We start from the raw sequence: 115,343 nt of genomic DNA, 5'->3' as shown, positions 1-115,343 counted from the left end.
AACGGTTATCAAATTGCCAATTCAGGAGCCTTAAAGCTTCAGTAGATCGTCATAATGAGAATTTTACCATTCTCAAAATAAAACTATTTTTCGTCAGCTCCGTATTGGTGTTTAGAGAATAGAACTTACGTTCCTTTAACTAATTGAAAAGAAATTCAATTCTATTTGGTAGGAAAGTGGTTCTGTTCAATTGGAAAAAATGGCATTCGAATTGCTTTGTCATAGATAACCCAACCAATATACAGCAGGTTGCATCATTTGAACTGCAGCTTGTCACGGAGGATAGGCTATGACCTTACAAAGACATACGTATTACGGCTTAATTCACCATGGGATTAAAACCTTATTAATGGACAGAATTGGCCACTTCACAGAACGTGAATATCATGAGTATCTCGACTTAACGACCGGTAAATCGACATGTTTTGCCATGAGTGAACAAGAACTCGAAAACACCTTAGACAGTTTGAAAAGCGAAGGTTATCTTGAAGACATCAAGAAGCTGATACCTCGCTACCAAACCTCGTCAATGCGATAACCGGTCTAAACTCGTTAAACACGATGAAGGGTTAGATGGAATTAAATGGCACCCAATTGTCTCGGACTATTTAGCATCGAGACAGTTTTCGTTAGACTGTCTGCAACTCAACTAACTGGATAGTCAGTGTCTCATGAAGCAAATCCTTGATTTCATTCCTCTCATTATTTTCTTTGCGCTGTATAAGATGTATGACATCTATACAGCGACTGGTGCTTTGATCGTTGCATCTGCAGTTCAAATTGTTTTGACGTATTTCATCTACAAGAAAGTAGAAAAAATGCAGATCATCACGTTTCTGATGGTTGCCGTATTTGGCGGCATGACCATCTTCTTGCACGACGACAACTTCATTAAGTGGAAAGTGACCATCGTTTACGCGCTGTTTGCTATCGGCCTGACAGTCAGTCACATCATGGGCAAGTCAGCTATTAAAGGAATGTTGGGCAAAGAGATTTCACTTCCTGAATCAGTGTGGGCCAAGATCAACTGGGCATGGACTCTGTTCTTTACTCTATGCGCTATTCTCAACGTTTACGTTGCTTTCAACCTACCGTTGGATGTTTGGGTGAACTTCAAGGTGTTTGGCTTACTCATCGCTACCCTGCTCTTCACCTTACTGACGGGTGTATATATTTATAAGCATTTACCAAAAGATCAGCACCTACAAAAAGACCAACAGCAAGAACTAACAGACAAAAATACCGACGAGAAGTAACCCTAAGGGATGAGTCCTCATTCCCTTTTTGATACAATTCTTATCAATATGCTATTTAACAGTGGCCAATGATACTCGTGATCATTGGCCACTGGCTTTTTTGTGTTGCAGAAACTGGTCAAAATAAAGCCTATTATTTACTGACAATCTCACTAAATTAGCGGCAATCTGGTTTCTTGTTGTTCAATGCACTCATTTGCCAATGTGCTTAACCAGTCAACACATCTGTTTTTATTTAAGATAATCAATACCATCAAGAGTACAACAATGACTATTCAATCAACTTTGAACCCGATTGGTTCTTTACTTCTTCGCACATTAGCGATGCCTTCTGATACAAATGCAGCAGGCCAGATTTTCGGTGGTTGGATAATGTCTCAGCTCGACCTAGCTGGCGGTATCTTGGCGAAAGAGATCTCTAACGGCAAAATAGTCACAGTTTCAGTATCAAGTATCGAGTTCAAACAACCAGTCTCTGTGGGTGATGTGGTATGTGTTTATGGTGATTGCACTAAGATTGGTCGCAGCTCGATGAATATCGACCTAGAAGTATGGGTTAAGCCGGTACTTGACCACGGCATCGGTGACCGTTACAAGGTTTGTGGCGCGACATTCAACTACGTCGCGGTTGATGAAAGTGGTAAGCCTCGCTCTATCAATAAATAGGACTTTTCACTCCGTCGTTTACGTAAATGGTCTTTAGTTCGAGTCAATGAAATAGCTAAAGACCATAGCGCTCTCTCGCACCAATTCACAATTTCTTATCATTAGCTCTTCCAATACCAATTAGTTCGCGTAAATTAGCAAGATAGCGAATTTAAACGCCCCAATTTAGTGAAGTAAAATAAGGATATCTCAATATGTGGTACGTGATTTTTTCTCAAGACGTCGAAAATTCATTAGAAAAGCGCCTAAGTGTTCGCCCACAACATCTAGAACGCCTACAAACACTTCACGATGAAGGCCGACTGTTAACAGCAGGCCCAATGCCAGCCATTGACTCAGATAACCCTGGTGAAGCTGGCTTCACAGGTTCGACTGTGATTGCTGAGTTTAATTCTTTAGAAGATGCACAGACATGGGCAGACGCAGACCCGTACATCGCTGCTGGTGTCTACCAAAATGTTATTGTTAAACCATTCAAGAAAGTATTTTAACGTGAAAAAATGGATTATTGGCTCACTGACTTTAGCTCTGCTCGCAGGCTGTTCATCAAGTGAGCATGACGAACAAAGACAGCTAGAGATGATGGCGCAGCACCGTGCTGGCGTTTTATCTGCTGGCCTGCCGATTGAGTACGGCCCGCTGTCGGTCATGCGCGTATTAGCAAAAAACACGGTTATCGAAATCATGATGATCTACAACCAAGATGCAAAAGGTGCTAAGCCTTTAAACCAAGTTGTAGACATGAGTGTGAATAGCTACTGCACTAACTCAGAAGTAAGAGCAAACCTTGACATGGGCTTGGCTTACAACATCAAGATTCGTAACACACGCGGACAATTGATGGTTGAGAAGCTGATCAGCAAAAATACCTGTCAGAGCAGCAGTTAGATTCGAGATTTAAACAAGCATAAAACCAGAAGGCCTAGCATTTGCGAGGCCTTTTTTGTGGTTCATCGTGGATTAGCGGGTCAATCAAAACCTAGTATTAGTTATGCTCAAGCTTCTGCGGCTTCCCACTCTTTACGCAGTGTCTTAGTCGCCGAAACTAAGTTAGTTAGTGCGGCTTCTGTCTCTGCCCAGTTGCGTGTCTTTAATCCACAATCTGGGTTCGCCCACAAACGTTCTGCTGGGATTTTTTCTGCCGCTTTCTTAAGTAAATCAACAATCCACTCTTCTGAAGGGATGTTTGGCGAGTGAATATCGTAAACACCCGGGCCTATCGCATTCGGATAGTTAAACTCTTCAAACGCTTTCAATAGTTCCATATTTGAACGAGAGGTTTCAATGGTAATCACATCGGCGTCTAATGCGGCCACTGAATCAATGATTTCGTTGAACTCGCTGTAGCACATGTGAGTATGAATTTGCGTCTCTGGTTTAGCACTCGCGGCCGAGATCTTAAAGGCATCGACGGCCCATTCTAAATATTCTGCGTGGTCACGTTTTTTCAATGGTAAACCTTCACGAATCGCTGGTTCATCAATCTGAATAATATTGATTCCTGCATCTTGTAGGTCAGACACTTCATCACGCAGCGCAAATGCCAATTGATTAGTGATCTCTTTGCGTGAGATGTCTTCACGTGGGAACGTCCAGCACAAGATAGTGACAGGGCCAGTTAACATCCCTTTCATTTGTTTAGAAGTTAGAGATTGGGCATAGGTAGACCACTCCACCGTCATCGGTTTCTCACGCTCGATATCCGCGACTACAATAGCTGGTTTCACGCAGCGAGAACCGTAGCTTTGCACCCAACCAAATTTAGTGGTTTGAAAGCCCGCTAGATTTTCTGCAAAGTACTCCACCATATCATTACGTTCCGCTTCACCATGAACCAACACATCCAAATCTAGCGCTTCTTGGCGTTTCACCGCATCCGCAATATGGCCTTTCAATGCGGTTGTGTATTCCGCTTCACTCAGTTTGCCGGTTCGGTAAGCACTACGCTGAATTCGGATCTCCCCTGTTTGTGGGAACGAACCAATGGTTGTGGTTGGCAATAGTGGTAAACCCAGCACCTCAGACTGATGAACCGCACGTTCTGCATAAGGAGCACTACGCTCTGCTAATGCTTTGGTAATCGTGCTAAGACGAGCCTGTACTTGAGGCTTGTTCACATGAGTCGAGCTCTTACGTGCAACAATAGGTTGGCTATAAGTCTCACACGCTAATATGGCATTTTGATCGCCGTCAAGCGCAGCACCCAATAAGCTAACTTCCGTGACTTTCTGTTTCGCGAAAGCAAACCAGCTTTTCACTTCATCGCTAAGTGAATCTTCTAACTCTAAGTCAACTGGGCTGTGCAGCAGCGAACATGAACTTGCGACCCAAAGCTTATCGTCTAACTTCTCTTTCACTGGTTGCAGTTTCGCTAGCTGAGTAGCCAAGTCTGCTCGCCAAACATTGCGCCCGTTGATGACACCTGCAGACAGCACCCACTCTTCAGGTAGTTTACTCACGACTTCATCGAGTTGTTGTGGCGCAGCAGCCAAATCGATGTGTAAACCATTGACGGGCAGTTCTATGATTTTATCTAACGTGTCAGTCACCGAATCAAAGTAAGTGGTAAGCAGCAGTTTTACATCACCTTGAATCACTTGATAAGCCAACTTGAATGAATCAGCCCAACGTTTTTCAAGTTCCAGAGAAAGGATAGGCTCATCGATTTGCACCCACTCAACACCTAACTTGGAAAGTTTAGCCAAAATCGCTTGGTAGGCAGTAAGCAGGCGTGGAAGCAAGCTTAGGCGATCAAAGCCCTCTTCCACTTCTTTGCCTAGGTACAAGTAAGACAGCGGGCCAAGAAGGACTGGCTTAACCTTATGCCCAGCTTGAATAGCTTCATTCACTTCATCAAACAGTTGCGGCCAGCTCACGTCAAACGAATCATCTTTACTGAATTCGGGCACAATGTAGTGGTAGTTAGTGTTGAACCACTTGGTCATGTCAGATGCAGCTGCACCGTCTTGAGCACTTTCTGAACCATGTTTCCCGCCACAACAAGTTGGCTGCTTTTGAGATTGTGATTGCCCGCGACCAACACGGAACAAGGTATCTAAGTCTGGGAAGGCTTTCTCTTCTTCAGAGCCACCAGCGTGACGCTTTGGCACATGACCCAAAAGCAAAGTCGTTGTTAACACATGGTCGTACCATGCGAAGTCACCCGCAGTTGCAAAGCTTAGATTCGCGTCGGCTTGTACATTCCAGTTACGATTTCTCAGTTCGCTGCCGAGCTGATTAAGCTCTGACTGGCCAATCTCGCCGCGCCAGTACTTCTCTAATGTAAATTTCAGTTCGCGTTTTTCACCGATGCGTGGGTAGCCAAGAATATGCGTTGTCGTAGTCATGAGCCTGTTCCTTATTCAATAATTGTTAGTATCTTTTCAGACCACCTATTGAAGATTACGCTTTATCAAAAAGGCGTCTGGATGGCTAAACTATCCACCCAATCTGAATAATGAACAACGTCCAAATATTCATCTTGTTTATTAAAAATATTCATCTTGAATAAACCAAAGATGAGGAACTCAAAACCATCTAGACATCTAGACGTTTACAAATGATAAAAAACCCCGTAGGGTGATTATTAAGAAATATTGAATTGGCTTAGGGAATATGAGGAATACTCATGATAGAGCTTAAACACCTTCGAACATTGACTACCTTGAGAGACAGCGGCTCACTGACAGCAACTGCAACCTCTCTTCATCTGACGCAGTCGGCGCTTTCTCATCAATTGAAAGACCTTGAGGCGCGTATTGGCGGTCAGCTTTTCCTTCGTAAAACTAGGCCAGTTAAATTCACCTCTGAAGGTGAGATTTTGCTTAAGCTCGCCGATGAGATACAGCCAAGAATCGCTAAAGCAGAGAACGAACTCGCAAGCCTGAAAGAGGATGTGAATGGCCGTTTGCACATGGCGATCGAGTGTCACTCATGCTTCCAATGGTTAATGCCCGCTTTGAAGGAATACCAAGTTGCTTGGCCAAGCGTAACCCTAGATTTCTCGTCAGGCTTTGGTTTTGAGCCGCTGCCCGCATTAATGGCTGGTGAATTAGATTTGGTGATCACCTCTGATATACAGCCGCGTTCAGAGGTTCATTATGAGCCACTCTTTGATTTCGAGATGCGTTTGATCACTGCAATAAACTCGCCTTTGGCTGAAAAGCCAAGCATTGAACCGCAAGATCTTAGCGATCTCACGATGCTCTCCTATCCAGTTCAAAAACAGCGTTTAGATGTCGTGAAGCACTTTTTGCAACCTGCAGGTGTGGAACCTAAGAAGTGGAAGCAAGCAGACAACACCTTGATGTTGGTGCAAATGGTATCGGCAGGATTAGGTGTCGCGGCATTACCAAACTGGGCAATCAGTGAGTTCTCAAGACAAGGCTTGATAGCCAGCAAGCCGTTAGGTAAAGGGCTTTCGAGAAGACTGTTTGCTGCAGTAAGAAACTCAGAAAAAGACAAGCGTTACCTACAGGCTTTCTTTAGTACGGCAAGGCAGCAGAGTAAGAGTCACCTTGATGGTATTGAGGTCGTTTAACAATAACCATCGTCAACTAACTCCGCTTACACCAAGCACAAGAGACAAATGCCAGAAACAAAAAAAGTCACAGATAATCTGTGACTTTTTAGTTTCAGTACCGATGATTTTCGATACCTGTTGATTCGCGAAAAATAGACTATCTTGCGTAAGATTTAAACTGGTTAGTCAGTGGGTCGTATTGATAGCCAAGCATATCAAGCTTACCGACGACACTTTCTATATCCATCTCATACATGCTAATGAGCTCTTCAAAACTGTCGCACTCTAAGCGCAGTTTTTCGTTCACTATTCCCAGCAAGATAATGCTATCCAGGCTTTTGACGTTGCTTAAATCCATCTCGTACTCCTTACGAACACACTGACTAGAGTTAAGTTTAGAACGCTTACTAAGGTCACGCTAAAAAACAGATCACACTTCTTAAATCAGATACGTGGTTACCATACCCAAAGTTACGATGCCCAAAATTACAGAGCCCAAACTGGCGTTAAACCAACAGCGGCCGCTAATAACATCAACAATGAAACCGTAAGTTGAAGCTTTTCAGGTGTCTTAACGAACAGTAGATGCCAACACCACACCACGATAGAAGAGATCAACAAAGCGAAGCTAAATAGTAACGTCGAAATTACTGGCTCTAACTGAGCTTCAGAGAGTGAGTAAACATTCACGACTGTTGCCAGTACCACCAACATACCCGCCAATACACCCACCACTGGCAAAACACGGTGGAAAGCTTGCAAACGCGTTCTTGCGATCGTCAGCAGTAAATGACCAAACGCAGCACCTAACAATACGACCAACAGCAGAGTCGTAATGATGCCGACTGTGGTTGCTTGCTCCGTCGCTTGAATAGCAACGTAAGATAACGCCAAACCACACGCCAAATACATAACCCAGATAGGGCCAGAATCACGAGTCTTCTTAGTTTGAACTTGAGAATAGAAATAAAAAATTGCGAACACGACCAGAAAGGCTTCAATTTTTACTGAGGCAACCGCCAGCCAAAGCACGCCAATTGCAGGTAACATCTTGTGAATACGGCCACGTTGTCCCGGGCAAATATCCCCTTTCACCAAGATGAGGGTTAAGATCAGTTGGGCTCCTAAAAGCATCGGAGCAAATTGTACTAATAACGTTTCGACCATTGTGGATCTACTTCTTCAGACTTATTTTCGCGAATAATATCAAAAACTGCTGCGAACACTAATCAAAATCACAAATTAGCGACGTTATTCAAGGCTTCAACTATGCTGTTGTATGGCTCTTTTGATGCTTTTAAAAGCGATATAGCGAAAGACACCAGAACTAACAGGGGCATGTTCTACTGGCTAGTCTAGTCTCATGCCGCTATAATTCCCGCCTCAAAAATCAGAGGTTGAAATATGTACAGCGATATCACTCCTATTCACGAACACAAAAAATACTGGGCCGAGTGCTACGGAACTGCACCCTTTTTGCCTACCAGTAGAAAGGAGATGGATGCTCTTGGATGGGATAGCTGTGACATTATTATTGTAACTGGTGATGCGTATGTCGATCACCCGAGCTTTGGTATGGCTATCATCGGCCGTCTGCTTGAAGCTCAAGGTTTCCGCGTAGGCATTATTGCTCAACCAAAGTGGGACAATAAAGATGCCTTCATGAAGCTAGGTAAACCTAACCTATTTTTCGGCATCACAGCGGGTAACATGGACTCCATGATCAACCGCTACACCTCTGATCGCAAATTACGTCACGATGATGCTTACACACCAAACAATGAAGGTGGCAAGCGTCCTGACCGTGCAACTCTGGTTTATTCTCAACGCTGTCGTGAAGCTTACAAAGGCACGCCAATCGTTCTTGGTGGTATTGAAGCAAGCTTGCGCCGTGTTGCGCACTACGACTACTGGTCGGATAAAGTTCGTCGCTCTGTATTGTTTGATGCAAAAGCCGACATTCTTCTTTTTGGTAACGCTGAACGTGCACTGGTTGAAGTGGCACATCGCATTGCCGACGGCGAAGACATGTCTACGCTAACCAATATCCGCGGTACTGCTATCAATCTTCCAGCAGCGCCTGAAGGCTTCAAAATCATTGACTCTTCTCGTATCGAAAAGCCGAACAAAGCGTATGTTCCCGTTAACCCATACGAAGTTGAAACCCAGTGTGATACCAAGAAAGACGAAAAAGAAGAAGTAAAAGCGCAGCCTATTACTATTCGCCCTTCTCGTCACGATGCAAAAACTACAGCAGTTCGTATCCCAGGTTACGAAAAGCTAAACAATGACCGTATTCTTTACGCTCACGCTAGCCGTATTCTGCACCTTGAGACAAACCCGTACTCGGGTCGTGCTCTGATTCAACGTCACGGTGATCGTGAGCTCTGGGTTAACCAAGCGCCAATTCCACTGACTACAGAAGAGATGGATTACGTGTTTGGCCTTGCTTACAAGCGTGTTCCTCACCCGATGTACGGTAAAGCGAAAATCCCAGCATACGACATGATCAAAACCTCGGTTAATATCATGCGTGGTTGTTTTGGTGGTTGTTCTTTCTGTTCAATCACAGAGCACGAAGGTCGTATCATTCAAAACCGTTCGAAAGAATCTATCTTGGATGAGATCGAAGACATTAAAGATAAAGTACCGGGCTTTACCGGTACTATTTCTGACTTAGGTGGTCCAACGGCGAACATGTACCGTTTAGGTTGTTCAGATCCAAAAGCAGAAATTAACTGCCGTCGTCCATCATGTGTGTTCCCGAAAATCTGTGAAAAGCTAAACACAGACCATCAACACACCATCGACCTGTACCGCTCAGCAAGAAAAGTACCGGGCGTTAAGAAGATCATGATTGCTTCTGGTGTTCGTTACGACCTAGCGATTGAGTCTCCAGAATACGTTCGTGAGCTTGTGACTCACCACGTTGGTGGTTACTTGAAGATTGCTCCAGAGCATACTGAAAAAGGCCCGTTGGACCTGATGATGAAACCGGGCATGGGCACTTACGATCGTTTCAAAGAGATGTTCGAGAAGTACAGCGCTGAAGCCGGTAAGAAACAGTACCTGATTCCTTACTTCATCTCTGCTCATCCGGGCACAGAAGACGAAGATATGCTTAACCTTGCAATGTGGCTGAAAAAGCATAACTACGAGTGTGACCAAGTACAGAACTTCTACCCATCGCCAATGTGTAATGCAACATCGATGTACTACTCAGAGACCAACCCTCTGAAACGCGTGAAATATAAGAAGCGTGAAGATGTTCCTGTACCTAAAGGTGATCGTCAACGTCGTCTCCATAAAGCACTGCTACGTTACCACGATCCTGAAAACTGGAAGATCATCCGTGAAGCGCTGATCAGTATGGGCAAACAGCACTTGATCGGCGACAAAGTAAACTGCCTAGTACCAGCAGAAGACTTTGATGCTCAAACGCCAGCACAACGTCGTAAGTCTGGTCGTCACGGTTCACAACGTTTTGCGACTAAACACAGCAAATCTCAACCGGGTTTAGGCGGCGAGAAGCCACGTAATCACTCTAAATCTGGTGGCAAGAAGCCTACTGGTAACGGTAGCCAAGGCAATGCTAACCAAGGTAACGGAAAGCAAAACGCTGGTGGTAGTAACAACGGTAACGATCGTAAACCAGCGACAGGCTTCATTAAGAAAGGTCCTGGTAGTCAGCAATCACAAGGTAATGGCAGCGGAAACGGCAAACCAAACCGCAATAAAGGCGGTAATGGTCAAGGTGGCAAACCTGCAAGTAACGGCAAGAACCGCCAGCGCGCAGCACAACGCTAATATCGCAAGCCAATTTATTCTGTTATCGTAAAAACACAAAGCGCAGCTATTTAGCTGCGCTTTTTTGTTTTTGCCAACTCATCAAAAATCTCACTGAGTTGTCTAACGAGTAAATACCCAATACTGACTAAACAAATAGTTGGTGACCATACCCACTAAGATACCAACCGCCATTGCGATAAACACGGCCCCAGTAAATGCAGGCAACAGTTCCGTCATCAACTTAAAGCACAACAAATTAGGAATCGCCGATATCGATGCGGAAAACATGAATTTCTGCCACTGGATCAACTTTTCGGACCAACTCCCCTGACCTTTGAATCCAAAAGTCAGCACGCGATTACCAAACCACGTTGTCGTTGCAGCAGCAATGAACGAACCTATTCTCGCCGTCATTAAAGGCAAACCAGCAATGTAATGCAGAAAGGCAAATACCGCACAATCAACAACAAATCCACCAGCACCAACCACAGCAAATCGAACCATCCTGTGATGGGATTGGAGCTTTTGACTGTGTGCCTGAAGCTTGTTATTGATCATTCGCAGCCCTGAGTTAACGCTGAACATCACTTTCACTTCGAATGTGACTCAACGACAAATTTGGTTTGATGTTTTGGCTATGACAACTGAATAAAGCGCGCTTTACTTTAACCGTCGGCTCCAAAATACACGTTAACGCGTTGTCTTTAATCTTGGTTTCGACTTCCGCTCTTTTACCAATCAAATAGAACTTGTCGATGCCATCAAGTTGCTCGATATCAAGTAGCTTCTTCGCTTGACCATGGCTATAAAATTGCCCAGAGAACGGTCGCTTGCCTACATAAAAACTCGGTGATGAATCAGTGATCTGTTCGAAGATGATACGATCACTTTTCTCGTTCGCCTTGCCTAAGTTCAGGTAAACCATCGCGATCATCAATAAGACGGGTAGAACTAAAGCCACGCTTGAAAACCACTTCTTATCTTTTTCCACTACGAGTATAGCAACCAACAAACCAAGAGCAGGAATTCCCGGTAACACGTAAGCTGGAAGAATATTACCCGCCATGGTGAAAAGAATCAGAGGAGAGACCAACCAACACACAAGGAATGAAAACAAGCCGCGATTTTCAGTATTAATTTCTGCAATTTTCTTACGGCGAACAAACGCCAATATAGGCAAAACAATTGACCAAGGCGCAGCGGCTTGAATCCAGAATACCCAGATCATACCTCGTGCTTGGTCATGAGCAGAACCGTACAGATCACCTTCCCAGCCACTCACAACAAAACGCTTAAAGTGTTCGCCAACAATAAAGTAGTCGATGAAGCCCGGCGTTGCCATTTCAGCCATGATGTACCAAGGTAGAGCAATCGCTAACATCACACCTAAACCAGACAACAATGGGAAACGTTGCCAAAGCGCTTTGAAAGCACCAAAGAAGCCGTGTTGTAATACCAACCAAGGGAAAACTGCGATACCCATGATGACAATCGCTACCGGCCCTTTTGCCAGCAAGCCTAGTGCTAAACCAATGAAACCAACGTAACCCCAAGATCGATTAGTCTTCGCACTCCCTTCACCCTTCCCCGCTTCTCCTCCTAGCCAACATAGGTAGAAACCCAGCATGGCAATAGTCATCGCTAAGGTTAACGCGATGTCTGTCATCACAGCACCTGCCGCAATAGAGAAAATACCACATGTCGCCAACACTACCGCGGCAACCAACGCACTTTGCCCTGTTCGTTTCGCCATGTAAGCGGTCAACAAAATCGTTGCTACACCCGCTAACCAATGTGGTGCGCGAACGGCAAACTCACTCAGGCCGAACAACTCAATACCGGCAGCGCTCATCCATGTAAACAACGGTGGCTTACCCCAGAAAGGAATACCGTAATCAAACTGAGGCGTTAACCAATTCCCAGTTTCCACCATCAGACGTGCCATTTCGCCATAGCGCGCTTCTGTGGTATCCATTAATGGATAGGTTGCCAAAGATAAAAGCCTTAAAACCAATGCAAAAGCCAACAAGTACCATAGGTGCGTTCGGTTCAGGCTCATGCTGACTCCTCTAATTTAAAATGTGTTTTTAATGCCGGTGTATCGACCACCGATTGGATCAGATATAAAGGACGATTCTTGGTTTCAATGAAAATACGACCTATGTACTCTCCCATTAAACCAATACACAACAGTTGGATACCGCCAAGGGCAAGCTGTACGACCATCATTGACGGATAGCCCGTGATTGGCTCACCAAACATCATGGTTTTGAACACGATGAAGACGCCATACACGAAAGCAGTAAGTGCCACTAAGCCACCAACGGCCGTCGCAATACGCAGTGGGCGGATAGAGAATGAAGTGATGCCATCCATCGCCAAGCCAACCAGCTTCAAGTAGTTCCACTTGGTCTCACCACAAAAGCGCGCGTCGCGCTTAAACTGAATCGTTGCTTGCCTAAAACCCGGCCATGAGAAAATACCTTTCATGTAGCGATTACGTTCAGGAAGTTGATTGATATGGTCGACGACTTCACGGCTCAACAGTCTGAAATCACCGACATTTTCAGGAACATCGATTTTCGCAGCCACATTCATGACTTTGTAAAAGCTCGCCGCTGAAAACTTCTTAAACCACGTTTCACCATCACGCTGGCTGCGCTGCATATTCACAACGTCATAGCCTTCGCGCCACTTGGCAACCATTTGTGGGATCAGCTCCGGCGGATCTTGCAGGTCTGCGTCTAACAAGATCACCGCTTGTCCTCGGCAATGCTCAAGGCCAGCACTCATGGCTGACTCTTTACCAAAGTTACGGCTTAAACCAATCACCGAGATTGAGCTGTTAATTGAAGTGAATGAACTCACCAAGTCCAAGCTGTTGTCTTTGCTGCCATCGTCGACATAAACAATCTCACTCGTGATCGGTAAGCTATCAAGCACCTTGGTAAGGCGAGAGTGGAACTCTTCCAATACCTCTTGTTCATCGTAAAAAGGCACAATGATAGACAAAGAGACCGCAGGATTGATCTGCGATGTAGATATCTTAGGGCGGCTAATATGAAGTTCAGACATAATACGTTCTTCTATTTTTTAATCTACAGCCAATCTACCCTCCCATAAGTGAAAGTTATGTTATTGACATATTTTTCACGCTCACTCAGGATAATGTTACTGTCTATTTCTGTATGAGAATCAAAATGAAACGAGTTCTATTAGTCGAAGATAACCGTGAAATTGCAGGTGTATTGTTTGATTATTTTGAGTGTATTGGCATGGAACTCGATTACGCAGACAACGGTGAACTTGGCCTACAACTCGCGTTGGAAAACTCATTTGATATCATCATATTGGATCTAATGTTACCGAGAATGGACGGCCTAACGGTTTGTAATAAACTGCGAGACCAAGGTAACGCGACACCTATTTTGATGCTGACCGCCTTAGATAGCCGAGAAGATATGCTGAAAGGCTTTGAACACGGTGCCGATGATTACCTCACCAAGCCTTTTGATTTGGATATTCTAGAAGCAAGAATGAACGCGTTAGTCCGTCGTTACCGCGGAAAAGTCGCCTCTTCAAAACTTCAGTTCGATGAACTCACCATCGACCAAAAAACCCGTAAAGCTTACCGCCAAGATAAACTACTAGCGCTCAATCCAACCACTTACACCATACTTGAGATGCTGTGCCAAAGCGCACCTGAAGTAGTCACTCGTGAAGCTATTTCCTACAAGTTATGGGAAGAAAACGAGCCCAACAATGATGTGTTGCGCAGTCACATTTATCAGTTACGTAATCAACTCGACAAGCCTTTTGACACTCAGATGTTAATTACGGTGCCTAAAGTTGGCTTCCGATTGGAGCCATCGAATTGATTTCAAATGTTCTTACAAGCACAAAAACCCTAACGGGCCGCTTAGCGGTTTTCTTTGGGTTAATGGCCGTAATTGTGTCGGCATTTGTCTATGTGGTATTTATCACAGCCCTGTACTTGTCGGAAGACCGCGTGGGTGAAAGACGCATCCTAATTGACCGCAACTATGCAGTCGGGTTATTCCAGTCAGGCGAAAGTGGAGAGCTTCGTATTGATGACCTGACTATCGCTTACAACGATCTTTCCTATCTACCGAAAAAGTATTTAAAGTATATTGAAGGCAAAGAAAATTTCATTGGTGAGGTCGGTGAAGATCCAGAATCTCGCATGGTCTATGTAGGCGAGTATACTCATGAAGGTAGAACTCACCCTATTGTTCTGCTTTCTGAAATAGACCGTGTCGAGCTTAGTGTCTTTGAGCTCGTTTATGCCACCACATTTGTATTAGCCCTTCTCTCTATTCTAATATTCAGCTTCGGAGCTCTGCTCTATCGGTTGTCTAAACGGCTGATTGAGCCCTTCAACTCCCTGTCTGAACAGCTTGAATCCAATAAGCTCAATCTAAACGAAGAGTTTGGAGTGAATGACGATGCGGCGGTGGAGTTTCGTCAGTTGACGGATCAACTCAATCAATACAGAAGAGAAATCAATTCTCTAGTAAAACGCGAGCAAGCTTTCGCACGCTACTCAAGTCATGAACTAAGAACTCCGTTGACTGTTGCTCGTGGTGCCAACAAACTGTTACTGAGAAGCGAAACAACCGAATTTCAATCTCGTCAGGTTGAACGTATTGATGAAGCCATTGTTCAAATGTCTGAAATGGTCGATGCCCTGCTTGGTCTCGTTCGCTATGAAAGAAACAGTGACGATGCACCTCTACGTTTATTCAGCCAGCAAGAGCTAGAGACTATCGTTTCTAAAAATTCGTTGCAGGCTGACGAGAAGGAAGTCGCGATAACCTTACAAGTTCAATCAGAACCAACCATTCAAGCCACCAGCGCGATCATGAATATGTTGGTCGGTAACTTGTTAAGAAACGCGATTGCAGCCACTAATAGCGGTACAGTAACTATTACCCTTTCTCAAGACAGTCTTATTATTGAAGACCAAGGCGAAGGCCTGCAGGAGCAATACAACCCGAATGGACACGGGCTAGGTTTGTTGATTGTCGATGACTTGTGTCAGCGTTTTCATTGGGACTTTGAGTTGTTTAATCGCAGCTGTGGTGGATGCACAGCCAAGATCACCTTTCAAGCCGATTCATCCGCGTCAATATCGAACGAAAACTTGATTTAGTTGGTTTACAGCCGCCTCTGGCTACTAGATACTCGTCCGTCCTATTTGATTTAAAAATGCTGGCTCTTTAGTCAGCATTTTGTTTAAGTGCGATGAAACTAAATAATAGCCCTGTAACTCAGCATCAATTTAACGACCACACCTTTTTCTTAAAGCGTGACGATCAACTTCACTCACACTTTTGCGGTAACAAAGCCCGCAAGTTCATGAAGCTGCTGGAAGACGAGCACCCAGAGACAACAACCTTGATCAGCTATGGTTCTGCGCAGGCTAACTCTCTGTTCTCACTCGCGGCACTGGCAAAGATCAAAGGTTGGACGTTTGAGTTCTACGTCGATCATCTTCCCGAGTGGCTACTAGAACGCCCAATAGGTAATTACCGTGGTTCAGTAGACCTTGGCGCTAAGGTGATTTCAGTCAAAGAGACAGGCTCTGAGCTTCATCCTAAAGAGTATATTGAGCAAGTAAGACAACCTGACTCCCACTGCATTGTGTTACCAGAGGGTGGCCGCTCTCAGCTTGCTGAGTATGGTGTTAAGCAATTGGCAATGGAAATACTGAGCTGGACTCGCTTCGAAAACCAACACGATTTTGTGATCGCACTCCCCGCAGGGACAGGTAGCACAGCTCTCTATCTTCATAAGCATTTAAAGCTGCACAACATCCCGGTATTAACCTGTGCTTGTGTTGGTGGCAGCGACTATTTAACGCAGCAATTTAATGAGCTAGGTGAAACCGAACATCCACAGATCTTATCGCTCGAAACCAAACACCACTTTGGAAAATTGTATCAACAGGATTATCAAACTTGGTTGGATCTACAAGAGCAAACCGACATCGAGTTTGACCTGCTTTACGACCCATTGATGTGGCAATGCTTAGAACAATGGCAAGAAGATAACCCAACTAAAACCATTATCTACATTCACCAAGGCGGTATCTTAGGTAACGAATCGATGCTGCCACGCTATCAGCGAAAATATCCAGATATGTGCCGTAGCACGACTAACGCTTCCTGGTAATTGCCCCGTCACACCGAGCTCTGGATATTCGAATTTCCGTAATCTGAGAACACCGTCATACAGCCATCACACTTGATCGTGATGGCTGTTTTAGCGTTTCACTTTCATATTTTACCTCTACTCTTACACTTCAAATTAAAGACAGTAATCTGGCGAGAATCATCGCGTTATCTATACTTTCGATTGGAACGGCAATTGTCATCGAAAGGAATAACGTATGCGAAAACTCACTATGCTCGGCTGCTTGTCAGTTTTACTGCCCATCTCAGCGATTTCAGGAGAAAACGTCACTTACCAAGTGGATGGAGTGGATTACGAAGGCTATTGGAGTGAAGCCAGCGACCAAGCACCTTTAGTGCTATTAGTACACGATTGGGATGGCTTAACCGATTACGAGAAGAAACGTTCTGAGATGCTCAATGAGCTTGGGTACAACGTGTTCGCCATCGACCTGTTTGGTAAAGGCATTCGTCCAACAGAAGTGAAAGACAAAAAGCAACACACCGGCGAACTGTATAAAGACAGAGCAAAAATACGTACGCTACTTAATGCGGGAGCAATGGAAGCCGAAAGGCTTGGAGGTAACTTAGATAATAACGTGATGATGGGTTACTGTTTTGGCGGCGCTGCCGTTTTAGAAGCGGCTCGTGCAGGTATCCCTTCGAAAGCTTATGTTACCTTCCACGGTGGTTTATCGACACCGAAAGGACAAGATTACTCGCAAACCAAAGCCCCAGTTGTCGTATTCCATGGCACAGCAGACGCCATGATCTCAATGCACGACTTTGGAAGTCTCGCCGCTCAACTTGAATCAACCAAAGTTCCGCATGAGATGATCACTTATAGTGGTGCGCCACACGCCTTCACAGTATTCGGATCGAATAACTATCAACATGAAGCTGACCAAAAATCATGGCAACGCTTTACTCAGTTGTTAAGTTCGGTATCTCGTTAACTTTCAATCTAGGTAACAGCCCAACGGCAGCCTGTTACCTAATTCGTACTAATTATTAGCGAGTATTTCTTTAAATTTGGTGTTCGTCACTCAAAAAGAAAGCGCTTTCTTGTAGTGTATCTCTATTATCAATCAGGCACTCTGAATCAGATATGCTTTTTTAACTGTGAGAAATTATGAAATATTTAGCAATTCTACCAGCGGTATTCGCACTAAGCGCCTGTTCAACAGTGACAGAGTCACCGGTTAGCTACCACAAAACTTCTCCGGGGCTAGAGTCACTACAGAACAACGAAAACTGCTGTGAAAACCTGAGTACAATTCAATATCAAAGCGTTACGAACCCAGAAGAAACATCTGTTTCGATCACCACAGCAAGCCCTAAGATCGAGTTCAAATCGGGCCGATCCTTTGCTGGAGGGCTAAAGCTTCCTACAACACTAGATGCTATTCGTTTTTCAGTGACTTCAAATGCTAGTTATTCAGCATTCGTTCCGTCACTTTTAGTCTTAGACAAAAATTACCAGCCGCTAGATGTCATTGGCAATGAAAGTATTAAGTACCAACCACTTAGCCTGCTTGATGGTGCACAATATGGCGCGCAAATCGAACTGCAAGAACGTTACTTAAACGGCGAGGCTCCTGCTTACTTGGTCGTATTCACAACCAGCGAAGCACTCGCGGAAACAACTCCTGTCGAAAAACCAAGTGATATGGCGATACGTTCTGGTGATATCCAGGCAAACATCGCTCATAACACGGACTACGCCATCCCTCATTCTGCAATCGGGAAAGTCTTCTTTGATTTTAAATTCACAGCGGTAACCACCGTTGTTGAAGAACAAAACCGTCAAAAGCGAGTTCAACAAATTATTCCAGAATCAACCGTAGCCCAATCAGATTTATTAACGGAAAATACACTGAATAAGAAAGAGGTTTATCAAACTCTTATAGAAAACTCGGTTTCATCTGGAGATTTTAGTGCAGCACTGACTTACGTTGAAGAATCTGAGCGATTAGGAATCGAAGGGATGCGAAACTCCTTTATTGACGCGATGAAGCAATATCAAAAAGCACAATAACTCAGCCTCAAAGTAGTCGTTTATTTTCTCTCACTTTACCTCTTTTTTGAGCAAACGAGAGTTAAATAAACGACTGTTATCCCTCAGCCCTATTCAGGCATAAACGAAAATTCTAATTGCTCCAATTCTAAGCCTAATTTGATAAATTCAATATCCAAAGAATAAAAGCCTTTATCAAGCTTAACGGAGAGCCCCTCAACTGAAACTGTCTCGCCATTAGTACCATTCACTGATAGAGACATCGCGTACACGTTATTGAGACTTAAACTACACGCAGATTGAGCCAAAGTGCCACTATCGTAGTTAACAATACCTGCACATCGATACACACCAGCCTGTTTAACTTCCAAAACAATGCTACGGTTTTCTCTGATATTAAGTGGTAATACTATTGCATGTTGCTCTGCCATCAGAGAGCAAAACTCTCCATCAGTTTTACTCTGTTGTTTATTAAGATTTTGGGTCGCCTCAAAGCTCTTAACTGGATCAAAAGCGACTAATGGGCGACCCATTGCTGGAGAGTCCATAATAAAACGACAAATATTCATCGCGCTTCGTTGCAACTCCCCTAAGCTCAACGTTCCGTTTTCAAGCGCCTGTAACGTATCGTCATTCGACACGTTATTTTCCGCACCATCATGCTCAACAACCATATAAAGATCATTTTGAGAGCGAAGCATAAAGGATGTGTAACTTCGACTTTCAGAGCCACCTTTGATTGGGTCATTCATTTTTGCCCACCAATCCGTCATCACTATCCCTTTATAACCCCACTCCCCACGAAGAATCGTAGTATTGAGGTCGTAATTGGATGCAGCCCAGTGACCATTAATAGGATTGTAGGAGGTCATAACACTCGAAGCTCCTCCTTGTTTTACCGCTATTTCAAAAGGCTTCAGATGAATCTCACGAAGTGCTCTCTGAGATACAACACTATCAACATCAAACCGTGACGTTTCTTGATCATTCGCCACCAAATGCTTGATTGTGCCAGATACTCCTGCAGCTTTAAGACCAAGAGTTTGAGATGCTGCCATTACCCCTGAGAGAAATGGATCTTCTGAGAAATACTCAAAATTTCGACCATTCAAAGGGTGGCGGTGAATGTTAATCCCAGGACCAAGCAACGTATCAATATGATTGGCTTGCATCTCTTTCCCCACTAAATGAAATAGTTTCTCATTCAGTTCCGGGTTCCATGTACAGCCTAATAATGTACCAATTGGGACTTGAGATGCTTTATGTCCGCTGTCCATTCGGATACCAGACGGACCATCAGCAGCTGCAACGACAGGGATGCCTAAATCAAATAAGCTCGGCGAAACACCACCAAAAGCAGCAGCAGTACCTGGCGTCACCTTAGGGCTGCACATACCTTCCCCACGAACAATTGTCGCTAACTGCTTTACGTTCATTTGCGAGACAAATTCGTCAATGTTCGCTCGCCCCTGCTTAACATCCAGTAAACGAATGCCCGTATCTTCACCAAGAGGAATAGAGCTTGGAAGCTCACTCAGAATACGTTTACTCAAATCTATAGTTCGTAGTGGTACAGATTCATAGTCACAACTGTAAACCCCATTTTCCTCGTTGCCTTTTGGGATCAACCTACTAAATCCGGTGACAGGAGCAAGTGCTTCCGTTAATTGCTCAACAACCAACAGCTCTTCTATTTTAACGCTCTCACTAACAAGCTTTGCCTGGCGAACACTTCCTCCTAGATAAAAGTGATATTCTCCAGCTTCAAGTACGTAACTATTTGGATGTCCCGTTTTACCGGAGTCATCAAATGATGCGAAGGAAGATAGAGGACATGAAATAGTCAAACACACCGTATCTTGCGGGCCCAAGGTCGGTGTTTTCACAAACCCGATCAGTGCTCGTGTTGGTTTACCAAGATGACCTTGAGGCGATTCAACATACAGTTGAACCACATCCTTACCACTGTATTTCTCGCCTATGTTTTTAACTTCAATATCGAAGACCAACTCTTGTTCAGAGCCGGAACCAAGAATCGTCAATGCATTTAATTTATTGGAAAAGCGGGTGTAGGACAGCCCAAAACCAAATTCAAATTGAACAGCTTTAGGATTGAAAGTTTCAAAATACCGATACCCGACATAGATATCTTCTTGATATAAATTCCGGTCTTTGTTTCCAAAATTCGGGCTCGAAGGGTAATCAGATAAAGAGTGCGCAATCGTGTCGGTCAAACGGCCACTTGGGCTAACATCACCAGATAAGACATCCGTAAGAGCATGCCCACCTTCCATACCTGCGGCCCAACTATACAGAACAGCCTTAATCGCAGCAGCACCTTTAAGTGAAGTTGTCCATGACATATCAATAATGTTGGTCACGTTCAGTATCACAATGACATCATCAAAATGTTCCGTCACTTTCTCCAACATTTGCATTTCGAGCGCGGTTAAATTGTAACTGCCTTGCTGCTGTGCATTATCTTGATCCTCACCCGCCGTTCGACCGATAAAGATAATAGCTTTGTTAGATTTGGCGGCGGCATCCATCACAACAGAAGTTGAAAGAGGCATTTCATCTTGAAACCAAGGTTCAGCTGCCCAACCACCACCGCCGTCATTGAACGGGTTGTCCTTGATCCAACGTTGGTATACCTCCACCAAACTGAGATTAAGATTGATGTTTGGATTTTCATACAAGCCCTGTAATGCATTTACGGAATAAGGCACATTCACCGCTCCACCAGATCCAGTGCCACTTCGGTAGGTATCAATCTGACAGCGACCAAAAAGAGACACCGTATCACTAGCCTGCAATGGCAATATTGAATCACTATTTTTTAGTAGCACAATGCCCTCAGCAGCCGCTTGTCGACTTATGGGTGCAAGCTGCTTCTGTGCTTCGAGAGTTTCCACAGTATTCATTTTGAGTCCTACTATTTTTTTACTTAGAGCAAAAGTTTTGCCTCTCGCTCTAAAAGTTAATATTGTCTTTGTTCAAAAAATAGTAATATTAACTACGGCGTGTAACTACCAAATAAGCGACAGAAGTAGGTAAAATAGCGACATGAAAACCAAGTTTAGACTCCAAAGTCATCAGAGATATCCTCAGATAAAATTTGCCTATGTCGATGGTCATCACGATTTCGACTTTGACGTACATAGCCATGACTTTTCTGAACTTTTCTTAGTTGTGAGCGGTAGTGGAAAGCATACGGTAGCTAGCCACACCTACCCTTTAAGTACAGGAGATGTATTTGTTATTAATGGGGATATTGAACATGGATTTTGCGAAGTAAATAAACTGAAGATTGTAAACTTGATGTTTGATACGGCATTGCCTTTTTTTGAGGTCCCTTCAATGCGTCAAATGCCAGGCTATCAAGCGCTTTTCAAGGTAGAACCCATTGCTCGACAAGCATCTGAATATCAAGCAAAGCTTACGTTATCACTTTCTCAGTTGAAACGAATTAATGGACTTCTACAACAAATCAAATCGGAATACGACAACGCAGAACAGGGGTTTGAAATCATATTGACGAGCACAATGCAGCAACTTGCGATAGAACTTTCTCGGCGATATCAAGAACAGACCCATAGCTTACCAAAAACAACCTTGGCATTGAGCCGTGCTCTCGCACATATTGACCGTCATTACAAAGAAGTAGGATTAGATACAGAAACCATTGCGCAAGCGGCGTATATCAGCAAGCGGCAACTAGAAAGGTTATTCAGGCAGTTTTTAAATACATCCCCAAACCAATACGTCAAAGACCTTCAAATTCGACACTCGGCAACCTTATTATTAAACGACAACAAAAGCATCCAACACATTGCTGAGTCTTGCGGCTTTTCTGACAGCAACTATTTCTCCAAGTGTTTTAAGGCCAAAAATGGATGCAGCCCTCGCGAATTTAGAAAGCAACATGCTTGCCATAATTCATAATCCTTTCCCCCTTAAGCCTTAAAAAGATTAGATATGTCACACATAAAAAAACCGCTTCTTTCGAAGCGGTAGATGAGTATCTTTGGCAAGAACACACTTGAAACGACATTCAAATATGGAAGACTCATAGCAATAAAAATGAAACTCTTTGTGCTGCTAGGAAAGAGCTCAACTATTGCAATAAATTGGGATATCGAGAGCCTTGCCCGCCCTAAAGGCAAGGCCGTCATACCACTCCCCCGGTATACTCGATATCACTTAAGACCCGAAGGTAAAAATTCTACCACCACATGTCAGCTTGAATACCTACAACAAAGTCACCCTCTTTACCCGTGCCGTCTTGCATTTCACCATCAAGGTAAGATGCCATGAAGCGAATTTCTGGAGATGGACCGAAGCCAGAATGCACAACTAGAGTCGGTGCTACTGTTAGCTTGTAATCATAAGAATTCTTTGACTCACCATTACGGTCTTCGTAGTTGTACATATAACCAGCTTCGGTAGCGATAAAGAAGTTTTCTGAAATTGGGAACGTTGGTCGCACCATTGCTGATACCCAGCCGTCTGTGTCACCATTGTCAAAATCGTTGTACTGGGTTTGAAGAGAGTGGAAAATATTCACACCATTTTCAAAAAAGTACCCACCCCATGCTAAAGCACGTAGTGATACATCGTTTTCATCAACAGCCTTCAAACAAGACGTACCACAACCCGTGCCTGTCGTTAACCAACTTTGATAGTCACTACCAGGCTTGTACGTGTTGTAAGTCGTAAGAGTACCGCCTAAAAGGTTACCCGAACCTAAGCCTTTACCAGCCTGCGCGATGTATTTTGTAAAACCTTTATCTGACAACCCAAAGACAGACTCAGTGTGAACAATTGCCGTCATTTCATAGCCATTCTCAGCGAATGCTTCTGGGCCATTACCAAAACCTAAATCGACCATATTGTCTGGCATATACTTAGCCATAGCGTGAAGCTCAACACTGCCAAAGTTCACGCCAGCATGAAGTGCATGCATGATGTTATTGCTGTCACCCCAGAAACTTGTATCGCCAGAGTCATCGCTTGCAATATAAGCAAAGTCCCACTTATTGCCACCTAGCTCAACACCTTCAATACCAACACCAGTACCTGACATATCCGTGTAGAAAAAGTCGGTCATAAAGATGTAATTATCTTTACCATAAAAGCGCTTACCACCCCATACAACACCGGTTTCAGATACACCTTCAAACTCGACAAAAGTTTCTGCCATACCAATTTCGCTGTTGGTTGCATCGGCATTGGCACCAAGTTGGTTAGTTGCATATTCCGCATTATTGGCTGCAGCTCGTGTTTTGATTCGAATTTTCTGACCACCGTCATTCTCAAAATTTTTCTGCAGTGCTACTTCAAAGTGGCTATCCGACTCAACACCCAATCGACCTAAACGCTCTTTAGATGCTGGGAACTTTGCACGTTTAAAATCGTCATTTTCACTGAATAGAACACCAGCACGGAAATAGCCGTGAAATTCAAATCCATCCGATTTTTCGGCATATGCAGCAGGTACAGTAGACAAGCCAGCAGTAGCGACTAAACAAGCAAGGGTAAGCTTAGAAAGTTTCATAATAACTCCATGTTCCAAATTATACTTTCAAAAAGAAAGCGCTTTCTTTATTTTTCTTAAAAAAACCAATCGAACAGATTTAAAGAAGATCAAATCTAAGCCCACATTCACTATGCACTCTTAACCTTATTGGCTTTAACCGCTCAGTTGGTATGGAAAGAGTATAAATGGATCTTGTGAATATAAACCGTGATCAACCCCACCAAAGAAAGCGCTTTCTTATGCATAAGTCACAAAAATAGAGATGTTAAGTATTTTGTTTGAACAATCATGGAACCAAGTAAAATATCACTGTTCACATATTAAGGACGAATTACTCCGTTCAATCACTCAGAACCTGTTTCGGAATACATCGTCGATTATCTTCCTGGAATGCTCGTCGAAATAAAAAAGGGAACATACATCGTATGTTCCCTTTATATTCAGAATTTTATTCAAACCCTTTTGTTAAAAAGCTTACTTTTCAAATCGAATATTGTCTAATTTAAAACTCATTTCTCCTTGAGGCTCAAACACTAAAAGGTTAGTGATCGTTGTTGGATCAGCTTGATTCCCACCAGCAAAACGGTTGTCTCTCTTTAAAATGTCAGCGATTGGAATACGTACCGTCTTCCATTCATTGATTGCTGATAGCGGCACGGTATAGTCACTTGTTTTCGGCCAGCCACTGTCCATCTTAACCAATAGTTCAACCCCGTCGGCCATGCTCTCAACTTTCAAATCAAAGACCAGTTCACCCGTTTCTTGCCAATGTGTCACATCTGTTACAGGAGAACGAAAATAGATATTTCCTGATCCTTGATTCTTATTCACTTGTAGCACTGTTCCACGATCTGGTTCGGTCACTTCTTGATAGTCAACAATATCCAATGGGTCATAACTTGCATAAGCCAAGCTTGCGTTAAGAGTTTCGGTAAAAATCTCCAACGTTGGTCCATCAGCATAACTATCATCGGTTGCTAAGATCTCTGGAGCTTCGTGCCCTATCACTTGTATTGCATGTTCAGAACGACTTGCACACCCTTTTCCTTTCCAACGATCAACCTTACAACGGTAAACCTTTACTGAATCAACTAGCATTGTTTTCGGAAACAAACCTTCGTCGATGCCTTTATCATTTGCGTTTGCTGACCACGCCCCACCGACGGCCAAGTTCAATAACAAATGAAACTTTTCATCAAACGGAGCTGCTCCACTCGCATTAATGAGTTTCCCTTCTTCCGCTTCATATTGGCTGTACCAGCCCTCTTGAGTTTGAGTCGCGTAATGAATATTGTCTACATACCAACGAATTTCACCTTCTTCCCACTCAATCGCGTATGTATGGAAGCCCTCAGTAGGGTTCACACCATTTGGCAATGTCGCGGCTTGCCCTTTATAAACATTGTCTGGCCAATTTCGTCCGTAATGTAACGTCCCGTAGACCCGGCTCTCTAGAGCATCATTTTTCGCTCCCGCCGCATCTGAAAGTGTGTTTAGGTTAACCGCTTCCATAATATCGATTTCGCCAGAAGCAGCCCATGTACCATATTTATTGTCGGTTGGCAGCATCCAAATCGCGGGCCATGAACCTTGTCCACCGGGTAACTTTGCTCTGATTTCATAACGGCCATATTTGGTGTCACGCTTGTCTCTTGTACTTAGCCTCGCAGAAGTATAAGGGAGTGTTTTAGTTGCTCCGCCAATCGTACCTTCGGCATTGTCAGGCCCAGTATGACTTTGCTTCAGCGCGACAATGTGTAAAAAGCCATCTTTAACAAATGCGTTATTAGGATCATCCGTGTAGCACTGTTGTTCATTGTTCCCTCCTCCCCAACAGTTCACTTCTAATGACCAATTACGTTTATTTATTTGCTCGCCTTCAAACTGGTCTTCCCACACCAATTGCCAGTCTGAACTTAAAGTAACTGGAGCATGGGATAGCACAATCGCTTTTTCAGTTTGAGCTAAGTCAGCACTTTCGGATACCGGCAGCTCTATCGCCGTGCAGCCAGACATCAAAGCGGCAGAAATAAAAGACGTTAATATCTTTACCTGATTGGTTAGATCTTGCATTACAACTCCTTGTATCACGACTTTCTAAGCAGGCGACACGTAATATCGGAGCCCATAACAGAAAGTCGATAAATGAATAAGTCCGCGAGCATGGACCCAATATGCCATGCACGACTGTTTCAAAATGAGTATATAAAAGTGCATAGTTCAAAAAAGAGACAACGCTCACCTTAAGAAAGCGCTTTCTTGTTGGATTTCACATTTTGCTAAAATTCGTTGTGGTTTGTGTAGATTCTCAAGAATTTTTTGACCTGATTATCTGCATAACACCCTAGAATCCCTTTTATTCTCAGGCTTCTATTTTTTCTAGCTTACAACGAAGCTCAGAAAAACAGATTCACTTTTATCACAACGCAAAGAAAGCGCTTGCTTGATATTTGAACGAGTATATGGAAATATTCGTGACCTTACTTTGTATGCTTAACCTTCAAATTTAGCGTTAAGCAGTTCAGAGTTTTTAAATATTAATCATTGGATTGCTAGGCTCTTATTGATCACGAAGGTAATATAGCTTAGTTCACTCCTTGTAGAGATAAGGCCACTACCATTGATCACCATTAAAGAAGTATCTGAACTTGCTCAAGTTTCTCAATCAACTGTCTCACGAGCATTAAATGGTCACCCTACGGTAAAGGAAGCCAATCGCGAAAAAGTATTCAAAGCTATTGAGCAACTGGGCTACAAGCCTAATGCGTTTGCACAAGCTCTAGCCTCCAGTCGTTCAAATAGCATTGGCATGCTAGTTGGTTCGCTTGATGGGCCTTTCTATGGACCATTAATGCATACAGCCGAAGATACCGTTCGCCAAAATAATATTCACTTAATCGTTACAAGTGGCCAGGAATCACGAACCAAAGAGCTCGATTCTATCCAGTTTTTGCAATCTAAACTTGTGGATGGCCTCATTGTTCACTCAGACAAGCTCAGTGATGACGAACTGATCAAAATAGCGAAAGACAGTGAAACAATGATTGTTCTCAACCGTTTTATTCCTGAGATTTCTGATCGCTGTATTTACATTGATAATGAGCTTGGTGGCTACCTTGCAACGAAGCACTTACTTGAGAACGGCCATAAAAAAGTCGCTTGTATCACAGGCCAGTTGAGTAAAGTTGATAGTAGAGATCGCTTTCAAGGGTATCGAAATGCCTTGTTAGAGTTCGGTATCGAATACGACGCAGGGCTGTTTGTAGAGGGACGCTTTGATCATCAAGGCAACCACGAAGCTGCGCGACGCTTGTTAGACCGAGACCCTGAGATCACCGCGATTTTCTGTCAAAATGACAATATCGCGCTTGCTGTATATGACGTAGCAGCAGAGCGAAACCTCATTATTGGGCGAGACCTTTCAGTCGTAGGCTTCGATAACGATACTCATAGCCAGCATATTCGTCCTCGCTTATCGACGGTCGACTTTCCAGTTCATGAGATGGGAGAAGAAGCTGCAAAAGGTGTTTTATCGTTAATTAATAAACGCGACTACCCATTGAAGCACAAACTAACCCCGACATTGATTGTAAGAGAGTCCGTGGCTAAGCTTTGATTTTTGTATATCAAGCACCCCATTTTTTACACTTAAAAGAAAGGCTCTAAGTATTCACTTAGAGCCTTTTTATTTCACTTTAAATTAGAATTAGAGTAACTGGTGCTTTGACAACACGACAACGACTTTCTCAATAAGACCACTACGAGAAAAGAGCTGTGAAGCCATTTCATGGTTTAGCGTTAACGATGCAAATGCCTCACTTGTTCCGTCTTTAAACTGAACTTCAATACCCTGTGTTGGCTCATCATTGAGTTGGTAAATAAACGGTACCTGACAGTAAGTAAAAGCCAGTTGCCCAGCCTGAACAATAAAGCTCTGCATTTGTCCTTCAATATTTTGGCAGTCAAAAGTCGCCGCTTTTTGTAAGAACTCTTTAGGACTAAGAAGTGAAGGGTTAATTACAATTGTGCCATCAACGACCTCTAGACCTAGCTCTCCAAAACGAGTAATCACTTCTTCCTTAACTTGCCCTGTCATCCCTGGCTGCTGTGCTCCAGAGTGCTTTGGCGTATGAGAATACGGATCCGTCGGAAACGCACCGTAGTTTTCCGGCGTTTTGTTGAAACCAATACCAGCTCTCACTTTGTAATAGTAATCCGCTAATTTAAGAGTTTCCTGGCTATTAGAGTCCATACTCCAAGCATGCTGATAGTTTTCTTGCACAGCTAGCAGCAACTTAGAAACCATATGCCAATAGATACAACCTAAACCTTCATAACCAAACATGGTTCCCGAACGCCCAGTAAAGGCTTTATGGTTGAATACACGCTCATACAAACTAGATACATGACAAAATTCATCATCACTAATTGACGGGTAATCGGCTTTAATTTCATCAATCGCAGCCTGAAGGAAACCTTTGTTTTCAAAGCTTGAATTGAAGTGGTAAGAACCTTTGCTGTCTTGGTTTACTAATCGGTTATCTTTGGCAACAACCATCATGCTTAACAATTTGCTCTGGTCAATGTCTTTAGCGTCTAAACAGTTTTTGTCCATAAAAGAAGCCAGCTCACGGTCAGGGTAAAGCATGAAGCTATTTTGATCAGCACGATACATGTCACTGGCAAACAATTTATCCAACAACTCAACCGCTTGTTTAGGTGATAATAGACCCGAGCTCAATACTGCAACTTGCCCTTCTAGCATCGGGTAAAGCTCTTCAACCATTAAGCTCTCACCAGAACAACTCAAGATGTTATACGCATTGTACAAACCGTCTTCACGCAAGTTGTTTGCAATCGTAGAATCTAGGACTTTTAAGCTCGCGCCCATCAATTGAACAATCGCTTCTTTCTCAACTTTCGTTTTCCCTGAGAATCCATTTACTCGGTACACGCGCTCACGATAATTAGCAGCGGATTTAGCCAGCTTAGTCAGCATTGCTTTACGAGTTTGACGAGTGACCGTATCTTGACGAATCTCTGTATTTGCCTCTGAAACGATCTGTGTAACAGAAGACATCCACTCAAACACTTCTTTGGAAATACTGTATGACGATGGTGACTTCTCTAACAGGCGCTGCATAAAGGCAACATAGCGACGCATGTAGTACAAGGTTACCATTGAGAGGCCATTGCCAACGATAGCGTTGTTTGCATCATTCCATTCTGGACGTTGTGTATTGAGCCAAATACCACCATCAAGCACTAAGTTACTCAATTTCGCCAACAAAGGGACGAGTATCTTCTCCATTAAGTTGACCATATAAACTTCTTGGTCACCCGTCATCAACAAGCGACCGTCACTGCCTAAGCTCTTTACACGTTGCTCTGTCAATTCCTGCAAGTCTTGGTTGAACTCTACGGTATCTTTAGGGTTATCAAAGAGGCCTTGAACTCCACAAAGCTCGTAAGGCACGTTGGCATAACTAAAAATGTCACTCTCTAGTAATTCGATAAGATCGCTTTGCTCAAATTTGTCTGCCAACTCAAGGAATTTTAATAGATAAATGATTTGATGATCGCCCCAGTAACCAATGTTACTCCAAGGATCATCCGCCTCTAACAGCTCCCAATCTACACCATCTTTAGTAATTCGATACGGATTGTAACCATCCACTGTTGAAGCATTAACAAACTTAGAGATGAATGATTTGATGAACCCTGGATAACTAAGAGCCATCGCTTCCCAGTTTTGGAAAATATCACGCCAGTTGCCTTGATAAGAAAGTAAGCGTTCGCCATTTTCATCTTTGAGCTTAATCTCATAGTGGTTCCAAGGGCGACTAGGGTCACCATGACGACGTCCAAAAGTAAGCGGTAGATACTCGTAGCTCAATCGAACTAATTGAGAATCCCCTGTCGCTTTAGCGCGCGAAACTAATTCAGAATGGCTGAAAACATCCCCTAACTGATCAAAAAAGTCTTGATGGCGGCCAGCTACCTGAGAGTTGGCCTTTTCCATAGTTTTAACTACGTCAGCCTTTTCTAACATATAGCCGTTTTCAAACACGCCACCACGCATGTTATTGAACAACACATTGGCATAATGGTGAACGCTGGTATTTTCTTCAGCTGTTATTTGCCACGCATCCGCGCCAGACATTAATGTGATCAATTCATCTTGATTATCTGCAACGCTCTTTTCTAAAGCTAGTGCTAGGTTAGCAGGAACAGAGAGCTCAGATTGAAGCTGACAGATATCGGAATGAGTCTTGTCTATATCAGCGACAATCGACCAAACTTTGGTTTGATGTGCTCGCAGCGTCAGAGACTTATGAACTAAATAGCTCCCTCTAACCCCTTTCGTTAAAGGTTCACTTTTAACCGCTCGACCCTTTCTGAACGCATTAACTTGAGCACTCGTCAATAAAATTTGGCTGCTTTCCGTTTCTAAGCTGAAGACTGTCGTCGCTAGCAAAGATTCAGCAGGGTCGGCTCTATCGCTCAATTTCGCGTACATGCTGAACAGAGCTAATGAACTACCATCAACTTGTTCATTCCACTTGTACGCATCAACTAATGCACTTCTTGTTTGAAGAGCTGATAACGGAGCGCCTGAAGGAAGTATATTTTGTAAGCCATCTAGTGCTTCGACTTTACGCTCAAAGCTCGCGAGGTTGGTCAGTTTTGAACGACGAATAAAGCCGTATTTTTCACTCGTATTCCAGCTGTATTGGAACTGTAGTTGCAAAGTATGGTTTATCTCTTCAAATACAATCTTGTCTCCAATCGTATTTTTATAAAGATTGCGTTCAACATCAAAAATACCATCATGGAATGTATTAAACGGTTCCCAAAGTACAACCTTGTCGCCATGTTCAATACGGAAGATGGATTTTGAGCCGGTGTTTTCCGCATTTTCATGAATATGGTCAACAGACTTGTAAGGAAAAAGCGCATTTTCCGGACGAATGCGTCCAGCTGAAAGGCTGCCTGTTGATGAAATAAATAACCAGTGATCGCTCGACGATACAACGCTAATAAAGAATGGCGTCATTTGGTCAACATTAGAGATTTGGTAGTAACGCTCACCATCTAAATCAACGAACTTGCCATCGACCTCTGGTGTTGAGTTATAGTCTTGTTTCATATCAAAATTCCAAAAAATTCTTACACTTAAACTTTGAAAGCGCTTTCTTTTGCGTTTCAAAAAAGGATTTAAAGTTTACAAATGATGACAACGAGCAAAATGCTCTTCTGCAATTTGAGTCGGTTCTGGTATTGATTGCGTGCAAAGTTTATCGGCTTTCAGACAACGGCTTGCGAACGGGCAGCCCACGCTACTTGGTTTCCAAGAAGGGATATCGCCTTTTTTCACGTTCATGTCACGCTTGCCCGATTTACCGACTTCTGGCACTGCTGACAACAACAGCTGAGAATACGGATGCTGCGGGTTCTGAGTGACGTTGTCGCTATTGCCCCATTCGACCATATGTCCTACATACATCACCGCCGTTTTCTCAGCAAAATAACGCGCTGTCGCAATGTCATGAGTGATGTACATGAACGAAATACCATGCTTATCTTTCAAGTCAGCCATTAGGTTTAGGATTCCTAATCGCACAGACACATCAAGCATAGAAATGGGTTCATCAGCTAGGATAACTTCCGGGCTAACAGCAATTGCACGTGCAATTGCGACACGCTGTCGTTGTCCACCACTTAATTCATGCGGGTACTTCTCTGCTGTCTCTTTAACTGGTGTAAGCCCAACCATTTCAAGCAATTCATAAACGAGGTTCGGAATCGCTTCTTTTTCTGCTCGTTTATGGATAAGTAATGGTCGCGCAATATGGTGGTAAATCGTGTGTACAGGATTCAACGAGCCAAACGGGTCTTGAAAAATCATTTGCACCTGGCGTGCATATTCAAGCTCACCATATTTTTCAATATAGTCAGACAGAGGCTCACCTTTGAATTCGATATCTCCAGCCGTCTTATCGTAAATTCGGGTAAGAATTCGAGCTCCTGTGCTTTTCCCTGAGCCAGATTCGCCAACAATCGCTAATGCTTCTCCTTTACGTAGATCAAATGAAACATCATTTACGGCTCGCATCATATTGCTTTTGACTGACTGGCCAAGTGGGAAATCTTTTACCAAATTCTTAACTGATAAGATAACTTCGCTTTTATCAACGTTCTTTAAAGTATTCATAATCTTTCGCTCAAACTAGGTGACAAGATACGTGATGCCCAGTCGCAATAGCGCCCAAACGAGGCTCACTTTTAATGCACATTGAAATGCATTCGCCACATCGCTCTTGGAAGTTACATCCTTGAGGTGTATCCAAAAGGTTGACAGGATTCCCAGGTATCCCGTAGAGACGTTCTTTTGGCCCATGAATAGTCGGGAATGAAGAGATAAGCCCTTTTGTATAAGGATGCTTAGGTTCACTAAATACCGTTTTCGCATCACCTAATTCAATAAGGTTACCCGCATACATCACGCCAATTCGATCAGCAATTTCGCCCATGAGGCTTAAGTCGTGACTAATAAACAGAATAGAGAAGCCAAACTTACTCTTAAGCTCATACAGTTCATTCAAGATTTCACGTTCAACCACTACATCAAGTGCCGTTGTTGGCTCGTCCATGATGATCAGTTTAGGTTCCAGCGCCAAAGCAATCGCAATAACAACTCGCTGACGCATACCTCCACTCAGTTGATGGGGAAAGCTCGACATTCTGTCGCCATGAATCCCAACCGTTCCTAACAGCTCGACCGCACGATCGTGAGCCTGTTTATAAGGTATTTTTCTGTGCGCTAGAATAACGTCCGTTAGCTGCTCACCGATGGTAATGACAGGGTTAAGTGAGTTCATTGCGCTTTGAAAAACAATAGAAACGTCATTCCAACGGAAGTCACGTAACTGCTTGTTATTCATCTTTAAAACATCCTGCCCTTTGTAGAGTATTTCACCCTCAGAGATAAGCGCTGGTGCTTTGTGTAGGCGTGATATAGCAAAAGCCAATGTACTTTTACCGCAACCAGACTCACCGGCAATACCGAGCGTTTCACCGGGCGCAATGGAAATACTAACGTCATTAACGGCTCTTGCTACGCCATTAGGAGAAACGTAATCAACACACAGGTTATTAATTTCTAATAGATTTCTCATTATAGGCCTCGGCGTTTATCTGCTTCTTTTTTAAGTTTGTGCCACAGTTTGATGTGTGGGCCCGTACGTAATTTAGGGTTGCTCACTTGGTCAATTGACATGTTAATCAATGCGAGTCCACCACCAGTAATCGCTAACGCCAATGCAGGAACCAGCATTTCCCACCATGCTCCGGTATATAACGATGAAGAGGTCTGTGCCCAATACAGCATAGAGCCCCAACTCACTTCTGTTGCATCACCTAAACCTAAAATACCTAGACCAGCTTCAGAGCCCATTGCGTAGATAACCGTGCCTAGGAAGCCGCCAAAAACAATCGAAACTAAGTTTGGTAAGATCTCTACTAAAATAATGCGGATTTTTGATTCACCCATAACTTCTGCAGAAATGATGAATTCTTTGCTTCTAATTGCCATGGTCTGTGCACGAATCACCCTAGCTCCCCAAGGCCAGGAGGTTATTCCTAACAACACGGTAATAACCAGCGAACCGACCTGCCCTAAGAATGCGGCGAGAACAATCAGCAAGGGCAACTGTGGAAACACAAGAAATACGTTAGTAACGAAGTTCAAGCGTTCATCGACTTTTCCACCAAAGTAACCAGATGAAACCCCGACGAGCACTGCTATTGTCATCGCGATTACGCCCGCAGAGATCGCAACAGTAAGCGACTTTCTTGCTCCAAATAGAACCTGGCTATATACATCACGCCCGCTACGAGTAGTGCCCATAATATGCTCAGAACTTGGTGCAATATGTGGACGTGCTACGCGCTTTTCTGGATTATGAGTCGATAATACAGGCGCAAATAACGCCCCAGCTAAGACAATCGTAAGTAAAAAAGTACCTACAATGGCTGGAGGGTTACCGTAGAAAAATGCGTAAGCTTTACCGAGAGTTTTCTTTACGTTTTTCCACGACCATTTTGGCTCACGTACTGGCATATTCGGCTGGTTAGCGGTTTTTTGAGTATCCATTAAATTATCCATCATGCGCCTCAGTTCGAGATTCTAGGGTCAAGCCAGACATATAGAAGGTCGGCAATAAAGTTAGCGGTCAGTACCGCTGTCACCAAGATAAGAAGAATGGCTTGGATAAGTGGGTAATCACGAGCAACTATGCCTTTAAGAAGGATGTTCCCCAAGCCTTGGTAGTTAAAAACCACTTCGGTCATGATTGAGCCTGCGAATGAGAATCCGATTGCCATTGCAATAGCGGTCGCAACAGGAAGGATGGCATTTCGACCAGCATAGCGAAACATAACACGATAACTACTCAAGCCTTTGGCCTCAGCCATCGTTACGTAATCTTCACCCAACACATTGATCATCGCATTACGCATATTGAAGACCCATGTTGCGATCCCAACCAGGACCATAGAGCCCATAGGCAACACAGCGTGTTTAGCCACACTAGAAATAAACTCCCATGTAAAACCTGGCTCTAGCGATGGGTCATAGGTGTATGCCAAAGGTAATAGTTCGAGTTTTAAACCGAAGAAATAGAACAACAGTAACGCGGTCACGATGTACGGGAAGTTACTAATAAATGCCAAAACTGGCGGAACAATTTGTCCAAATAGCCCTTCACGTCGATACGATGCATACGTACCAATACTGACACCAATGATAAGAGCAACAATCAGCGAACCAAGCGCTAGGAACATAGTCCACGGCAGTGCCATAGCAAGGACATCTGAAACACTTACAGGAAACATAAGCACTGAAGGTCCCAGATCAAGAGTGAATACGCTTTTCATATACGCGAAGTATTGTTCGAAAACATTGCCATCAACAAAACCGTACATTTCACGAACAGCATCCATTTGAGCAGGATCCATTCGACCTTGAGCTGCAGCGAAAAGAGCATCAACAGGATCTCCTGGCATTAGGCGAGGCAACATGAAATTAAACGAGATAGCGATTAAGAAAGCGGTAAAATAGAAGCCAAATCGGCGAATTAAAAACGACATAAAAATCTTTTAACCTAGGGGCTACAACCTAAGCTGTAGCCCTCTCAAAAATAACTTACTTAAGGTGTAGATTGTTGAGAATTATTACTCTCTTACCACCGTCGTACCATACTGGCTGTACGTATGGGTCTTTTTCACTTGGCCAACCAACAATATGTTTAGTACTGTATTGGAACCAAGTTGGGTTAGAAAATAGAGGGATAAAGGGAAGGTTTTCAGCCGTAAACTCCTGAAGTTCACTCAACACTTTCTCTTGCTGCTCTGCATCACCAATTTTGCCGAAGCTGTCGATCAATGCGTCGATTTCTGGTGAATTAACACCGTGACCAGCATGCCAAGTTTTTCCGATTCGAGACGTTGAGAAGTACTCTTGGTACGCCAAGATTGGATTTGTCGCGACCATTGACCAGTTAATTGACATGGTATATTTACTTTCTTTCAAATTGCTGTCATATACCGCCCAATCCACGGTCTTAACGTTTGCTTTCACACCCACTTCTTCAAAGTATTCAGATACCATCTGAACCACTTGGATCCAGTCGGTCCAACCGTTTACAACCTCGATATCAAACTCAACCGTTTCCCCGTTTGCTTTGTCGCGGAATCCATCACCGTTTTTGTCAACTAAGCCCGCTTCATCAAGTAAAGCGTTTGCTCTTTCAACATCGTACTTAGTTAGATAGCCATATTTCTTAGATACATTTTTATCAATGTGCGTTTCGTATAGCTCACCGATGCCACCAGCATTGAAGTTTGCAGTCGGATAACCGTAGGCAGCAATATCAACGATAGTTTCACGATCAAGAGCCATAGACAGTGCTTGTCGTACTCTTAGGTCATCAAATGGCGCTTCTTTGGTATTTACATAAAGGTGGATCGCATCATTCGCTGGATACCAAAAATGGTTATTTTCTTTATCCATATCGACAAATGTTGACTCAACGTCAGCAATAAAATTTGAACCCCAATCAATCTCACCTTTGATTAAGGCAGGTTGGATCTGAGAGTTGTCATTGTAAGAACGGAAGTTGATGCAATCTAAATAAGGTCTATTTTCTAAATAGTAATTTGGGTTTCGGCACAGCTCCATCTGTTGCGGTTTAATGTATTTAACCGTCGTCATTGGGCCACTACCTACCGGGTTAAGGTTGGTAAACGTTGTCAGCTCTTCAACTTTCGACCAAATATGCTTTGGTACAATATGGTAACGCTCTAAGTTCCAAGCAAATGTAGAATCCGCTTCCGTCAGCTCAAACAAGACGGTTCGCGCGTCAATAGATTTGATTTCTTTTAAATTACCTGAAGACCAAATACCTTTCTGGTCAAAAGCTGGTGCCTCTTTAGTCAACATAAAGCTAAAAACAACGTCGTCTGCAGTTAACTTTGAACCATCAGACCACTTCAAATTCTCTCGTAACTTAAGCGTCAATGTTTTCAGGTCAGTTGAATACTCAACCGACTCAGCCAGGCGATAATCAACATCACCTGTCATGTTGTTGAATACGACCAATGGCTCAAACATTACCCCATGCAGCAAGTCTTTAGTTGTATAAGGGTTAAAGTTTTCAACAAAGCCAGTATTGATAATTGGCACCGTTAGTGTGCCACCCTGCTTAACTTCATCTGCTTGTACAGAGGCTCCGAATAAAGCTCCAATGGCGAGCGAAGCAATCAATGTCTTTTTGTGCATCACGTTGTCCTTTTAATGATAATAACCAGAAAGAAAGCGCTTTCTTTTAACTTTAAAAAAAAGGGGGTGTTTTCGTATTCACTATCGGCAACTCGCATCAAGAAACCGCTTTCTTTAGATGGATAATAAGCCGATAGAATGATTCTTCAACTTACATTTCGATGAAACGAACCATAGATCACAAATTTAGAATAGATTGAGAATAGAAATACACAACAGTGCCATTCGTCACATTAATTGTTCGCTAAAACAAAAAACAATTTAAAAACAATAAGTTAAGATTCACTAATAGTGCCCCCATCGTCTTTCCTAATCGTCGAACCTCTAACCCATCAATGAACTTATGTGCTTTCTTTAAAATAGCCTTTCCGTCGCGATTCTCAACATACATAGACTGTATCTATGTATGATTCTCTCAAAAACAAAAGAAAGCGCTTTCTTGGCCGCTAAACCTATGTCAGCATACCAGTCATAAAATGTAAGTTCCCCCTTAGGACAACTATGTTTAACTTTTGGAATGGCAATAAATCAGGTAAAAGACAGCACTATGAGTTGGAGCTAATTCATAGCTTGTTGAATTGGGATCCGAACGAACCTATTGTCGTTCACAGCGATAATACAGACTTTCCAAGAGCTGAGGATGAAGGAAATATATTCCGCAAGAATTATGATGTACTCGTCACGGTGGCGGGAAACCGTAAATTTGCTGATAAGCCTGCAATCAAACTCAACTCTCCAATTTGTAAAGGCTTATTAGGACACCGTATCCTGATAATTAGGGAACAAGATCAACCCACATTCCATAATATCAACAGCAATAAACTGAAATCACTTATCGCTGGAATTCCTGCGACATGGGCTGATGCTGAGCTGTTTAGAGCAAATGGATATCGACTACTAGAGCAAGGAACGTTACCAGAGATTCTGAAACTTCTCTCAGATAAAGAATGTGATTATGTGTCACTCGGAGCCAATGAAGTTGAAAGCATATACCAAGAACATACCTATTCCCTGGATGGGTTAGTCATAGAAAAAAGTATTATGCTTTATTACCCTCTTCCTCTGGTCTTCTATGTCCACCCAGACAAGGCTCAACTGGCTCAATTACTTGAGGACAAACTGCAAGACTACAAACTCAGTGGTGATTTCGAGCTATTGTTTAACCAACATTTCGGGGACGTAGTGAGATCCATTGGATTAGAACATCGCAAAGCTATTAACCTCGTAAATAAGGAGCTACCGCCAGAGCTAAGGTCATTTAAGTCTCAATTCATCTCGTGATTATAAATAGAGGAGACTTAAAACCATGCACCTAGATTTGCAACATTAGGTGCATCCGCTTTATGCTCCTAATGTCGATATCATCAAACCATAGGCAAGATAACTAACGGCTTGCTTTTACATATAGCGGTGGATACTCAAGTCATCAGTTTTTATATCACTAGCAGAGCCACTGACCACGCTTGCCAAGATCTTTCCTGAGCCACATGCCATTGTCCAACCTAGAGTTCCATGGCCTGTATTGGTAAATAGATTCTTGATAGGCGTCGCGCCGATTATAGGCGTACCATCCGGAGTCATCGGTCTTAACCCTGTCCAGTATTCTGCCTTAGAGAAATCCCCCGCCTGTGGGAAAAGATCTTTTATCACCATATCAATCGTGGCTTTACGTTTTTCAGGAATAAGATAATTGAAGCCAGCAAGCTCTGCCGTCCCTGCAATACGAATTCGGTCATCGAAACGAGTCATCGCTACCTTGTAGGTTTCATCCATTACTGTAGAGGTCGGCGACTTATCTGCACTCACGATCGGAAGTGTCAGGGAGTAGCCCTTCACGGGATATACAGGAATCGATAAGTCCACTTGCTTGAGCAGTTCACGAGAGTAGCTTCCCGAAGCCACCACGTAAGCGTCCGCTTTGAATTCACCTTGAGTTGTCGCGATGCTTTTTATGGTTTGGTTCTGATGATTCAAACTCACCACCTCAGTATCAAACACGAACCTAACACCAAGTTGCTTGGCCTTCTCAGTCAGCGCTAAACAGAACTGATGACAATCACCGGTTTCATCATGAGGTAAATATAAGCCGCCCACCAGCTTGTCTTTAACGTCCGCTAAGCCCGACTCCACTGACAGACACTGTTGAACATCAAACAGTGAGTGTTTGATTCCACTCTCTGTTAATAGCTTCATATCCTGCTGAATCGCATCGAGTTGCTTCTCGCTTCGGAATACTTGCAAGGTACCTTTCTGCCTGCCCTCATAAGCCAAATTTTCACTGATTCTTAGATGAGTGAGACACTCTCGACTGAAGTTTGCCACTCTTAACATGCGTGACTTATTCACGGCGTACTTGGCTTCATTACAGTTGGCCAACATCTTAGTCGCCCAAGCCACTAATTCCGGAGAAAGTGACGGTTTCACCTTTAAGGGAGCGTGCTCTTGGGTAAGCCATTTCATTGCTTTCAACGGAATCCCAGGCGCCGCCCATGGTGAAGAATAACCGTAAGAAATCTGCCCTGCATTCGCAAAGCTGGTTTCCTTGCCACTACTATCTTGACGATCAATAACCGTCACCGAGTGGCCCTCTTTCGCCAGATACCAAGCACTGGTCAACCCAATAACACCGCTGCCAATTACAATTACTTCCATTCTCTTCCCCTAATGCCCGACACAGCAAAACATGCCGAACACAGCTGTCTGTTTCAAACTACCTTCGTTAATAATTTGTAACTTATTCAGCACACGTTGACTTAACAATGCATACAGTGTTGATAAAAAGTCAATTCAGTCGTAAATCGGGAGAATGAATATGGGAAGTGTGATGTTGGATGGTTATAAAGCTTTCAAGGGATCGGTTTATTACTAAGAGAAAGCCCTCTACGAGGATAGGAATACTGAACTATCGCGGAATGAAGTTAGGTGATGTGATTATGTGCACCAACCTACTTCAATCTAAATATTATGGGCGTCGTGGCTCAAGAATGTGGCGTTCTCGATGAGAAAGTCTAAAAAGGTTTCGGCTTGCAATGATAGCCCGCGGCCTTTGAGAGATTGAACTTTCACCGTCGCCTTCGATAGCATCTCCAACTCGGTCGCCACCACTTCAATCTGCCCTGACTTTATCTCATCGATCACGGTGAGCTTGGGCATAAAGGTTACGCCCAACCCAGCCGAAACGAAGTTAGTTAGCGCGGTAACCGAGTTAGTTTGAAGCTTAGGTTGCAAAGTGAGATGAGAGTTTTGTTCAGCCTGCTTTACTAACCTCCCCATACCTGTCGAGTTGTCGATCAAAGCAACAGAGGCCTCTCTAACATCTTGCAGTGCCACAGGCGCTTCTTTCATCGTAAGGAAGTGCCCCTTCGGAGCAATCAATTCGAGCGGATGGCTACGTTCAACATGGGAGTGCAGTTTAGGATGAGGTGCAGACGCATAGGTGATCGCGAAATCTATCTGTTGATCTTCTAACATTTTCACGGCATCCAATGCACCTGCAATTTCAATCGATAAATTGATATCAGGGTATCGAGCCATGAAGGTTTGCATCGGTTTAGAAACCAAGTTAGTGATAAAACCTTCCCCAATCGCAATGCTAACGTTACCGCCCTTGAGGTTTTTCAACTTAGTTAGACGAGCCAGTACCGCCGTTTCACTACGAACTATGGAACGGTAGTAATTCAACAGTTCATTACCTGCTTCGGTTAACAGTGATTGGCGGTTGTTGCGCTCCCATACTTTCATTTCCGCTTGCGCTTCTAACTGTGTCAGCATTCTGCTCATCGCGGCAGGGTCAACATTCATCATCTTAGATGCCTTACGTAACGACCCATATTTCGATAAAGCATTAAGGTATTCCAGCGCGCGGATATTAAAGTGGTGCATTCAACTTCCTTGTGATTCAACTGACACTTGATCAAGCGTCTCACAAATTTGCTGCGAACATATATCCCAATTTATCAAGATCGTAATTGCTCTTACTAACTTGTGCACCGAGTCACTTCAAGGCACTACATCAAAGGCTGATATACGTGTTTTAGCTTGCTGTCGATAATACAAAGGCGACAACTTTCGTCATCACCTTTGTGGTCATGAATCAGATGCTAGTCTCAAGCAGTTAACAATCCGTCACTTCACTTACAGGCCAACAAAGAAACTGATCACTAGCGCGTTGATCAAATCAACAAAGAATCCACACACTAATGGCACCACAATGAATGCTTGTGGGCTTGCGCCATAGCGATGAGTTACCGCTGTCATGTTAACAATCGCAGTTGCTGTTGAACCTAGAGTGATACCACCGAAACCAGAACATATCACCACGGAGTCGTAGTTTCTTCCCATCAAGTAATAAACAACGAAGATAGTAAACAGTAGTGAAAGTAGAATCTGGATACTCATGACCACAGAGATGTAGCCAAACAGCCCGTCAAGATCCCAGATTCGTAGTCCCATCAAAGCCATGGTTAAGAACATGCCTAAGCAGATGTCAGAGATCATCGCTAAACCTTTGCGACCTTGAGCAATTTTCTCTTGTGTACGGCGCTTCCTGAACAGAGCCCTACCAACGTTTCCGATTAAGATACCCGCGATCAAACAGCTAACGAATAACGGCAGTTTCAAACCCATTGATTCGATAACTTCACTCAAGCTATAACCTAGCATCAGCGTCAGATTTAGAATCAACCATGCCCATAGAACGCCGTAGTGGCTTAGCTCTGTTTTTGTTTCACTCTCTTGGAATGCACCAACGGTGACCTCTTCTTCATTAGAAGGACTTACTTTGTGTTTATTGAGTAGGTAGTTAGCAATTGGACCACCAATCACACACGCCGCTATCAAACCAACTGTGTTGGAAGCCACACCAAGTTCTAGCGCGTTAGCAATACCAAACTCTTCAACAAACATTGGCGCCCAAGCTAGTGTCGTACCCACACCGCCAATCAGACTGATAGAACCTGACAACAAACCCGCTTTCGCATCCATACCAAAACCCGACGCGACAGCCATGCCAACTAAGTTTTGAAGGACAATAAAAGCCGAAGCCAGACAGAGCAGGATGAACAACGGTCGCCCACCTTTTACCAGCGTCTTAATATCCGCTTGAAGCCCAATACCAGCAAAAAAGTAAAGTAGCAAAAAATCTCTGACATCAAGGCTAAAGGTGATCTGGATTTCAAATAGATAGTAAAGCGCCGCTACGATAGCGGCACAAACAAAGCCACCAATAACTGGCTCTGGCAGAGAGTACTTCCTTAATACTTCAGAGCGCTCGATTAAACCTTTACCAATAAACAGTAATGAGATCGCAATAGTAAAGGAGAGCATTGGAGAAACAAGGGTTTCTGTCATGATGCTATAGATTCCTAAAAGTTAAGATTATTCAAAATGTTGCTTACTCTTAATCTTGTAGATCCAGACCAAGAAATCAAGCGTTTATCGGTGACATCAATCGCTAATCTGGATCAATGTGTTTCAACATAAACAGAGAAAATGCCATCACGAAAAGGGATTTGAAAAGGCGACGTCATGGAAGGAGGCAGATTACGTGAATATAGGAGCTCTAAAACGAGAAAACCCCAGCATTTCTGCTAGGGTTTTGAATAGTGGTGGAAGGATGGGGATTTGAACCCCAGATACGCTATAAACGTATACTCGCTTTCCAGGCGAGCGCCTTAAGCCACTCAGCCATCCTTCCACAAATTGTGTATTGAGCATGTCACTCAACGAGGCGCTACTTTATTGATTCTGCTTGCTTTGGTCAAGGGGCATTCTCAAAAAAAGTGCCTTTTTCGGTTTGTTCGATTACAAATTAACTCATTAGATCAAAAACAAACCAAATTTCATTCTTACGCTGCACTTACGCTTGTTGCTTTTCTTAAGCTTGTTGATAGTAGCCCGGAACTCGAAACCATTTACGACACATATCGAGGAAGTAGCCGTAAAGTACGCCCATACCGCACGAGATAACGGCATTACTGGTGACAGCCGTAACGATCTGCTCGCCTGAAGCACCCACTGCCAACAAAATACCCGCATACACAGGAGACTGAAATAACACGTATGCCATCAAGTCAGACAAGTTTTTCATCAATGAGCTTTGTGAAAGTTTTGCACCATTGCGCAAGAACCAATCACGAAAAACGCCATAAGGCCAAGCGATAGCAATGTTTACAGGAATAGATAACGTTCGAGAAGCAAGAGATTGCTCAAACGTCATACCAGAAATAAACACTTCTACGATCATGCCAGAAATAAAACAGAAAACGACCATAGCAAATGTATCCGCAGCTGCGTTTCGAATACAAAATGGACCACGAGACTTCATTGACGACAAACCTAAAATATATCACTGCTTAATTAGTGATTTAGTAACATATAAACAAGGCACATTTGCACCTCACCAGATAATGTCGCTATTAAATCACAAGATTAGTAGTCATACATTCCAAATTAAAAATCAAGTTGTAAATTAACAACCAAAAACCACTTTAAAAGCAGTTACTTTCACCAAAAAATCCAACCAAGGTCAAATGTTGGACAATTCGTCATTTACTTACCGTAATTAAACAACATTTAAGCCATCGGTAGATTTACAGTAATAATATTAATGACATCTTGTGTTGGTGGTGATCCTAAAGCAACCTGCTCTAACGCTTTATCGACTTGTTCAGTAAGTTCCGCATTGTTCATAGGTTCAACGTGAACACGTAGACTCTCTAGTGCAAATTGAATCAGTTCTAGGTTGTTGTCTTCTAACGCCACATACAGCGTCACTAACAGCTCTTCAGTGTTATCTTTGTTTCGAAGATCAGGTTTAGGCAGTGACTCGCTTTTACTTTTCGAATCGTGTTGTTTTACGTCTTGACTTTCGAGATCATCCGCTTTTACTTCATGGTATTGGTAAAGCTTATTTGAATAGCGGAATAAAGCATCATCCAGTTCACGCTCATCAATCGGCTTAGCGATAATATAATCCACACCCGCTCCCAGCATACGCTCACGAGTCTCTTTAAAGACATCAGCCGTACAACCAAACACCAATACCGATGACACATCACCTATCAACGCACGAATCGCAGTGGTTGATTCAACACCATCCATCACAGGCATATGGTTATCCATGAGTATCAAATCAAAGCGCTCAGCAACCACGGCTTGTATCGCTAACTCACCATTCTCGACGCTCTTACAAATGAATCCTTTACTGCTCATGAAGGTTTCAATGATCACTGTATTGGTTCGGTTATCCTCGACGATCAGTACCTTTAAGCCTGAGTAGTCTAGCTTCTTATGTGGCAAGCTCTCGATTTCGCCAGGCTGGCAAGGTTGAATCTTCAAGCGAACATCAAAGCTCGTGCCTATCCCTTCTTCACTGGTGACGGTAATACTGCCATCCATCAGTTGGGCAATTTTCTTCACAATCGCTAAGCCAAGACCAGTACCGCCAAAACGCCTTGTAGTGGAAGACTCCGCTTGTTCAAACGGTTTAAAAATACGCTTTTGAGCTTCTTTAGAGATACCAATTCCGGTGTCACGAACTCGAATACTAAGGTAGGTGTCACTTCCCTCTACGACTTCTTTCAAGTACACCTCAACAAAGCCTCTGGAGGTGAACTTCACCGCGTTGTTCAACAAGTTAAACAAAATTTGGCGAAGGCGAGCTTTATCTGAGAAATACCAACGACCAGAAGGCACCTCGGAGTACACTTTGAATTGAAGCCCTTTCTCGGAAGACAATGTGTAGTAAACACTGTTAATACTGCCGATGATCGAATCAAGCGGGAAACGCGTTTCATCAAGATCCAACCTACCCTGCTCGATCTTCGAGAAGTCTAAGATCTCGTTGAGTAGGGTCATCATATGATCGCCGGACTCATACAGGCTCTTAAGATGCTTCTCTTGTTCGGAGTTTAGAGGCGTTTTTAATAGGATCTGAGCGGTACCCAACACACCATTCATAGGGGTGCGAATTTCATGTGATAGGGTTGCAAGGAAAGCGGTTTTTGCATTGGTAGACGCCTGAGCTTTAACCTTTTCCGCTTCGAGATAAATAGTCTTTTCGTTAAAGGTTTTAATTAAATGGCCGATTTCGTCATCACTCGAGTAATCCACATCAATGATTTCGCCGGCTTTCGAGCTATCAACCTGTGCAGCAATCCTTGTGATTGGACTAATCAAATAACGATTCAATAAGTAATATCCCGCCATCACACAAAGTAGCAATAGCGGAACAATACCGCCTTCAATGCTCATCACCTGGCGAAATACTTCGTCTGCTACACGTGTTTTTGAGTTCACCACATCCACTTGCCAGCCGAAATCACCAAATTGGTTGCTACTGATATAGATGCCTTCAACAAGATTGAAGTTATAAGAAACCAACACTTGGTTGAGTTTATCTCTCAGGGTGATACCAAGATTGTACTCTTCGGCGTGGTTTTTAATGAAACCCAACAACTCTTCGAGCGAGAGATCCACCGTCGCAATACCAGCAAAGGTGCCGTCATAGTAATAAGGTGACGAAGCCGTAATCATTCGAACGTGAGTATAGGGATCAATATAGACATCGCTCCAAGAGATGGTTCCCTGTGGCTTGTCTACAACCGAGGTATACCAATACTCTTCGTGATAAGGGGCGTTTTTAGGATTGTTGTAAGAGAACAGTTGATCAATCGTGCCATCGTCAGCTTTGTTGAAAAAATAACTGTTTAAGAGCTTGTCGGAATCCAACGCATACGGTTCTGGCCAAATACCAGCGCTAACAATTGTGTCATCGCTCGCGGCTAACATCGACTTGAATAGCGGGATGACATCTTCACCTTTGCGATGTGCTTGAGCAAAACCAACTAAACTATCAACAAAGCCTTGAGAGCTACTGAGTGGCTCTGTAATCAATGCGGATAACAGTTGCGTACGTAAGTCGAGGTTTTGTTGTAATTTGGCGCGCACAGGGGATTCTACGACGTAATACGTCACACTACCGACAATGGCAATAAACATAGCAAGGTACAGCCCAAGCGCTACCATGCTTTTTTTCTTTAAAGACGACCGTATCTGCATAATTCTTTTATTGTTTTCTTTTCTGTTAAAACTAGTGTTTATCATCCATGACATCAAGCCTTTTTAGATTGAAGCTTGATTGGCACAAGTTCATTGGTACTATAAGCGCAAATATGTTCCCTTTTACGGTACCTCACTTTGACTTTACAAGATATTCTTGCGCTTCCAGAGTTGGAAGGAAAGCTAATCACAGAACACAAAACCATCGGATTTGTCACTGCAATGGCAGCGGCACCCAATGTGTTAACCCCGCATGAGTGGCTACCGTTCTTATGGGGTGGCGAAGAAGTCGCGCCTTTTACGGATGGTGAACAGCTAGAAAGCTACATTGAAGTTATCATCGAGCTTTGGAATAAAACCCGCCCAGAACTGATTGAAGGTACTTGGGTTTGGCCTGAAGCTTGTCAATTAGACGACGAAGAAGTGGTTAACACTGCCGCTCGTGATTTTTGTGAAGGCTTGCTTCAAGGCTGGCAGATTGCTCGTGATGATTGGGAAACGCTAATGCCTGAAGAGAGCGAAGACAACGCGCTTGTTGGCGGCGTCCTACTTTCATTGAGCATGCTTTACGATCCAGAAACTTCAATTGCTACGCTTGCAGAGCAAGGCATCGAAGGCCTAGAGCAATTTGAAGAGATCTTTAATGCGGTTCCTGTGATGCTTTGTGGACTAACGCAGCGTGGCATTGCACTGGCTGAAGCTCAATAACAGTTAGCTTTATACAAGCCAAAAGGCCTCATTATGAGGCCTTTTTTAGTTTTCAGACGAAATAAAATAGTCGCTTTAGAAGCCTTTCCAATCGAAGTCATCAATTCGCTCATCAGCAATATAAAACAGCTTAGTGCCACTGCTGACCACTTGATCTAACTCTGGGTTGAGTTCAATACCGCTCCCCGTATCAATGGCGATCAGAGTTGCTTGATACTTCTCTTTAAACACTGAGAAAATAGGCGCGACGGTGACAGACTCAGCGTCTTCAGGGAAATACGTTGAATACTGTGTCATGCCTCTTGTTGAGCTCAATAATTCTTGGTGAAGCGCACTGGAACCTGGGTCTACCGCAGCCTTTGCTAGCATCTCTGCACCCACCGCTGGAATACATTCTGAGTTAGGGCAATGCTTGTGTAACAAATCGCTCAGCGCTTCGTCTTTAAAGTAAACAAGAAGGTGCGCCTTAGGATTTCGGTTGGCACAGTAAAGCGCCGCAGATAACGTAATGTCGTCTTCTGGGTTATCAATCAAGATGCAACTTGCAGACTCAATGCCCGTTTTCTCCATCTCTTTGCCATCGGTGTAGCTGTTTACTTTAACGAAGTTAATTTCACCGGGTAACGGGTTCTCGATATCTGAACGCGTACATAACACGATTGGTCGTTTACCCGTTTCTTCGTGTTGTAGCATCCGAATGAGATGAATGGTTCTTTGCTCATTCCACCCCAACATCAAAATGTGGTTGTCCACTCTAACTCTCCTTTTTCCTAGCAAGCCCGCTCGCCAATATTCAACACCTTCTGTTGCCACTTTACCGAGTAACGCGGCGAAAAGGCTCAACCCGCCTGGAATCACAAATAGAATAACGATCCACTGCCCCGCTACCGTGGTCGGTGATAAATCACAAAATTTTAATAACATTTAACCAACTGTAGAAGCCGTCACCACTAAGTAGTAAGCGAATACAGTAACCGAACTGGTTAAATCTGTTTCACCCGCCAAATACAGCATCGACCACGATAGAGCGATGTAGCCAAGAAAAGTGAACAGTAAGTTTTTGCCGTTCAAAACAAAGATGTTTGCTTTGATCCAGCGTTTGAGTTGTAACCAGATTATCATTCGAGCCTCTAATCCTTCGATCTTACTTACATGCTAGAAAAAATACTTGATATCAACAAGATGTATCATCAGAAAAAGATACATGACCACAAGATTGATATTGGCGGCCTATACGCAGGTACAAAAAAACCAGCACTATTGGCTGGTTTTTGGGGTTAGATAAAAGAACGACTTACGCGTTACCTTTTACCTGTACATTTAACTGCTCTGCAAAATCTAGCATGCGGTTCAATGGAATAAGAGACTTCACACGTAGTTCGTCAGAAACGAAGATCTCGTGTTGCTCACCACCATTCTCAAGCGCGTTTTCAATCGCTTCAAGGCCATTCATTGCCATCCAAGGACAGTGTGCGCAGCTACGACACGTTGCACCAGCACCGGCTGTCGGCGCTTCAATCAGCTCTTTTTCAGGAACCAATTGCTGCATCTTGAAGAAGATACCTTTGTCTGTCGCGACAATCATTTGTGGATGAGGTAGCTCTTTTGCTTTCTTGATCAGTTGGCTTGTTGAGCCTACAGCATCAGCCAGTTCAACCACGCTTGCTGGTGATTCTGGGTGAACCAAAATAGCCGCTTCTGGGTATACCGATTTCATTTTCTTCAAAGCATCAGCTGAGAACTCATCATGAACGATACACTCACCTTGCCAAAGCAACATGTCAGCGCCAGTTTGATTTGCGATGTAAGAACCTAGGTGACGGTCTGGCCCCCAAATAATAGGTTTGCCTTCGGCGTCTAGGCTTTCAACGATTTCTAAAGCGATGCTCGACGTCACTACCCAGTCTGCACGAGCTTTAACGGCTGCAGAGGTGTTCGCGTATACAACCACGGTGTGGTCAGGGTGAGCATCACAAAATTCTGTAAATTTGTCAGCTGGACAGCCAAGATCAAGTGAACATTCAGCTTCAAGTGTTGGCATTAGAATGCGTTTTTCAGGAGTAAGAATCTTTGCAGACTCACCCATGAAACGAACACCAGCGATGATCAAAGTGCTTGCTGAGTGACGGTTACCGAACTTAGCCATTTCTAATGAATCGCCAACGAAACCACCAGTTTCTTCTGCCAGAGCCTGAATTTCAGGATCGGTGTAGTAGTGTGCAATTAGAACTGCATCTTTTTCTTGAAGTAGTTTTTTGATGTTTGCGATGTGGGCCTGTTTCTGAGCGTCGCTCAATGGAACTGGCTTAGGCGGAAACGGGTAAACTGTATCGATTTTATCTAGTATATGACTCATTGCTCTTGCTCTACGCAACTTCTTCCGAGAATTAGAGTATTCTACACAGGACAGCGATTGGGATCAAAAAGGATTGGTTGCAAGCGGTGGCTAGCTAATGCTTAAAACGCATAAACAAGGCAATGCGTTGGCATCACTAGCAAGAGAAGTAAACACTAAACGGAAGTGAACAGGTATAAAAAAGAGGCGCCTAAGCACCCCTATTTTGTTTATAAGTGGGTTTTAGCCACTTTAGCCGAAGCACTGTTTGGGTACTCGGTTACGACTTGTTGGTAATATTTCTTAGCTTGCGTCGCGTTGTTGTTGCGCGCAGCTATGTCACCAAGCTTAACCAGTGCATCTGCTCGCTTGTTTGAGTCTTTGTAAGACACAACAGCAGCAAAGCTCTTCACCGCTTCTTTATCTTGCTTCTTAGCGAAATAAAGCTGACCTAACCAGTAATGTGAGTTAGGTGTGAAAGTAGAATCTGGGAAGTCTTTTTGAAACTTCTGGAATGCAGCGATAGCACCCGTGTAGTCTCGTTGCTTTAGAATCATATCTACAGCATTTTGATAAGCAGTTTGCTCATCCACATCAGTACTGAACGTACCAGAAGCGTCTTTAGAGCCTTCGCTCGCCGCCACTGCTACCGTTGCTGTTCCTGCTGCTTTCACCTCGCCTCTTACGCGGTCCAGTTCAATGAACAGTTCACGCTGACGCTCTAGCATTTGCTTCATATCGTAGCTGTTTCGTTCCAGCTCACCACGAAGTTCACTGATCTCCAGTGCCATGTCGTCGATTTGCTGTTGCATTTGAAGCTGAACGAGATTGCGATTTTGAAGCAGGCGCTCTAAACGCTCAATATCTGATTCGTTAGATGCTGATCGAGAGGAAGATGATGAATTGGTTGCGGTGCTATTGAGATCGGATACTGGAGCTGGTGCAGCGAACGCGGTGTTCGCTGCACTTGCCAGTAACGAAAGCAAAATGACTCGCTTTGTGTTACTGAACATGAGGCAATTCCTCAATTATATAGTCTACTAAAATTAGTAAACTAGTACTGCGCGACGGTTTTTAGCGTACACATCTTCAGATTGACCTAGAAGAAGTGGCTTCTCTTCACCGTAGCTTACGATAGAGATTTGGTCAGCTTGAACACCTAGTGCTTGTAGGTATTTCGCTACAGCTTGTGCACGACGCTCGCCAAGTGCGATGTTGTACTCAGGAGTACCGCGCTCATCAGCGTGACCTTCGATAGTAACGTTCATGTCAACGTTCTTAACTAGGTATGCTGCGTGAGCTGCTAGCATTTCTTCGTAATCGCCAGCGATAGTAGAGTTATCGAATGCGAAGTAGATTGTTTGAGTTTCACGTAGCGCTTGCTCTTTAAGCTCTTGCTCAGACAGTTGACCGTTAGCGTCAATTGGCGTTACAACAGTTGTGTCTACGTTGCCTTCTGAACCTGAAGTTGTTTGGTTGCTTTCTGTACCAGATGTTGCAGATGTTGCTTCATCAGTTGAGCTACATGCCGTTACTGCCATCACTGGTAGTGCAATCATCAAGCCTTTAAGAACTTTGTTAAGTTGCATCTTTTTTTCCTTACGTTATCAAACTTAGTTTCTACAGCGACTAAGTGCTATAGATAGTTAATTGCCACAATAGTTAACACTATCAATAGCTAAAAGAATGTATCAAGAGAACTAGAGGAACGGTGACCACGCAGGCGCTCTTACACGTCCGTTGGTTGCCGGTAATCTAGCTTTAAAACGGCCATCGATAGAAACCATCGATAGTACGTTAGTTTTATTGTAAATAGAGCTATAGATAACCATACCTCCATTCGGCGCAATGCTTGGAGATTCATCTAACAATGTTTTTGTTAGCACCTGAACCGCACCGGTTTCCAAATCCTGCTTAGCCAAGTTAAAACCTGAGTTACTGCGATTCACCATGATAAGGAATCGACCATCAGGGGTGATCTGGCCACCTAAGTTTTGGCTACCTTGCCAAGTAATACGAGAAGTCGAATTATTGGACAAATTTACATTATAAATCTGAGGTTTACCACCACGATCCGATGTGAAAATAAGAGACTTGCCATCTGGGTGCCAGAATGGTTCAGTATTATTCGAACGGCCGCGGGTAATTTGAGTCAGCTTACGGCTAGCAAGGTCAAGTGTGTACACCTGAAGGCTGCCTGTTTTCGACAATACCAATGCCAATGTTTTACCATCTGGCGAGAATCTTGGCGCACCATTGTGACGAGGGTATGACGTCACTTTCTCACGTTCACCGGTGTAAATATTCATGATGAATATTTCAGCTTGGCCATTCTGGAAGCTCACATACGCAAGTTTCTTACCATCTGGTGACCATGCTGGAGACATAAGAGGCTGCTTAGAACGAAGTACTAAACGCTCATTAAAGCCATCGTAGTCAGCAACACGAAGTTGGTATGGGTACTTATCTTTGTCGTTCACAACTACGTAAGAGATACGAGTTAAGAACGCGCCTTTCTCACCGGTTAATTCTTCATACACTAAGTCAGAAATACGGTGTGCGTATCGGCGCAAGTCCGTTGCCGATAAATCACGCTTCACTTTATGAAAGAGAACATGATCCATAGTACGAACCAAATGACCATCATCATTTAGCCCTTTACTATGACCTTTCGTCAATTGCCCTCGAATAGTGTCAATTAACTGATAACTGATTGTATAAGTACCATTGGGGTTTGGAGAAATAGAGCCGGTTAAGAGTGAATCAACGCCTAAGTTAGTCCAAGCATCGAAGTTCACCTCAGTTTCGCTGTAAGGCGTTTGAGGCATTTTGCTTGTCGCAACTGGGCTGAATTTACCACTGCGTTGTAGGTCAGAAGCGATAACTGCTGATACATCGTGTGGCAATGGCTCTGCGCCTTCCCAACGGAAAGGTACAATAGCGATAGGTCGTGCAGAGTTAATACCGTCTGTAATAACCAGCTCCAGTGCCGCATGTGCAAACTGGCTGCTTGTAGCTATTAAGAAAACAAAACTCAGTAGTAGTTTCTTTAACACAAGTTCGTCCTTTTACTCTGGTGATACAGTTAAGTTAATGTCTTTTAGTGATTTCACGATGTCTGGGTCTTTAGGCAATGGATAAGATTGCACTTGTGCCACGGCACGCTTGGTTGCTGCACATAAACGGCTATCGCCATCTAAGATGCTTAAGCTACCCAAAATAGCGTTTGAGCCCGTTGGAATCAGCTTAAGGTTCACTCGACATGAGCGCCCTCGATAGCTGTCTTCTAACAACAGATTCTGTTGAATCAATTGGGTATAGATAGCCCCGTAACGTTGTGCTTCATCACTAATAAATTGTTGTCTTGCTGAAGAGTTTTGAGTCGCTTCAGTTTCAAGACCAGCAAAGATATCGTTCAATGCTGCTTCTTGTTGTTTACGCTCTTTTTCTGCTTTAGCTGCAGCTTCTTTTGCCTTACGGGCTTTCTCTGCTGCGGCTGCCGCTTCTTTCTCTTTCGCTATGCGTTGCTTTTCAGCGCGTTCAGCGGCTTCTTTCTCTTTACGAGCTTTGTCTGCTGCCTCTTTCGCCGCTTTTTCTTTTGCCACGCGTTCTTGTTCAGCTTTTGCGATTGCCGCTTCTTTGGCCTTACGCTCGTTCTCGGCTTTCACCAACGCAGCTTCTTTCAGCTTGCGATCAGCTTCGGCTTTAGCGGCTTTCTTTTTCTCTTGCTGTAAACGCGTTTCTTCAGCTTTGCGTTGTTTCTCTTTCTCAACTCGGCGCTTTTCAGCTTCACGAGTCGCTTTAGCCTCTTTCGCTTGTTGTTCTTTTAGCTTACGAATATTTTCTTCTTCAGCTTTACGATTCTTTTCAAGTCGTTCGCTTTCACGTCTCAGTTTGTCTAAACGCTCTTGCTCTTTCTTGCTCGCGGCTTCTCGCTGTTGACGAATCTGTTGAGCTTGCTGGCGAACCAACTGAGGATCAATCACCACAGCCTGAACCATCTGCCCTGTCGGCTTAGGTTCTGACATCGTGAAATCCGCTCCCCAAATAAGCGCAACGAATAAAATGACGTGCAGCCCAAGTGAAATAAGAAGCGGTTTTCTGAAACTATTGGATTTTTTATTAGTCGCTTTCATGAATGCTACGGAGCTATTCCCTTATATCCGTTAAAAGGCCAACCTTTGGCACACCTGCACGGTTTAATTCATCAAGTAATAAAACCACTTCAGCGTAAGGCGTTGCGGCATCACCGCCAACCGCCACTGGAGAATTCGGCTTCAAAGACAACTCAGCTTTCACTCGGATGATAATATCTTCCATAGATAAACCACGCTGTACTTCTTCGTCATTAACGCTCAAGCCAAGTTCACCGTCTTTGTTCACTTCAACGATGATGAAACTTGCGTTGTCGTCCCCCAGTAGGTCTTGTGCCGATTTAGCCGTTGAAGCCTGAGGCAATTCAACGTCAACGCCTTGAGTAACAAACGGCGAAGTCACCATAAAAATGATCAGCAAAACAAGCATAACGTCGATGTAAGGTACAACGTTAATCTCTGCTGTCATTTTGCGTTTTTTAGGTTGGTATCCAGCCATCTATTATTCCCTGCCAGCCATCGCTTGACGGTGAAGAATACTGTGGAACTCTTCAGAGAAAGTCGCGTAGTTGTGCTCTAGCTTGCCTACTCGGCTGCTGAAGCGGTTGTACGCCATAACTGCTGGAATTGCAGCAAATAGACCCATTGCGGTTGCGATCAGCGCTTCTGCAATACCAGGGGCAACCATTGCGAGTGTCGCTTGCTTCACTTCACCTAATGCGATGAATGAGTGCATGATGCCCCAAACCGTACCAAATAGGCCGATGTATGGGCTGATAGAACCAACGGTCGCCAAGAAAGGTAAGTTAGTTTCTAGTTCATCGACTTCACGAGCAACAGCAACGCGCATCGCACGGCCAGTGCCTTCCATAATGAAGTCAGGTGATGTTGCATTCGATTTACGAAGGCGAGCAAACTCAGTAAAGCCTGCGTAGAAAATTTCTTCAGTACCAGAAAGCTCGTCTTTGCGTTTATTGCTCTCTTGGTACAATTTTGCAAGATCAACGCCTGACCAAAATTTGTCTTCAAACACTTCTGTTTGTTTCGAAGCTTGAGATAATACTTTACTTCTTTTGATGATCATCGCCCAAGAAACAACAGACATGCCCATAAGAACTAGCATGACCATTTTAACTAATAAACTAGCTTCTAAAATTAGGCCTAAGATTGAGATTTCAGCAGTCACTATTCGTTAGCTCCGTAAGAATAAATGTTGGCATTGCCTTTGGTTTCATTTTTTGATTGTCGATACATGCTACCTTAACCATTGCTTTACACAATGCTTTGCCATCAGGATTTACGATCTCTTGACAGAAGACCAAGGTAGCTCGCTTCAACTCGTAAATATTTGTAATGACTTGTAAAGAATCATCAAGGCGCGCACCTTGAATAAAATCAATGTCCATATGTCGGACTACAAAACCGATGTTTTGTTCTAACAAGACTTGCTGAGAAACGCCAATTGAGCGCAACATCTCAGTTCGAGCGCGTTCGAAAAACTTAAGATAGTTTGAATGGTATACAACACCACCTGCATCGGTGTCTTCGTAATACACTGTCACTGGCCACGTAAATGGCTTAGATAATCCCTGCAATTTGCTACCACAACCCAAAACGATAAAGATCTCACTATAACCTAACTCCTTATCATTAATAGTATATCGCTGTGAATTTTTTGATTTAACAGACGAAAAAAAAGGCCATCTGTATAAGATGACCTCTTTTTGGCTAAAAACCCAACAAGTATAAAGATTCACATCGTTATGAACCTAAATCCTTTGCCTTTTATAGAAGGCGCAGCACCGTTAGGTAGAGCAAAATTGTGAGTGAAACGTATGGGCTAAACAGTAGCTGCCACATCCAAGCTCTTGGCTTAAATCCAATACCGTAAACCATGCTTGAGCAAACTGCCCAGATAAACATTGGCCCGATGATCGCGTTAAAGCCCCCGATGCTTGTCGCATACGCTTCAGGATCCCACATCACTAAACCAACATGCATGAAACCCAATACCAAGGATAAAGCTCTTAATAGAGTCTTATCCATTGGTTGATGCAGTTTAGCGATTTGCTCTGCGAGATTACTCACTGTCTTTGTCCATCATTTCTGAATGCTCTAGCCAAAGAGCATTAATGATGCCGAATGCACATGCTAGAAGTACACCCAAAATCCATGCGAAATACCACATAAAATTTCTCCTAAGTTATTTAACTTCTAGCTTAGTAAGCTGAAACGTCGTTATCTTCGATGTGTTTCTTATCTAGACGACCGAACATTTTGTAGTATGTCCAAGTTGTGTAGCCAAGAATCACCGGAACCATTACCGCCGCAACAGCAGTCATAAGGCCAAGCGTAAGCTCACTCGCTGTTGAATCCCACATAGTCAAACTATGGCTAGGGTTCAGGCTTGATGGCATTACGAATGGGAACATTGCAAAACCAGCCGTTAAAATAACACCTGCGTTCGATAGACTTGAGAACAAGAATGCGAAACCACCACGCTCAAAGCGAGATGCAATCACAGCAAGTAGTGGCATCGCTACACCAAGGATCGGCGCAGCCCACATTGCTGGATACGTTTCGAAGTTTGTCATCCAAGCACCCACTTGAAGTGATACTTCTTTGTTTAGAGGGTTTGAATCAGCAAACGTATCGATAGTGCTTGTAATAACATAGCCTTCGATAGATTGAACCCAGAAACCACCAATAACGAACAGAGCAATAGCAATTAGGCCAGTGATCTGAGCAACGTTACGAGCACGAGCGTGCAGCTCTTCTGTAGTCTTCATTTGAAGCCATGTTGCACCTTGCATCACGAACAACATCAGAGCTAATACACCACAAAGCAATGCAAACGGGTTTAGCAGAGCGAAGAACGTGCCATGGTACTTAGACATCATAAATTCGTTCAGGTCAAATGGAACACCTTGTAATAGGTTACCAAATGCTACACCGAAGATGATTGGTGGAACTGTACCACTAAAGCAAAGTGCGTAGTCCCAAGTTTTGCGCCATTTTGGATCTTCGATCTTAGAACGGTAATCAAGAGCAAGTGGTCGTAACCAAAGCGCTGCTAACGTCGCATACATTGCGAAGTAGAAGCCAGAAAACGATGTTGCGTAAACCAGTGGCCACGCAGCAAACAATGCGCCACCCGCAGTGATAAGCCAAACTTGGTTACCATCCCAGTGAGGGGCAATCGTGTTTAGCATAATACGGCGTTCAGTGTCGCTCTTACCGATAACCGGTGAAAGAGCAGCAACACCCATATCGAAGCCATCAGTTACGGCGAAACCAACCAGTAGAACACCGATCAATACCCACCAAATAAGTCGTAAGCTTTCGTAATCAAACATAATATTCCCTCACTTATACTTCGACTGAACGGCTAACTTTGTCTTCAACAGAGTTATCGTTTTGTTCAAAGTGGTAACGGCCTGTCTTTAAGCTACTTGGACCTTTACGTGCGAATTTCAGCATTAGGTAAACTTCAGCAATCAAGAACACTGTGTACAGTGCCAGAATAGCGAATAGAGAAGTCCAAAGCTGTTCAATAGTTAGTGCTGATGCTGCAACGTTAACCGGTAGGATTTCACCAACCGCCCATGGTTGACGACCAAACTCAGCAACGAACCAACCCGCTTCGATCGCAATCCAAGGAAGTGGGATTGAGAACAGCGCCGCTTTAAGTACCCATGGTTTCTGTTCGATCTTTTGACGACACGTTTGAACAAACGCTGCGCCGAATACAAACAACATGATGAAGCCACAAGCAACCATCAGACGGAATGACCAGAATAGAGGCCAAACTGTTGGGATAGAATCATCCGCAGCCATTTGGATTTGCTCTTCTGTTGCATCAACAACGTCGTCTGTGTAGCGCTTAAGAAGTAGACCGTAACCTAGGTCACCTTTCACTTCGTCGAATGCCACCATGTTTTCTTCAGACTTATCGCCTGAACGTAGCTTTTCAAGCAGCTCGTATGCGTACATACCCGTGCGGATACGATCAACGTGGTCATCACGCAGGTCACGCAGGCCTGTTACTTCTTTATCAAGAGAACGTGTTGCGATAATACCCATTACGTAAGGAATCTTAATTGCGTAGTCAGTATCCATTGTTTCTTGGTTTGGAATACCAAAAACAGTGAATGCAGCTGGTGCTTCTTCAGTGTGCCACTCTGCTTCTACAGCAGCGAGTTTCACTTTTTGAACTTCACCAAGCTCGTAACCAGATTCATCACCTAGCACGATTACTGACAGGATCGCCGCCATACCGAAAGATGCTGCAATCGCAAAAGAACGACGAGCAAAGGCAAGGTCACGACCTTTAAGAATGTAGTATGAGCTGATACCAAGGATGAACATTGCACCCGTTGTGTAACCAGACGCTACTGTGTGTACGAATTTAACCTGTGCTACTGGGTTTAGTACAACTTCAGCGAAGCTCACCATTTCCATGCGCATCGTTTCAAAGTTAAATTCCGCACCCACTGGGTTTTGCATCCAGCCGTTAGCTACCAAGATCCAAAGCGCAGAGAAGTTAGAACCAAGTGCTACTAACCAAGTTACCGCTAAGTGTTGACGCTTCGACAATCTATCCCAACCGAAGAAGAAAAGACCAACAAAAGTAGACTCTAGGAAGAATGCAACAAGCGCTTCGATAGCCAGCGGTGCACCAAAGATGTCGCCAACATAGTGAGAATAGTAAGACCAGTTAGTACCGAACTGGAACTCCATGGTTAAGCCTGTCGCTACACCAAGAGCAAAGTTAATACCAAACAATTTACCCCAGAACTTAGTCATGTCCTTGTAAATTTGCTTGCCAGTCATTACATAAACTGACTCCATAATGGCAAGTAGAAATGCCATACCTAGTGTCAGTGGAACAAATAGGAAGTGATACATCGCTGTAAATGCAAATTGCAATCGCGACAGATCAACAACATCAATCATGGTAACTCCTTTGTGTCGGCTGAATGACACTTGTGTGATTATTCACCGCAAAAATCCATGTTAAAACAATTTATGTAATTGTTATTACAAATTGAAATTTGTAGCAAAAACGTACCGTTATAGTTAGATTATTGTTAAGCATAAGCTAATATAGCTGGCGCTAATATTACTGGTAAAATCAGTATGTTTCAAAAGATTTATAGGAGAAGCCTGCGTTGATTTGTATCAATTTTATTCACGCAAATTAGAGGTATTTTTGAACAATCATGATTAAAATCACACCAATTTGAGCTCTGTTAATAACAGCGCATGATATCTGTGACAAAAGCTCAGCACCACTTCAACATACAAATTACAACTACCCATAAAGTACTAACAAAAGTTATGACAACTTATTTCAATTTTTGTTAGCTAAATCAAACCTGAAATCAAAGTTTTCATTTTTGAAACCCGCTATTCAGCCTTTTTATCGATTAGCGCAAAGAGTTGTTATTCAGTAAAATGCAAAAAATCCCAGCGCTTATGCAACTGGGATCTTTAAAAATGAATAATTTAACGATTAGACGGCTTATCTATTCCGAAGTGTAAATAAGCTCTGTCGGTCGCGATTCGACCTCTTGGCGTTCTTTGTAGGTAACCTTGCTGAATCAAGTAAGGCTCTAACACGTCTTCAATGGTGTCTCTTTCTTCACCGATCGCTGCAGCCATATTGTCGATACCCACTGGACCACCACCAAACTTTTCCATGATCGCAAGCAGAAGCTTTCTATCCATGTAGTCAAAACCTTTAGCATCGACATCCAACATGTTAAGCGCTTTATCGGCAACCTCTGGGCAGATATGACCATCTCCTTTCACTTCCGCATAGTCGCGTACACGGCGCAGTAAACGATTGGCAATACGTGGTGTACCACGAGCACGACGAGCAACTTCTAACGCCCCTTCTGATTCCATAGAAAGACCAAGGCAATCAGCGCTTCGTTGCACGATGTTTTGCAAGTCTTCAACTTTGTAATACTCAAGACGCTGAGTGATACCAAAACGGTCACGTAACGGAGACGTAAGCGAGCCAGCACGAGTCGTTGCGCCTATCAACGTAAAAGGTGGAAGATCGATCTTGATAGAGCGTGCCGCAGGGCCTTCACCAATCATGATATCTAATTGGTAATCTTCCATTGCTGGATACAACACCTCTTCAACCACAGGGCTAAGGCGGTGGATCTCATCAATGAATAGGACATCATTTTCTTCAAGGTTAGTCAGCAGCGCCGCTAGGTCGCCGGCTTTTTCCAGTACAGGGCCTGAAGTGGTGCGAATGTTTACATCCATTTCATTAGCAACAATGTTCGCCAACGTGGTTTTCCCCAAGCCTGGAGGACCAAATATCAACAAATGATCGAGGGCCTCATTACGCAATTGCGCCGCTTTGATGAAAATTTCCATTTGGCCACGAACATGATCCTGACCTTGATAGTCAGCAAGTGCTTTAGGGCGTATTGCACGATCAATGACATCTTCATCTTTGAATACTGGGTTGTCCGGTGCAATAAGGCGATCGGCTTCAATCATAAATTCTGCTATTCCTAACTATGCGCTTGTTGACTCTGCGCTTCTTGACTCTGTGTAAAGGCAAAGTGAATGAGCCTGTTTTGTAGAACAAGTATATGAGGTATTAAACCATCGATTTCAGTGCTTCGCGAATTAACTGCTCGCTGGTCATGCCATCTTTAGCCACTTGAGAAACCACCTTAGAAGCTTGAGTCGGCTTGTAACCTAATGCAAGTAACGCACTTACCGCTTCTTCTTCAGCGTCGTGAACGGTTGGCATAGAATCAATTGGTGCTGCATCCGTCGCTGGAGTAAATAGGTCACCCGCGCCCCACCCTTTCAGGCGGTCTTTCATTTCAACAACCAGACGTTCTGCGGTTTTCTTACCGACACCCGGCAGTTTCACTAGCGTAGAAATATCTTCACGTTCAACACTCTGAACAAACTGACTCGCCGTCATACCTGAAAGAATACCAAGACCAAGTTTAGGACCAACACCATTTGCTTTGATAACTTCACGGAACAGCGCACGCTCTTTAACTGTATTGAAGCCGTAAAGCAGTTGTGCATCTTCACGAACAACAAAGTGAGTGTAGATAATTGCCTCTTCGCCCACATTTGGTAATTCATAAAAACAGCTCATTGGCATTTGAACTTCATAGCCAACGCCACTCACTTCGATTAGTAATTCTGGTGGCTGTTTTTCTATTAATGTACCGCGTAGACGTCCGATCACAATTCACTCTCTTGATGGAATATAATTTGAGGGACAGAATATAAAAGAACTGGATGCTTATCCAGTTCTTTGTGTTTATTCGGGTGATTTATTTACGCTTGTTTGGCTTGTGAAACCACGTTATTTAAGCTTTCGACCAGCTCTTTGACAGAGGTAACATGCCCTGTGAGTTCAGAACCATAATTGGCGACTAAGCCGGACACGGATTTGGTTTCCGCAACGCTCTGTGCCACTTCTGAACTCGCGAGATCGAGCTCTTTCAAAGAACTCATCTGCATCGCCATAATGTTGGTGAGCTGATTGACGTCAGTCGAGATAGTTTGAACTTCTGAGATGATGCCGTTCATCTCATTCGCCGTGGTTTCAATTATCGCTCGACCATGTTCCACTTCGTCTTTACTACGGTCCAACAAGGTTCGAATTTCTATCGCGGAATGACTGCTTTTCGCCGATAACTCTCTTACTTGGTCGGCGACTACTGCAAAGCCTCTTCCCTGCTCACCTGCGCGAGCCGCTTCTATTGCCGCGTTTAATGCCAACAAATTAGTTTGTTCCGCTACTGAAGTAATCAAGTCAGCGACTTTCATGATCTCTTGATTACTTTGAATGATCTGAGTGATAGCACTGGTTGAGGCTTCTAATGACTCAGAGCTCTTTTGCGCTTTCTCTCCGACCGCTTCACTACGCTCTTTCAACTCACCCACAAATGAGTTTGATTCTTCGATACCTTGAGTCATTTGGTGCAATTGTTGGCTCATCTGTTCTGCCGCACTGGCCTGAGATTCGCAATTGATATTCAGCACCTCAACTTGCGAATGTAAATCTCGCGACTGTTGGTCTAGATGCACAGAAACGCCCTGTAAGCTTTCCGAATTCGAATTAGCTTGGTCAAGCACCACCGAGAGTCGCCCTTCACTCTTTGTCGCTTGATTAGCAATCTGTTGGCTTTCTGAAATCGCTTCTTCCGCCATTTCGATTGCAACCTCTTTTTGCTTCGCAGTAAACGCTTGAGCAATACAAATCACCACCAGCGGCATGATCACACCAGACCAGGTTTCAACCACCACCGCTTCCGGAGTAAGTACTAACTGCGGAAATTCAAATCCATTAAGGTGAGCTGACGTCATCATCAATGAAACGCCAATCACTAACCCACTCCATACCAAGGCGACAATACGTGTTCCTGACAAGAAAAAAGCGACCACTAACAAAGGAACCCAATACGCCTGCGTCGATGCCACCACACCACCGCTTTGGTAGATGATATTCAGCGCATGTACTGCCATACCAACAAAGCCAAAATTGAGTGCAAGGCTCGGTTTACTGGTAACACGCAACAGCAGTGCGGAGATCAGTTCAAACGCGATAAGGAATACAGATGTAGCGATCAGAAGTTGCTCTTCGTGCTTGGTCCATTTGATTAAGCTGTAGACACCAACAAAGAAGGCAATAAAAGTGAAGAGTAATAAGATATCGGCTTGTCTGACTTCGTTGTTACTCCACCTATTACTTTTAGGTAGAAACAGCGCACGCCACAGCTTGATTGGGTTCATCAGTGATCATCCTTGATTAACTTGTTAGACCTCCGACCAATGTTAATAACATGTTAAATGATACGCAATGTTATTATCTGGGTTCTGTTCGAAAGATCTCATTTCATCAAGGATTTAGCGGCGTAGTATTTTGATATGAGCCAAACAGGGTGTAAGGCTCATCAATAGAATAGGTCTAAAGGCTGTATGTTAGGAGCTAACAAGAGAGCGAGGTTTAACGGTAGCGCCCTTTTCTCGCGCCTGTCGCCTTACCAGCCAGTGCTATCAATGTTTTGTTGGTGTTAGCGTGAGTGATCGCTACGCCTAGAGCATCGGCTGCATCGGCCTGTGGCTTAGCAGGTAGCTTAAGCATACTCATCACCATGTTCTGAACCATAGACTTATCTGCACCACCATTACCTGTCACGGCTTGCTTAATTAAACGAGCCGCGTATTCGTGAACAGGCAAATCCGCATTTACAGCCGCTACGATCGCACTGCCACGAGCTTGTCCAAGCTTAAGTGCAGAATCCGCATTCTTCGCCATGAAGACTTGCTCAATAGCAAACACATCCGGCTGAAACTGAGTGATGATTTCGCTCACACCTGCATAGATCTGCTTAAGTCGACCCGGTAACTCTATTTCTGAGGTGCGAATACAACCACTCCCTAAGTAATATAGATGGCGGCCATTTTGACGAATAACACCGTAACCGGTAATGCGTGAGCCAGGGTCAATCCCTAAGATAATAGACATAACTTCAAATACTGATTATTTACACATGCTTTATGAGCTTAGTATATCGAACGCAAAAAAAAATGCCCGTCAAATTAACGGGCATTTTCTAATTTACTGGCAAGTCTTGGCTAATTAATTAAGAGCTCTCTACCAACTAGGATCTCTTCATCAACAAGAAAAGATAACAGGCTTACGCTTGCTCTTTTTTCTCTGCCAATTTAACTGCGATTGCTAGCTCTTCCAGTGATGCTGGGTTCGCTAGGCTTGGCGCGTCTGTTAGTAGACATGCTGCAGCTGTCGTTTTCGGGAATGCGATAACGTCACGGATGTTCTCAGTACCACAAAGTAGCATTGCTAGACGGTCAAGACCGAATGCTAGACCAGCGTGTGGTGGCGTGCCGTACTTAAGCGCTTCAAGTAGGAAGCCGAACTTCTCTTGTTGCTCTTGTTCTTCGATACCTAGGATACCGAATACCGCTGTTTGCATTTCTGCGTTATGAATACGTACAGAACCGCCGCCTACTTCGTAGCCGTTGATTACCATGTCGTATGCATCAGAGTTTGCTGCTGCTGGGTTTGCTTTAAGCTCTTCCGCGTTCACACCTAGTGGCGATGTGAATGGGTGGTGCATTGCGTGTAGGTTACCTTCGCCGTCTTCTTCGAACATTGGGAAGTCAACAACCCACAGTGGAGCCCAAGCAGATGTGTCTGTTAGCTCTAGATCAGTACCTAGTTTAAGACGAAGTGCACCCATTGCTTCAGCAACGATGCCCGCTTTGTCTGCGCCGAACAGAATGATATCGCCAGATTCAGCTTGAGTGCGATCTAGAATACCGTTGATTACGTCTTCGCTTAGGAATTTAGCAACTGGAGATTGAATACCTTCCATGCCTGCAGCACGGTCGTTCACCTTCATCCATGCTAGGCCTTTCGCGCCGTAGATGTTTACGTGTTCAGCGTAACCGTCGATTTGCTTACGAGTTAGCTTAGCACCACCTGGAACACGGATAACCGCTACACGACCTTTTTCGTCGTTAGCCGGGCCAGAGAATACTTTGAACTCAACGTCTTTAACTAAATCAGCAACGTCAACTAGCTCTAGTGGGTTACGTAGATCTGGCTTATCAGAACCGAAACGGCGAATCGCTTCAGAGAAAGGCATTACTGGGAATTGGCCTAGTTCAACATCTAGAAGTTCTTTCCACATATCGTGAACAAGCTTCTCAGTCACGTTACGTACTTCTTGAGAAGTCATGAAAGATGTTTCGATATCGATCTGAGTAAATTCAGGCTGACGGTCAGCACGTAAATCTTCATCACGGAAACATTTAACGATTTGGTAGTAACGGTCAAAACCAGACATCATCAGCAGTTGCTTGAACAACTGAGGAGATTGAGGAAGTGCGTAGAAGCTGCCTTTGTGAACACGGCTTGGTACTAGGTAGTCACGAGCACCTTCTGGTGTCGCTTTCGTTAGTACTGGCGTTTCGATGTCTAGGAATAGGTTCTCATCAAGGAAACGACGAACGAAGCTAGAAGCACGTGCACGAAGCTTGATACGGTCGCTCATTTCTGGACGACGAAGATCGATGTAACGGTACTTAAGACGCTGTTCTTCAGAGTTCGTTTGGTTGAAGTCTAGTGGAAGCGCTTCTGAACGGTTGATGATCTCTAGACCAGTCGCGTAAAGCTCTACTTCACCAGTAGCCATGTCTTTATTTACTTGGCTATCAGGACGAACACGTACTTCACCAGTAAATTTGATACAGAATTCATTACGCAGTTGGTTAGCGATCGGGAAGATATCTTTCATATCTGGATCGACAACAACCTGAACGATGCCTTCACGATCACGCATATCAATAAAGATAAGACCGCCTAAATCACGGCGACGGTTTACCCAGCCGCACAATTCTACAGTTTGTCCCGCCAGGGACTTGTTCAGGTTACCACAGTAATGGGTACGCATAATGAATTTCCCAATCTCTTAATAATTTACTAATTTCCAGGCTGTCAGTGGTCATTCCACACAACAGAGCAAAGGAACATTTATACGCGGAAACTCGCTTAAAATCGACCTTCCACATTCGAATTTATTGTGTTTTATCTGGCTTTGCTGCTTTTTAGCCCATCAAGTGCGCAAAGATTCATCAAAACCGAAAAAATTGCGATAATTATATCTCGAAAGTACCTTAATCAGCAAAACTCTCGTACAGTAGATTTTCATTTCGATTAAAAGCAGTAATGTGATGACCAATGGTGCAAAAACGATGGACACTTTACCTCTAAGACTTGGATTAACCATGTGGTCTCATTCTGAGTGGCAAAGTCAGTTCTACGGAAAAGGAACAAAGCCTGCTGAACGCTTAGAGAAGTACGCGCAAGTTTTTCATACCGTTGAGGGCAACACGACCTTTTACGCGACGCCAAGTATGTCGACAGTTCATAACTGGAAAGCCGCCAGTCATGATGATTTCAAGTTCACTTTCAAGCTACCTAAATTCATCACCCACCAGCAACAACTCAGGCACTGCCAAGCAGAACTCAAAGAGTTCTTAATGACTATGTCGCCACTGCATGATCGCATTGGTCAATGGACGATTCAGCTACCACACAGTTTTGAACCCAGCATGCTGCCTGCCCTACAAAAGTTTTGTACCTTGTTCCCAAAAGATATGCAGCTTGGCGTCGAAGTTCGCCACTTGGGGTTCTTTGATAAAGGCGATGCGGAAAAGCGCTTCAATCAATGGCTGGTAGAGGAAGGCATCAATCGCATCATTATGGACAGCCGCCCCGTTTTTTCTGCGCCACCAACCACAGAAGCGGTGATCGATGCACACCAGAAAAAACCCCGTGTTCCTGTTCATGCCATTGCGACCGCCAATAACCCAATGATTCGATTTATTGGTCACCCAGACCAAGAACCTAATATTGAGTTTTTTAAGCCTTGGTTTGCCAAAATCCCAAACTGGCTTAATGAAGGCAAGCAGCCCTATTTAATGATCCACACACCAGACAATAATCACGCACCCGAACTTGCAATCGCAATTTATAAACAACTACAAAAGCAAGTGTCTGAAAGTACATCATTATTATTACCTGATCTGGCTCAGTTTCCGGCTCAGAAAGGCAATAATCAAATCTCGATGTTTTAACCCATCACCTATCAGCAACTTCGAACCTTGAGCTAAATCTCAGTTTTCGTGACAGTGGCGCTTTTTTTACGTAAAATACGTCCCCTTTTATTTGGTATGAATTTTGTGCCAATTACGCTGACTGTCGAGAGAAAATGCCATGAGCAACACAGACAATATCTTTTCCGCTCCTATTGATAAAATTGGAGACTTCACCTTTGATGCAAGGGTTGCTGAAGTATTTCCGGATATGATTCAACGCTCGGTGCCTGGCTATAGCAATATCATCTCTGCAATCGGCATGCTGGCTGAGCGCTTTGTAAAGCCACATTCAAATATTTACGACCTTGGCTGCTCGCTTGGTGCGGCGACACTTTCTATGCGTCGTCACATTCAGCAAGAAGGCTGCACGATTTTCGCTATCGATAACTCAGAAGCCATGGTTGAGCGCTGTAAATTGCACGTTAATGCTTACCGTAGTGACACACCAGTAGAGGTGATTGAAGCCGATATTCGTGAAGTGGAGATCAAAGACGCTTCGGTTGTGGTACTTAACTTCACGCTGCAATTCCTGTCGCCAGACGATCGATACGCTCTACTTGAAAAAATTCATGCAGGCCTGCGCCCTGGCGGGATCTTAATCCTGTCAGAAAAATACGTATTCGAAGACGAAAGCTCAAACGAACTGCTTATCGACCTGCACCACGATTTCAAGCGTGCTAACGGATACAGCGAACTGGAAGTCAGCCAGAAACGCAGCGCAATTGAAAACGTAATGCGCCCAGACTCGATCCCTGTTCACAGAGAACGATTTGATAAGATTGGCTTCTCAAGCAGCGAAGTTTGGTTCCAATGTTTCAACTTTGGTTCAATGTTCGCGATTAAGTAGCCTACAAACCTGGTCAGCTCGTATTAGAACGTCATCCTCACTGTAGGAAATGACAAATTTAATTTTTATTTTAGGGTTTATTGCCCCTATTAACTCAGTGAAAAACTATGTTTAATTTTGCCAATTTTTATCAACTTATTGCCCAAGACACTCGCCTTCAGCCGTGGCTCAATGTTCTGCCACAGCAACTGACAGATTGGCAAAATGCAGAGCACGGTGACTTCGACCGTTGGTTACGTGCACTAAACAAGATTCCACAAGGTGTACCAGACCAAGTTGACCTGAAGAACTCAGTGACGATTGGCAGCTCAACACCATTTCACACAGGTGAGCTTAAAAAGCTAGAAAGCCTATTAAAGACGTTCCACCCATGGAGAAAAGGCCCTTACACGGTTCACGATATTCATATCGATACTGAGTGGCGTAGTGACTGGAAATGGGATCGTGTGCTTCCACATATCTCCCCATTGAAAAACCGTTCGGTTCTCGATGTAGGTTGTGGTAATGGTTACCACATGTGGCGCATGCTCGGTGAAGGTGCTCGCTTAACGGTTGGTATCGACCCTTCTCATCTATTCTTGGTTCAGTTTGAAGCAATTCGTAAGTTAATGGGCGATGACCAACGTGCTCACCTATTACCTCTAGGTATCGAGCAGCTGCCAAAGCTAGAAGCCTACGACACAGTATTCAGCATGGGTGTGCTTTACCACCGTCGTTCGCCACTTGACCACTTGATTCAGCTAAAAGACCAATTGGTGTCTGGCGGTGAACTGGTTCTTGAAACCTTAGTAATTGAAGGCGATGAAAATGCGGTACTGGTCCCTGTTGACCGTTACGCACAGATGAGAAACGTGTACTTCTTCCCTTCAGCTCGCGCACTAAAACGCTGGCTGGAACAAGTTGGCTTTGAAGACGTACGTATCGTTGATGAAAATGTCACGACAATTGGTGAACAACGCACCACAGAATGGATGACGCACAACTCTCTTCCAGATTATCTAGATCCGAACGATCCAGGTAAAACGGTTGAAGGCCACCCAGCGCCAAGACGTGCGATTTTGGTAGCAACAAAGCCATAGAATCTCTGCCCACAAAGCAGTGGCATATTGAGTAAATAAAACACAAGCCTATATAAGACAGCAAAACAATGGCTTGCCATGGTCAAAAAGTCACCGTTGATTTCGCGATGAACTTTTCTTCCTGAGCTCACAAATTGAACAAAAATTGACTTATGTTTAATAAGTGAGCTATTTCAAATAGCAATAATTGGCGTAGCGCTCACATTGCGATTCAATATGACCAGACTCTTACAATAGGATGCTTCACGCATCCTTTTTTGTGGGCTAAACTTCTAAATAGTCTGAACTATTCTCTAATTCTCAAAGGTTTTTTTATGTTTAAGCGATTATCGCCGATTGTGGCGGTTGGTTTGCTCTCTGGTTGTACCCTGACTAACGGTGCCACCTACCACCAAGAAACTCTCGATGCTATTGCCCGCTCAGAGACAAACATCGCAAATAAGGTTCAAAATCTTGAACTGCAACTAAGCAATCAAAGTGATTATATTGAAAGCTTAGAAGACGAAATTACTACCCTTTCTAGCCAATTAGATGTCCATCTAACGAGCATGGAACACAAGGTTATTGAACAGCTAGAGGAAGAAGAACCCGTAGCAGTTGCAGCGGCCCCTATCGCTCCTACATCACAACCGACTATCCTTGGCGGCATTGAAAAAGTGTCTATCGACTCTATTAAGCAAAGCTTTGATGCACGAGTGGATACAGGCGCAACCACCTCTTCTTTAAACGCTGTCGATATCAAAGAATTCGAACGTAACGGCAAGAACTGGGTTAAATTCCACCTAGACGATAAAGCCCAAGCGGAAGAAGACCAGAAATGGATTGAAGCGCCTGTTGTACGTTATGTAAAAATCCGTCAATCAACCAATGATCAGGCAGAACGTCGAGCTGTGATCGAATTATGGGTGAAAGTTGGAAAAATCCATGAAAAAGCGCAATTTACATTGGCGGATCGCTCTCAAATGAGTCACCCTGTACTATTAGGGCGCGAATTTATCAAAGACATAGCGCTAGTAGATGTAAGTAAAAAGTACGTACAAACGGAAGTTAAATAACAATAGTAGGGTAAGCTATGACGTCAAGAATTCCATTTTATATCTCTATATTCCTGCTTATCGTGGCAGGTATAACACTGAGTATGTTCAGACATACGACCTACGGTGTACCTTGGACTCCAGGGGAAACCAGACAGGTTTGGGACGTTGAAGCTCGCATCGAGTTCAACGCAGTAGGCAAAGAAGCAAAAGTTTCCTTAGCGGCTCCTCATACTCAGTCTAACTACACACTTATCGGCGAATCGGCTTCATCGCCAGGTTATGGTATCTCTTACTTGAATACCGAATCAGGTCGCCGCGCAGAGTGGTCTATTCGATACGCAGATGGCCCTCAAACTATCTACTACAAAACACAATTCCTAGTCGACAACCAAGCAAAAGTTGATGCTATACCGCCAGAAGGCGAAGTCGCACAGCCAAGCTTCGACGGCCCTGAAGAAGCCGCTTCTTTTGCATTGATTGATAGAGCGACAAAGCGTTCTGCAGACAACCTCACTTTTACCCGTGAGCTCATCAAAACACTTAACGATCCAGACAGCCAAAACTCAGCGCTTATTCTGAATAACATGACTAAAGTGGAAGCGACACACAAGCTACTTTCAGCAGCGAAAATACACAACAAAGTCGTTGGTGTTATCGAGCTAGAAGACGGCCGTCGTCGTCAGTCGATTCAAAACATGATTCAGATCTGGGATAACGACCAGTGGATTCTGTTCTCTCCGGAATCAAGCGAACAACAAGTTCAACCAAACCTACTCATCTGGGACGAATCAAACGTTTCTCTACTGGATGTTGTTGGCGGTCAGAACAGTAAAGTTCACTTCTCTATGATTGCTCAAGAGGTTTCACCAACGGAAGCAACCAACAGTAAGGTATCTGCAGACCAGCTATTGAACCTATCGATTCACAGCCTACCGCTAGAAGAACAAGCGATGTTTAAAACCATCATGCTGATTCCTATCGGTGCTCTGATTGTTGTGTTCCTCCGTGTCATCATCGGTCTGAAAACATCTGGTACCTTCATGCCAGTACTGATTGCGGTAGCCTTTGTGCAAACACAATTGGTAACGGGTATTGTCGGCTTCCTACTTATCGTAGGTACGGGTCTGATTATTCGAAGTTACTTGTCCAAACTCAACTTGCTACTGGTCGCCAGGATATCCGCCGTAATCATCACGGTAATCATGATTATTTCTGTATTCACTGTGGTCGCGTTTAAAGTGGGTCTGACTGAAGGTCTATCCATTACGTTCTTCCCAATGATTATCCTATCTTGGACTATCGAACGTATGTCTATCCTATGGGAAGAAGAAGGCGCGAAAGAAGTAATGCTGCAAGGTGGTGGTTCTCTATTTACTGCGGTTCTTGTTTACTTAGGCATGACTAACCCGTTCATTCAGCACTTAACGTTTAACTTTATTGGTTTACAACTTGTTATTCTAGCGACCATCTTGCTACTAGGTAACTACACAGGATACCGTCTAACCGAGCTTCGTCGCTTTAAACCGCTAGCGGAGGACTAAGTTATGTTTGATCAGTTTACTTCACCGTTTAGGTTGAAAGACAAAGGCATAATGGGAATGAACAAGCGTAACCATAGTTATATTGGTCGCTACAATGATCGTTCCAAGTATCCACTCGTTGATGACAAGCTTAAGACTAAAATCATTGCTGAACAGGCTGGCGCTACTGTGCCAAAACTGATTGGCGTTATTGGTCATCAAGCTGAAGTAAAAACAATCCACAAGATGGTAAAAGAGTGGCCGGGTTTCGTAATCAAGCCAGCTCAAGGCAGCGGCGGTAAAGGAATCCTTGTTGTGACTTCTCACAAGGACGGCGTTTACACTAAGCCATCGGGTGCTACTATCAATGAAGAAGACGTAGAGCGTCACATAAGTAACGCTCTTGCCGGTCTTTTCTCACTTGGTGGTAAGAACGATGTTGCGGTAGTTGAAAACCTCATCAAGTTTGATGAGTGTTTTGATGGCTTCAGTTACGAAGGTGTGCCAGATGTACGAATCATCGTATTCAAGGGCTACCCTGTGATGGCGATGATGCGTTTATCTACTTCGGCTTCCGACGGTAAGGCTAACTTACACCAAGGCGCTGTAGGTGTAGGTATTTGTATTGCGACGGGTAAAGCCGTTCGTGCGGTTCAATTTGACCACCCAGTAACTCACCACCCAGATACGGGTAAAGAGTTGGCGCTACTTCAGGTACCACACTGGGAAAAACTGCTAACACTAGCTTCAAGCGCTTGGGAAATGACAGGTCTTGGTTACATGGGTACTGACATGGTTCTAGACCAAGAAGAAGGCCCAATGGTACTTGAGCTTAACGCACGTCCAGGTTTGGCTATCCAAATCGCGAACGGCGCAGGTTTATTGCCTCGATTGCACCATATTGAGAACCTTGGTACACCGGCTGAATACCCGAAACCAGCAGAGCGCGTTGCATACGCTGCCAAGCAATTCGGTGTTCACGGTAACGAGATTGTTCCAAACTAAGCGATTTGCTGACTAGGTCACTTGATACCTAATAGAGCTTATAAAAAAGGCCGCATAACTCTGAGAGTTACGCGGCTTTTTAGTATCTGCGGTTAAATTAGCGGATTAGGTTAAGTCTCTGTAGATTCAATTACAGGCTCTCGGATTGGATCAATCCGCACCGCCGCCACCTTAAACTCAGGGATCTTAGCGTGTGGATCGGTCGCTGTGGTCGTCAAACGGTTAACCGGCGATTCAACAAAATGGAATGGAATGAACACCACACCCTTTTGCATTCGCTTAGTCACAAACGCCGCGATTTCTATTTCACCACGACGTGTCGACACCTTGAGCATCTGACCATTCGAGATTCCTAACGCTTCAGCATCGTGAACACTGACCATTGCACGTGGCCCCGCTAAGTTATCCAGGCCTTTGGTTTTACGCGTCATAGTGCCTGTATGGAATTGCTCTAAGATACGCCCTGTCGTTAGAACTAACGGATACTCTTCATCCGGTAGCTCAGCAGCGTATCTAAACGGAATCGCCTCCATTTGACCACGCCCACGGGTAAATTGGGTCTGGTGCATGATACGAGTGCCATCAGGGTTATTCTTATTACTCGGCCATTGCACGCCATTGACCGTAATGTTCTCCCAACGTAAACCACCATACTGTGGTGTTACACGTGCTATCTCATTGGTGATATCGGCAACGGTGTTATAGTCCCAACCACCGCCCATTGCGTTGGCTAGCATTTGGATAATCACCCAATCTTCTTTCGCTTCACCTGGAGGCAATACCGCCGGGTTAATACGCTGAACACGACGCTCGGTATTGGTAAAGTGACCAGACTTTTCAGCAAACGAGCAAGACGGAAGAACCACATCGGCATATTGAGCAGTTTCGGTTAAGAAAATATCTTGAACTACTAAGAAATCTAACGCTTCAAGACCTTCAATCACATGCGCTTGGTTCGGGTCACTCAGCACTGGATTCTCGCCCATTACGTACAGACCACGAACATCTCGATGACACGCGCCATCAATAATCTCGGTCAGCGTTAACCCCGTTTCAGCGGGTAGATCAGTAACGCCCCACTCCATCGCAAACTTTTGACGAACCATTGGGTTATACACTTTCTGATAACCCGGAAGATTATTTGGCAACGCGCCCATATCGCATGCACCCTGCACATTCGATTGGCCACGCAGCGGGTTGATACCACCACCTTCAATACCGATGTTGCCACACAAGAGTTGCAGGTTGGCGATTGAACGTACGTTGTCATGCCCAGTAGTGTGCTGGGTAATACCCATCGAGTAATACACCGCTGTTCGTTCTGCAGTACCAATCAATCGTGCCATTGCGAAGATGTCTTCCGCTTTAACGCCAGTCACCAATTCCACTTTTTCTAGCGAATAGCTTGGTGACATCACCTCTTGAAGCAAGGTATCAAAGCCGTCCACACGATCTTCGATATACTCTTGGTCATACCAACCATGTTTGATGATCTGCTGCATCACACCATTGATCAGCATTACATCGGTACCCGGTCGGTGCGCTAAGTAAAGCTCAGCATGGTCAGCAATATCTATTCGTTTTGGATCGGCAACGATCAATCGCGCTCCACCATGTCTCACCGCCTGCTTAATGTGCGAACCAATAATTGGGTGCGCTGACGTGGTATCCGAACCAATAATAAAGATCACATCAGAATGCTTGATACTTGGAATATCATTGGTCATCGCTCCACTGCCTAACGATGCTTCAAGTCCAGTCACCGTCGAGGCATGACAAAGGCGAGCACAATGGTCGACGTTATTGGTGCCTAGTTCGCGACGTATGAATTTTTGGAAGGCATAGTTATCTTCGTTGGTGGTTTTAGCCGATGAGAAACCCGCTAGAGCATTGCTACCAAAACCTTGTTTAATAGCCGTGAACTTATCGGCAATCAGCGTAATGGCTTCTTCCCAACTCGCTGGTTGTAACCAGCCATCTTTACGAATTAACGGTGTTGTAAGGCGGGCATCACTGCCGACGAAGTCGAAACCGAAACGTCCCTTAACACACAGCATGCCCTCGTTGACCGGAGAATCACCGCCCTCGATATAACGGATTTTGTTCTTCGCTTCGTCTACATGCATGGTCAGTTTACAGCCCACACCACAGTAGGTGCAGATGGTATCGACTTTCTTAAGTACGTCTGTGTCGCCTTGCTTTCTATCTCTCGCATCGACCATTGCACCGGTTGGACACGCCTGAATGCAAGAGCCACATTGAACACAGTTAGAGTCGCCCATTAACGTTTTGTCTGCCCCAAAATTAGGACGACATTCAGGCCTTGAAGCTGGCTTTCCATCGGATTGATTCATGAAGCTAAGAACGCCATGAACATTCTGCTCGCGACATGCTTGGATACACTGACCACAACTGATACAGCGGTTAGCATCAAAGATAATGAATTCAGAGCTATCATCAACCGCGAATTTTTGTCTGGTTAAACCGATCTTCGCTTCTTCTGCACGAATCGCCTGCCAACTCTCATTCGAAGTCACATCGATTTTGTATTCTGGGTGTGTTTGCGTTGCCTTGTATTCAGTCGAGTAGTCTCGCAGGTCGCAATCGGTATTGGCTTGGCAGCCACACTCTAGACATCTTGCAGCTTCAGCGATTGCATCAGCATTATCAAAGCCTGTTTCTACTTCCTCAAAACTTTGCTCGCGCTGCTCAGGAGTTAGCTCTGGCATGATCTTACGCGCTATGCGCTGAATAGATTTGTACTGCTCAGGATCGATCCCTTTGAGCTGCTTGTGCTTTCTAGAGTTAAACGGTTTAGCCGGAATGTTATCCATGTCGCCGTGGAAGAAACGATCGATAGCCTGCGCTGCAATGCGTCCATCGCCAACGGCTTCGACTGCGGTTGCGGGGCCGCGTCGGAAATCACCAATACTGAAAATATTTCCGGTTCCGGTATGCATGGTTTGCGGATCAGCATCTGCGGTGTTCCAACGTGTTAGAGGGATATCAATCTCTTCGTTATCCATGAAGCTTAGGTCGGGCTTTTGTGACACCGCAGCGATAACCGTATCAAACGCTTCAACAAAGAACTCACCCGTTGGTTTAGGGCTACGACGACCAGAAGCGTCAGCAGGACCCAGTACCATACGTTCTAATCGAATCTTAGATACATGACCATTGTCATCAGCTATATTTTCGGCCGGGTTAGTCAAGAAGTGGAACTTCACACCCTCATGCTCAGCTTCTTCAATTTCGTAATCTTCTGCTGGCATCTCCTCTCGAGTACGACGATAAATCAACGTGGTATCCGCACCATCACGCACTGCGGTTCGAGCGCAATCAATCGCGGTGTTACCGCCACCGATCACTGCAACTTTTTTACCGGTGACATACTGTTGATCGGTCACGTAATCTTTAAGGTAATCGACGCCTAGATAACAGCCGCCAAGCTCGCTACCGGGATAATTCATCTCGACAGCTTGTGATGCACCAACGGCTAAACAAACCGCATCAAAATCGTTGCTCAAATCAGACAGTGTAAAATCAACACCGAGCTTCTTGTCGCACTCTACCGACATCCCATTACGACACATCAGTTCGATTTCTTTATCTAGAATCGACTTAGGTAAGCGATACTCTGGGATACCGTAACGCAGCCAGCCACCAGCTTGGGGCATCGACTCATAAACACTGACATCATAACCTTCATTAGATAGGTAATAGCCTGCTGTTAAGCCACCAGGGCCACTGCCAACAATCGCAATGCTTTTACCTTTATTGGGTTTCTTCGCTGGCATGTAGCTCTCTTGAGCAGCCAAATCGGCATCGGCTGCGTGTCGCTTGAGTTGGCGAATCGCAATCGAATCATCGACTAAGTTTCTTCGACACTCTGTTTCACAAAAGGCAGGACAAACACGGCCAATCGATAGCGGCATCGGCAGTGTTTTCTTAATCACTTCGATGGCTTTGGTATGATCATTTTGAGCAATATGATACAGGTAAGATTGAATATCGACTCCTGCAGGGCACGCAGTTTGGCATGGTGCCTCACAATCTGCATAGTGGTCTGTCATGATGCGGTTCAACGCTTCTTGTCGATGGTTGGTCAACTGCTTTGACTGAGTCGTAATATTCAACCCATTGGACACTTCAAGCTCGCACGAGCGCTTCATACCCACACCATCAATCTCGACGACACATAAATCGCATGGAATCTTATCAGTTGTTTTGTTCAAACCACATAGAGATGGGATCTCTAAACCACATGTTTTTGCCGCTTCAAGTACGGTTTGTCCTTGTTCGACGATTCGAAATTTCCCATCAATAACGATTTGAATCATATTGAGTCCTACCTTCCAGTTTGCGTAATAGTCACGCTCAAAAATACTAATAAGTCGTTCAGCAGTGTGCAGACACTACTGTCATATCATTACCATACATTAATTGTGGTTTTGTGCGTGTGACTTCAAACAAGTTCTATTGAGATTAACCCTAATGTATGAGTGGTCTTATCAGTAAGTCAAAGAGGGCTAGACACGAAGTATATTAAGTGGATTGCACAAAGGGAGTTAGAACAATTGCAGAACGCTAGACTTAGGTACTAAAAAGCCCCTAATGATTAGGGGCTATGAATTAGTATCGTTGAATCGCTATCGAGCTTATTGCTCAGTTTCTTCGATAAGCTCTTGCACTGGAGATGCAGGTTTGTTTTGAGCAAAACCTCGCAAACCAACAACGTGTACATGTTCGTGATCTTTGAAGACCTTACGTACCAGTTTGTAGGTTGTACCTTTCTCTGGGCTGATGTTCTCAGGGGCTGCAATCAGAAGCTGCATACCTAGACGGTCACACAGTTCAAACAACGTAGAGATAGATTTCGCATCCAGACGTGCTGCTTCATCGAGGAACAACAAGCGACATGGAACGATGTCTTTACTACGAAGTCGACGTGACTCTTCTTCCCAGCTCTGAACCACCATCAGTAGGATAGATTGACCGGTACCGATCGCCTCACCGGTAGAAAGTGCTCCTGATTCCGCTTGTAGCCAGCCATCTGAACCACGGTTAACTTCAACACTGAGTTCTAAGTAGTTACGGTAATCCAGCAACTCTTCACCCAGAACTTGCGGAGAACGTTGACCCATATCGATATGTGGGTTCACACGTTGGAACAATTTCGCCATTGCTTCTGAGAAGGTGAAGCGCGTTGATTCAAACAAGTCTTTGTGCTGCTCTTGCTGAGTCGCTAGCCCTGACAGCAAGATTTCGTGGCTTTCACGGATCTTAACGTTTAGACGCACGCCCTTAACCTGACCAAAGTAGATGTTAGACAGACCTTGGTTTAGCATTCGAATACGGTTCTGCTCACGCTGAATCGTCTTCTTAATGATGCTTGCTACCGACTCAGAGCTGATCGCTAAGCGATTTTCACGCTGCGTCAGTTCTTCTGTTAATCGAGCGAGCTCAACTTCCATCTCTTCGATTGCTTCAACCGGATCATCCGTATGAATGATGTCTTGGCGAATACGCTCGCGAAGATGTTGATAAACTGCAATATAGAACAGAACTTTACGCTCTGGATGTGCGTTGTCTTCCGATAGACGCAGCGAATCACGTAAGTCGTCATTGTCAGCTACAGCCAGACGTAGCGCACCCAATGATTTATCCGACATTGAGCGAAGTTCACCCGCCGTTAGGTAAGCCAGTTCACGCTTGTGCAGACGACGTTCAACATCATTTTCACGAGCTAAACGAAGTACTGAGCACCAACCTGCTTTTGCTGCAACTACGAAGGTACGAAGTTCTGTGTACTCTTTCTGTACTTTCTTAAGACGCTTAGCCAGTGCTTTCATCTCAAGTTCCGTTGACGTAATCGTACGCTCGTATTCACTCTTACGGCTGCGAGATGTGTGTAGACGCTCTTGAAGCTCGTCACGGCGACGTACAGCACGCTCTTCTGCGCCTTCATCAGCGTTTACACCGAACTCTTGAAGCTCTTGCTTGAACTCTTGAACCGTTTCTTGCTTCGCTTGATGTGAGCTCTTCAATGCCGCCAATACTTGGTTGTATTGGTTCATCTGTTCACGAGCTTGCTTCAAGCCATCACGACCTTTGGTTCTTGCTTGTTCCGCTTGAACCAGTTTTGCTTTCAGTTGTTCGCTCAGTTCGCTGCTCTTGTTAAGCAAATCAACAGAGTCCGCGTAAGCAAAGTAGTGACGACGCTCAATCAAATCAGACAGCGCGAACACTTTACCTTTTAGAGTTTGTAGCGCGTTATCAGCTTGACGATATTCGGCTTCCAAAGCTTCGAACTGCTCTGGGTCAGCGTCTAGTGCAGATACGATTTGCTCTAGAGAAGTAAGCGCTTTACCGTGAGTATTCAAATAAAACTTAGCTTCACTTAAACGCTCTAGTTGCGCTTCTAATTCAGCTAAGCGCTCAGCCAATGTTTCGTCTTCTAAAATACGAACCATTGGCGCTAATTTATCTAATGCACCAAGTGCCTGCTTGCTTTGTAGAAGCTGGCTACGTTGTTGCTGCTCTTTAGAGTTAAGCTCAGCCAGAGAACGAACAATTTGATTGCGCTTATCACGAATCGCAGTAAGTGCTTGTTCTGGGTCTGCGTTAAACGCAACGTGTAGGTGCTTCGCAACAAAGCTGTTGAATGCTTGGTATAAGCGATTCAGTTTTTGAGAGTCAAACGCTGCTTTCGCGTGGTTCTCAACGACAACATCACGCTCTTCGCGCAATTTCTCTAGGCGCTGTTCACGAGCCGCACGGCCAAACAGTGGGATCTCAGGAAAACGAGAGTAACGCATTTGGCGATCGTTCAGCTGAACACATACCGCGCCTTCAAGCTCATCGGCATTAAACGAGCTGTCATCAAACGCGTCTACATCGCCTTCTAGGATGTAAAGGTCTTCTGGACAATCATCAAGATCCACCAGCTTCTCTTTAATACCATCAAGATCCGAAACCACAATCGCGTGACGAGCTGGGCCGTACATCGCACTAAAGTACGGCGCATCACCGATCGTGATGTCATCGTAGATCTCAGAAAGCAGTACGCCACCAAGCGTATCCGCCAGGCCTTTCAGGCGAGGATCGTTAGAACCACCTGGCGAAGCTAAACGCTCAATCTCTTGCTCAAGTTCAGCTCGGCGCGTTGCCAACTGATCTTTTGCTACCGCTTGAGATTTCTCGTCTTCAAGTACTTGCTGCATTTGAGTCATTACCGCTTGGCTATCTTCTAGCTCAGCGTCTGTTTGATCTCTTAAAGCTTCAAGTGCATCGTTTGCCGTGATCCACGCAGGAGCAATTGACTCAAGTTTTTGAATCTCTTGGTCGTGGTTTTGTTGTACACGACGTTGCTCACTCTTCGCTTCACGCAGCTCTTCTTGAGCGAACTCAAGGGACTCGATCTGCATAGCGTGACGTTCACGTTCTTCATCGAAAACCGCTTCATCAGTCAGTGAGATGTTGTGTTGTTTTTGGTATTCAGTCGCAAGCTCTTTTGCTTGACGCTGCTGAGCCACATCACGAGCCATGTCGCGGTGCTGAGCACGCCATTGCTGTTCGTTCTCAACAACGTGTTTTGCGTTACGGCCTTTTTCTAGAGCTTGCTTAGCGCTGCTAGACGCTTCTTTACGCTCAACGTCACCAACGATGCTTTTAACTAAAGACAGTGCTTTGTCGAACTGTGCAGAAGCTGCAGAAGACATGTCTAGCTTGTGCTTAGTAGACAGTAGCGTTTGAGTGCTTGATTCTTCTTGTGCTTTTAGCTCAGAAACAAGAGTTAATGCACTTTCTGCCGTAATAGACTCATCACCAAGTAACTGTTTGGTTTTCTCTAATGCTTGAACGGCTTGCTGGTATTGCAGCGCACGAGTTTGCTGAACGTCTAACGCTTGTTGGTAATCAGCAAGCTGAGTTTTCAGGCTATCCACTTCTTCTTCGGTAATGGTTGCCTGCTCTTCAGCAAGAAGTACTCGCTCTTGAGCTTCTTCAACCACCATCATCTGCTCTTCTAGACGCTCATTAAGCTCTTCTAGATCTTCACTGTAGCGTGCAATTTTCTCTTGCTGGCGAAGTGCAGTTTGAACCAATTGAAGATGATCCGAAGCCGCTTGATAATCTTGCTCTAGTGCCGACTCTTGATCGACCAACAGCTCTAATTCTTCTTGAACACGGTTCAACAAGTTATTTTGATCATGCAAGGTTTCACGCGAACCAAACAGTTCACCACGAAACTTCATGGTTTGATCAAGCTTGTTACGACGATCGTTGGCATGGCGCATGTAATCTGCTGCCACGTAGTTCGTAGATTCAGTGATCAAGTGTTTGAACAGGTCACGGTCCGACTGAGTCGTTTTGATCGCTTCTAACGTCATACGGTTTTCGCGTAGTGCTGATTCCATGTCTTGGAATGCTTTCTTCACACCACCGTTTTGCGGTAGGAGATAATCACGCAGAGAACGCGTAATCGCACTAGAAATACCGCCGTAAAGCGATGCTTCGATCAAACGGTAGAACTTAGAACGGTCGCTGCTGTTACGCAGTTTCTTCGGTACCACACCGTATTCAAACATTTGCGAGTGGTAATCAACAATCGAAGAGAAGGCTTTGAAGTGCGCGCCTTCGTACTGTGCTACCGCGGCTTTTACGTCGTTCAACTGACATACGCGAGCATGGCTGTCGGAAACGTTCTGAATCAACACATCCGTTGGTTTCACATGGCTTGGAAGGCCTTGGATTACGAACGGTTTGATGTCTACTTTCTTGTCACGACCCGCAACTTGCTGCAGTTTTACTGCAAACAGTAGGCGTTGGTTACGAGAGTTCACCACATCCAGCGCAGCGTAACATGCGCCAGGTTGAAGCTTACCGTATAGACCTTTGTCACGAGATGACTGTGAGCTACCCGCTTCCGTTGTATTACGGAAATGCAGAAGGCTTTGGTCAGGAATCAACGCTGTGATGAATGCCGCCATAGTGGTCGACTTACCTGCACCGTTACCGCCAGAAAGCGTTGTAACCAATCCATCAATATCAAAAGTACGCGCGAAGAAGCCGTTCCAGTTGACCATGGTTAATGATTGATACTTACCTCTTTCAATCATGCTTCACCTTCTACTTTTGTTGGTTCGCCGTCGTTTGACTCAAGGTCAAAGTCAGCTTGATCGTTAAAAATGTCTTGTTGACCGTTTTCGTCTACGCCTGCATCTACTTCTGATACGGCTTCCGCTTGTTCTTCATTCAACAAGCTGCCTTGGTTAGGCTCTTGAGTATGCACCACAGCTTCACCATCACGGATAAGACGCAGTTGAGCTTCTTTCATATCATCGCCAACACGTACGTCAGCACCAAAACGGAATACTGCTTCGCTGATACGGAACTTGCCCGTCTCGCCAATCGCAATCAACATGCCGATACGACGTAAGCGACGTAGAGAAGTACGCACTTTTTCAAACAGCTTTTCTTTGTCTAAATCAGAACCCGACGCACGGTTTGTCGCAAGCTTCATGAGTTTTTTCTCATCCGCTAACGACATCAACTCATCAAACAGCTCTTGGTTAGTAAAGATACCTTCGTGTGCTAGACGCTCTGGGCTTAGGTACAAAAAACACAGTACCTTACCAACAAGCATGTCTAGCTCAGACAAAACACTACGACCGATTAGCGACGTAGAACGCGGACGCAGGTAAAAAAAGCCTTCTGGCGCTTTCACAAGCTCGGTGTTGTAGCGTTGGTAGAAATGCTGAAGCTCAACTTCAAAATCAGAAAGTAACGCGTGGTTATCTAAGTCTTCTGTTGAAATATGCTTACCTGAACGCAGCATGCTGTCTAGCGCAGGGAACAATGGGTTCGCTATCGCTTTTACCAGTTTCTCTGGCATGTAATCATCAGTACTTGTTAATGACATTTGCTTGTACCTTTGCACCGAAATCGTTGATTGCCTGCCAATCTGGCTGAATAGCCTGATAGTCAGATTCTGAGTAACCTAAGCGCACGGCTTGGTCGACAACAATTCTGGCTAAATCAAAATGGTGTGTGCGAGGGTGTTCAGCGAGGTAATCGCGTAGCACAAGGCCAAGATCAATTGGCGCACCTTGCTGTTTGTGAGCTTTCAACATCTCTGCTATTCGGTCTGAAAGCAGATCATTCACTTGCTCAAATTCTTCGTATTCTACGTCGATTGGTGCTTGGCCCATTACTTCGTCATCACGAAGTACTAAGGCTTCATCACGCAAATCGGTAAGCTTTTCAGCATCGGCGTAGGTCAATAACCAAGGCGCATCAAAGTAGTCGGTAACCGACTGACGCAAGCGTTGGCTAAAGGCACGGTTTTTATCCATATCAATCGCGGTACGGATAAACTTGTGAACATGGCGGTCGTAGCCGATCCACAAATCGATCGCTTGCTGACCCCAACTAGTAATTCGGTCGAGCTTCATCTGCAAGCCGAATAGGGTTTCGCCAACGAACTCGAGTTCATCGTCACCGTAAACAATTTCTTGAATATCGAGGATCTGTGTTTGCAGTTCATCACCCGCCGCTTGCAAGGTGTCTTGCAATTCTTTTAGCGTGGAGGAGGTTTCTGATAGCAAGGTTTCGCAGTTGTTGATCGCCTCACGCCAATCTTTGTTAAGAAGGTCGGCAATTTGCTGCTTAACGGTTTGCTGCTGCTCATCCATAACACGTTGGTTAAGATCTATCTGATCGAAAATCTCACCAACAGAATACTTGAGCACGCCGTAAACGTTCTTTCTCCAATGTCCTGGAGTTCCGCCCTTCTGCGCAGCTTCAATGGCTTTAGCCATCTCGTCTGCAACCATAGAAAGCTGGATAGACAATTTTAATTTAGAGAACTGACGGTGACGTAAGTAATAATCTGAGATACCAATCGCTAATGGCGACAAACGGTAAATGCTCGCACCATCGGTAATTTCGCTGGTAAAGCGGCTAATCAACTTCTGTTTAACTAACTCGTTGATGGCATTGTTGGCACGAAACGCGGACGCTTCACCAGTATCTTCAAACAGTCGAGTGACGATGGTAAATGCATCGTGCAGTTCACCCTCGCCCAACTCTTCATCGAACCTTTCATTGCTTAGTACTGCGATAGCAATCAAAAATGCTAAGCGCTCTGGTGGCAAATTTAATGAAAAATCATGCTGCTTGACCCAGCCCACCAACTCATCAATTGGCTGCTCTTCGGCAGTTTGAGTCATTTCACTCATTGTGGTTCCTGTTACTGTTCTTCGTCATATCGAACATGTTAGATATGACGCCTATTTCTTTATGACGCGGGCTTCTTGCGATTGCATAGCGCATGCTGTGGCTTCTTTTACCACATTCACCGCTATTATTGCGCAGGTTTTTGAGCCCAAACGTGAATATAACGGCCTAGCGACAGGTATGGCTCTTGGCGACATAGCTGTTTTTCTAGTTCCAATACATCTTCAAATTGGTAATCGCCCATGTACTCCATATTACCTATGTAGTCACTGAAAGAGCGAATGCCTGATTTACCACAGATTTCTAGACCAGCGTCTTCTACCCATTGATAAACCTCTTCTGGCTTTAAGCCTTTTTGTGGTTGCAGCTTAAACCGTTTTCGATGTGGCATCCCATTCAATACATGAGGAATGTTGCCACAAATCACATTTTTCAGGACTAATCCGTGGTGGTTGTAAAACATTATCGAGGCAACGCCACCCGGTTTGACTTGTTCAAGCAATAAATCAAGCGCTTCTTTAGGATCGGCTAACCATTCCATTACGGCATGAAACATCACAAAATCGACTTTCTCATCGAGATGTTCTGCAACTTTTTGTACCGGAGAATGGATAAATCGATACTGCTCTAACAAACCCGCTTCGCTAATACTCTCTTCTGCTAGCTTCAGCATCTCAGAAGATAGATCACACAAAGAAACCTTATGCCCAAGCGACGCAATTTTTTGCGACATCTGCGCAAGGCCACCTCCAGCATCAAGCACATGCAGTGGTGATGCTAAATGCTCAAATTTGCTCAAAGCTTGTTCTAAATCTTCCCATACGATGATCTGACGGATCTCTCCTTTGTCAGAGCCGTAAATATTTTTTGCAAATTTGTGGGCAATATCGTCGAAATTACGGTCTTCAGTCACGGCTACTTGAGTTATTATGTCCTATCGTGCCTGCTATTCTGTCACAGGAATTTCAGGAATAAAGAGGCGATGTCTCTTTTTACTACTAAGTGATGTTTTTTCGGACTATTCGGATATGTTTGAGCTGAAAAAAGTAGTGTCTTCGCTATTGATGCCACTACCAGCAATGTTAATTCTCGCTTTTCTGGGTTTAGCCCTAGTGATGTTTACTACCAAAAGGAAGACGGGTTGCCTAATCACCCTTTCAGCCCTATGTGGTATTTTCCTAATCGCTTTCCAACCAGTTTCTAGTCAACTTTTAATGCCAATGGAAAGGCAACACACCGCTTTTTTACCTGTCGATGAAACCGTCGATTACGTAATGGTTCTCGGAAGTGGTCACGTCGTAGATGACCAAATTCCACCGACATCAGAACTGAGCCGCACCGGCCTGATGCGCTTAAGTGAAGGGATTCGTATTCTACGTCTTTACCCTGGTGCAAAACTCATTTTGTCTGGCTATGGCGCAGGCACTGAAGTAAGTAACGCAAGAATGATGGCTAAAGTTGCACTAGCACTTGGTGTTGCGAAGCCTGATATCATTCTACTTGAAACAGCAAAAGACACCTGGGAAGAAGCCCGCCAAGCTGCTGCGTTTGTTAAGAATAAAAGAATGGTGCTAGTGACTTCAGCTAGCCATATGACTCGTGCACTGAACGAATTCAATGCTGCCGGCATGAAACCTCTACCAGCACCAACTAACTACCTTGCACAAGAAGGGATTGTTGAGCCTTGGAATAAGTACATGCCAAAAGCTCTTTACCTTGAGCAGACTGAGCGCTATTGGCACGAAACCATGGGATTGGTTTGGCAAAGCCTACGCGATTGGCTTGATACAAGTAATGACCCTATTCAAGATCCTATTGTTGTTCCAGAGGCGTCCAGCCTAGTTGATGGCGGTGACGTTTCTGCAGCGCAGCCTCAATAATCAAACCGCATAAAACATTTAGGACGGTACAATTAAGTAAAAAAAGCCGAGACATCAATGATGTCTCGGCTTTTTCGTTCATATGTCGTTGCTGACTAGAAGTTCACGAAGAACATTAGTCACCAGCGAACATGTAACCTTCACCGTGAACCGTCACAAAGATTTGTGGGTTCTTAGGGTCGAATTCCATTTTTGCACGCATGCGACGAATCAGTACGTCGATCGTACGGTCATTCGGTGCATCCACTCGGTGGCTGATCATATTCAGAATACGTTCGCGACTTAATACTTGGTTAGGGTAAGAAGACAAAGCCACCAACAGTTCGTATTCAGCTTTAGTCAGCTTCACTGGCTCGCCATTTTTGCTTAGCGCACGACGAGGAATATCAAATGTCCACTCACCGAAACGAACCACAGACTCGTCTGATGTTTCTTCTACTGCGCCAGCTGCCGTTTTACGAGCGGCAGAAATACGCCAAAGTAGGTTTTTAACTCGAACCAATAACTCGCGGAGTTCGAAGGGTTTAGTAACGTAATCGTCCGCGCCCATTTCAAGGCCAACGATTTTGTCGATGCTATCCGTGCGTCCAGTAACTAAAATAATTCCAATGTCTGATTGACTGCGTAATTCGCGAGTTAGCATCAATCCATCTTCGCCTGGTAAGTTGATGTCCAGCATAATGAGGTCAACGTTGTTTTCTTCTAACACGCTTCTCATTTGAGCGCCGCTTTCCGCTTCGCTCACTGTGTAACCTTCGTTCTGGAAGTATCCAACCAGTTTACTGCGGGTTACCACATCATCTTCTACGACTAATACGTGATAGCTCATCTACACCACTTTTCTTATTTAATAGTTTCAGTGACTATTCTATTCATAACTCGTAACAATTCTAGTAGTACAGAAGATAAAAGCCAGAAACATGGATTTTTTTTGATACAAGACAATCTTAAACCTTGCTATTTATCGTCCATCGCAATTCAATATAGGCATTACTACTAACGAGTAACTTTGCGTTTCGCAAATAACCTTGTTATTCAGCCTTGGTGTGCTTATGCCCAAGTGACTTCAAGATGCATATAAGTAACATCACAAGACTAAGTCAGGATCTAACAAATGAAAGATACGAAAGCGTTCAACGAGCAAAGAGCAGAAATATACTGGTGGCTATCAAGCTTATTTGCCAAAGAGCTCACTCAAGAAGAACTCGATCACTACCACTCTGTTGAAATTCGTTCTTTCCTGACTGGTTTAGGCGAAAATGAAACACTAAAGCCAGCGATTGATAAGCTAGTGGATGCGCTTAACCGCCTACAAACACGTGAAGATGCTCAACTAGAATTGTCTGCAGACTTTTGCGATCTTTTCTTAAAAACAGATAAACACGGTGCTCTTCCTTACGCTTCTATGTATATCGGTGAAACTGGCCTTTTGAATGATAAGCCTGCAAAAGATATGGAAGAGATCATGGCTAAGCACAATTTAGTGGTGAACCAAGATCTAAAAGAGCCAGCAGACCACATTGCTATCGAACTCGATTTCCTTGGTAACTTGATCATTAGTTCAAACGAAACGGATATTGAAGAAGAGCTAGAGAATTCATTTGCCGTTCAACAGCAGTTTATCGAACAACAACTGCTGACTTGGGTACCAAAGTTCAACGTGAAATGTCATGACGTTGATGAATTCGGTTTCTACGCCTCCGTCTCATCTTTGCTACTCGCATTCTGTCAATTAGACACTCAATATTTAGCTGGTGAATAGCTTATTGGATGACTAGGTAAATAAATTCAGTAGAATGTGACAATTCACCCGGATTTCTGGGTGAATTTTATTGCGAGTAATTTCTAGTCAGTCTAAAATTGTGACCGCAAACGATAAAATATGAAACATTCACGAAATGCTATGCTTATTAAAGTTCAGAGCATTTCGGTGTTAAGACAAGCCGCTCAATAGCGGTTTTTTGTTTTTTAGCACTTTAGTACCCAAAGAGCCCTACAAATTTAAGCTCTTAGTTAGGTAGCTTAACGGCTACTTTATTCCGTACTTGGGGAAAGTAGCTTCTAATAGGATAAAACCATGGCCACTATAAAAGATGTCGCTCGCTTAGCCGGCGTATCAACAACAACCGTTTCTCACGTAATCAATAAAACTCGCTTTGTTGCAGAAGCAACTCAAGAAAAAGTAAACAAAGCCGTAGATGAACTAAACTATGCACCAAGTGCTGTTGCTCGTAGTTTGAAGTGTAATACCACACGCACTATCGGCATGCTTGTGACTCAATCAACTAACTTATTCTTCTCTGAAGTTATCGATGGTGTTGAGAGCTACTGCTACCGTCAAGGTTACACTTTGATCCTGTGTAATACGGGCGGTATCTATGAGAAGCAACGTGACTACATTCGAATGCTTGCAGAGAAACGTGTAGATGGCATCTTAGTTATGTGTTCTGACCTAACTGAAGAACTAAGAGAGATGTTAGACCGTCACGCTGACATCCCTAAAGTTATCATGGACTGGGGCCCTGAGAGCTCTCAGGCTGATAAGATCATCGATAACTCTGAAGAAGGTGGCTACCTAGCGACCAAATACCTTATTGAACGCGGTCACTCTAAGATTGCATGTTTAAGTGGCCACTTAGACAAAGCAGCATGTGTTGAACGTATTGCCGGTTACAAGCGCGCACTCAACGAAGCTAAGATTTCTGCCGATGAAAATATGATCATCGAAGGCAACTTCGAGTGTGATACAGCAGTACTTGCTGCAGAACAAATCGTTGAGATGGAAGATCGCCCAACGGCGGTATTCTGCTTTAACGATACAATGGCACTCGGCCTAATGAGCCGCCTGCAAGAAAAAGGCATTCGCATTCCTGAAGATATCTCAGTGATCGGTTACGACAACATCGAACTGGCTGAATACTTCTCTCCGCCGTTAACGACAGTTCACCAACCAAAACGTCGTGTTGGTAAGAATGCATTCGAAATTCTATTAGAGCGCATCAAAGACAAAGACCACGAAAAACGCGTCTTCGAAATGCACCCTGAAATTGTTGAGCGAAGTACAGTTAAAACGTTAAATTAATTGATAATTCAAGTTTAATGTCATCAAGCGCACCTTTAGGTGCGCTTTTTTTATCAGCAACTATAATGAACCTATATGCACAATGGAAAGATCATTAATTGAAGCAATGTCACATTTTGAAATATCAACTGTGAGCTTCATTCAACAAAAACTTTATTCTATTCAATCAGTCACGCACAGGGCAAACCACTCGAAAGAGTGAGACGCAAAGCTTCCGGCCTAAACCACTCGTTGGTATGGTAGCGGGGTTACCGATGGCAAAATGCAGTAACTACTAATAATTTAGTAATTTACGGCTTATTGACAATGTAATTGCAACATTTTGCTAATCTCTCGGACCTGCTTATTTGGTGGCGTAGTTCAAATACACCGAGATAAATAACATGGATAAACCGATACTAAAGGACTCGATGAAGTTATTTGAGTCCCTAGGAAAAATAAAATCACGCTCAATGTTTGGTGGCTTCGGTCTTTTTGCTGATGACACTATGTTTGCTCTGGTTGTAAATGACCAGTTGCACATACGCGCAGACAGAGGCACAACGAAACAATTCGAACAACAAGGGTTTCAACCATACGTCTACAAAAAACGTGGTTTCCCTGTCGTTACTAAATATTTCGCTTTACCTGAAGGCTTATGGCAAGACCAAGAAAAAATCTTGCAACTTGCAACCACGTCTCTAGGTTTTGCTAAAGAAGAAAAAGCTGAGCAGTCTTCTGCTAAGCCGACCCGACTCAAAGATCTGCCTAATCTTCGACTCGCTACCGAGCGTATGTTGAAAAAGGCAGGGATCGATTCTGTAGAACGTTTATATGAATCTGGCTCTGTAAACGCATTTAACGCCATCAAAGAATCGCATGCGTCTTCTGTCAGTATTGAACTACTTTGGGCGCTAGAAGGCGCGATCAATGGTACACATTGGTCTGTTATACCGCAGCAGCGTCGCGAAGAGCTTATCAATCGGGTCAATTAACATTGTCAGTGCAATCTATATACATAACTAAGCCGCATTTACTGCGGCTTTTTTTATATCTGATGAAAGTTAATCTATGCTTTGCCTGTCTATCTATACTATCGGTATGCATTGAAAATTTAGAGGAAGTATCAATGAGTAAGAAAATGATATTGGGTATTGTGTTGGTCGTAACCATCGTGGTGTTAGGCATCAATTTCGGCCAGTACTTAACGCTTGAAAATGCTAAGGCTCAACAAGCTGTGTTAAATGACTATATTGATAGCAACTTTATTGCTGCTGCCGCTATCTATTTTATCGCGTATGTAATGATTACAGCTTTCTCCATTCCCGGTGCCGCTGTTGTAACCCTATTAGGGGCCGCGCTATTTGGTTTCTGGAACAGCTTGCTGCTAGTATCTTTCGCAAGTGCGATCGGTGCGACCTTAGCCTTCTTAAGTAGCCGTTACCTGTTGCGTGACTGGATTCAAACCAAGTTTGGTGACAAATTGGCGACGATTAACAAGGGGGTTGAAAAAGACGGCGCATTTTACTTATTTTCTCTGCGTCTGATTCCTGTATTCCCATTTTTCCTTATCAACCTATTGATGGGTTTAACACCGATGTCAGTGAGTCGTTATTACATTACGAGTCAAATCGGGATGTTACCGGGGACGGCGGTTTTCTTGAATGCTGGTACTCAGCTCGCAGAAATTGATTCACTTTCAGGCATCGTCTCCCCTTCAGTACTATTGTCATTTGCGTTATTGGGGATATTCCCAATAGTTGCTAAATGGTTGATGAGTAAGTTTCGCTCAGCACCCGTAGCTGAATAATTTATAATAGCCAAATAACACAGATAGCCGAATAAGGTTCTATTTCAATGAAAATCTTCAGTGCATCGAATCCGACAGAAGCTCATATCATCTGTGGATTGTTAGAAAGCGAGAATATTGCCTGTGAAGTCCGTGGTGAAGGGTTATTCGGATTGAAAGGGGAAATCCCATTTACGGCAGAAACTGACCCTTACGTGTGGTTATATGAGCCAGAATTGGCCAGTAAAGCTCGCACGATCGTCAATGACTACCAAAAACAGCAAGATTCTATCATCTATGAAGAGTGGCGTTGTGGTGAGTGTCATGAAGTCAACGAAGCGCAATTCGGCTCTTGTTGGCAGTGCGGTGCTGCTTCACCCGAATAGCAGAGTTTCAGTGACCTTATAAGACAATTAGGCCGATACCTCCTCCAAATAAAAACGGGAAGCTAAAATTAGCTTCCCGTTTTTATTTCAATTCGATTCAATCATTATCTTTGATTTCGCGCCTAGAAAATCACTGGATTTGTTTTTGAATAAACGCAATCGAACGCTGATTAAACTCTTCAGGGTTTTCCACGTTACATACGTGCCCACAATTCGGAATCTCTACTAGCTCGCTCGACTCATGCGCTGCGACCATTTCTTTAACTGGTTTGATGAACATGTAATCTCGCTCACCCATCAAATACAAAGTCGGAATCGGCAACTCTCTGTCTTTGAAATATTTCATCAATGGGTTTACATCAGCCGTTAATATAAACCATCGTTTAAACTCTTTTTGACACAGTTTTTTCGCTTCACGGATAAACAGGTGACGAGACTCTTTCTGGCTTTTTTGTGGCATAACAACGTAAGCAAAAAGGCTGTATAACCACATATAAGGAATGATGTGCTTGCTGAGGTTACCCAGCTTGATTAAGACTTGAGAACGAGTGTTGAGTTTAGTCACGGCACCACCCAGCACCATTGAGCGTACACGACCGGCCGCTAATTCGGCAACGTTACGCACAATAATCGTACCCAAAGACATGCCGACGAAATGTGCAGAACGGATTTTAAGATGGTCTAACACTTTAAGAATATCAAGCGTCACCGATTTAAACGTATAACGATTCGAAATCAGCCCTTTAAGTATATTGTCTGATTTACCATGCCCTCTCAGATCAATGAGAAGTAAGTTGAAGTGCTGTTTATACGCTTTGATCTGCTTGAACCAGATGGAGGAACTACCTCCTGCGCCATGCACAAATACAACCCACTCATCGCTCGTAGGGTGAGTAAATGTTTTATGAAATAGTAAACTCTCAGACATACCTATCGCTTTAATTATTGGAATGGAGCTGTGCCTCATCACGAGGCGATGACTAAGGATATCACGCTATTAAGAACTTTAAGTGATAATAGTGTCAAACCTATCATTAGTCATGTGAATACCTACCCCACCTTTTCTACCTGACTAAAATGAGTTTGCAAGCTTTGTCTTCGTAAACGTGATGTGCTCTGACCAGGAAACAAAAAAGGCACTCTACGATTAGAGCGCCTTCATTTATTACGAGCTGTTGTTGTCCGCCAGCTAATTTTAATGCTAAGTCAACAAGTTAAAGTGCTGAATGGTACATAGTGAGGTATTCTTTAGCCGCATCTTCCCAACTAAAATCTTGCTGCATCGCATAAAGCTGGACACGCTTAATTTCAGATGGGTTTTGTGCATAAAGCAACAATGAACGATGTAACACAGCTAATAGCGCTTGCGGTGTTGGCTCTTCAAAAGCAAGCCCAGTCGCGACTTCAGGATCCTCATCATAATCATTCACGCTGTCTTTTAAACCTCCCACAGAACGAACAATCGGCAAAGTACCGTAAGCCATGCTGTAGATTTGGTTTAAACCACACGGTTCAAATTCCGAAGGCATCAAGAAGAAATCAGAGCCTGCTTCAACCAAGTGCGCAAGTTCATTATTGTACGCTTCTACGAACGAAAACTTGTCTGAGTGAAGCGCTGATAGCTCTTTCAGTTGACTCGCCAAAACCGGATCGCCAGTTCCGACAATCACAATCTGAAGATCATTTTTCAAGAACTGTTCGATGATAGGCAGTAAGTAATGAACACCTTTCTGATTCGTCAAGCGACAAACCATGCCATAAACCGCACAATCGGCAACGGGTAAACCCACGTCTTGTTGCAGCTTTTGCTTACAAGCTGATTTTCCGCGAGCCATACTATGCTTGGTCGCTTTGTATTTACGAGGAAGGAAAGCGTCTGTTTCCGGGTTCCAAGCACCGTAATCACAACCATTCAAAATGCCGAAAAGATCCGCAGATCTGTGTTGGAATTCGGCTGCCATACCATGGCTACCTAATTCCGTTTTCAACTCTTCTGCATAGGTAGGACTTACTGCGTTCACCTTATCTGCGCACATCACGCCAGCTCTTAGCATAGTGACATGAGTGTCACTTACTGAAGCTTCCGGCACATTGTAGCTGTGCATCTCTGGTAGAAATTGCAGTTCGTCGTATGCAAACACACCTTTGAAAACCGCATTGTGAATCGAGATAACACTGCGCGTATTTTCAAAGAAATCGTGTTGTTGATAACGCGATTTAAGCAAGAAAGGAACGAAACCAGTATGCCAGTCGTTTGCATTAATGATATCCGGTTGAAAACCAAGCTTAGGAAGCATATCAAGACAGGCTGCACTGAAGAACGAGAAGCGCTCTCCGTTATCAGCATAAGCTTGATTGTTTTCTGCGTACATTTCTGGACGGTCGAAATATTTGGCACATTCAATACCAAAAACTGGAACGCCTTCTACGCTCAGTTTTTTAACTTGGTAAGCCGTATGAGGCCAATGATCGAGTTCAGTCGATAAAATAACTTCTGCTGAATCAATGTTTGGAATATTTCTATATGCGGGGATAGTCACTCGAACGTCCTGTTCGAGTGTTTGCAACGCTTTCGGTAGTGCCTTGGCTACATCAGCCAAGCCACCACTTTTAATCAAGCCTTCAACTTCAGACGCTACAAAAAGTACCGAGAGAGTCTTAGTAACCAACTCGTGCTCCTTTAGAAATCACTACCACACCATCGTCAGAGACGTGGTAATGCTTTTTGTCTTCTGTCAGATTGACACCAATTTGTGTACCCGGTGCGATGTCTGCATCTTTATCAATGATAACGCGACGCAGGATACAACCCTCACCCACTTTCACATCGCCGAGTAAGATACTCTCACTAATATCACACGCTGATGCAATATTGCTACGGAAGCCCAATACACTCTTTTCAATACGCGAACCACGTACATAACTACCACTACACACAAGGCTATCAATAATCTGAATTCGACCATTTGCCGAATCAGTAAACGTAGCTGGTGGCAGTGGCGGGTAATAAGTGTGTAGAGGCCATTTACGGTTGTATAGCGAGAATGGCGCATCTTTCTTAAGAAGGTCCATATGCGCTTGCCAGTACGCGTCAATCGTACCTACATCGCGCCAGTAAACTTCTTCTTTCTCACCAGTAATACGGTTGGTGCTGAAATCATAAACAAACACATCACCACGTGGGAACATGTTTGGAATAATGTCTTTACCGAAATCGTGTGTCGAACCTTCTCTATCAGCATCTTCCGTTAGTTCAGCAAAAAGCTCTTTCGCTTCGAACACGTAGTTGCCCATTGAAACGAGCGCTGATTCTGGGTCGCCCGGAATCGACTTCGGATTTGCAGGTTTCTCTTCAAAGCCAATCATACGGCCATCAGCATCAACCTCGATAACACCGAATTCTGATGCTTCAGCAAGCGGCATGCGCAATGCTGATACTGTTAGCGCTGCTTTCTTTTCTTTATGGAAATCAAGCATCTGTTTGATGTCCATTTTATAGATATGGTCTGAACCAAAAATACAAACTTGATCTGGTTCTTCCAGCTCCATAAAGCCCATGTTTTGGTAGATAGCATCTGCTGTGCCTTCATACCAACGCTTTCCTTTACGCATTTGCGCAGGAATTGGGTCGATAAAACGGTCTGTTATACCACTGATATTCCAACCTTTTTTCATATGGTGGAACAGTGATTGTGACTTAAATTGTGTCAATACGTAGATCTTCATCAGATCAGCATTGACGAAGTTGTTCAGAGCGAAATCAATTAAGCGGTAACTACCACCGAAAGGAACCGAGGGTTTGCTGCGAGATTCAGTTAAAGGTCTTAAGCGTGAGCCTTCACCACCAGCAAGAATCATTCCCAATACACCAGCCATTTTATTCTCCATATATCTATAGCTTGTCGATGTTAGTACTCGTAGAGGTATCTTCCTCTGGGGGATGAGCACCAACACTTATTTCGGTATTTAGCGAATATCCATTCACATACAGTGACAATATCCTAAGCCAAACGTTGTTATGTGTGCACTATTCTTTGCACTTGGTTTTATATACGTTATCGACTTTTCGGCCGAATTCAATTTTTAATACGCCATTCTGTGGTACGTAAGCTGATTGCTTTCCTAAGACTTAAAGCAGCTCACATTACACCGTGCGGGCGAAACATTACATTAACACCCGACACACATCAGGTATACAACTAAACACTGTTCTGTGAGTTACAATATTTTAATTAAGTTACATTCTCGTTAAAGTTACATAAGAAGATGTGATTAATTACCTTTATTTATTTTACAGTGTGAATTTAATAAATTCTCGTCGACGAAACACCAAATCAACACGTTGCATATTTAGTCATATTGAGATCAAAAAAAGCAGCCATTAGGCTGCTTTTTCATCGATAACGTTCAGTTACTTCTCTTTAGGTTTTTTGCGCTTATCCGTAACTTCCCACTTACCGTCGATGTACAACGCAGTCCAACCGGACGGTTTTCCATCTACTTCAGTACGAACGTAGTTTTCTTTGGTCTTACGACTAAAACGAACCACTGTCGGCTTACCATCAGGGTCAGCAACTGGTGCTGATGCTAGGTATTGAAACTTAGGTGAGATACGGTCTTTAAAGCGAACCAGCTCTTCCACTAACGGTGCACGCGTTTCACGTGATTTAGGGAAGTTGCTCGCAGCCATAAATAGACCAGAAGCACCGTCACGAAGAACAAAGTACGCGTCTGAATTTTCACACGGAAGTTCAGGGAAATGTACCGGGTCTTCTTTCGGTGGCGCAACTTCGCCATTTTTCAGAATCTTACGAGTGTTCTTACAGTCTTCACTCGTACAGTCCATGTATTTACCAAAACGACCGTTCTTCAGAACCATGTCAGAACCACACTTGTCACACTCAACAAGTGGACCATCGTAGCCTTTCACTTTAAATTCGCCGTGCTCAACCACATAACCTTCACAGTTCGGGTTATTACCACATACGTGCATCTTACGCTTATCATCGATTAGATAAGCATCCATTGCCGTTTCACAAATAGGACAACGCTTTTTAGCTCGAAGTGCTGCTGTTTCAACGTCTTCTTCAAGCACGTTGATAATGCCTTCTTCATCACCAAGGTTGATTGTTGTCTTACAGCGCTCTTTTGGTGGAAGTGCATAGCCAGAACAACCAAGGAATACGCCTGTCGAAGCCGTACGAATACCCATTTTACGGCTACAAGTCGGACACTCAATATCAGTTTCCACGATATGATTTGGCTTCATGCCACCAGCGTCTTCGTCTAAATCAGCTTTTTCCAAATCGCCAGTAAAGTCTTCGAAGAAGTTATCTAGCACGCCTTTCCAGCTTGCTTCGCCTTCTGCGATTTGGTCCAACTTCTGCTCCATACGAGCAGTGAAGTCGTAGTTCATTAGGTCGTTAAAGCTACCATCTAGACGGTCAGTAACAATTTCACCCATCTTCTCAGCATAGAAACGACGCTGTTCAACTTTTACATAACCGCGGTCTTGAATCGTCGAGATGATTGATGCGTATGTTGAAGGACGACCAATACCACGCTTCTCAAGCTCTTTAACTAGCGCCGCTTCAGTGAAACGAGCCGGTGGCTTAGTGAAGTGCTGTTTAGGGTCTAGCGCGATCAGGTCAAGCTTATCGCCGATCTGAACTGCTGGAAGGATCGTATCTTCGTTCTTACCCATTGGACGCTGAACACGAGTCCAACCATCAAATTTAAGGATACGACCTTTCGCTTTTAACGTGTACTCATCTGCTTTAACGCTTACTGTCGTTGAATCGTATTGAGCTGGCGTCATTTGACACGCTACGAATTGATTCCAAATTAGCGAGTAAAGCTTGTGTGCGTCTGCGTCTACGCCGTTTAGGTCTTCCGACTTAACATCTACACTTGAAGGACGAATCGCTTCGTGGGCCTCTTGAGCGCCCTCTTTGCTGCCGTATACAAGTGCTTTAGGTGGAAGATATTGCGCGCCGTACTCAGAACCAATGTATTCACGAGCGGCTTCTACAGCTTCTGAACTCAAGTTAGTAGAGTCAGTACGCATATAAGTAATGTAACCCGCTTCATACAAGCGTTGAGCCAGCATCATGGTTTTCTTTACGCCATAACCAAGACGGGTACTCGCAGCTTGTTGCAGCGTCGACGTGATGTAAGGTGCAGACGGCTTACTCTTGGTTGGGCGGTCTTCACGTTTACATACTTCGTATTGCGCTTTTTCTAAAACGCTAACAGCAGCTTGTGTTTGCGCTTCATTTTCAGGTTTAAACGCAACACCGTCTTTCTGCGCTACTTGCAGTCTAAAATCGGTTTTCTCTGCTGTTTTAGTATCAGCATGCACATCCCAGAACTCTTCAGGGATAAAGGCGTTGATCTCGCGCTCACGCTCTACCAGTAGTTTTACCGCTACTGATTGAACACGGCCAGCGGATAGGCCTCGTGCTACTTTTTTCCAAAGCAGAGGTGACACCATAAAGCCAACAACACGGTCCATAAAACGTCGTGCTTGTTGAGCGTTTACGCCATCGATGTTTAGCTCGCCTGGTGTTTCGAAAGCTTGTTGAATAGCATTCTTGGTGATTTCGTTAAAAACCACTCGCTTGTATCGCGTTTCATCGCCGCCGATGATCTCACGAAGGTGCCATGCGATAGCTTCTCCTTCGCGGTCCAAATCGGTTGCGAGATAAACATGGTCTGCGTTCTCAGCAAGTTTTTGCAATTCAGCAACGACTTTTTCTTTACCAGGTAGGATTTGGTAGTTCGCTTCCCACTCTTTATACGGGTTAATACCCATCTTTTTGATAAGAGCTTTGCGATCTTTTTCTTTTTTGATACGAGCTTTATCTTCTGGGCTCATACCCTTGGTTGAAACTGCAGCAGCCTTTTGACCAGTACTTTGACCCGCCGTTGGTAAATCACGAACGTGACCTACACTCGACTTAACGACAAAGTCTTTGCCAAGATATTTATTGATAGTTTTAGCCTTGGCTGGCGACTCCACTATAACGAGCGATTTACCCATATTGACTCTAACGTCCTTAATCACGATGCTTCAGCACCAACAATTTAGCTTGTGGGCTTTTACGCATGATATTCTAAATTCATTGCTTCTTTTTTTACTATTGTGCGAGATTACTAGAAGATCAACCGCTTTTTTCAAAATTGGATCTGATCGCTCGACAATTCGACGACTCACAGATAAAAGGGTCACAATATAAAGAAGCTATAAAGTACTCACTAAGAATACTTGCAAGAGCCTATTCATCAGGCATTACGTCTAAACGGGCTCATACTAAGCTTGTCCGCGAATCTAACGCGAGCCCCATTCAATTATTTTTGCCGTAAATCACAAAATAAATTGTGGATGTTTGAAAAGACTCTCTTAATCGGTTGTGAAATCATTGAATTTCTAGTTCGACACCATAAACTCAACGTTATATTCAGTTATCAGAGATAAACTCATGACAAAGAAAGTAATAGCAGAATTTGATTTACTGCTTATCGCAAACCAAATTATCCAATCACATGATGACTACATTGAAGGCATGCGCGCAAACAGCGTAGTAGAAAAAGACGATGTACTCGTCTTCAAAGGTGAATACTTCTTAGATAGCAATGGAATGCCGACCGAGAATACAACCGCGGTATTTAACATGTTTAAATACTTAGCGCACCACCTTTCGAAAGAATTTACAATTCAGCAATAATTAAAAAGCTTGCCATTTAGGCAAGCTTTTTTAGTTCCTGAACCTTTACTGGCTCAGCATTTTCAACTTATCGAAGTAATCAGGGAATGTCTTTGACGTACAACCTGGATCATTAATCGTCACAGGCGTATCGCTCAAAGCAACCAGCGAGAAACACATAGCCATACGGTGATCATCGTAAGTATCAATCGCCGCGTGAGTCAGTTCAGCCACAGGGTTAACAATGATGTAATCTTCACCCTCTTCAACCTCGGCTCCGACTTTACGTAGCTCTGTTGCCATTGCCGCCAAGCGATCTGTCTCTTTCACACGCCAGTTGTAGACATTACGGATTGCCGTTGTGCCTTTCGCAAACAATGCTGTTGTCGCAATAGTCATCGCAGCATCTGGAATATGGTTATAGTCCATATCAATGCCTTTCAGCTCGCCACAACGAGAAATAACATAGTCGTCACCCCATTCGATTTCCGCACCCATTTTCTCAAGCGCATCAGCGAATTGGATATCACCCTGGATACTGTTTTTACCAATACCAGTGACCTTAATCTCACCACCTTTGATAGCAGCAGCTGCAAGGAAATATGACGCAGATGATGCATCACCTTCTACTAAGAAGTCGCCCGGAGCTGTGTAAGATTGCCCTGTCGGAATCACGAACTCTTGGTAGTCATTATTGATCACGTCCACACCAAATTGTTTCATAATGTGTAGCGTGATATCGATGTAAGGTTTAGAAACTAATTCACCGTCAATTTTGATGGTCACTTCGCCTTCCGCCAGAGGTGCAGCCATCAAAAATGCAGTCAAAAACTGGCTAGAGATAGAACCGTCGATTGAAACCGTACCACTCTTCAGGCCTGTACCTGTGATCTTCAATGGTGGATAGTTTTCGTTCTCTAAGTATTCAACGTCGGCACCGGCTTCTCTCAGTGCCGTTACTAAGTGGCCAATTGGGCGCTCTTTCATGCGCGGCTCACCAGTCAGAACGTATTCACCGCGACCTAAACATAGTGCAGCCGCCAGCGGACGCATCGCCGTACCCGCGTTACCTAAGAAAAGCTCTAGAGCTTTATCACTTGAGAATGCACCACCAACACCTGTCACTTCACAAACGGTTTTGTCTGCAGACAACTGGTAATCAACACCTAGCTGCGTCAATGCATTCAACATATGACGAATATCATCACTGTCTAGTAAGTTTGTTAGGCGAGTGGTTCCCGTAGAAAGTGCAGCCAAAAGAAGTGCACGGTTGGAAACACTTTTTGAACCAGGTAGGTTAACTTCCCCGTTCACTTTTTGAATTGGTTGTAACGTAAGGCTTTCCATTAAATCTTATAGTCCTTGTACCACCCGAAGTCACTGGCGCGTATTTATTTTCGGGTGATGAATAATTCTTCGTACTTGCAGACTAACGAACTTTTCCAACGAACTCCAGAGCTAATCCCGCTCAAACCGATGATTAATTAGCCAATCAATTGCATTTACATACTAGTACGCGATGTCAACTCGAACACCATCTGAAAAATAGAGAATTCGTACATCATCGCCTCGGTTGAACAACATCGAGTTATCGACATCTTGGATGATGTTGACCAACTTGTCGTCTTTGGTTTTGACCAGTAACTCGACCAGTTTGTACTCAACTTTATACTGTGTGTTACCTCGGTTACGAGCAATACCCGCACCTGCTACTGCACCGACAGCTGTCGCCACTTCTTTACCGGTGCCGCCGCCAAACTGATTACCAATCAAGCCACCAATCGCCGCACCTAATAAGGTTTCCCAACCATTCGCTTTCGATTCAACGATCTCTTGTTGAGTGATGTATCTAACCGTATCGATCTCACCATAAACTACTTCGTTCACTGGTCGAGCTTCGTTTCTGTTGTAAGCTGCATTTGCCAACATAGGCAAAACAAGTAAAATCCAAAGCAACTTCTTCATGGTAAAACTCCTAAAGACCTCTTGGTCAGTGATTAATCTGTAATGCGGTACTTATGACTATATACCTAACCGAACTTGATACTACTAGTATAGAGTTTCCTTCGCCCTTCGACGCGCTTGATGAACCCAACGGTCTGCTCGCCTTCGGTGGTGATTTATCACCAATGCGAATTTTAAACGCTTATAGCCAAGGGATATTTCCATGGTATGGCCCAGGTGAGCCTATACTTTGGTGGAGCCCTGCACCGCGAGCGGTATTTAATCCTAAGACATTCGAACCGTCAAAAAGTCTTAAAAAGTTTCAAAGAAAACACAATTATCGTGTCAGCATCAACCAAGCGACGGACAGAGTAATTGGTTATTGCTCTTCACTAAGACCCGAAGAAGAAACTTGGTTAAACAGCGACATGCAGTTAGCCTATCGCAAGCTCGCTTCATTAGGTTTCTGCCACTCGGTTGAGGTTTGGCAAGACGATAAACTGATCGGCGGGCTTTACGGCTTACAAAGAGGCCAAGTCTTTTGCGGTGAATCGATGTTTAGCCTGAAGACCAATGCCTCTAAAATTGCGCTGTGGTATTTTTGTGAACACTTTACACAATTCGGCGGACAACTGATTGATTGTCAGGTCATGAACCCTCACTTGGAATCCTTAGGCGCTATCGAGGTTGATAGGGATGAATTCCTAGGTTCTCTGCAATTGCTCAAAGAGTTCTCCGTTGACGATGCATGCTTTCAAACCCAATGGCTAAAGGAAATGCCTTAATGAATCCAGATTTACAACAAATCAGAATTGGATTAACAGACAACCACGCTTGCAGCTACTTACCTCACCTAGAAGAAAGAGTGGCGGTTACGCTTGACGAACACATGCACACCTCAGATAACTATGAAGTTCTGCTTGCGAATGGATTTCGCCGCAGTGGAGCAACCATTTATAAGCCACATTGCGATAATTGCTCAGCATGCCAAGCTATTCGGCTTTCAATCCCAGAGGTCAAGCTTTCCAAAAGCCAGCGACGAATCCTTAACAAGGGAAAATCACTGCGTTGGGAGCTGAAAGATGAAATGGATGACAACTGGTTTGACTTATACAGCCGCTATATCACCGCTCGTCACCGTTCGGGAACCATGTATCCACCAAAGAAAGAAGAATTTCTACAATTCTCTAAAAATGAGTGGCTTAGTACAAAATTCATGCACATCTATGATGAGAACAAGTTGGTCGGTATCGCCGTAACCGACATCATGTCTCACTGTACGAGCGCGTTTTATACTTTCTTCGATCCTGATATCGACATTTCGATGGGAACACTTGGCGTTCTATTCCAGATCCAACATGCCCAGAAAGAGCAAAAACAGTGGTTATATTTGGGTTATCAAATCGATGAATGCCCTGCGATGAACTATAAAGTACGATTTCAACGTCATCAAAGGCTAGTAAATCAGCGGTGGCAAGGGTAGAATACGCGACAACTTTACATATTTTGATTTTAACGGCACAATCAAGCCGTTGAAAACCGCCAAATTTCGAAAGAGGATTAGATGGCTAAAGAAGACGTAATCGAGATGCAAGGCACTGTCCTTGATACTCTACCAAACACAATGTTCCGTGTTGAGCTTGAAAACGGTCACGTAGTGACAGCACACATCTCTGGTAAAATGCGTAAGAACTACATCCGTATTCTTACTGGTGATAAAGTAACTGTTGAGATGACTCCATACGACCTTTCTAAAGGCCGCATCGTCTTCCGTGCTCGTTAATTATTAATTAGCGAATACAATAAGAAGCGGAGCTTAATGCTCCGTTTTTTATCGCCTGAACATCGCCCTTTAGCAAAACCTATCTCGCGCATCTCGCATCTCGCATCTCGCATCTCGCATCTCGCATCTCGCATCTCGCATCTCGCATCTCGCAAGCATAAAAAAACGCACAACCTAAGTCATGCGTTTTATAGTTAAACTCTTGAACGATCTAATAATCGGTTAGTGCATAACCTCTTCTTTTGCACCAACATAGATGAAGTCAAGCTCGTCTTTCTTCAGAGATACTTTCACCGTACCGCCATCAACCAAGCTACCAAACAGCAATTCATTCGCAAGGGGCTTCTTAAGCTTCTCTTGAATCACACGTCCCATAGGACGAGCGCCCATGGTCTTGTCGTAGCCTTTGTCTGCCAGCCAGTGACGAGCATCTTCAGAAACCTCTAGAGATACGCCACGTGCGTCCAGTTGAACCTGAAGCTCAACAATGAACTTGTCGACTACTTGGCTAATCACGCTTGGATCCAAGCTGTTGAACCAGATGACGTTATCAAGACGGTTACGGAATTCAGGAGTAAACACCTTCTTGATTTCGCCCATCGCATCTGGTGCATGATCTTGTTGGATCAGGCCGATCGATTTCTTCTCAGTTTCAGCCACACCCGCGTTGGTTGTCATCACTAGAATCACGTTACGGAAATCCGCTTTACGGCCGTTGTTATCTGTTAGTGTGCCGTTATCCATCACCTGCAGTAGCAGGTTGAAGATATCTGGGTGAGCTTTTTCAATTTCATCCAGTAACACAACAGAGTGTGGGTTCTTGATTACGGCGTCAGTTAGCAGACCACCTTGATCGTAACCGACATAACCAGGAGGAGCACCAATCAAGCGGCTCACAGAATGACGCTCACCGTACTCAGACATATCAAAGCGCAGAAGCTCAATACCCATCAGTTTAGACAGCTGAACGGTAACCTCGGTTTTACCTACACCAGTAGGTCCTGCGAATAGGAATGAACCAACCGGTTTATTGTCAGCACCCAATCCAGCACGGGTCAGCTTGATCGCTTCGCTCAATACGTCGATAGCTGGGTCTTGTCCGAACACCAACATTTTCATGCGGTCGTCCAGTTTCTGCAACGTATCTTTGTCTGAAGATGATACTGATTTTTCAGGAATTCGCGCCATTTTCGCAACCATTGACTCAATATCAGCCACGCTTACCGTTTTCTTACGACGGCTTGCAGGTGCCAAACGACTGCGAGCGCCCGCTTCATCGATTACGTCAATGGCCTTATCAGGAAGGTGACGTTCATTGATGTATTTAGCTGACAGTTCCACAGCAGCACGCAACGCTTTGTTGGTGTAGCGCACTTCGTGGTGAGCTTCGTATTTTGGCTTCAAGCCAATCAGAATCTTAGTCGTATCATCTAGCGATGGTTCAATAATATCGATTTTCTGGAAGCGACGAGCTAAAGCACGCTCCTTCTCAAAAATACTGCTGTACTCTTGGTACGTTGTTGAACCGATACAGCGCAATTTGCCGCTGCTTAGTAGCGGTTTAATTAAGTTTGCCGCATCAACCTGACCACCAGAGGCAGCACCAGCACCAATAATGGTGTGGATCTCATCGATGAACAGAATCGCGTCTTCTTCTTTCTCGAGTTGCTTAAGAATCGCTTTAAAACGTTTCTCAAAGTCACCACGATATTTCGTTCCTGCTAACAGTGAACCGATATCTAGAGAATAAATTACGCTGCTCTGAATGATTTCAGGCACTTGTCCTTCAACGATGCGCCATGCAAGACCTTCCGCGATGGCAGTTTTACCTACACCCGCTTCACCCACTAACAGAGGGTTGTTCTTACGACGACGACACAGAACTTGGATAGTACGTTCTAGCTCTTTGTCACGACCGATTAGTGGGTCAATATTGCCCTGCTTCGCTACTTCGTTTAGGTTGGTAGCAAAGTTTTCTAAACGGTCTTCTGAATTAGCTTCTTCAGCATTTTCTGCACCACCAAATGAATCAGATGATGAAGGGCTGTCGCCTTCGTTGCTGGCTTTGGTAATACCGTGTGAGATGAAGTTAACAATATCTAAGCGACTGATGTCGTTTTTCTTAAGAAGATATGCCGCGTGAGATTCTTGCTCACTAAAAATAGCCACAAGTACATTTGCACCTGTTACTTCGCTGCGACCTGAAGATTGAACATGAAAAACAGCGCGTTGAAGTACTCGTTGAAAGCTCAACGTAGGCTGAGTTTCGCGAGTTTCGTCGCTTTCAGGGATAAGTGGGGTCGTTTGATCGATAAAAATATCGAGCTCATTGCGAAGAGCATCGAGATCAGCCTGACAAGCTTGGAGCGCTTCCTTGGCCGCATCATTTTCTAATAATGCTAGTAGGAGGTGTTCGACAGTCATGAATTCATGTCGCTTGTCTCGCGCACGAGCAAATGCGCCATTTAAACTCGTCTCTAATTCTTTATTTAGCATAAGTACCTCCTAAGGGAACAACAGTGTTGTTCGAGCAATTTATACTTGCTCCATTGTACATAGTAGCGGATGCTCATTTTCCTTTGAGTACATCGTGACCTGCGCTACCTTTGTTTCCGCTATTTCAGCACTGTATGTGCCGCATATAGCTTTACCTTCATAATGAACCTTGAGCATCACTTCCGTTGCTTTTTCGATATCTAGTGAGAAGAATCGCTCTAGGATCTCGATTACAAAGTCCATGGGCGTGTAATCATCGTTATTTAACACAACGTTATACATCGCCGGTGGCTTTACTTTTGTTGCTTCTTTCTCCAGTAAATCTGAGCCTGGAGATGCCCATTCAAAGTTTCTGCTCATATCGCTTTGCTAAGGGTTATTTTTCGGAAGTCGTGAGTGTTTACCTAACTCAAATTTACCACATTCACGCTTTACGGTGTACTAAGAAACTGCACCGAGAAACAGTACCAAAAAATATTCCTCTATACTGAGCCTAATCCACCATTTCCATCGCTGCAAATAAAAGATCTCGATTAACAGGATTAACATATGTGATTGATTAAAAAGACGCCATAACTATTGATACTAACGATAAGATCACTGCTAAGTTACTATTTAGTTAATAGTTTGCAGTTAATCTCGAATGTGATTTGTTATTAAAATTGATCACTTTTATACCAATTTACTATTGACTGTGCTCAATCATTAGCTACATTGGAGCTAAAAGGTTTTTTAATACATTTTTGCAACATGATTTAAGATCAGTAACACGCTTCAAAAATTAACAATAAGGAATAATTACGCAGGGTAGCGTTAATTTCCGTAAGCAATGTACGAGATTCAAGCTATTAGCTGAAATTCTTTAGCTGGTAGGAATGATATCAATCTCACTTACAACAATTGATATAACAACGTTAGTAACAAAATGCATGAGGGATGTATAGCATGGCTACAGGTACAGTAAAATGGTTTAACAATGCCAAAGGGTTTGGCTTTATTTGTCCAGAAGGTGAAGACGGCGATATTTTCGCGCACTACTCCACAATACAAATGGAAGGTTATCGAACCTTGAAGGCGGGTCAGCAGGTCGACTATGAAGTAGAAAGTGGACCTAAAGGCTCGCATGCTAGCTCCGTTGTTCCTGTAGAAGGCAGCGCCGCAAAATAGGCGAATGCCAACTCATGTTAACCTCCGTCAATCTTCATTAAAGGCTGACTGGTAAACAGAATATTGAAACCGCTCATTTAATACCTGTAATACAGGATTACGTGAGCGGTTTTTTCGTTTTGGGATCTCTAAAGTTGCTCACTAGACAATTCGTTTGAGGATGTACTCTTATTAAGTTAGATCTTAGGAGTATTATAGATGAACAAAAAAGACGCTTTAACGTTTTCGTTAAAGCGTCTTTGGTTTTGACTTTATCTATAACTTATCTGTCAGACTAAGCAACTCGTTAGCAAATCACGTTCATGACTGACTAACGATGAGCCCAATCACTATGCATCAATAAACGCGTTTAGCGTTGAGCTTGGGCGCATTAGTGTTGAAACCAATGCATCGTCAAGTAGGTAGTAACCACCTAAGTCGCCAGCCACACCTTGAGCGTTGTTCAGCTCTGCAACAATAGCTTCTTCACTTTCAGCTAGTTGACTTGCCACACCTGCGAACTCAGCAGCAAGATCAGCATCAGCCGTTTGCTCAGCAAGCGCCTTAGCCCAGTAAGCTGCTAGGTAGTAATGGCTACCACGGTTATCAAGCTCACCTACTCGGCGTGAAGGAGACTTGTTGTTATCAAGGAACTCACCTGTTGCTTTATCAAGCGCATCAGCAAGAACTTGTGCTTTAGCGTTACCTGTTACTACGCTCAGGTGCTCTAGAGATGCAGCCAATGCCAAGAATTCACCTAGGGAATCCCAACGCAGGTGGTTTTCTTTCTCTACTTGTTGCACGTGCTTAGGAGCAGAGCCGCCAGCACCTGTTTCAAACAGACCACCACCGTTCATTAGTGGAACAATCGATAGCATCTTAGCTGATGTACCAAGCTCTAGAATCGGGAACAAGTCTGTTAGGTAATCACGTAATACGTTACCAGTAACCGAAATTGTATCTAGACCTCCTTTGATACGAACCAGTGAGTATTGAGTCGCTTCAAGTGGAGCAAGGATCTTAATTTCAAGACCATCGGTATCGTATTCAGGAAGGTACGCTTCAACTTTCTTAATAAGCTGAGCATCATGTGCACGAGACGCATCTAACCAAAATACCGCTGGAACACCCGATGCACGAGCACGCGTTACCGCAAGCTTAACCCAGTCTTGGATTGGTGCATCTTTAACCTGACACATACGGAAGATATCGCCTTCCTCTACGTCTTGCTCTAGAAGCACAGCGCCTGCAGCGTCAACAACTTGAACCTGACCAGCAGCTTCAAGGATGAAAGTCTTATCGTGAGAACCGTACTCTTCGGCTTTTTGAGCCATCAAGCCAACGTTTGGTACGCTACCCATCGTTGTTGGATCGAACGCGCCGTTCTCTTTACAGAAATCAATAACCGCTTGATAAATGCTCGCGTAGCTACGATCTGGGATCATTGCTTTGGTATCTTTTTGCTTACCTTCTGGATCCCACATTTGGCCAGAAGAACGCAACATTGCAGGCATAGATGCGTCAACAATGATGTCGCTTGGTACGTGTAGGTTAGTAATGCCACGGTCCGAATCAACCATCGCTAATGGTGGCTGCGTCTCGTATACCGCTTGTAGATCAGCTTCGATTGCTTCTTTTTGTTCTTGAGGAAGCGCTGCAATCTTCGCGTAGACATCACCGATGCCGTTGTTAACATCAACACCTAACTCTTCAAATAACTGACCGTGCTTAGCGAATACGTCTTTGTAGTAAACCTTAACCGCGTGACCAAAGATCACTGGGTCAGATACTTTCATCATGGTTGCTTTCATGTGAAGAGAAAGCAGTACGCCTTGCTCTTTAGCCGATGCGATTTCTTTTTCAAAGAATGCAACTAAAGCAGCCTTGTTCATCACTGACGCATCAATGATCTCTTTATCTTGCAGTGCAAAAGCTGGCTTCAGTGTTTTCTTTGCGCCATCTTTGCCAACGAATTCGATGCTAACGTCTGTAGCACCTTCAATGGTTACTGACTTTTCACTACCGAAGAAGTCTTTGTCGTCCATACTTGAAACGTGCGACTTAGAATCTGCAGACCATGCACCCATTGAGTGTGGGTTCTTCTTCGCGTAGTTTTTAACTGAAAGTGGTGCACGACGGTCTGAGTTACCTTCGCGCAATACTGGGTTTACTGCACTACCCTTGATCTTATCGTAAGTCGCTTTTACTGCTTTCTCTTCGTCAGTGTTTGCTTCTTCTGGGTAGTTTGGAAGTGCGTAGCCTTTTGACTGTAGTTCTTTGATTGTTGCTTGCAGCTGAGGTACAGATGCAGAGATGTTTGGAAGCTTGATAATATTCGCTTCAGGTGTCTTAGCCAATTCACCTAGTTCTGCTAATGCATCACCAATACGTTGCTCTTCGTTCAAGTAGTCAGGGAAGTTGGCAATAATGCGCCCTGCAAGTGAAATGTCGCGAGTATCAACGTTAATACCAGAAGAAGCTGTAAAAGATTGAATGATTGGCAGCAGAGAGTAAGTTGCTAGCGCCGGAGCTTCGTCTGTAATGGTATAGATGATCGTTGGTTTTTCAGTAGGCATGAAATTTCCCTATAGTTCTTACAAGCTCACTTGAATAGTGAGAGTGTTATAAATTGACCAGTAAGCCACTCTAAAAGTGAAAACTGCTTACTCGATAGTCGTACTCTATCTTATTTTTCATGCAATCTAATGACCGCATGAACCAAATCCGTGAGTGCGTTGTTATAATAAAACACGTAGGTATAATTAAACAAATCAGGCTCAAGAGTCCATAAACTTGTTCTATTTTGTGTCTTTTAGGCGCGCAAATGATAGCTCAATTCCGTTTCAGTGAAAACTTTTCAGCACACTTCGTTTACATTTTTGCAAGGTAGTTAACATGTCTACTCGCTCACGCAGCGCATCTCATTCAGACAAACCGGCTCGTTCTGGCGCCAAATTAAAACAAAGCGGTAATAGACAGAACCGAAGCAGTGATAAAAATAACACTGGCAGTTCGTACAAAAAAACGCACTCCAGTAAGCACCGATATAAAGGTAAACCTACCAATGCGAAACCTAAGGTGGCACTCGAAGATCGCAAAGTAATTCTGTTCAACAAGCCTTTCGATACTCTCAGCCAATTTACAGATGGCGAAGGGAGAAAAACGCTAGCTGACTTTATTCCAGTGAAAGACGTTTATGCTGCAGGTCGCCTTGACCGCGACAGCGAAGGGTTAATGGTCTTGACCAATGATGGGATATTTCAAGCGAAGCTCACTCAACCCAACTCAAAATCCCCAAAGACTTACTGGGTACAGGTTGAAGGCGCACCTTCTGAGGAAGATTTAGATAAATTGAGAAAAGGTGTCGAGCTAAAAGACGGTATGACACTGCCTGCTCAGGTTGAGGTGATGTCTGAACCTGTTGTGTGGGAAAGAACCCCGCCAGTGCGTTTCAGAGCGGCAATACCGACAACATGGTTAGCGATTACTATCATTGAAGGGCGTAACCGTCAGGTAAGACGAATGACAGCAAATATCGGCTTCCCTACCCTGCGACTTATTCGCTATTCAATGGGTAATATGAACGTGGGTCAGCTCCAGCCTGGTGAGTGGAAAGAGATCTAGAGTAATAATTCGATAAGTAGAGAAATGGTCGCTATATAAGCGGCCATTTTTATATGCGTTGATAAATTTCAGGCACAAAAAAGCCAGTCCTAAGACTGGCTTTTACAGCTTTACTTAACTAAGAGTTAGACTATTAGAAGTAGTAGTAAGCAGCTGCGAATACGTGAGTTTCTTCATCAACGTTATCGAAACCAGAGTCTAGCTCTTGTTTGATATCGATACCCATGTCAATTTTGTCGCTAAGAGTGTACATAGCAGCAACGTTCATGTAAGACTGGTCGATATCTGAAGCAACGTTAGACTCAGTAGTGTTAGTTGCGTAACCAGCAGCTAGAGTAAGTTGCTCTGTTAGTGCGTAACCAGCAGAAGCGTAGAAGCCTGTTAGTTTTAGGTCAGTTGTGTTGTTTTCAACACCAACTTTACCATCATCAATCCAAGCGTTAAGACCTAGTTTTAGTTTGTCTAGAGTTACGTTACCAGAAACAGAAGTTACTGTGTAATCAGAGTCTTCACGAGCTTCGTAGCCAGCGTAGATGTTAAACATTTCTTGCTCTACACCGATGTAACCATTGTAGCCCATTTCGCCTTTATCGCGGTTATCATCAGTATCGAAAACAGAGATACCGTAAGCGATACCAGAAGTAGCACCTTGGAATTTAGCTACATTGAAGCCATCAGAAGCATCACCAGCAGAAGCACCGAATTCATAAGTCATGTCGCCAGCGCCATCAACTTTATCTAGTGCTGTATCATTTTCCCAACCAAGAGAGATAACACCAGCATCAGTAGTAAAACCCAACCATGCTTTATCTACGTCAGTAGAAGGGCCTGATTGGATATCAACTTTTTGCTCATCAGAGCTGTAGTTTAGCTCTAGGTCAGTTTCGAAGTAACCAACCCAACGGTTGTTTTTGTAGCTAATAGCAAGAGTTAGACCAGTAGCCCAATCATCGTAGAATGCTTTAGTACCTGTGTCGTAGTAACCACCAACACCCCATGCACCAGACACAGAGAATTGGTCTTTATGCATGTCGTCGAATTCAAAAACTGGCTTAGAGTTTTGAGAGCTTGTTTCAACTGCAAACGCAGAAGTTGATACCGCTGCGATAGCTAGCGCTAATAGAGTCTTTTTCATAATAAATCCACTGCCTTTTCTAAGAATGGGAGATCCTTGCCCGGTTCCCTTTTATTTATTGCGACTGGTCATTACCACTCTTTGTTGGTTAATCACCGTCACTAAATTTCGAGGTCTAGATTGCAAAAGATTATCCTGCGTGTCAAATAAACTAAAAACAAACCTAAAAAAAACACAAAACATTTAAAATCAATAGCTTACATTTTTTTTCATCATTTTACGAGCAGCTTATCCTTAGTTTTATCAGCAAATATAATAATCCAAAAAATGTAACAAACAGAACTTAAAACCATCAACAGTTCATAATGAAGCCAAATTTCAGAATTTAACACCTGCAAGCCAGTCTTTTTTAATATTTATATTTCGCAACATAAATAAAATCGTTAAGTTCCTGATGGTTCAGTTTTTTTTTGTGAACAAGATCTACATTTGATTCAAAAGCAAGCTATTTCGCCGTAAATGTACCGACTAGTGATATGTGCTACTATCCTCGCTCCGTTACGTAGGTCACAGTATGCTAACTACTAAAATTCAAAATTCTATTCGCACCAGTTATCAAAACCTCCAAGATCAGTTGGACAACTTTGTACCTAGACGTGCTCAAAATTACCTTGTTGCAGAAATAGCGAAGACACTTTGTGGTCAATACCACAAAAGTAATCGCATGATCGTTGCAGAAGCCGGGACAGGGATCGGCAAATCACTGGCTTACTTAATGGCAACGATTCCTGTTGCAGTACTCAACAATCGAAAAATCGTCATTTCAACGGCGACGGTTGCACTTCAAGAACAGCTCGTAAATAAAGATCTCCCTCTATATAGAAGACTGACTGATAGAGAGTTTTCTTTTATACTCGCCAAAGGCAGACAGCGTTATTGCTGTGCCGAGAAACTAGCCGCTGCTTGTGGGGTTGATGGTGGTCAGATGGCTATGTTCGAATCCAAGCCAAAGCAAAAGGACATCGAACAATTACAAACCATGTACCGCAGTTTAACTCAAGGAAAATGGGATGGTGACCGTGATTCATGGCCGAAACCAATCGACAACATGATTTGGCAAATGATTGTCAGTGATAAGCACAGCTGTAATAACAGTATGCCTACTCATAGAGACTGCCCTTTCCAAAAAGCGCGCTCAGAGCTAGATAAAGCAGACGTGATTATCGCCAATCACAGTTTAGTGATGGCTGATGCTGACTTAGGTGGCGGCGTAATACTGCCTGAGCCAGAAAACAGCATCTATATATTCGATGAGGCTCACCACTTACCACACGTAGCCAGAGATCACTCTTCTGCAGCGGCAAGCTTAAAAGGTGCCGCATCTTGGTTAGAGCGCTTGAATCAATCCATCACCAAGCTTTCGGGCTTGGCGGATGAAAAGCGAGTGGGTCGATTTAGAAATGAATTGCAGGATTCTGTACAACAGCTAATTCCTACTCTGACTCAGCTAAGCAAGCAGTTTGACGCCACCCATTTTGAAGATGGATTGTACCGTTTTGAACATGGTGACTTACCTGAGTGGCTAGAGAATGAATCTAAAGATCTCAAGCAACTCACACAAAAGGCGAGCCAAGCGGTTGCGAAGATTGCAGACCTTATTGCTGAACGTGTTAAAGATGGAGAACTTTCAGCAAAATTAGCCGAGCCCGCACTTGCTGAAATCGGCTTCTATATACAAAGAACAGAAAACCTTGCGCAGGTTTGGCGCTTAATGGCCGAGCCTAAACGAGAAAAAGGAGCCCCTTTGGCGCGCTGGCTTGAACTCAATAAAGAGAGCGAAGGCGATTTTGTTGTCAATGTTTCACCACTCGAAGTTGGCTGGCAGCTTGACCAACAGATTTGGAGCCGTTGTGTCGGTGCGGTGCTTGTTTCCGCGACCATGAGAGCACTCAACTCCTTCAGCTTTTTCTGTCACCAAGCAGGAATCAGTCAAAAAGAAGACGATGGCGTGCAGTTTCTGGCTTTGGCATCACCGTTTGATTATCAGAATCAAGCAGAGCTGATCGTGCCAGCTATGAAATACGAACCGCAAGCGCCTCAGTTTACCGAATATCTTATTGAAATTTTGCCTAAGGTAATAGAAGACAACAAAGCCAATCTCGTTCTATTCTCTTCTTACTGGCAAATGAATAAAGTTGCAGAAGCTTTGGCAATAGATTTCGTTAAAAAGTCATGGGCTTTACAGGTTCAAGGTGATACTTCACGCACCGAAATCCTAAAAAAACATAAAAAACTCATAGACCAAGGTAAAACAAGCGTTCTTTTTGGAACTGGCAGCTTTTCAGAGGGTCTTGATCTACCTGGAGAGCTTCTTGAAAACCTAGTTATTACTAAGATTCCTTTTGGCGTTCCTACGTCACCTGTAGAACAAGCACATTCAGAATATATTGAATCACGTGGCGGTAATCCTTTTATGCAGATTACTGTTCCAGAAGCGAGTAAAAAGCTTATTCAATCTGTCGGTAGACTACTGCGTAAGGAACGAGATTCTGGTAAAGTCACGATCCTTGATAGACGCATAGTCACGAAGCGATACGGGAAATCCCTACTCGACTCACTACCGCCTTTTAAAAGAACAATAAAATACTAATTTTCCTACCCGAAAGGTAGTTATGGGCCAGTTATCGCTAGGCCCTGCATTCACAACCCAACATGATTAATCCATCGATTATTCGTGTGGCTGCCCTAACAGCCGATAACGAGAACACTAGCTATTTATGGAAATGATTGAGCCAACCATGTTGGTTATCCTCGCTCTGGTTGCATTTGCAGCGGGCTTTATTGATGCCGTCGCCGGTGGTGGTGGGATGTTAACCGTTCCAGCTTTACTGTCGCTTGGCCTGCCGCCACATATCGCGCTAGGGACGAACAAGCTCGCTGCAACGTTTGCCTCATCGACAGCGGCTTTTACTTACTATCGCAAAAAGCTATTTAAGCCAGAATGTTGGATCAATGCATTCATCGCCACCTTGATAGGTGCAACAATTGGTACTTTAACAGTTGATGCAATCAGCACTGAGTGGTTAGAGAAAGTACTACCATTAGTTATTCTTGCTGCAGCGGTCTATACCATTTTTCACAAGACGCCGAATGCCAATCACAACGTGTCACCGAAACCTTGTCCTGTGCTGAAGAAAAAGCAAAAGTACCAAGGATTCATTCTGGGCTTTTACGATGGCGTCGCAGGCCCGGGAACTGGCGCGTTTTGGACAGTAAGTTCTATGGCTCTTTACCGCCTAAATATCTTGCTTGCTTCAGGCCTATCCAAAGCAATGAACTTTACCAGTAACTTCACTTCTTTAGTGACCTTTGCAATTCTTGGTCATATTGATTGGGTTCTTGGTTTAACCATGGGTGTTTGCTTAATGGCCGGAGCGTTTGTAGGGGCACACTCTGCAATTCGTTTTGGTGCGACGTTTATACGACCGGTTTTTGTTACAGTTGTAAGCGTACTTGCAATTAAACTGGCTTACGAAGCGTGGTTTGTAAACTTATAGCCACCAACAAACGAGAAGCAAAATGAATCAGTTTTCAAAGCTAAAAAGCGTTATTGATACCTTGATTGGCCATTGCTCTCAGGTCGATAAGTCTCGTGGCGCTTATCATCAAGCACTGTTTGATAGAGCCTTGTTTAAGTGTGGAGCATCGACTCTTCTTCCTTATGCCCTTGAAACTCAGGCAACTTATAACACCATTATTCGTGAACAGAGCACCAATCAACTCACTTCATCACGAGCGAATTACCTGACTGAAAGGCTGACCAACCAGATTGCAGCGATTCAACGAGAGTTAGCCAATCACGATTTGCGCCTAGACAGGAAAAGTAAATCAGGAAAAAGCTTAAACGACTTATACAACGAACTCGCACAACACCAAGATTGGCAAAAGCGGCTCGTCGATTTAGTTCAAACACGAAAGTTAGCGTTTGATTCAGCGCCACGCCACCATAAGAAAAAAGCGGAAGAGGCTTGGCAACTCGCAAAAGAACGATTGGAACGCTGTGAGGACTCAATGAAGAACATTGAGAGATTGATTAACTTAGAGAACCCTACGCGAAATGAGCACTGATAACACATCATCACCACTGGATAACGCACCTGAAGAAGTTAAGTTAGCTGTCGACTTGATCTACTTACTCGAAAGCAACGAGATCGACCCAAAGGTGGCGTTAGAAGCAATTAAGATTGTCCAGCAAGATTTACAAGCCAAACTAGCATCTAGCATCTAGCATCTAGCATCTAGCATCTAGCATCTAGCATCTAGCATCTAGCAAAAAATATACAGGATTCACATGTACCAACTTAGCTTTTCTATGCCCGAGTTTCTTGAAAATTACTGGCATAAGAAACCAACCATCTTAAAAGGTGGCTTCCAGAACTTCGTCGACCCAATTTCGCCGGAAGAACTTGCTGGTTTATCGATGGAAGAAGAAGTGGATTCTCGCTTTGTTTCTAACCTCGACAACAAATGGACAGCCGAACACGGTCCATTCACTGAAGAGAAGTTTGGTGAACTCACTGAAACACATTGGCAATTGATCGTTCAAGCAGCCAACCATTGGCATCAAGGTGCAAATCAGCTGACTGAAGCGTTCCAACAATTACCAAACTGGTTGTTCGACGATCTCATGATTTGCTACTCAGCACCTGAAGGCGGTGTTGGCCCTCATATTGATCAATACGATGTATTCATCATTCAAGGCCAAGGTAAACGTCAATGGAAAGTGGGTGCGAAAGATGTTGGTCAGTACAAAGAGACCGTTCAAGCGTCTGCTCTACGCCAAATAGAAGGCTTTGAGCCAATCATTGATGAAACCTTAGAGCCGGGCGATATCCTTTATATCCCGCCAGGTTTCCCACATGAAGGGAACACATTAGAGCCGTCGATGAGCTACTCTATTGGCTACCGTTCCCCTAAAGAACAAGAGCTAATCAGCAACTTTGCCGATTTTGTGCTTGCTCATGATATGGGTGACGTACACCTGCACGATCCAGAATTCAAAACGCAAGAAGGCTACGGAAAAATTCGTTCATCGGATTTAAGCAATCTCACTGACATGTTGAAATCTGCACTAGAGCAACCTGAAACCATCAGTGAATTCATGGGTTGTCTGCTAAGCCAATCACGCCACCAACTTGATATCGTCGCTCCTGAGCCATTATGGACTCAAGAAGAGATTGCTCAACATTTAGAGTCTGAAGGTGAAATCCACCGTGTATCTGGCTTAAAGGCGCTCTACCACGAAAATGAAAACAACACGGCTTACATCAATGGCGAAGTGGTTAAGGTTGATGAAGCGGACTCTTCATTACTCAACACACTTTGCGATGAAACCTTGATTACTTCAGCTGCTGCTCTATCTCCTTCGGGCGTAACGGTCGTGACTGAACTGGTGAACAAAGGCTACTGGTTTATCGAAGAGTAAGCAGCGTCAACCGCTGGTTATTGACCATCTTCTAAAGCAACAAATAAAAAAGGGACAAATGAAATCTTCATTTGTCCCTTTTTCTATTCAAGAATTAGTTAAGGCTTAATGCTTATACCTTGAAAAACTATACCTTGAACTGATTAACCAACTTCTGTTGTTGTTGAGACAGTTCGTCAATCTCATTACCGACTTGCTCAGAAGCTGCGGCTTGCTCCAAGATCTTAGCACTCAAATCGCGAATATTAACCACGCTTTGATTTACTTCACCGGAAACCGATTGTTGCTCTTCGGCTGCTCGAACGATCTGACTGTTCATATCACTGATCGCCTCAATAGAAGTAAAGATCGAACCCAGATCTTCAACTGCTTTCTGAACGTGGAGTGCTGTGTCGTTTGCAAGTATATTGCCTTCTTGTATCGCTTCAACGACATCTTGAGTTCCAGCATGAACCTTATCGATCACCGCTCTGATCTCACCAACAGATGACTGTGTGCGACTTGCGAGATTTCTTACCTCATCCGCAACAACAG

Annotated in this window: 95 protein-coding genes, 1 tRNA gene, 1 pseudogene and 1 riboswitch (2 of these 98 only partly in view); of the genes and pseudogenes, 41 read left to right on the top strand and 56 right to left on the bottom strand. The window is 44.0% G+C overall.

Annotated features, from left to right (window positions below; all coding sequences use genetic code 11):
• The 6 genes from CWO13_RS06470 to CWO13_RS06445 all read left to right on the top strand — a co-directional run.
• Positions 1–2: a 2-nt sliver of a LysR substrate-binding domain-containing protein gene (locus tag CWO13_RS06470; protein ID WP_108082655.1), read on the top strand. It extends 886 nt beyond the left edge of the window; just 2 of its 888 coding nucleotides fall inside the window; its start codon lies off the left edge, out of view; its stop codon straddles the left edge of the window (only 2 of its three bases are visible, at positions 1–2).
• 287 nt (positions 3–289) lie between these two features.
• Positions 290–538 carry a hypothetical protein gene (locus tag CWO13_RS06465; RefSeq protein ID WP_017069991.1) on the top strand — a complete coding sequence of 83 codons (249 nt, stop codon included), beginning with the start codon at positions 290–292 and terminating at the stop codon, positions 536–538.
• A 133-nt stretch (positions 539–671) separates the two neighbouring features.
• Complete coding sequence (locus CWO13_RS06460; protein ID WP_048659613.1) at positions 672–1,256, top strand: septation protein A; 585 nt, start codon at positions 672–674, stop codon at positions 1,254–1,256.
• A 267-nt stretch (positions 1,257–1,523) separates the two neighbouring features.
• On the top strand, positions 1,524–1,922 hold the full coding sequence (gene yciA, locus CWO13_RS06455) for an acyl-CoA thioester hydrolase YciA (protein ID WP_009846426.1): 399 nt from the start codon (positions 1,524–1,526) through the stop codon (positions 1,920–1,922).
• 194 nt (positions 1,923–2,116) lie between these two features.
• The gene (locus CWO13_RS06450; protein WP_017063533.1) at positions 2,117–2,413 is read left to right on the top strand and encodes a YciI family protein; all 297 of its coding nucleotides are present in this window, start codon (positions 2,117–2,119) and stop codon (positions 2,411–2,413) included.
• A gap of 1 nt (position 2,414) precedes the next feature.
• Positions 2,415–2,810, top strand: a complete 396-nt coding sequence (locus tag CWO13_RS06445; RefSeq protein ID WP_048659614.1) for a GspS/AspS pilotin family protein — start codon at positions 2,415–2,417, stop codon at positions 2,808–2,810.
• A 107-nt stretch (positions 2,811–2,917) separates the two neighbouring features.
• On the opposite strand, the gene metE is transcribed toward CWO13_RS06445, so the two are convergent.
• On the bottom strand, positions 2,918–5,269 hold the full coding sequence (gene metE, locus CWO13_RS06440; protein ID WP_108082654.1) for a 5-methyltetrahydropteroyltriglutamate--homocysteine S-methyltransferase: 2,352 nt from the start codon (positions 5,267–5,269) through the stop codon (positions 2,918–2,920).
• Between the two features lie 281 nt (positions 5,270–5,550).
• Between metE and CWO13_RS06435 the strand changes: the two genes are divergently transcribed.
• A complete protein-coding gene (locus CWO13_RS06435; RefSeq protein ID WP_048664705.1) occupies positions 5,551–6,462 on the top strand; it encodes a LysR substrate-binding domain-containing protein in 912 nt (303 codons plus the stop codon).
• A 139-nt stretch (positions 6,463–6,601) separates the two neighbouring features.
• Here CWO13_RS06435 and CWO13_RS06430 read toward each other — a convergent pair whose 3' ends face one another.
• Both CWO13_RS06430 and CWO13_RS06425 read right to left on the bottom strand, forming a co-directional pair.
• The gene (locus CWO13_RS06430) at positions 6,602–6,802 is read right to left on the bottom strand and encodes a DUF4250 domain-containing protein (RefSeq protein WP_004741624.1); all 201 of its coding nucleotides are present in this window, start codon (positions 6,800–6,802) and stop codon (positions 6,602–6,604) included.
• A gap of 128 nt (positions 6,803–6,930) precedes the next feature.
• Positions 6,931–7,611: a hypothetical protein gene (locus CWO13_RS06425; RefSeq protein WP_048659617.1), complete on the bottom strand. Its 681-nt coding sequence runs from the start codon at positions 7,609–7,611 to the stop codon at positions 6,931–6,933.
• 330 nt (positions 7,612–7,941) lie between these two features.
• On the opposite strand from CWO13_RS06425, the gene CWO13_RS06420 reads away from it, so the two are divergent.
• Positions 7,942–10,251 (top strand): YgiQ family radical SAM protein, encoded by a 2,310-nt coding sequence (locus tag CWO13_RS06420; RefSeq protein WP_441351610.1) that lies wholly within the window; start codon positions 7,942–7,944, stop codon positions 10,249–10,251.
• A gap of 102 nt (positions 10,252–10,353) precedes the next feature.
• Here the strand turns inward: CWO13_RS06420 and CWO13_RS06415 are convergent, their stop codons facing one another.
• From CWO13_RS06415 to CWO13_RS06405, 3 genes are read right to left on the bottom strand one after another with little or no spacing between them, the layout of a single operon-like run.
• Positions 10,354–10,818: a GtrA family protein gene (locus CWO13_RS06415; protein ID WP_108082652.1), complete on the bottom strand. Its 465-nt coding sequence runs from the start codon at positions 10,816–10,818 to the stop codon at positions 10,354–10,356.
• Entirely contained in the window at positions 10,805–12,292 is a 1,488-nt protein-coding gene (locus CWO13_RS06410) for an ArnT family glycosyltransferase (RefSeq protein WP_108082651.1), read from the bottom strand. Before CWO13_RS06410 ends, CWO13_RS06415 begins: the two co-directional genes overlap by 14 nt.
• On the bottom strand, positions 12,289–13,308 hold the full coding sequence (locus CWO13_RS06405) for a glycosyltransferase family 2 protein (RefSeq protein WP_048659621.1): 1,020 nt from the start codon (positions 13,306–13,308) through the stop codon (positions 12,289–12,291). Before CWO13_RS06405 ends, CWO13_RS06410 begins: the two co-directional genes overlap by 4 nt.
• A 125-nt stretch (positions 13,309–13,433) precedes the next feature.
• On the opposite strand from CWO13_RS06405, the gene CWO13_RS06400 reads away from it, so the two are divergent.
• The 5 genes from CWO13_RS06400 (at position 13,434) to CWO13_RS06380 (ending at position 18,465) form a co-directional block, all read left to right on the top strand.
• Positions 13,434–14,111 carry a response regulator transcription factor gene (locus CWO13_RS06400; protein WP_017062034.1) on the top strand — a complete coding sequence of 226 codons (678 nt, stop codon included), beginning with the start codon at positions 13,434–13,436 and terminating at the stop codon, positions 14,109–14,111.
• Complete coding sequence (locus CWO13_RS06395) at positions 14,108–15,406, top strand: sensor histidine kinase (protein WP_017063525.1); 1,299 nt, start codon at positions 14,108–14,110, stop codon at positions 15,404–15,406. Before CWO13_RS06400 ends, CWO13_RS06395 begins: the two co-directional genes overlap by 4 nt.
• Positions 15,407–15,498: 92 nt before the next feature.
• The gene (locus tag CWO13_RS06390; protein WP_102432907.1) at positions 15,499–16,428 is read left to right on the top strand and encodes a pyridoxal-phosphate dependent enzyme; all 930 of its coding nucleotides are present in this window, start codon (positions 15,499–15,501) and stop codon (positions 16,426–16,428) included.
• Positions 16,429–16,645: 217 nt separating this feature from the next.
• Complete coding sequence (locus CWO13_RS06385) at positions 16,646–17,383, top strand: dienelactone hydrolase family protein (RefSeq protein WP_102432908.1); 738 nt, start codon at positions 16,646–16,648, stop codon at positions 17,381–17,383.
• A gap of 176 nt (positions 17,384–17,559) precedes the next feature.
• Positions 17,560–18,465, top strand: coding sequence for a MalM family protein (locus CWO13_RS06380; protein ID WP_108082650.1), 906 nt, complete (start codon positions 17,560–17,562; stop codon positions 18,463–18,465).
• A gap of 89 nt (positions 18,466–18,554) precedes the next feature.
• Here the strand turns inward: CWO13_RS06380 and CWO13_RS06375 are convergent, their stop codons facing one another.
• A complete protein-coding gene (locus CWO13_RS06375) occupies positions 18,555–21,368 on the bottom strand; it encodes a glycoside hydrolase family 3 protein (protein WP_108082649.1) in 2,814 nt (937 codons plus the stop codon).
• 142 nt (positions 21,369–21,510) lie between these two features.
• Between CWO13_RS06375 and CWO13_RS06370 the strand changes: the two genes are divergently transcribed.
• Positions 21,511–22,389: a helix-turn-helix domain-containing protein gene (locus CWO13_RS06370; RefSeq protein WP_102432911.1), complete on the top strand. Its 879-nt coding sequence runs from the start codon at positions 21,511–21,513 to the stop codon at positions 22,387–22,389.
• A 280-nt stretch (positions 22,390–22,669) separates the two neighbouring features.
• Here the strand turns inward: CWO13_RS06370 and CWO13_RS06365 are convergent, their stop codons facing one another.
• On the bottom strand, positions 22,670–24,001 hold the full coding sequence (locus CWO13_RS06365; RefSeq protein ID WP_102432912.1) for a carbohydrate porin: 1,332 nt from the start codon (positions 23,999–24,001) through the stop codon (positions 22,670–22,672).
• A gap of 456 nt (positions 24,002–24,457) precedes the next feature.
• On the bottom strand, positions 24,458–26,056 hold the full coding sequence (locus CWO13_RS06360; RefSeq protein WP_057621915.1) for a glycoside hydrolase family 16 protein: 1,599 nt from the start codon (positions 26,054–26,056) through the stop codon (positions 24,458–24,460).
• A gap of 547 nt (positions 26,057–26,603) precedes the next feature.
• Between CWO13_RS06360 and CWO13_RS06355 the strand changes: the two genes are divergently transcribed.
• Positions 26,604–27,599 carry a LacI family DNA-binding transcriptional regulator gene (locus tag CWO13_RS06355; protein ID WP_019821076.1) on the top strand — a complete coding sequence of 332 codons (996 nt, stop codon included), beginning with the start codon at positions 26,604–26,606 and terminating at the stop codon, positions 27,597–27,599.
• Positions 27,600–27,689: 90 nt separating this feature from the next.
• Here CWO13_RS06355 and CWO13_RS06350 read toward each other — a convergent pair whose 3' ends face one another.
• The 6 genes from CWO13_RS06350 to CWO13_RS06325 all read right to left on the bottom strand — a co-directional run bounded on the left by CWO13_RS06350 (position 27,690) and on the right by CWO13_RS06325 (position 36,824).
• Positions 27,690–31,133 (bottom strand): hypothetical protein, encoded by a 3,444-nt coding sequence (locus CWO13_RS06350; RefSeq protein ID WP_055319761.1) that lies wholly within the window; start codon positions 31,131–31,133, stop codon positions 27,690–27,692.
• 75 nt (positions 31,134–31,208) lie between these two features.
• Positions 31,209–32,198, bottom strand: coding sequence for an ABC transporter ATP-binding protein (locus CWO13_RS06345; protein WP_061018419.1), 990 nt, complete (start codon positions 32,196–32,198; stop codon positions 31,209–31,211).
• A gap of 10 nt (positions 32,199–32,208) precedes the next feature.
• The gene (locus tag CWO13_RS06340) at positions 32,209–33,162 is read right to left on the bottom strand and encodes an ABC transporter ATP-binding protein (RefSeq protein ID WP_102432913.1); all 954 of its coding nucleotides are present in this window, start codon (positions 33,160–33,162) and stop codon (positions 32,209–32,211) included.
• Positions 33,162–34,139 (bottom strand): ABC transporter permease, encoded by a 978-nt coding sequence (locus CWO13_RS06335; protein ID WP_371957688.1) that lies wholly within the window; start codon positions 34,137–34,139, stop codon positions 33,162–33,164. The genes CWO13_RS06340 and CWO13_RS06335 overlap by 1 nt, the downstream gene beginning before the upstream one ends.
• Before the next feature lie 20 nt (positions 34,140–34,159).
• The gene (locus CWO13_RS06330; RefSeq protein ID WP_102432914.1) at positions 34,160–35,134 is read right to left on the bottom strand and encodes an ABC transporter permease; all 975 of its coding nucleotides are present in this window, start codon (positions 35,132–35,134) and stop codon (positions 34,160–34,162) included.
• A 55-nt stretch (positions 35,135–35,189) separates the two neighbouring features.
• Positions 35,190–36,824: an ABC transporter substrate-binding protein gene (locus CWO13_RS06325; RefSeq protein WP_102432915.1), complete on the bottom strand. Its 1,635-nt coding sequence runs from the start codon at positions 36,822–36,824 to the stop codon at positions 35,190–35,192.
• A 501-nt stretch (positions 36,825–37,325) separates the two neighbouring features.
• On the opposite strand from CWO13_RS06325, the gene CWO13_RS06320 reads away from it, so the two are divergent.
• Positions 37,326–38,105 carry an ABC transporter substrate-binding protein gene (locus CWO13_RS06320; protein WP_102432916.1) on the top strand — a complete coding sequence of 260 codons (780 nt, stop codon included), beginning with the start codon at positions 37,326–37,328 and terminating at the stop codon, positions 38,103–38,105.
• A 117-nt stretch (positions 38,106–38,222) separates the two neighbouring features.
• Here the strand turns inward: CWO13_RS06320 and CWO13_RS06315 are convergent, their stop codons facing one another.
• From CWO13_RS06315 to CWO13_RS06290, 6 genes are all read right to left on the bottom strand, one after another.
• Positions 38,223–39,476, bottom strand: a complete 1,254-nt coding sequence (locus tag CWO13_RS06315; protein ID WP_102432917.1) for a D-amino acid dehydrogenase — start codon at positions 39,474–39,476, stop codon at positions 38,223–38,225.
• A 303-nt stretch (positions 39,477–39,779) separates the two neighbouring features.
• Positions 39,780–40,706 carry a LysR family transcriptional regulator gene (locus CWO13_RS06310; RefSeq protein WP_102479774.1) on the bottom strand — a complete coding sequence of 309 codons (927 nt, stop codon included), beginning with the start codon at positions 40,704–40,706 and terminating at the stop codon, positions 39,780–39,782.
• Positions 40,707–40,958: 252 nt separating this feature from the next.
• Positions 40,959–42,173, bottom strand: coding sequence for a sodium/glutamate symporter (gene gltS, locus CWO13_RS06305; RefSeq protein ID WP_102432919.1), 1,215 nt, complete (start codon positions 42,171–42,173; stop codon positions 40,959–40,961).
• Between the two features lie 255 nt (positions 42,174–42,428).
• A tRNA-Ser gene (locus CWO13_RS06300) sits at positions 42,429–42,519 on the bottom strand.
• A gap of 180 nt (positions 42,520–42,699) precedes the next feature.
• Complete coding sequence (locus tag CWO13_RS06295) at positions 42,700–43,149, bottom strand: L-alanine exporter AlaE (RefSeq protein WP_102432920.1); 450 nt, start codon at positions 43,147–43,149, stop codon at positions 42,700–42,702.
• Positions 43,150–43,397: 248 nt separating this feature from the next.
• A complete protein-coding gene (locus CWO13_RS06290) occupies positions 43,398–45,884 on the bottom strand; it encodes an ATP-binding protein (RefSeq protein WP_441351213.1) in 2,487 nt (828 codons plus the stop codon).
• Positions 45,885–46,022: 138 nt separating this feature from the next.
• Here CWO13_RS06290 and CWO13_RS06285 point away from each other — a divergent pair, with 138 nt between their 5' ends.
• Positions 46,023–46,592, top strand: a complete 570-nt coding sequence (locus tag CWO13_RS06285; protein ID WP_048659643.1) for a UPF0149 family protein — start codon at positions 46,023–46,025, stop codon at positions 46,590–46,592.
• Between the two features lie 75 nt (positions 46,593–46,667).
• Here the strand turns inward: CWO13_RS06285 and CWO13_RS06280 are convergent.
• Positions 46,668–47,714: pseudogene (locus CWO13_RS06280) on the bottom strand (two pore domain potassium channel family protein).
• Between the two features lie 30 nt (positions 47,715–47,744).
• Between CWO13_RS06280 and CWO13_RS23635 the strand changes: the two are divergent.
• Positions 47,745–47,873 carry a hypothetical protein gene (locus CWO13_RS23635; RefSeq protein WP_258186367.1) on the top strand — a complete coding sequence of 43 codons (129 nt, stop codon included), beginning with the start codon at positions 47,745–47,747 and terminating at the stop codon, positions 47,871–47,873.
• Between the two features lie 13 nt (positions 47,874–47,886).
• Here CWO13_RS23635 and nadA read toward each other — a convergent pair whose 3' ends face one another.
• The 17 genes from nadA to aspS form a co-directional block, all read right to left on the bottom strand.
• Positions 47,887–48,948 (bottom strand): quinolinate synthase NadA, encoded by a 1,062-nt coding sequence (gene nadA / locus CWO13_RS06275; protein WP_017062067.1) that lies wholly within the window; start codon positions 48,946–48,948, stop codon positions 47,887–47,889.
• 209 nt (positions 48,949–49,157) lie between these two features.
• Positions 49,158–49,940, bottom strand: a complete 783-nt coding sequence (gene ybgF / locus CWO13_RS06270) for a tol-pal system protein YbgF (RefSeq protein ID WP_048612755.1) — start codon at positions 49,938–49,940, stop codon at positions 49,158–49,160.
• A 33-nt stretch (positions 49,941–49,973) separates the two neighbouring features.
• Positions 49,974–50,516 carry a peptidoglycan-associated lipoprotein Pal gene (pal, locus tag CWO13_RS06265; RefSeq protein ID WP_017062069.1) on the bottom strand — a complete coding sequence of 181 codons (543 nt, stop codon included), beginning with the start codon at positions 50,514–50,516 and terminating at the stop codon, positions 49,974–49,976.
• 111 nt (positions 50,517–50,627) lie between these two features.
• Positions 50,628–51,983 (bottom strand): Tol-Pal system beta propeller repeat protein TolB, encoded by a 1,356-nt coding sequence (gene tolB / locus CWO13_RS06260; protein WP_102432922.1) that lies wholly within the window; start codon positions 51,981–51,983, stop codon positions 50,628–50,630.
• A gap of 12 nt (positions 51,984–51,995) precedes the next feature.
• Positions 51,996–53,063, bottom strand: a complete 1,068-nt coding sequence (gene tolA / locus CWO13_RS06255) for a cell envelope integrity protein TolA (protein ID WP_102432923.1) — start codon at positions 53,061–53,063, stop codon at positions 51,996–51,998.
• Positions 53,064–53,076: 13 nt separating this feature from the next.
• Positions 53,077–53,520, bottom strand: coding sequence for a protein TolR (gene tolR, locus CWO13_RS06250; protein ID WP_108082648.1), 444 nt, complete (start codon positions 53,518–53,520; stop codon positions 53,077–53,079).
• 3 nt (positions 53,521–53,523) lie between these two features.
• Entirely contained in the window at positions 53,524–54,207 is a 684-nt protein-coding gene (tolQ, locus tag CWO13_RS06245) for a protein TolQ (protein WP_010437896.1), read from the bottom strand.
• On the bottom strand, positions 54,197–54,634 hold the full coding sequence (ybgC, locus tag CWO13_RS06240; RefSeq protein ID WP_102432924.1) for a tol-pal system-associated acyl-CoA thioesterase: 438 nt from the start codon (positions 54,632–54,634) through the stop codon (positions 54,197–54,199). The genes tolQ and ybgC overlap by 11 nt, the downstream gene beginning before the upstream one ends.
• 172 nt (positions 54,635–54,806) lie before the next feature.
• Positions 54,807–55,109, bottom strand: a complete 303-nt coding sequence (gene ybgE / locus CWO13_RS06235) for a cyd operon protein YbgE (RefSeq protein ID WP_017055065.1) — start codon at positions 55,107–55,109, stop codon at positions 54,807–54,809.
• Positions 55,102–55,209 carry a cytochrome bd-I oxidase subunit CydX gene (gene cydX / locus CWO13_RS06230; protein ID WP_000270284.1) on the bottom strand — a complete coding sequence of 36 codons (108 nt, stop codon included), beginning with the start codon at positions 55,207–55,209 and terminating at the stop codon, positions 55,102–55,104. Before cydX ends, ybgE begins: the two co-directional genes overlap by 8 nt.
• A gap of 31 nt (positions 55,210–55,240) precedes the next feature.
• Positions 55,241–56,377, bottom strand: a complete 1,137-nt coding sequence (gene cydB / locus CWO13_RS06225; protein ID WP_048659654.1) for a cytochrome d ubiquinol oxidase subunit II — start codon at positions 56,375–56,377, stop codon at positions 55,241–55,243.
• A 13-nt stretch (positions 56,378–56,390) separates the two neighbouring features.
• Positions 56,391–57,977, bottom strand: coding sequence for a cytochrome ubiquinol oxidase subunit I (cydA, locus tag CWO13_RS06220; protein ID WP_102432925.1), 1,587 nt, complete (start codon positions 57,975–57,977; stop codon positions 56,391–56,393).
• A gap of 552 nt (positions 57,978–58,529) precedes the next feature.
• Positions 58,530–59,546 carry a Holliday junction branch migration DNA helicase RuvB gene (gene ruvB, locus CWO13_RS06215; RefSeq protein ID WP_017062078.1) on the bottom strand — a complete coding sequence of 339 codons (1,017 nt, stop codon included), beginning with the start codon at positions 59,544–59,546 and terminating at the stop codon, positions 58,530–58,532.
• A 103-nt stretch (positions 59,547–59,649) separates the two neighbouring features.
• On the bottom strand, positions 59,650–60,261 hold the full coding sequence (gene ruvA, locus CWO13_RS06210) for a Holliday junction branch migration protein RuvA (protein WP_017062079.1): 612 nt from the start codon (positions 60,259–60,261) through the stop codon (positions 59,650–59,652).
• Between the two features lie 92 nt (positions 60,262–60,353).
• Positions 60,354–61,814, bottom strand: coding sequence for a methyl-accepting chemotaxis protein (locus CWO13_RS06205; RefSeq protein WP_108082647.1), 1,461 nt, complete (start codon positions 61,812–61,814; stop codon positions 60,354–60,356).
• Between the two features lie 214 nt (positions 61,815–62,028).
• A complete protein-coding gene (ruvC, locus tag CWO13_RS06200) occupies positions 62,029–62,550 on the bottom strand; it encodes a crossover junction endodeoxyribonuclease RuvC (protein WP_102432927.1) in 522 nt (173 codons plus the stop codon).
• 172 nt (positions 62,551–62,722) lie between these two features.
• The gene (aspS, locus tag CWO13_RS06195) at positions 62,723–64,501 is read right to left on the bottom strand and encodes an aspartate--tRNA ligase (RefSeq protein ID WP_019821025.1); all 1,779 of its coding nucleotides are present in this window, start codon (positions 64,499–64,501) and stop codon (positions 62,723–62,725) included.
• A 280-nt stretch (positions 64,502–64,781) separates the two neighbouring features.
• Here aspS and CWO13_RS06190 point away from each other — a divergent pair, with 280 nt between their 5' ends.
• The 6 genes from CWO13_RS06190 (at position 64,782) to CWO13_RS06165 (ending at position 71,196) form a co-directional block, all read left to right on the top strand.
• Positions 64,782–65,687, top strand: a complete 906-nt coding sequence (locus tag CWO13_RS06190; RefSeq protein ID WP_170960839.1) for a DUF72 domain-containing protein — start codon at positions 64,782–64,784, stop codon at positions 65,685–65,687.
• A gap of 139 nt (positions 65,688–65,826) precedes the next feature.
• Positions 65,827–66,555, top strand: coding sequence for a carboxy-S-adenosyl-L-methionine synthase CmoA (gene cmoA, locus CWO13_RS06185; protein ID WP_017062083.1), 729 nt, complete (start codon positions 65,827–65,829; stop codon positions 66,553–66,555).
• Positions 66,556–66,662: 107 nt separating this feature from the next.
• Positions 66,663–67,634 carry a tRNA 5-methoxyuridine(34)/uridine 5-oxyacetic acid(34) synthase CmoB gene (gene cmoB / locus CWO13_RS06180; protein WP_102432928.1) on the top strand — a complete coding sequence of 324 codons (972 nt, stop codon included), beginning with the start codon at positions 66,663–66,665 and terminating at the stop codon, positions 67,632–67,634.
• Positions 67,635–67,948: 314 nt separating this feature from the next.
• Positions 67,949–68,689 (top strand): ATP-dependent zinc protease family protein, encoded by a 741-nt coding sequence (locus CWO13_RS06175; protein ID WP_102432929.1) that lies wholly within the window; start codon positions 67,949–67,951, stop codon positions 68,687–68,689.
• A gap of 17 nt (positions 68,690–68,706) precedes the next feature.
• Positions 68,707–70,212 carry an inactive transglutaminase family protein gene (locus tag CWO13_RS06170; protein WP_048659662.1) on the top strand — a complete coding sequence of 502 codons (1,506 nt, stop codon included), beginning with the start codon at positions 68,707–68,709 and terminating at the stop codon, positions 70,210–70,212.
• Positions 70,213–70,215: 3 nt separating this feature from the next.
• Complete coding sequence (locus tag CWO13_RS06165; RefSeq protein ID WP_102432930.1) at positions 70,216–71,196, top strand: alpha-L-glutamate ligase-like protein; 981 nt, start codon at positions 70,216–70,218, stop codon at positions 71,194–71,196.
• A 110-nt stretch (positions 71,197–71,306) separates the two neighbouring features.
• On the opposite strand, the gene fdhF is transcribed toward CWO13_RS06165, so the two are convergent.
• The 5 genes from fdhF to cmoM form a co-directional block, all read right to left on the bottom strand.
• Positions 71,307–75,536, bottom strand: a complete 4,230-nt coding sequence (fdhF, locus tag CWO13_RS06160; RefSeq protein WP_107898498.1) for a formate dehydrogenase subunit alpha — start codon at positions 75,534–75,536, stop codon at positions 71,307–71,309.
• A 318-nt stretch (positions 75,537–75,854) separates the two neighbouring features.
• Complete coding sequence (gene mukB / locus CWO13_RS06155; RefSeq protein ID WP_102480695.1) at positions 75,855–80,315, bottom strand: chromosome partition protein MukB; 4,461 nt, start codon at positions 80,313–80,315, stop codon at positions 75,855–75,857.
• A complete protein-coding gene (gene mukE / locus CWO13_RS06150; protein WP_048664682.1) occupies positions 80,312–81,118 on the bottom strand; it encodes a chromosome partition protein MukE in 807 nt (268 codons plus the stop codon). The genes mukB and mukE overlap by 4 nt, the downstream gene beginning before the upstream one ends.
• The gene (gene mukF, locus CWO13_RS06145) at positions 81,099–82,436 is read right to left on the bottom strand and encodes a chromosome partition protein MukF (protein WP_102432933.1); all 1,338 of its coding nucleotides are present in this window, start codon (positions 82,434–82,436) and stop codon (positions 81,099–81,101) included. Before mukF ends, mukE begins: the two co-directional genes overlap by 20 nt.
• A gap of 125 nt (positions 82,437–82,561) precedes the next feature.
• A complete protein-coding gene (cmoM, locus tag CWO13_RS06140) occupies positions 82,562–83,347 on the bottom strand; it encodes a tRNA uridine 5-oxyacetic acid(34) methyltransferase CmoM (RefSeq protein ID WP_102432934.1) in 786 nt (261 codons plus the stop codon).
• A gap of 115 nt (positions 83,348–83,462) precedes the next feature.
• Between cmoM and elyC the strand changes: the two genes are divergently transcribed.
• Positions 83,463–84,314, top strand: coding sequence for an envelope biogenesis factor ElyC (gene elyC / locus CWO13_RS06135; protein ID WP_048659667.1), 852 nt, complete (start codon positions 83,463–83,465; stop codon positions 84,312–84,314).
• A gap of 115 nt (positions 84,315–84,429) precedes the next feature.
• On the opposite strand, the gene torR is transcribed toward elyC, so the two are convergent.
• Positions 84,430–85,143, bottom strand: a complete 714-nt coding sequence (gene torR, locus CWO13_RS06130) for a two-component system response regulator TorR (RefSeq protein ID WP_048659668.1) — start codon at positions 85,141–85,143, stop codon at positions 84,430–84,432.
• Between the two features lie 285 nt (positions 85,144–85,428).
• On the opposite strand from torR, the gene torD reads away from it, so the two are divergent.
• The 5 genes from torD to CWO13_RS06105 all read left to right on the top strand — a co-directional run bounded on the left by torD (position 85,429) and on the right by CWO13_RS06105 (position 89,550).
• Positions 85,429–86,076: a molecular chaperone TorD gene (torD, locus tag CWO13_RS06125; RefSeq protein ID WP_102432935.1), complete on the top strand. Its 648-nt coding sequence runs from the start codon at positions 85,429–85,431 to the stop codon at positions 86,074–86,076.
• A 315-nt stretch (positions 86,077–86,391) separates the two neighbouring features.
• Entirely contained in the window at positions 86,392–87,396 is a 1,005-nt protein-coding gene (gene purR / locus CWO13_RS06120) for an HTH-type transcriptional repressor PurR (RefSeq protein ID WP_017062096.1), read from the top strand.
• 170 nt (positions 87,397–87,566) lie between these two features.
• Positions 87,567–87,652, top strand: a riboswitch (cyclic di-GMP riboswitch).
• Positions 87,653–87,779: 127 nt separating this feature from the next.
• The gene (locus CWO13_RS06115) at positions 87,780–88,370 is read left to right on the top strand and encodes a TfoX/Sxy family DNA transformation protein (RefSeq protein WP_080967311.1); all 591 of its coding nucleotides are present in this window, start codon (positions 87,780–87,782) and stop codon (positions 88,368–88,370) included.
• A 134-nt stretch (positions 88,371–88,504) separates the two neighbouring features.
• Positions 88,505–89,185, top strand: coding sequence for a TVP38/TMEM64 family protein (locus CWO13_RS06110; protein WP_108020663.1), 681 nt, complete (start codon positions 88,505–88,507; stop codon positions 89,183–89,185).
• Positions 89,186–89,232: 47 nt separating this feature from the next.
• Positions 89,233–89,550 carry a putative signal transducing protein gene (locus tag CWO13_RS06105; protein WP_108020662.1) on the top strand — a complete coding sequence of 106 codons (318 nt, stop codon included), beginning with the start codon at positions 89,233–89,235 and terminating at the stop codon, positions 89,548–89,550.
• 130 nt (positions 89,551–89,680) lie between these two features.
• On the opposite strand, the gene CWO13_RS06100 is transcribed toward CWO13_RS06105, so the two are convergent.
• From CWO13_RS06100 to topA, 4 genes are all read right to left on the bottom strand, one after another.
• The gene (locus tag CWO13_RS06100) at positions 89,681–90,478 is read right to left on the bottom strand and encodes an alpha/beta fold hydrolase (RefSeq protein ID WP_017062100.1); all 798 of its coding nucleotides are present in this window, start codon (positions 90,476–90,478) and stop codon (positions 89,681–89,683) included.
• A gap of 286 nt (positions 90,479–90,764) precedes the next feature.
• Positions 90,765–92,219, bottom strand: a complete 1,455-nt coding sequence (gene glgA / locus CWO13_RS06095) for a glycogen synthase GlgA (protein WP_108020661.1) — start codon at positions 92,217–92,219, stop codon at positions 90,765–90,767.
• Complete coding sequence (gene glgC, locus CWO13_RS06090) at positions 92,209–93,438, bottom strand: glucose-1-phosphate adenylyltransferase (protein ID WP_080582251.1); 1,230 nt, start codon at positions 93,436–93,438, stop codon at positions 92,209–92,211. Before glgC ends, glgA begins: the two co-directional genes overlap by 11 nt.
• A gap of 523 nt (positions 93,439–93,961) precedes the next feature.
• Positions 93,962–96,592 (bottom strand): type I DNA topoisomerase, encoded by a 2,631-nt coding sequence (gene topA, locus CWO13_RS06085; RefSeq protein WP_017062103.1) that lies wholly within the window; start codon positions 96,590–96,592, stop codon positions 93,962–93,964.
• Positions 96,593–97,031: 439 nt separating this feature from the next.
• On the opposite strand from topA, the gene CWO13_RS06080 reads away from it, so the two are divergent.
• Complete coding sequence (locus tag CWO13_RS06080; RefSeq protein ID WP_017062104.1) at positions 97,032–97,277, top strand: YciN family protein; 246 nt, start codon at positions 97,032–97,034, stop codon at positions 97,275–97,277.
• Between the two features lie 45 nt (positions 97,278–97,322).
• Here CWO13_RS06080 and aroA read toward each other — a convergent pair whose 3' ends face one another.
• Both aroA and CWO13_RS06070 read right to left on the bottom strand, forming a co-directional pair.
• Positions 97,323–98,603, bottom strand: a complete 1,281-nt coding sequence (gene aroA, locus CWO13_RS06075; protein ID WP_048659670.1) for a 3-phosphoshikimate 1-carboxyvinyltransferase — start codon at positions 98,601–98,603, stop codon at positions 97,323–97,325.
• Positions 98,604–98,765: 162 nt separating this feature from the next.
• Positions 98,766–99,221 (bottom strand): glycine zipper 2TM domain-containing protein, encoded by a 456-nt coding sequence (locus CWO13_RS06070; protein ID WP_102432694.1) that lies wholly within the window; start codon positions 99,219–99,221, stop codon positions 98,766–98,768.
• A gap of 53 nt (positions 99,222–99,274) precedes the next feature.
• Here CWO13_RS06070 and aat point away from each other — a divergent pair, with 53 nt between their 5' ends.
• The 3 genes from aat (at position 99,275) to infA (ending at position 100,983) form a co-directional block, all read left to right on the top strand.
• Complete coding sequence (gene aat / locus CWO13_RS06065; protein ID WP_048659672.1) at positions 99,275–99,985, top strand: leucyl/phenylalanyl-tRNA--protein transferase; 711 nt, start codon at positions 99,275–99,277, stop codon at positions 99,983–99,985.
• Positions 99,985–100,683, top strand: a complete 699-nt coding sequence (locus CWO13_RS06060) for an arginyltransferase (RefSeq protein WP_048659673.1) — start codon at positions 99,985–99,987, stop codon at positions 100,681–100,683. The genes aat and CWO13_RS06060 overlap by 1 nt, the downstream gene beginning before the upstream one ends.
• An 81-nt stretch (positions 100,684–100,764) precedes the next feature.
• Entirely contained in the window at positions 100,765–100,983 is a 219-nt protein-coding gene (infA, locus tag CWO13_RS06055; RefSeq protein ID WP_001040192.1) for a translation initiation factor IF-1, read from the top strand.
• A gap of 222 nt (positions 100,984–101,205) precedes the next feature.
• Here the strand turns inward: infA and clpA are convergent, their stop codons facing one another.
• Together clpA and clpS are read right to left on the bottom strand one after the other, a co-directional pair.
• A complete protein-coding gene (gene clpA / locus CWO13_RS06050; RefSeq protein WP_048659678.1) occupies positions 101,206–103,479 on the bottom strand; it encodes an ATP-dependent Clp protease ATP-binding subunit ClpA in 2,274 nt (757 codons plus the stop codon).
• Between the two features lie 39 nt (positions 103,480–103,518).
• Positions 103,519–103,839 carry an ATP-dependent Clp protease adapter ClpS gene (gene clpS, locus CWO13_RS06045; RefSeq protein WP_004737430.1) on the bottom strand — a complete coding sequence of 107 codons (321 nt, stop codon included), beginning with the start codon at positions 103,837–103,839 and terminating at the stop codon, positions 103,519–103,521.
• A gap of 585 nt (positions 103,840–104,424) precedes the next feature.
• Between clpS and cspD the strand changes: the two genes are divergently transcribed.
• Positions 104,425–104,646, top strand: coding sequence for a cold shock domain-containing protein CspD (gene cspD, locus CWO13_RS06040; protein ID WP_004736548.1), 222 nt, complete (start codon positions 104,425–104,427; stop codon positions 104,644–104,646).
• A gap of 329 nt (positions 104,647–104,975) precedes the next feature.
• On the opposite strand, the gene CWO13_RS06035 is transcribed toward cspD, so the two are convergent.
• Positions 104,976–107,201: an NADP-dependent isocitrate dehydrogenase gene (locus CWO13_RS06035; protein ID WP_108020660.1), complete on the bottom strand. Its 2,226-nt coding sequence runs from the start codon at positions 107,199–107,201 to the stop codon at positions 104,976–104,978.
• Between the two features lie 319 nt (positions 107,202–107,520).
• Here CWO13_RS06035 and CWO13_RS06030 point away from each other — a divergent pair, with 319 nt between their 5' ends.
• A complete protein-coding gene (locus tag CWO13_RS06030) occupies positions 107,521–108,249 on the top strand; it encodes a pseudouridine synthase (protein WP_108020659.1) in 729 nt (242 codons plus the stop codon).
• A gap of 133 nt (positions 108,250–108,382) precedes the next feature.
• Here the strand turns inward: CWO13_RS06030 and CWO13_RS06025 are convergent, their stop codons facing one another.
• Positions 108,383–109,384 (bottom strand): porin, encoded by a 1,002-nt coding sequence (locus CWO13_RS06025; protein ID WP_108020658.1) that lies wholly within the window; start codon positions 109,382–109,384, stop codon positions 108,383–108,385.
• 514 nt (positions 109,385–109,898) lie between these two features.
• Between CWO13_RS06025 and dinG the strand changes: the two genes are divergently transcribed.
• The 5 genes from dinG to CWO13_RS06000 all read left to right on the top strand — a co-directional run bounded on the left by dinG (position 109,899) and on the right by CWO13_RS06000 (position 114,809).
• Positions 109,899–111,974: an ATP-dependent DNA helicase DinG gene (dinG, locus tag CWO13_RS06020; protein WP_108082646.1), complete on the top strand. Its 2,076-nt coding sequence runs from the start codon at positions 109,899–109,901 to the stop codon at positions 111,972–111,974.
• Positions 111,975–112,101: 127 nt separating this feature from the next.
• Positions 112,102–112,881: a sulfite exporter TauE/SafE family protein gene (locus CWO13_RS06015; RefSeq protein ID WP_048659683.1), complete on the top strand. Its 780-nt coding sequence runs from the start codon at positions 112,102–112,104 to the stop codon at positions 112,879–112,881.
• Between the two features lie 22 nt (positions 112,882–112,903).
• The gene (locus CWO13_RS06010; protein ID WP_102432534.1) at positions 112,904–113,452 is read left to right on the top strand and encodes a primosomal replication protein; all 549 of its coding nucleotides are present in this window, start codon (positions 112,904–112,906) and stop codon (positions 113,450–113,452) included.
• Entirely contained in the window at positions 113,442–113,612 is a 171-nt protein-coding gene (gene rsmS / locus CWO13_RS06005; RefSeq protein WP_017111064.1) for a pleiotropic regulatory protein RsmS, read from the top strand. Before CWO13_RS06010 ends, rsmS begins: the two co-directional genes overlap by 11 nt.
• A 63-nt stretch (positions 113,613–113,675) precedes the next feature.
• A complete protein-coding gene (locus CWO13_RS06000) occupies positions 113,676–114,809 on the top strand; it encodes a ribosomal protein uL16 3-hydroxylase (protein WP_102480689.1) in 1,134 nt (377 codons plus the stop codon).
• 127 nt (positions 114,810–114,936) lie between these two features.
• Here CWO13_RS06000 and CWO13_RS05995 read toward each other — a convergent pair whose 3' ends face one another.
• Positions 114,937–115,343, bottom strand: partial view of a methyl-accepting chemotaxis protein gene (locus tag CWO13_RS05995; RefSeq protein ID WP_108082645.1) — the final stretch only. 1,711 nt of this gene lie beyond the right edge of the window; the window shows 407 of its 2,118 coding nt (coding positions 1,712–2,118); its start codon lies beyond the right edge, outside the window — the gene reads right to left on this strand; it ends in the stop codon at positions 114,937–114,939.

It is taken from the genome of Vibrio sp. ZF 223 (assembly GCF_003050585.1).
Lineage (GTDB): Bacteria > Pseudomonadota > Gammaproteobacteria > Enterobacterales > Vibrionaceae > Vibrio > Vibrio crassostreae.
This window is presented reverse-complemented; position numbering and strand designations above follow the sequence as displayed.

Coding starts and splice junctions, on each gene's coding strand:
- CWO13_RS06400 (WP_017062034.1), top strand. CDS start 13,434: ATGAAACGAGTTCTATTAGTCGAAGATAACCGTGAAATTGCAGGTGTA.
- clpA (WP_048659678.1), bottom strand. CDS start 103,479: ATGCTAAATAAAGAATTAGAGACGAGTTTAAATGGCGCATTTGCTCGT.
- CWO13_RS06335 (WP_371957688.1), bottom strand. CDS start 34,139: ATGGATACTCAAAAAACCGCTAACCAGCCGAATATGCCAGTACGTGAG.
- metE (WP_108082654.1), bottom strand. CDS start 5,269: ATGACTACGACAACGCATATTCTTGGCTACCCACGCATCGGTGAAAAA.
- CWO13_RS06205 (WP_108082647.1), bottom strand. CDS start 61,814: ATGAACCCAATCAAGCTGTGGCGTGCGCTGTTTCTACCTAAAAGTAAT.
- CWO13_RS06330 (WP_102432914.1), bottom strand. CDS start 35,134: ATGTCGTTTTTAATTCGCCGATTTGGCTTCTATTTTACCGCTTTCTTA.
- CWO13_RS06420 (WP_441351610.1), top strand. CDS start 7,942: ATGGATGCTCTTGGATGGGATAGCTGTGACATTATTATTGTAACTGGT.
- cmoB (WP_102432928.1), top strand. CDS start 66,663: ATGTTTAATTTTGCCAATTTTTATCAACTTATTGCCCAAGACACTCGC.
- fdhF (WP_107898498.1), bottom strand. CDS start 75,536: ATGATTCAAATCGTTATTGATGGGAAATTTCGAATCGTCGAACAAGGA.
- nadA (WP_017062067.1), bottom strand. CDS start 48,948: ATGAGTCATATACTAGATAAAATCGATACAGTTTACCCGTTTCCGCCT.
- CWO13_RS06370 (WP_102432911.1), top strand. CDS start 21,511: ATGAAAACCAAGTTTAGACTCCAAAGTCATCAGAGATATCCTCAGATA.
- CWO13_RS06345 (WP_061018419.1), bottom strand. CDS start 32,198: ATGAATACTTTAAAGAACGTTGATAAAAGCGAAGTTATCTTATCAGTT.
- CWO13_RS06340 (WP_102432913.1), bottom strand. CDS start 33,162: ATGAGAAATCTATTAGAAATTAATAACCTGTGTGTTGATTACGTTTCT.
- CWO13_RS06000 (WP_102480689.1), top strand. CDS start 113,676: ATGTACCAACTTAGCTTTTCTATGCCCGAGTTTCTTGAAAATTACTGG.
- CWO13_RS06375 (WP_108082649.1), bottom strand. CDS start 21,368: ATGAATACTGTGGAAACTCTCGAAGCACAGAAGCAGCTTGCACCCATA.
- elyC (WP_048659667.1), top strand. CDS start 83,463: ATGTTTGAGCTGAAAAAAGTAGTGTCTTCGCTATTGATGCCACTACCA.
- CWO13_RS06435 (WP_048664705.1), top strand. CDS start 5,551: ATGATAGAGCTTAAACACCTTCGAACATTGACTACCTTGAGAGACAGC.
- CWO13_RS06035 (WP_108020660.1), bottom strand. CDS start 107,201: ATGCCTACTGAAAAACCAACGATCATCTATACCATTACAGACGAAGCT.
- aspS (WP_019821025.1), bottom strand. CDS start 64,501: ATGCGTACCCATTACTGTGGTAACCTGAACAAGTCCCTGGCGGGACAA.
- CWO13_RS23635 (WP_258186367.1), top strand. CDS start 47,745: ATGCTAGAAAAAATACTTGATATCAACAAGATGTATCATCAGAAAAAG.
- cydA (WP_102432925.1), bottom strand. CDS start 57,977: ATGATTGATGTTGTTGATCTGTCGCGATTGCAATTTGCATTTACAGCG.
- CWO13_RS06385 (WP_102432908.1), top strand. CDS start 16,646: ATGCGAAAACTCACTATGCTCGGCTGCTTGTCAGTTTTACTGCCCATC.
- cydX (WP_000270284.1), bottom strand. CDS start 55,209: ATGTGGTATTTCGCATGGATTTTGGGTGTACTTCTAGCATGTGCATTC.
- CWO13_RS06460 (WP_048659613.1), top strand. CDS start 672: ATGAAGCAAATCCTTGATTTCATTCCTCTCATTATTTTCTTTGCGCTG.
- CWO13_RS06165 (WP_102432930.1), top strand. CDS start 70,216: ATGTTTGATCAGTTTACTTCACCGTTTAGGTTGAAAGACAAAGGCATA.
- ybgF (WP_048612755.1), bottom strand. CDS start 49,940: ATGTTCAGTAACACAAAGCGAGTCATTTTGCTTTCGTTACTGGCAAGT.
- CWO13_RS06415 (WP_108082652.1), bottom strand. CDS start 10,818: ATGTTCAGCGTTAACTCAGGGCTGCGAATGATCAATAACAAGCTTCAG.
- mukE (WP_048664682.1), bottom strand. CDS start 81,118: ATGTCATTAACAAGTACTGATGATTACATGCCAGAGAAACTGGTAAAA.
- CWO13_RS06175 (WP_102432929.1), top strand. CDS start 67,949: ATGTTTAAGCGATTATCGCCGATTGTGGCGGTTGGTTTGCTCTCTGGT.
- rsmS (WP_017111064.1), top strand. CDS start 113,442: ATGAGCACTGATAACACATCATCACCACTGGATAACGCACCTGAAGAA.
- topA (WP_017062103.1), bottom strand. CDS start 96,592: ATGGGTAAATCGCTCGTTATAGTGGAGTCGCCAGCCAAGGCTAAAACT.
- CWO13_RS06425 (WP_048659617.1), bottom strand. CDS start 7,611: ATGGTCGAAACGTTATTAGTACAATTTGCTCCGATGCTTTTAGGAGCC.
- CWO13_RS06025 (WP_108020658.1), bottom strand. CDS start 109,384: ATGAAAAAGACTCTATTAGCGCTAGCTATCGCAGCGGTATCAACTTCT.
- torR (WP_048659668.1), bottom strand. CDS start 85,143: ATGAGCTATCACGTATTAGTCGTAGAAGATGATGTGGTAACCCGCAGT.
- CWO13_RS06320 (WP_102432916.1), top strand. CDS start 37,326: ATGTTTAACTTTTGGAATGGCAATAAATCAGGTAAAAGACAGCACTAT.
- pal (WP_017062069.1), bottom strand. CDS start 50,516: ATGCAACTTAACAAAGTTCTTAAAGGCTTGATGATTGCACTACCAGTG.
- CWO13_RS06410 (WP_108082651.1), bottom strand. CDS start 12,292: ATGAGCCTGAACCGAACGCACCTATGGTACTTGTTGGCTTTTGCATTG.
- CWO13_RS06430 (WP_004741624.1), bottom strand. CDS start 6,802: ATGGATTTAAGCAACGTCAAAAGCCTGGATAGCATTATCTTGCTGGGA.
- yciA (WP_009846426.1), top strand. CDS start 1,524: ATGACTATTCAATCAACTTTGAACCCGATTGGTTCTTTACTTCTTCGC.
- aroA (WP_048659670.1), bottom strand. CDS start 98,603: ATGGAAAGCCTTACGTTACAACCAATTCAAAAAGTGAACGGGGAAGTT.
- CWO13_RS06100 (WP_017062100.1), bottom strand. CDS start 90,478: ATGTCTGAGAGTTTACTATTTCATAAAACATTTACTCACCCTACGAGC.
- CWO13_RS06030 (WP_108020659.1), top strand. CDS start 107,521: ATGTCTACTCGCTCACGCAGCGCATCTCATTCAGACAAACCGGCTCGT.
- torD (WP_102432935.1), top strand. CDS start 85,429: ATGAAAGATACGAAAGCGTTCAACGAGCAAAGAGCAGAAATATACTGG.
- CWO13_RS06060 (WP_048659673.1), top strand. CDS start 99,985: ATGAATCCAGATTTACAACAAATCAGAATTGGATTAACAGACAACCAC.
- ruvB (WP_017062078.1), bottom strand. CDS start 59,546: ATGATTGAAGCCGATCGCCTTATTGCACCGGACAACCCAGTATTCAAA.
- CWO13_RS06295 (WP_102432920.1), bottom strand. CDS start 43,149: ATGAAGTCTCGTGGTCCATTTTGTATTCGAAACGCAGCTGCGGATACA.
- CWO13_RS06465 (WP_017069991.1), top strand. CDS start 290: ATGACCTTACAAAGACATACGTATTACGGCTTAATTCACCATGGGATT.
- CWO13_RS06010 (WP_102432534.1), top strand. CDS start 112,904: ATGAATCAGTTTTCAAAGCTAAAAAGCGTTATTGATACCTTGATTGGC.
- purR (WP_017062096.1), top strand. CDS start 86,392: ATGGCCACTATAAAAGATGTCGCTCGCTTAGCCGGCGTATCAACAACA.
- CWO13_RS06190 (WP_170960839.1), top strand. CDS start 64,782: ATGACCAATGGTGCAAAAACGATGGACACTTTACCTCTAAGACTTGGA.
- CWO13_RS06080 (WP_017062104.1), top strand. CDS start 97,032: ATGACAAAGAAAGTAATAGCAGAATTTGATTTACTGCTTATCGCAAAC.
- CWO13_RS06365 (WP_102432912.1), bottom strand. CDS start 24,001: ATGAAACTTTCTAAGCTTACCCTTGCTTGTTTAGTCGCTACTGCTGGC.
- CWO13_RS06350 (WP_055319761.1), bottom strand. CDS start 31,133: ATGAAACAAGACTATAACTCAACACCAGAGGTCGATGGCAAGTTCGTT.
- ruvC (WP_102432927.1), bottom strand. CDS start 62,550: ATGTCTATTATCTTAGGGATTGACCCTGGCTCACGCATTACCGGTTAC.
- CWO13_RS06450 (WP_017063533.1), top strand. CDS start 2,117: ATGTGGTACGTGATTTTTTCTCAAGACGTCGAAAATTCATTAGAAAAG.
- cmoA (WP_017062083.1), top strand. CDS start 65,827: ATGAGCAACACAGACAATATCTTTTCCGCTCCTATTGATAAAATTGGA.
- tolA (WP_102432923.1), bottom strand. CDS start 53,063: ATGAAAGCGACTAATAAAAAATCCAATAGTTTCAGAAAACCGCTTCTT.
- CWO13_RS06290 (WP_441351213.1), bottom strand. CDS start 45,884: ATGCAGATACGGTCGTCTTTAAAGAAAAAAAGCATGGTAGCGCTTGGG.
- CWO13_RS06105 (WP_108020662.1), top strand. CDS start 89,233: ATGAAAATCTTCAGTGCATCGAATCCGACAGAAGCTCATATCATCTGT.
- aat (WP_048659672.1), top strand. CDS start 99,275: ATGACTATATACCTAACCGAACTTGATACTACTAGTATAGAGTTTCCT.
- gltS (WP_102432919.1), bottom strand. CDS start 42,173: ATGACAGAAACCCTTGTTTCTCCAATGCTCTCCTTTACTATTGCGATC.
- infA (WP_001040192.1), top strand. CDS start 100,765: ATGGCTAAAGAAGACGTAATCGAGATGCAAGGCACTGTCCTTGATACT.
- mukF (WP_102432933.1), bottom strand. CDS start 82,436: ATGAGTGAAATGACTCAAACTGCCGAAGAGCAGCCAATTGATGAGTTG.
- dinG (WP_108082646.1), top strand. CDS start 109,899: ATGCTAACTACTAAAATTCAAAATTCTATTCGCACCAGTTATCAAAAC.
- CWO13_RS06390 (WP_102432907.1), top strand. CDS start 15,499: ATGAAACTAAATAATAGCCCTGTAACTCAGCATCAATTTAACGACCAC.
- CWO13_RS06315 (WP_102432917.1), bottom strand. CDS start 39,476: ATGGAAGTAATTGTAATTGGCAGCGGTGTTATTGGGTTGACCAGTGCT.
- CWO13_RS06405 (WP_048659621.1), bottom strand. CDS start 13,308: ATGTCTGAACTTCATATTAGCCGCCCTAAGATATCTACATCGCAGATC.
- glgC (WP_080582251.1), bottom strand. CDS start 93,438: ATGGAGAATAAAATGGCTGGTGTATTGGGAATGATTCTTGCTGGTGGT.
- cydB (WP_048659654.1), bottom strand. CDS start 56,377: ATGTTTGATTACGAAAGCTTACGACTTATTTGGTGGGTATTGATCGGT.
- CWO13_RS06015 (WP_048659683.1), top strand. CDS start 112,102: ATGGAAATGATTGAGCCAACCATGTTGGTTATCCTCGCTCTGGTTGCA.
- CWO13_RS06170 (WP_048659662.1), top strand. CDS start 68,707: ATGACGTCAAGAATTCCATTTTATATCTCTATATTCCTGCTTATCGTG.
- CWO13_RS06070 (WP_102432694.1), bottom strand. CDS start 99,221: ATGAAGAAGTTGCTTTGGATTTTACTTGTTTTGCCTATGTTGGCAAAT.
- mukB (WP_102480695.1), bottom strand. CDS start 80,315: ATGATTGAAAGAGGTAAGTATCAATCATTAACCATGGTCAACTGGAAC.
- CWO13_RS06110 (WP_108020663.1), top strand. CDS start 88,505: ATGAGTAAGAAAATGATATTGGGTATTGTGTTGGTCGTAACCATCGTG.
- cspD (WP_004736548.1), top strand. CDS start 104,425: ATGGCTACAGGTACAGTAAAATGGTTTAACAATGCCAAAGGGTTTGGC.
- CWO13_RS06325 (WP_102432915.1), bottom strand. CDS start 36,824: ATGCACAAAAAGACATTGATTGCTTCGCTCGCCATTGGAGCTTTATTC.
- tolR (WP_108082648.1), bottom strand. CDS start 53,520: ATGGCTGGATACCAACCTAAAAAACGCAAAATGACAGCAGAGATTAAC.
- clpS (WP_004737430.1), bottom strand. CDS start 103,839: ATGAGCAGAAACTTTGAATGGGCATCTCCAGGCTCAGATTTACTGGAG.
- CWO13_RS06115 (WP_080967311.1), top strand. CDS start 87,780: ATGGATAAACCGATACTAAAGGACTCGATGAAGTTATTTGAGTCCCTA.
- CWO13_RS06310 (WP_102479774.1), bottom strand. CDS start 40,706: ATGCACCACTTTAATATCCGCGCGCTGGAATACCTTAATGCTTTATCG.
- CWO13_RS06360 (WP_057621915.1), bottom strand. CDS start 26,056: ATGCAAGATCTAACCAATCAGGTAAAGATATTAACGTCTTTTATTTCT.
- CWO13_RS06380 (WP_108082650.1), top strand. CDS start 17,560: ATGAAATATTTAGCAATTCTACCAGCGGTATTCGCACTAAGCGCCTGT.